This is a genomic window from Rhizobium sp. R339 (assembly GCF_002211395.1).
GTDB lineage: Bacteria > Pseudomonadota > Alphaproteobacteria > Rhizobiales > Rhizobiaceae > Rhizobium.
Map to the genome: position 1 here is coordinate 389429 of NZ_LOKV01000023.1, position 112710 is coordinate 502138.

The following is a 112710-nucleotide window of genomic DNA, read 5'->3' on the forward strand; positions in this document are numbered from 1 at the left end:
GGCCCGGCGCAACGGTGAAGGCATCGTCCTTGTAGTCGGCCTGATAGCGCGGCTGGCCGTCGGCAAAATGCGAGAAGCGCGCTTCATAGGCCGACGTCTGCGGCGGAACGATCGTCGCCGCCCAGTATTTGTCGGTGATGCCGAGCCAGCCGCCGGTGGACTTGGCCGGCTGCACCGGTTCTTTTTCGACGGCGCTGTATTTGGTTTCGATCAGGCCATCGTCGCCGATGACGCCGATGAAGCCTTCATGCAGAACGTAGACCGAGGGGGTCGTCGGCTTGTTGTAACGCGTCACGCGGCCGTAGGAGGAAAGCGAGGCGGGTGCCTGGCCGGCATTCTCGATCTTGTCGGTGACGCTGAACATATAGCGGTCGTCGACTTTGATCGTCCGGGTAAAGGTCAGGCCCTTGTCATTGGTATAGGAGAGCGTCACCGGCGTCTTTTCGGTGAGCTTCGCGCCCTCGGGAACCGTCCAGAGGGTCGTGGGACCCGGAACGGCGCCGGTCGCGTCGCTGCCGATATAGCCGAGTTCGGTGAAATAGCCGTCCTTGCTTTCCGCCGGGCTGAACAGCGTGATGATCGGGCTCGAGTCGTCGACGGTCTCGTGATAGCCCTTGAGCTTCAGGTCGTCGAGGCGGGCGCCGGCAAGGTTGATCGAGCCGGAAAGGGCGGGCGTATCGATGGCAACGCGCGGGGTTTTTGCGAGCGCCTGCTCGAGCGTCGCCGTCGCGGCCGCCTGGCCGGAAGGTGCCGAACCGCTCGTCTGGGCAGGTGCCTGGCCGCCTGCCGCTGGCTGCTGCACCTGCTCGGTCTGCTGCTGCGCCTTCTGGGCTTCCTGCGTCTTGCGCTGGGCCTCGATACGCGGATTCATGTAGAGAAACTGCCAGCCGAGGACGATCAGCACCGAGAGAGCGATCGCAATGAAGTAATTGCGGTTGTTTTCCATCATACGTTCCTGGGGCGCCCGTCTCCGGAGCGCCGGTGTTTCGGCCTGGTTTCCACGCGGGATTTCAGTTCCGCAGTCAATTCTTTGAAGGACGCCTCAAGCACGTCCCTGCGCGCGACAACCACATAGTCGTGTCCGGGCTGCATTGCAAACCCCGCATGAAGCCGCACCGCCTCTTTCAGGCGTCGCCGCATGCGGTTCCGTTCGACCGCGTTGCCATGTTTTTTGGTGACTGTGAAACCGACGCGGGCTTGGCTGTCGGGTTCCCTCCGGTCGAGGACTTCGAGGAGGAAGAGGCCGCCGCGGCGTTTTTCGCCTTCGCGCACGGCAAGAAACTGCGGGCGGCTTTTCAGCCGCCCGACAGTGTGTTTTTGTTCTTTGGTCGTCAATTCGCCCGCCATCTCTTCTCGGGCAACTCGGCCTTAGGCCGAGAGACGCTTGCGGCCCTGCGCGCGGCGGGCAGCGATGACCTTGCGGCCACCCTTCGTGGACATGCGCGCACGGAAGCCGTGGCGACGCTTGCGGACAAGCTTGGATGGTTGGTAGGTACGCTTCATTTATTTAAACACCGCGGAGTGCGGCCCTTCTTGAATTTGCATGATGCAAGGAGCGTTGTTTTTCGAACGGGCGGGCCAAGAAAGGCCTGAATGACCGGACGTGCGGCGGCTTATACCGATGAAGCCCGGGAAAGTCAATTATACCGGACGAATTCCAATCGGCACTTGGTTCGACTGTGATTTTTCGCACTGCGGTGTTAAGAAATAGCGATTGCGCTAGGCGGTTGCAGTATTGTTGCATCCTCAAGTTTATTTCCCGCCGATACGCCATTTTATAGCGAAAGCACATCTCGGTGACTGCTCAAACCCATAGAATTTCATTGGCGCAATCGTAAACATTGAACACAACTTTAATCAATTTCGCCGATGTTGAGCCCATCGGCTGGAGATTTGCTTTCCAGGGCCGTGTGGTAGTTAGGGAGCATTGCATTGAAGATCCGCGGCAAAATTAACCTGCTGGTTTCCGTGATGGGCGCGGTCGCGCTTCTGATCGGCGCAACGGCACTGTCCGCCATGCGCGAATATAACCGCAATCTCACAGCCTATGAGCATGCTGCCGCTCGTGCCTATGCCGGTGAACGCCTCAACCGTTTCGTCACGGCTGTGGTCATGGAATCGCGCGGCATTTATGCCGCCAAGGATATCAAGGATACGCCGAACTTCGCCAAGGGCCTGATGGCCGGCCTCGACGAGATCGACAAGGTCATTGCTGGCTGGGCGCCGCTCGTCCCCGAGGGCGAGAAGGAAACCTTTGCCAAGCTCGTCGCGAGATCCGCGGAATTCCGTACGTTCCGTACGGAAACGGCCCGCCTCGGCACCGAAGTCGGCCCCGAGGCCGCCAGCCAGCAGGGCAACAATGAGGCCAACCGCGCCAACCGCAAGGCCTTCCAGGCCGAAATCGACGCGGTCGTCGCCATCGACAAGACCGCGCTCCAGGCCGTCAACGACGAGATCGAGAGCTTCCGCACCTGGATCCTCATGCTCGTCCTCAGCATCACCGGCATCGGCATCGCGATCGGCGTCGGCATGGGCTTTTATATCGGCACCAGCCATCTGAGCCGCCCGATCAAGCGCGTCACCCACGCGATCAAGGAGGTCGCCGACGGCAATTTCGACGCCGAGGTTCCCTTTGCCGGCCGCAAGGACGAAATCGGCGAAATGGCCGCAGCGGTCGCCGTCTTCAAGGAGAACGGTCTTGCCGTCAAGCGCCTGAACGCGCAGGAAGTGGCCATGCGCGCCAAGAGCGACGACCTGCAGTCGTCCATGTCGGTCGTCGTCGCTGCGGCTGCGGCGGGCGATTTCAGCCACCGCATCACCAAGGATTATGAGGACGACAACCTCAACCGGTTCGCCGGCAACATCAACACGCTGCTGTCGAGCGTCGATGCCGGCGTCGGCGAGACCCGCCGCGTCATCGCCAGCCTTGCCGAAGGCGACCTCACCCAGACGATGAACGGCAGCTTCCAGGGCGCCTTCGCCGAGCTGCAGCAGAACGTCAACAATACCTTCGCGACGCTGCAGGCGACGATGCGCGAAGTGCGCGAGACGACGGAAGCGATGAACGGCAACACCGCCGAGCTGCGCAATGCGAGCGACGACCTCTCGAAGCGCACCGAGCAGCAGGCAGCCGCCCTCGAACAGACGTCGGCAGCGCTCGATCAGATCACCGCCGTCGTCCAGAACTCCACTGAGCGGGCGCATGAAGCCACCGTCATGGTCTCTGAAGCCAAGGACAAGTCAGGCGCTTCCGGCGTCGTCGTGCGCAACGCCGTCGAGGCCATGGGCCGTATCGAGCAGGCCTCGCGTGAGATCAGCCAGATCATCAATGTCATCGACGAGATCGCCTTCCAGACCAATTTGCTGGCGCTGAACGCCGGCGTCGAGGCAGCGCGTGCCGGCGAGGCCGGAAAGGGCTTTGCGGTCGTCGCCCAGGAAGTGCGCGAACTCGCCCAGCGTTCGGCGACCGCCGCCAAGGACATCAAGGCGCTGATCACCAAGTCGGGCGACGAAGTGCAGGTCGGCGTCAAGCTCGTCCAGGCGACCGGCGAGGCGCTGGCGGAAATCGGCACCCGGGTCATCGCCATCAACGACCATATCCATTCGATCGCCACGGCTGCGACCGAGCAGTCGACCGGCCTCAAGGAGGTCAATACCGCCGTCAACCAGATGGATCAGGTCACGCAGCAGAACGCTGCGATGGTGGAGGAGACATCCGCCGCCACCCATAGGCTCTCGGCCGAAGCCAACGGGCTGGTGCACCTCATTGCGCGCTTCAAGCTTTCGAATGCAGCCGCACCGGTTGCGCTTGCCCGCACCGAGGCGCACAAGCCTGTCGCCTCGCCCGCCCGGCGGGCGGTTGCCAAAGTCGCCCGCGCCTTCGGCGGCAGTGCGGCCGCCGCCGAACAGAGTTGGGAAGAATTCTGATCTTTCCCAAGAATGCGCTTTCGAACGCCGCCTCCGGGCGGCGTTTTTGTGACGACTTGACGCTGCTCGCAAAGATTTGAAAGCGGAGCCTATTGGTCTAATATAGAGCTCCAGAGCATGATGCCGAAAAGTGTAAGCGGTTTTCGGACGGCATCATGCTCTAACAGACAAGCGAGAACAGGATTGATTTTAGGCCGGCCAAGTCTGAAACCAATCCTGTTCTCGCGGTGAGGGCGGCCGCGCCGCCGATCGGGCGAGAGAAAATGCCGGTGCAAGACCAGGGCAACAATCCTTCGGCGGAAATCCCGGCGGCCGGCGAGGCTGCCAAGGGCCGCTGCCCGTCTGCCGGCCTGTTCGGCGGCCTGTCCGGCAAGCTGCTCTGGCTCACTGTCTTCTTCATCATGCTTGCTGAAATCCTCATCTTCTTTCCCTCGGTGGCCAGCATGCGCCTGCGCTGGCTGCAGGACCGGCTGAACACGGCCGCCGCCGCCGCCATCGTCATCGATGGGCTGCAGCCGATCGAGCTGCCGCGCGCCCTGCAGAAGGAGACGCTGGAAGCGACGGGCACCAAGGCGATCGTGCTGCGCAAGGACGGCACCTCGCGGCTGCTGGCGACGACCGATATGCCAACCTCCGTCGACGAAGCCTACGACCTCACCGACGTGCCGCCGCTGACGGCGATACGCGACGCGCTCGATACCTTGGTCTTCGGCGGCAACAGGATGATCCGTGTCTATGGCCCCGTCGGCGAAACCAGCACCGGCGTCGAGGTTGTCATGAAGGACAAACTGCTGCGCCGGGCAATGTTCGCCTACTCTCGCAACGTTCTCCTGCTCTCGGTGCTGATCTCGCTCTTCACGGCGACGCTGATCTTCTTTGCGATCAACCGCATCCTCATCGGCCCCATCCGCCGGCTGACCGGCAGCATGCAGCAATTCTCCTCGGATCCGGATAATCCGGCCCATATCTATATCGGCGACGGCGGCCGCGACGAGCTGGCAGTCGCCGGCCGCAACCTGACCTCGATGCAGATGGAGCTGCAGAAGACGCTGAAGCAGCAGAAGAACCTCGCGGCGCTCGGGCTCGCCGTTTCCAAGATCAATCACGACATGCGCAATATCCTGGCATCCGCGCAGCTGATGTCGGACCGGCTGGTCGATGTCGACGATCCGATGGTCAAGAGCTTCGCGCCGAAGCTCTTGCGCACCATCGATCGCGCCGTCGGTTACACGACCGAGGTCCTGTCTTACGGTAAGGCGAGCGAATCGGCGCCGCGCCGCCGCCATGTCCGCCTTCTGGATCTGACCCAGGACGTCAAGGACATGCTGGCGATCGAGCCGCAGAGCGGCATCGAATTCGTCGAGCAGATCGGCGTCGATCTCGAGGTCGATGCCGATGGCGAGCAGCTTTTCCGCGTCATCCACAATCTCTGCCGCAACGCGCTGCAGGCGCTGACGTCGCCGGGCGAGGGCGGACCGGGCTCGGTCCGGCGCATCACCGTCGCCGCCCAGCGCGTCGGCAGTGTCGTCAGCATCACCGTTGATGATACCGGCCCCGGCATGCCGCTGAAGGCGCGCCAGAACCTCTTTGCCGCCTTCCGCGGCTCGGCCCGCTCCGGCGGAACCGGCCTCGGCCTTACCATCGCCCGCGAACTGGTGCTCGCCCATGGAGGCACGATCGCGCTTGTCGAAAAGCCGACGGTCGGCACGCAGTTCCGCATCGAGATCCCCGATCGCCCGGTTTCCCTGGAGGATTACCGCAGCCGGGCGCACTTCGAAAAGTGACATGATTTCTGAAGGCGCGGCCGCTGGCGGACAAAGACGCGATTTTTTTCGAAATGCTCTTGCAATGTCCGAAAGGACCCTTTAGAGGATCGCCCACGCAAGCGGCTCCGCCGCATTTTGCACGCACCCGTAGCTCAGCTGGATAGAGCACCAGACTACGAATCTGGGGGTCAGGAGTTCGAATCTCTTCGGGTGCGCCATTCTTCTTCCCAGTCTGATTTACCAAGCTCTCGCGAGTTCTCCCGCGCAAGCCCGCTCAGCCTAGTTTCGCGCAACCTTCCGCATGTATGTGCAAAGTGATGAACTGCGAGGCGCTTTCGGCCGGAGGAATGCATGGTGGTGGGAATTTTTCGGGCTCTGGGCGTCGCGGCGATGATGACGGCTCTTGCAGGCTGCATCGACCGTGCCAACGAGCCCGTGCTCCTGGCCATCGGCGTGCCGGTCAATCCGCCCGGCGTGGCGCACAGCATTTGCATGACCGACGGCAATGCCATGTACGGCGAGGCGAAGAGGCAATATGAGCTGCGTGCGCAGCTGACCGGCTATGCTCAGGCTGACGCGCTGGAAGCGGAAACGATCGCGCGCGCCGCCGCGCACAGGCAATATGTGGCCTGCATCTCGGGCCAGGGATACCGGACATTGTACGCGAATTGAGAATAGAGAATTCGCGTTTCCTTTCCGGCACGGTTTGACCCACGCTGCCGATCGCGACTTTTCACGTTTTTAGGCGATAAAATCACGCCGGATCGCCTGCAATCACGAGTTTTGGAAACTGTGCGTGAGCGCGGAACTCCTGATGGCGGGAGGGCATTTTTCCGGGATAAATCCAGAAGGAGGATTTATCATGAAGATGTTCAATCTCGTTCCCTCCACCGTCGCGCTCGGCGCGCTTCTCGCCCTTGCGTCGTTTCCCCCAGCTCAGGCGGCACCAGCGCAGACGGTTTGGCCGTCTGGCGTCTCCTATGTAAAAACGATGCAATTCAAGCCACATGCCGGCACCTGGCACGGCTATCAAGGCTTCCGCACCGAGCACCCCGGCACCCGCCGCCGCTCCGACGGCTATTGGTATCCGCTTGCCGCATTCGGCGTCGAGGCCGGCGCCACGGGCTCCATCATCCGTCAGCCGGTGAACAGGCCGGCGCCGGCGCCAATGTGCAACCCTACGTTTTCGGGATCGATCGGTCCCGGCAGCATGCCCTGCGATAACGGCTATTGAGCCGGCAAATGAAAGAGGCGGCGACGAGCCGCCTTTTTCATCGCCGAAGCGCCGCTCACATGTTTGTGACCTCCCTTGCGGCTCCGTGGAATGTGACAGATCCGCTCCCTAACTCGTCGGCGTAAATTCGCTACATCCTCCCAAGGAGACGACAATGACCACTATCTTCAAGAGCGGCCTGGCGGCTGTTGCCTTTGGCGCGATCCTCGGCCTTTCGGCTTTCTCGGCCGGCGCGGCCCCCTTTCAGTCGAGTGCTGTCGAGCAGCCTGCCGTCGAGCGTCCGGCGGCCCGGGCCGAGACCAGGACACAGCATGACAGAAGCACGACGGGTTCGATCGGCCAGCGCGCTTCGGAAGCCACGGGCTCGTCCATGCCTTACATGATGAACCCGAGGAAGCCGCTGAACATGGATTGCAGGCTCGGCTTCAACCCGACGAGCAGCTCCAGCTGCAACTACTGAGGACGCCCCGGCCTTCGCGAAAGGCGGCCTCAGGGCCGTCTTTTTCACTCGGTTTGGGCTGGGAACTCGGTGTCTAGGCGAACACCCGTCAGCCGTTCCGAAACATCAGACCGCTTCTCACGCCCGGTCGGAGCGATCTTTGCGAGTTTCGGCAAGCCCTTCATTTCATAAAAGCCGTACGGACCGCATATGACGCCGCCCTCCGCCTCGGCTGCGGTCGCCGCGAACAATGTCGGAAGCGCACGGCGGTCCAGCTGGGTTGGTCCGGTATCTGATCAGTGGTCCAGCTGCTCATCCGGGTTTTCCTGTTCGAACCTGCCCGTGAGTGCTCCGATTGATGACCGCTCGGTCGCCCATCTAAAAGGCCTGATAATGTAATATTGCGCTAAATGCAAAGATGCAATAGATATAAAAATACATTGATTGCTTTCGGGGGCAGTCGTGGAAAAGGTGAGCGCGAAGGGCTTGTGGCGTTTGCCTTGGAATTGCCATGCTCGCCGCGATGGTCGCATTTCATAGTCAATCGAATTTCAGACAGGTGGGATATCATGATCGCAAAAACTGCATGCTCCGATTTCCTGCATTTTTTCCGCTCCTGGATCAGCAATCCTCTTCGCGTCGCCGCCATCGCACCGTCGGGCGATTCTCTTGCCAGGATCATGACGAGTGAAATTGCCGCGCTGGACGGGCCGATCATCGAGCTCGGCCCCGGCACGGGCGTTTTCACCCGCGCGCTTCTGGGGCGCGGCGTGAGCGAAGCCGATCTGACGCTGATCGAGTACGGTCCGGAATTCATCGCGGCGCTGCAGGCTCGTTTTCCGGAAGCGCGTGTCCTGCAGATGGACGCGGCCCATCTCGCCCAGTCCGATATCTTCGAGGGCGAACCGGTCGGCGCTGTGATCAGCGGCCTGCCGCTGCTCTCCATGTCGCCACGCAAGATCGCCTCGATCCTTGCCGGCGCCTTCACCTATATGCGGCCGGGCGGAGCCGTCTATCAGTTTACCTATGGCCCGCGCTGCCCGGTGCCGAGGCCAATTCTCGATCGCCTCGGCCTGAAGGCGGTGCGCATCGGCGGCACGGTACGGAATCTGCCGCCGGCCTCCGTCTACAGAATTTCGCGCCGCAAACCGCTGGAACTCTCGCGTGAGCGCTTCAGATATCGTGGCAGCGAAGCCGAGATCGAGGATATCGCTGCCTTTTCCGACCAAACGGGCTGAACAGAATGATGCCGGGCAGGAATGGCTGAGAGCAAGCGGACGCAATCGACGGAAGGCAGGCGGGAACGCAAGCGGCGGCAGACGCGCGAGCGCATCGAGCAGGCTGCGATGAGCCTCTTTCTGGAGCGCGGCTTCGACGTCACGACGATCGAGGACATTACCGAGGCGGCGGATATCTCCAAGCGCAGCTTCTTCGATTATTTCCCATCCAAGGAAGACGTCGTTTTCGCCTGGCAGGATTCCTTCGCCGATCGCCTGACGGCCGCCGTTGCGGCAAGGCCGGCGGAAGAGCCCTCCGTCAAGGCGGTGGAGGCGGCGATCATGGCGACCCTTGTCGCTTCCGCCGACGAGAGGGGCATGGCGCTGCATGAACTCATTCGGGGCACGCCGGCCTTGAAGGCCCGCGACCAATTGAAATACGCCAAGCTCGAACAGAAGCTCGCCGAGGCGCTACTCCAGCGCAAGGGAAACGATGCGGCTGAAGGTCCCCGCATGCGCATCCTTGCGGCGATCGTCATCGGCGCGATGCGCGTTGGTGGTGAACTCTGGCAGCAGCGTCCGGGCGCCTCTCTGCAAGATTTTGCAGAGGAGACTTTCGCCGAACTCTGGAAGACGCTGGCGGAATTCGGCGACGAGGTGAAAAGCCGGCGCTCTTGAGGCCTCACATCGCAGGCAATTTTCAGACCCGTCACTGTTATCCGGCTTGGCGCCTTCCTATATGCTCAGGCGTCGCAGCGGCCACATTTCTTCCTATCACCTCGATCGGCGGGTCATCGCCATGCCGGGCTTCGCCATCGATCCAGCGAAATTTCGAATTCGAAAAGCATTTGCCGCTTCCGACGGTTCTACCGATTTTGAATGATTTTTGACCAGGAGAGGAACGACCATGTCCAGTCATAACGCAGCCAAGTCAGGCACCTTCAAGATCGGCGGCGATATCGAGATCAATCGTCTCGGTTTCGGCGCCATGCGCGTCACCGGCAAGGGTATCTGGGGCAAGCCGGACGATCACGACGAGTCCATCCGCACGCTGAAGCGCCTGCCGGATCTCGGCGTCAACTTCATCGATACGGCCGATTCTTATGGTCCGGATGTTTCGGAGTGGCTGATCAAGGAGGCGCTGCATCCCTATGGCGGCAAATCCATCATTGCCACCAAGGGCGGCCTCACCCGCCACGGCCCCGATATCTGGCTGCCGGTCGGCCGGCCCGAATATCTGATCCAGCAGGCGCATAAGAGCCTGCGCAATCTTGGGCTCGAGCAGATCGACCTCTGGCAACTCCACCGCATCGACCCGAAAGTTCCCGCCAGGGAGCAATTCGACGCGATCAAATCGCTGCTTGATGCCGGTCTCATCCGCCATGCGGGTCTGAGCGAAGTCTCCGTCGCCGATATCGAGGCCGCATCGAAGCACTTCAAGGTCGCAACCGTCCAGAACCGCTACAATCTCGTCGACCGCACCAGCGAGGATGTCCTCGACTACTGCGCCAAGCACAATATCGGCTTCATCCCCTGGTATCCGCTGGCGGCGGGCGACCTCGCCAAGCCGGGCTCGCTGCTCGATACGATCGCCAGGAAGTACGGCGCTGCGCCGAGCCAGATCGCGCTCGCTTGGGTGCTGAAGCGCAGCCCGGTGATGCTGCCGATCCCCGGCACCTCCAAGGTCAAGCATCTCGAGGAAAACGTCGCGGCCGTGGATATCGCGCTCTCGGATGAAGAATTTTCGGCTCTGGACGCCGAAGGCAAAAAGCTCTTCAAGGCCGCATGACGGGCGCCACAAGAATAAAACGGTCGCGCCACGCGTGCGGCCGTTCGCCGGTGCATTTTTCGGCACAATTTTGACCATCTGGTCAAACATGCTGTAAAATGAGGCGGTCACCTGTTATTTTCACGGCAAGCCTTGCATTCGGCGCATTGCTGCATTGCGGTAATTTCGCTATTCCCGATCAAATGAATGGGGTACTTATATCTCCGTAAGCAGCGCACTCCTCCTCCCAGCGCTCTTACATCGGACTGACAACACTCCTCCTCCCAGTTGTCAGTCAGGATCAAGAGCCTGGCGCACCTCCTCCCGCGCCAGGCTCTTTTCTTTTTCCGCTCAGACTTTCCATCTCGTCTGGTTTGACTCGATAAGCGCCGTCGGACTATTTGAACGGGCGCCGCCTGTCCGGTGCGCGCACCGGTTGGAGTTTGATCATGATCGGCAAATGGCGCGTCTCCCATGCAACCATGGCAGGCCTTCTGGCGGCAGCGCTTGTGCTCGCCGGCTGCGGCGGCAGGCCGGTCGGTGTCATGCAGGCGGCCGGTACAGTGCCGCCGGGTACGTCGAAGGTCGATCTGCTGGTGGCGACGACGCGTGCGGCGGACGATAATCCCGCCGTGCTCTTCTCCGGCGAACGCGGCACCGGGCTTGCTGTCAACGCCGTCGATGTCTCCATCCCGCCGGATGCCAACCGCAAGGTCGGCCAGGTGCAGTGGCCAAAACGCTTGCCGGCCGACCCCTTACGCGATTTCGTCACCGTGTCCGTCGATCCGCTGGAAAGCGAGCGGGCGGGCGAGACCTGGCTGAAGACGCATATGCCGAAAAGCCGGCGCGTGCTGGTCTTCGTGCACGGCTTCAACAATCGCTATGAGGATGCCGTCTACCGCTTCGCCCAGATCGTCCACGATTCGCATGCCGACGTTGCCCCCGTCGTCTTCACCTGGCCGTCGCGCGCGAGCATCTTCGATTACAACTACGACAAGGAAAGCACCAACTACTCGCGTGACGCGCTGGAGGAGCTGCTGACCCGCACCGCCGCCAATCCCGCCGTCGGCGACATCACCGTCATGGCCCATTCGATGGGCACGTGGCTGACCGTCGAGGCGCTCCGGCAGATGGCGATCCGCAACGGCCACGTCGCCGGCAAGATCAACAATGTCATCCTCGCCTCGCCGGATCTCGATGTCGACGTCTTCGGCCGCCAGTTCGCAAGCCTCGGCAAGGACAAGCCGCATTTCACCATCTTCGTCTCGCAGGACGATCGGGCGCTGGCCCTATCGCGCCGCATCTCCGGCAATATCGATCGCCTCGGCCAGATCGATCCCTCGGCCGAGCCTTACCGCAGCAAGCTCGAGGCGGCCGGCATCACCGTGCTCGACCTCACCAAGCTCAAGGGCGGCGACCGGCTGAACCATGGCAAGTTCGCCGAAAGCCCCGAGGTGGTGAAGCTGATCGGCGATCGGCTGATCGCCGGCCAGACCATCACCGATTCCAATGTCGGCCTCGGCGAGGCCGTGGGCGCGGTGGCGATGGGCGCTGCCCAGACCGCCGGAAGCGCGGTCGGCGTCGCCGTCAGCACGCCGATCGCCATCTTCGATCCGCGCACCCGGCGCAACTACGATGCCCAGCTGAAGCGCCTCGGCCAATCGATGAACAATACCGTCGGTTCGGTCGGCGACAGCGTCGGTGCGGGTCTGCCCGAAAGCCAGTGAAAATCCCACAGAGCAATTCCAGCAAAAGTGCACTGCGGTTTTGCGTTCGGAATTGCGTGAAAACAAAGAGATAGAGAATTTCCGTGCTTCGGAGAAAACGGAAATTCTCTAGGCATCGCCGCCGATGTGATATATCAGAGTCGCTGCGGCAATCCTGTCTGCCGTGCGGTGGGTTGATGACATGGCGGATGAGACGAAGAAAAGGGTGGCCGTCGTCGGCGCCGGCGTGATCGGCGCGTCGATCGCTTTCGAACTGCAGCGGCGTGGCCTTCAGGTGACGCTGATCGACAAAGGCGAGCCGGGGCGCGGCACGTCTTTCGGCAATATGGCGAGCATCGCGCTCGACTTCGCCGCCGGTTCCGGCCCTTCGACCTGGAAGAAGCTTCCCGGCTGGCTCATCGATCCCGAAGGCCCGGTCTGGCTGCGGCCCTCCTATGCGGCAAAGATGCTGCCCTGGTTCCTGCGCTTCCTCGCCGCCGGCCGGCCCTCGCGCCTGAGAGAGATCGAGGATGCCGGCATGAGCCTGTCGCATCGGGCGCTCGGCGATTTCAGGGAGATGCTGCAGGCGATCGGCGCCCCCGAATTGATGACGGAGGAGGGGTGCCTGGCGATTTACGAGACGGAGGCGGAGTTTGCCGCCGATCGCGCCCATCTCGCCCTGATGCAGCGCTACGGGCTCGAATTCGAGGTCTTGAGCAATGGCGCCATCCAATATTACGAGCCGTCACTTTCGCCTGTCATCGCCAAGGCCGTGTTGCTCCCCGACAACAAGTCGATCCGCGATCCCTACAAGCTCGTCGTGAAGCTCGCCGATGCGGCGTTGGCCGCCGGCGCGTCCTTCCTCTCGGGCGCCGTCAGGAACATCGAGCGCAGGGGTGACGGCACCGTTATCGTCCTCCTCGAGGATGGCAGCCGCATCGAAGTCGAATCCGTGGTGCTGGCCGCCGGCATCCACACCCGTTTCCTTGCCGCAAAGCTTGGCGAGCCGATCCCGCTCGAAACCGAGCGCGGCTATCACACGCAGATCATGAAGCCCGGCATATCCATGCGCTATTCGGTGATCTGGCCGCATCGCGCCTTCATGGTGACGCCGACGGCGGGCGGCATCCGCGTCGGCGGCAATGTCGAACTCGCCGGTCTCGATGCCGCTCCGGATTTCCGCCGTCCGCGGGTGCTGGTGCGCCACGCCCAGCGCGCGCTTCCCGGCCTGAAGGTGGAGGAGGCGACGGAATGGATGGGCCATCGCCCGGCGCTGCCCGATACGATCCCGATCATTTCGCCGTCCTCGAAGATGCCGGGCGTCTTCTATGCGACCGGCCACGGCCATCTCGGTCTGACCTATGCCGCAACGACAGCGCGGATGATCGGCGATATGGTGAGCGGCGTGAAGCCGTCGGTTCATGCGGCCCCGTTCCGTATAGACCGGTACTGATTGAGAACGATCCGCATTGACGGGTGAACTGGAGGTTTCAATATGAGATGGAAGCGCACGATCCAGCTTCTCGACGTTCACGCCGAAGGTGAAATCGGCCGCGTCGCAATCGGCGGCGTTCCGAAAATCCCGGGCGATACCATTGCCGCCCAGCTGCATTGGCTGAACACCGATCCGAAGGGCGACGAGCTTCGCCGCTTCCTTTGCCTGGAGCCGCGCGGCGCCCCGATCGGCTCGGTCAACTTGCTGCTGCCGGCAAAACATCCGGAAGCGGACGCAGCCTTCATCATCCTGCAGCCCGACCAGGCGCATGCGAGCTCCGGCTCGAACTCCATTTGCGTCACCACGGCGCTGCTCGAATCCGGCATCGTCGAGATGAAGGAGCCGGAAACGGTCGTGACGCTCGAAACAGCGGCCGGCCTCGTCAAGGCGACGGCCACCTGCCGCGACGGGCGCTGCGAGAAGGTCCGCCTCACCATGGTGCCGTCCTTCGTGCATGAGCTCGACGTCGAGATCGACACGCCGCATTGGGGAAAGATCAAGGCCGATATCTGCTATGGCGGCATCTTCTATGCGCTCGTCGATGTCGGCCAGATCAACCTGACGATTGAGAAGGCCAATGCCGCCGGTCTCGTCCAGGCCGGCATGATCCTCAAGGATCTGATCAACCGCGACATCAAGGTCGTTCATCCCGAGATCCCGGCAATCTCAGGCATCGCCTACGTCATGTTCCGCGATACCGAAGCCGACGGCACGGTGCGCACCTGCACCACCATGTGGCCGGGCCGCGCCGACCGCTCGCCCTGCGGCACCGGCAATTCCGCCAATCTCGCCACCCTTCATGCCAGGGGCAAGGCGAAGGTCGGCGATGTCTTCACCTCGAAATCGATCATCGGTTCGGAATTCGAGGTCGGCCTGGAGGCCCTGACGGAGGCCGCCGGCCGCCCCGCGGTCATCCCGACCATCACCGGCCGCGGCTTCACCTTCGGCCTCACCCAGGTAGCCCTCGACCCCTTCGACCCGCACCCCGGCGGTTTCGCCCTGACCGATGTCTGGGGGCCGTCGGCGGGAGAGATTTGAGTGCCTGAGCGCCGTGAGCCTTGCCCGAAGATGCCATTGATTGCTGCGGAGGGAACAGAATGAGCGATAATATCGAGACGGTGACCCTTTGGCGTCCGGTCGGACCCGAGGAATTGATGCTGATCCGCGAGCGCGACATGCGCGGATCTCCGCCGCGTCTGCCGGACCAGCCGATTTTTTATCCGGTGCTGTCCGAAGATTATGCAATCAAGATCGCACGCGACTGGAATGTGCCGAGGAGCGGATCAGGCTTCGTGACGGAATTTCAGGTGAGAAAGGACTATCTAGACCGCCATGCAGTTCAAGAGGCGGGCGGTCGCGCACATCTCGAATATTGGATACCTGCGGAAGAGATCGATCAATTCAACGCAGCGATCGTCGGGACGATTGTGGTTACGAGAACTTTTCCTTAGCTATTCCTAGGTTCCAGTCCGAGTGAGCGGAAGCCTGAAGGCGTTGCGCCGTTGGCGTGGTAGTGCCTATTGCGGTGGTGGATGAAAGAGCGCGTTTAAAGCTCCGCCTCCCGCAGCAACCCCTCGAGGCGCGTGGCCCATTCCTTGTTGCCCTCTCTGAACGGCCCAAGCGCATCGCCGGCAGGTTCCGGAAGGCTGCTGGCGGCAGCGGCGAAGCGGCGAGCCTGCTGGATATTCCCGACGGCCATGTGGCAGCAGGCCTGAATGCGCATCAGCGCCGGCCAGTCAGGCCGCGCCTTTAATGCCGTATGCCCGGCGTCGAGGGCGCCCTCGACATCGTCCGAAAAGAACAGCGCGAGCATCAGCAGACTGAACCAGACCCCGTTCTGCGGATCATGCGGATTGAGTTCGAGGCCGCGCGATAAAGGCTTGCGTGCGCCGGCCGCATCACCGGAATAGAGCCGGGCCATGCCAAGGACGAGATGCCCCAGCGCGAAGCTCGAACCGAGCTCGATCGACCGTTCCGCGGCGAGGATCGCCTGGTCGGCTCTGCCCGTATAGGCCGACACGATCGCCAGCGAATAATGCGAATAGGGGTTTCGCGCGTCGAGATAGATCGCCCGCAGGGCGGCGGTTAACCCTTCCTGACCATCCGCGGCAGGATCGTCCGTCCAGCCATAGGCGATGAGGCCCGCATTGACCCGCGCCCGCCAGATCTGCGCCTCCGGAAGCATGGGGTCGAGCTCGGCGGCCTCGCGGAAAAATCGTCTTGCCAGAAGGTGGGTCGGCCGTGAGACCTTGTGGAAATTGAACGTGCCTTGCCGGACAAGGTCCCAGGCCGTGATGTTGCCGGTGTGGGGAGCGACCGCGAGCCCGTGGCGCAACAGCAGTTCGGGTTCGACCGCCGCGGCGATCCGCTCGGCGATCGCGTCTTGCACCGCGAATATCTCGGCCAGCTGAAGATCGTAATGTTCGGACCAGACGGTCGCGCCCTTGGCCGCCTCGGCGAGGTGCACCGATATCCGGATCCTATCGCCGGTATACCGGATAGCCCCATCCACCAGAAAATTGACACCGAGTTCGAGCCCGACGGCGCGCGGATCCCTCGAGCCGGCCCTGTCTTTGAAACTCGTTCCGCGTGAGGCGACACGGAGCCATCTGAACCGGGTGAGCGCTGTGATCAGGTCGTCGGCGATACCGTCGGCCAGATATTGCTTCTCGGCATCGCCGCCCAGATTGTCGAACGGCAGCACCGCGATCCCCGGCTTCGATCTGGCTTGCGCATGCCACCCGCTGTGGGTTCCCTCGCTTGCGCTCTCCACTCGGCCGGAAAATCTGTAGCCGACCCGTGGGACGGTGACGATCCATTCGCCGCCATCCGATGCGGGGCCGAGCAGCTTGCGAAGCGCAGCAATCTGAACGGAAAGATTACTTTCCTCGACGGCCAATCCCGGCCAAACGGCATCCATCAGGTCCGATTTGGCGACGACGCCCCCTTGTGCCACAAGCAGAGCGGCAAGCAGCGAAGCGCCGCGGGCGCCAATGGCGACAGGCCGATCGTCACGAAGCAGGCATCCGTTCTCGGCGATGAACTCGAAGTGGCCGAATGCAAGGTGCTGGGTGTTCATGGCCGGCTATGATACGCCGATTTCGCAGTTTTTCGGAATTTTTCGGTCGCTCTTCAGGACTTGCGGCGGCTGAGCGCGCAGAGTCTGCTCGCATGCAGCGGTCGAAATGGTGAGCGCGATGACGAACCAGGCAACGCAACCGAAAAATCCTGATGCGGGAACCGCTAAAGTCGTGAGCGGCAGCGGCAGCCATGTCGCCCAGCAGGGATCTGTCTACCGGTCGGGCGTCTCGGCACAGAGCGTCGGATCGACGATGCTGTGGCTCGGGGCGATTTCGCTGCCCGCAGGCAGGCGAACCAGCGCCCATCGCCACGAGGGACACGAAACCGCCCTTCTCATGACCGGCGGCCAGGAGATCGAAATCTGGTCAGGGTCGAAGCTCGAACGCTGCGAATTGGTCCGCCCCGGTGACTACCTGTTCATTCCGGCCGGCGTTCCGCACGTGGCCGTCAATCGCAGCCCGGAAGACGCCGAATTCCTCGGCGCCCGCAACGATCCGGCGGCGAACGAGAGCGTCGTTCTGATGCCGGAGCTTGACGAGATCGTGCCGTAAGGCGCGTGTCGCTATCGCAAAACCGCTGTCCGCTTTGCGCGATCTAATCGCATGGGAGGTGCATTATGGCCATCATCGAACAACGTCTGGCGGAAATGGGTCTGGAACTACCCGAACCCTTGAAGGTTCGCGACGGCCTGAAATTGCCCTTTGCCTGGGTTCGGGTGCGCGGCTCCCGCGCTTATATTTCAGGTCACGTCGCCTGCAATCCGGATGGGACATTGGCAAAACCGCTGGGCAAGGTCGGAGCCGAAGTGTCGCCGGAGCAGGGTTACGCATCGGCGCGGCTTGTTGCCCTGGCCCATCTTGCAAGCCTCAAGCGGGCTCTCGGAGACCTCGACCGGGTCACGGCGTGGCTGCGCGTCTTCGCCATGGTGAATGTTGCGCCGGGCTTCAACGAGACACCGCTGGTCACAAACGGCTATTCCGATCTGATACTGGAGCTCTATGGTCCCGACGTCGGCGCGCACGCCCGCTCGTCCATCGGCATGGCCATCCCATTGAATGCGCCGGTCAACTGCGAAGCGGAAGTCGAAATTGACGGTTGATCCCCAAGCGCGTCGCATCAGAGGTGATTCATGCGACGCGCTCAGCTCTTATGCAGTCGTTGTCCTGGAACCGCTGCACACTAATAAACGAACGGATCCACCTCCGCCTGCGTCCCCGCCTCCTTCGGATAGATCACGCCCTTGCGCAGGATGATATTGGCATAGAGCCTGGGCTCGCTGGTCTGGATCACGGCATGGGCGGCTTTCACCCGGCCGTAGAAATCCGGGCCGATCAGCGGTACCACCTGCCGGTGCGGCTCGTGCTGGGTGCAGCAATCGATCATCTCTTCATGCACGGGATCGAGCTTGTCGCGCTCGGCCTTGACGGTCGAGCGGAAGATGGCTTCGGGCACGAAATCGTCGATCGGCAGGACGCTAAGCACGGCGTTGAGCACCGGGATGAGGCGATGGCCGTCCAGCCGGATCAGCCGGCGTGCATGTTCGACGCCCGGGTAATTGCCGTCGACGATGGCGATCTCGTCGCCATGGCCCATGGCCCGCAGCGTGAAAAGCAATTCCGGGCTCAGAAGCGGATCAAGTCCCTTCAGCATGGTCTACCTCCTTGAAGAGTACGTTCTGGTCTGTGAGATAACGCGCAAAGATCGGCAGGCTGGCGCCGCCGATGGCGCGGGCCTGCGCGCCGACCGCGCCTTCGATGATTTCGGGCATCACGACGCCCTGCAGGTCGAGCTTGGCGGCTTCGTCGATCGTCGCATGCACGACGCGGCTGCGCACCCAATGGGGAAAGCCGCCGTCGATGACGGCCGCGCTGAAGTCGACGATCGAGGCGGCGGCGACGATCGCCTGCGCTAGCGCCTTGGCGGTGTCCTGAATCCAGATCTCCATCGGCTCGCCGAAATCGACCCAGTCGTCGGCGGAATACCAGAGCGGCTCGGGGTCGATGCCGCGCTCGCGCAGCATGTTTTCCAAAACGAAGATCGAGGCGATTTCGAGCAGCTGCTTGGTTTCGCCGTTCCTGTCGCGCACGGGCAGCGGGCCGATGGCGCCCGCCGTGCCGGTGCGGCCGGAAAAGATCGCCGAATTCAGCACGATGCCGCCGCCGATGAAGGAGCCGATGAAGAAATAGACGAAGTCGGGATAGGACGGGCCGACGCCGAACACCAGTTCGGCCCCGCAGGCGCTGGTCGCGTCGTTCTGCAGGAAGACGGGATGGGAGACGCGCGCAGCGATATCGGCCTGCAGGTCGACATCCCGCCAGACCTCCATGGCGCCGGGCGGCGCGCCGACTTCCTCGGCCCAGTTCCAGAGCTCGAAGGGAGCGGCGATGCCGAGGCCGGCAATGCGGCTGCGCTGCTTGTCGTCGAGCCGGCTCTCGATCTCCTCGATGCCAGCGGTGACAAAGGCGAGGATTTCATGCGGCAGCGGATAGGCATAGGTCTGGTGCAGCTGCATGCGGATGCGGCCGACGAAATCCATCAGCACCAGATCGGCGCTGCGCCGGCCCATCTTCAGGCCGAAGGAATAGACGGCGTCGGGGTTGAGATGCATCGGGATCGACGGCTGGCCGACCCGGCCGCGCACCGGCGCCCCGCGCGACAGCAACCCTTCCTTTTCCAGCACCCGCATGATGACCGAGACGGTCTGCGCCGACAGGCCGCTGCGGCGCGCGATATCGGCCTTCGACAGGGCGCCGTAGAGGCGCACCAGCGACAGCACGAGCCGTTCGTTATAGGCGCGCACCCTGACCTGGTTCGCACCCCCGGCCGGATTGAGAATTGGCGGCGGGACCGGTGTGTGTTCCGGCCCATCCAAAGACGACATGGCCGCTCCTCCCGAGCGTTGGCCTCTTGCATGGTCCCTCGGTTCGGAATCGATCCGAGGGTGAATTACGCAGTAGCTGAAAGCGGTACGGCGGCCGTCTCTGCGTTTGAAAAGGCGCGACGCCGTACATCCTAATTCGATTGAGCATGCCACATCGAATTAATAATTCAATTGGATTTATTTATTGACAAGCCGATTTCTTTCGCTCTTAATTGCCGTCGTCAAGGGCACGGGCGGCTTCGGAAGCGGCAGCGACCGAAGCGAAGTGTCACATCTCGAAAAATCCGGCCCGCATGGGCGGCGCCGGCAAACTCTGGGAGGAGTTCATGAAGAAATCAGTTCTCGCTTTCGGCGCGCTCGCGCTCGGCGTCGCTTTCTCTGCACCTGCAATGGCGGCAGACGTTTCCGCCTGCCTCATCACCAAGACCGACACCAATCCCTTCTTCGTCAAGATGAAGGAAGGCGCGACCGCCAAGGCCAAGGAACTCGGCGTTTCGCTGAAGTCTTACGCCGGCAAGATCGATGGTGACAGCGAAAGCCAGGTCGCCGCGATCGAAAGCTGCATCGCCGACGGCGCGAAGGGCATCCTGCTCACGGCTTCGGACACAAAGGGCATCGTGCCTGCGGTCAAGAAGGCCCGCGACGCTGGCCTGCTGGTCATCGCACTCGACACGCCGCTCGAGCCGGCTGACGCCGCCGACGCCACCTTCGCCACCGATAACCTGCTCGCCGGCAAGCTGATCGGCCAGTGGGCCAAGGAAACGCTCGGCGACAAGGCTGCAGATGCCAAGGTCGGCTTCCTCGACCTGACGCCGTCGCAGCCGACGGTCGACGTTCTCCGCGACCAGGGCTTCATGATCGGTTTCGGCATCGACCCGAAGAATCCGGACAAGATCGGCGACGAAGACGACAAGCGCATCGTTGGCCATGACGTGACCAACGGCAATGAAGAAGGCGGCCGCAAGGCCATGGAAAACCTTCTGCAGAAGGATCCGGGCATCAACGTCATCCACACGATCAACGAGCCGGCCGCTGTCGGCGCCTATCAGGCCCTGAAGGCCGTCGGCATGGAAAAGAACGTGCTGATCGTTTCGGTCGACGGCGGTTGCCCTGGCGTCAAGTCGGTCAAGGAAGGCGTCATCGGCGCCACCTCGCAGCAATATCCGCTGCTGATGGCGTCGCTCGGTATCGAGGCGATCAAGAAGTTCGCCGACTCGGGTGAAAAGCCGAAGCCGACCGAAGGCAAGTCCTTCTTCGACACCGGCGTCTCGCTCGTCACCGACAAGCCGGTTTCCGGCGTCAAGTCGATCGACACCAAGGAAGGCACGGACAAGTGCTGGGGCTGAGCCCTGCCTGATTATTGAAGCATACCGGCCGGGGGCTTGATCCCCGGCCGTTTTGGACGGACGATGTGCCGTCACCCCACCGGCTAAGCAACGAACGGATGAATATGGGTGGCGGCCTCCGCGCGGGTTCGGCGCGCGGATGCGGAGGAGGAACCATGACCGGAACTCAGGAATTCGAACGCGTCCTCGACGGCAGCGACAAGAACGTCGCCTCCTTCGAGCACCAGGACGTCTCGCTGATCAAGCGTGCGCAGCATTTTCTGCACTCGACGCCGGCCGCCGTGCCGCTGATCGTGCTGGTGCTGGCGATCATCATCTTCGGGGCAACGATCGGCGGACGGTTCTTCTCGTCCTATACGCTGACGCTGATCCTGCAGCAGATCGCCATCGTCGGTATTCTCGGCGCCGCCCAGACGTTGGTCATCCTGACCGCCGGCATCGACCTTTCGATCGGCGTCATCATGGTGATCTCGGCTGTCATCATGGGCAATGTCGCCATCACCTACGGCATACCGACGCCGATCGCCGTGATCGGCGGCCTCCTCGTCGGCGGCCTCTGCGGCTTGCTGAACGGCTTCCTCGTCGCCTTCATGAAACTGCCGCCCTTCATCGTCACGCTCGGTACCTGGAATATCGTCATGGCGACGAATTTCATCTATTCCGCCAATGAGACGATCCGCGATACCGACGTCGACGAACAGGCGCCGCTGCTGCATCTTTTCGCCGCGAGTTTCAAGGTCGGCAGTGCCGTTCTGACGCTCGGCGTCATCGCCATGGTGCTGCTCGTCCTCCTGCTCTGGTACATCCTCAATCACACCGCCTGGGGGCGGCATGTCTATGCGGTCGGCGACGATCCGGAGGCGGCAAAGCTCTCCGGCATCCAGACCAAGAAAGTGCTGCTGACCGTCTATACGATTTCGGGTGTCATCGCCGCCTTCGCCGCCTGGGTCTCGATCGGCCGCAACGGCTCGATCTCGCCCTCCTCGGCGGTCACCGATTATAACCTGCAGGCGATCACCGCGACTGTGATCGGCGGTATCTCGCTCTTCGGCGGCCGCGGCTCCATTCTCGGCACGCTCTTCGGCGCCATGATTGTCGGCGTCGTGTCGATGGGCCTCAACATGCTCGGCGCCGACCCGCAATGGAAAGTCCTCTTGACGGGCGTGCTGATCATCGCCGCCGTCGCCATCGATCAGTGGATCAGAAAGGTTTCGGTGTAATCATGGCTCGCGAACCCCTTCTTACCGCCCGCGGTCTGGTCAAGCGTTATGGCCGCGTGACCGCCCTCGACAATGCCGATTTCGACCTTTACCCCGGCGAAATCCTCGCCGTCATCGGCGATAACGGCGCCGGCAAGTCCTCGCTGATCAAGGCGATTTCAGGCGCCGTCACCCCGGATGAGGGTGTGATCACCCTCGAAGGCCGGCAGGTGCAGTTCCGCTCGCCGATGGAAGCGCGCGAAGCCGGCATCGAGACCGTCTACCAGAACCTCGCTTTGTCGCCGGCGCTGTCGATCGCCGACAACATGTTCCTCGGCCGCGAGATCCGTAAAAAGGGGCCGCTCGGCTCGCTGTTCCGCATGCTCGACCGGCCGGCGATGGAAAAACTGGCGCGCAACAAGCTTTCCGAACTTGGGTTGATGACTATCCAGAACATCAATCAGGCGGTGGAGACGCTCTCCGGCGGTCAGCGCCAGGGTGTCGCAGTTGCCCGCGCCGCCGCCTTCGGCTCGAAGGTCATCATCATGGATGAACCGACGGCCGCCCTCGGTGTCAAGGAAAGCCGCCGCGTGCTGGAGCTGATCCTTGATGTGCGTGCCCGTGGCCTGCCGATCGTGCTGATCTCCCACAACATGCCGCATGTCTTCGAGGTGGCCGACCGGATCCATATCCACCGCCTCGGCCGGCGCCTCACGGTGATCAATCCGAAGGAATACACCATGTCGGACGCCGTCGCCTTCATGACCGGCGCCAAGGCGGCGCCCACGGAGCCCGTTGCTGCATGAGTGCACGCATCGATGAGATCGCCGGCGAGGTTCTTACCCGCGCCGGCGATGCCAAACGATTCCTGATCGGCATTGCCGGCCCGCCGGGTTCGGGCAAATCGACGATGGCCGACAATCTGGCGGCGGCGCTGAAAGCCAAGGGTGAAAGCGCCGCAGTCCTGCCGATGGACGGCTTCCATATGGATAACGCCATCTTGATCGAACGCGGGCTCTTGGCGCGCAAGGGCATTCCCGAGACCTTCGATGTCCGCGGTTTCCTGGATATCGTCCGCGCCGTCAGGCCGGCCGACCAGGAGGTTCTGGTGCCGGTATTCGACCGCTCGCGCGAACTCGCCATCGCTTCGGCCCGGCCGATCGATCCCAAGGACCGCTTCATCATCATCGAGGGCAACTATCTGCTCTTTACGCAGGGCAAATGGGCCGAACTCGACGGCATCTTCGATTTTTCGATCATGCTGGCGCCGCCGATCGAAGTGCTCGAGGAGCGGCTCTGGGCGCGCTGGCGCGGCTATAATCTCAGCGAAGAGGCTGCCAGCGCCAAGGTCTACGGCAACGACCTGCCGAACGGCCGCCTGATCCTCGAAAACCGCCGCCCGGCCGATGTGACGCTGGAGATCGCCTTGGCGTGATGCATGTCGCCCGGAAGTGTGCAGCGGTTCCGGGATAACGACATGCATCAAAACAAAGAGCTAAGCCACGGCGATTGTCTTGATATAATGGTTGGTGGTATCAGGCCGCAGACGCATCGCTTCGGAGGTCTGCCATGCAATCGATCACCATCCGCCGCCCTGACGACTGGCACCTGCATCTGCGCGACGGCGCCATGCTGGAAGGCGTGATCGCCGATACGAGCCGCACCTTCGCCCGCGCCATCATCATGCCCAATCTGGTGCCGCCCGTCGTCACCACAGCGGATGCCACCGCCTATCGCGAGCGCATCCTCAAAGCCCTGCCGGCCGGTCATCGTTTCCAGCCGCTGATGACGCTCTATCTCACCGAGCATACGAACCCGGACGACGTGGAAGAGGGCGCCAGGAGCGGCCTCATCACTGCCGTCAAGCTCTATCCGGCCGGTGCCACCACCAATTCGCATGGCGGCGTGCGCGACATGGAAAAGGCGATGCCGGTGCTGGAGCGCATGGCGAAGATCGGCCTGCCGCTCTGCGTCCATGGCGAGGTGACGACGCCTGACGTCGATATCTTCGATCGCGAAGCCGTTTTCATCGAGACCGTGCTCGATCCGCTGCGCACGCGCCTGCCGGAGCTGAAGGTCACGATGGAACATGTGACGACATCGGACGGCATCGACTACATCAAGGCCGCCAAGGGCAATCTCGCCGGTTCGATCACCACCCATCATCTGATCATCAATCGCAACGCCATCCTCGCCGGCGGCATTCGCCCGCATTATTACTGCCTGCCGGTCGCCAAGCGCGAAAACCACCGTCTGGCGCTGCGCGCCGCCGCCGTGAGCGGTGATGCCCGCTTCTTCCTCGGCACGGATTCGGCCCCGCATGTCGATCCGCTGAAGGAATGCGCCTGCGGCTGCGCCGGCATCTACACCTCGATCAACACGATGAGCTGCCTCGCCCATGTCTTCGAGGAAGAGGGCGCTCTCGACAGGCTCGAAGCCTTCACCTCGCTGAACGGGCCGGCCTGGTACGGGCTAGCTCCGAACGAGGAGCGCATCACGCTGTCACGGCAGGCCGAGCCGGTCGTTTTTCCCGCGAAGATAGAAACCGGAGCCGGTCCAGTGACGGTTTTCGATCCCATGTTTCCGCTGCACTGGCAGCTTTTAACCTAAAATTCACCTCCCATATTCAATTTTAAATAGATTTTTGCCGGAAACCTTGCGCGCGGTGTTAAATCCGTAACATTGTTTTGTGCGGTGCATGATTTTTTAACGGAATGCGTAAGACATTCCGGATCACCGACACGTGGCTGTGAACATTATCCGGCGCGGCGGCAGCCGCGGAGATTGAAAGCATGATGCTTGATTACAACTCCCTCCTGCTGGCGCTGGGTGTTTCGGCGGCATGTCTGGCGGTGACGCTGATGGGCAGCTGGCTTGTCCGCCGGGCCGAAACGGTATTGCTCACCGCAACCATCGGTCTCGTGCTCGTCGTCAGCGGTATTTTCGTCTACAGCGCCTATGTGAATACGCCCGACAAATGGGTGGGCGTCGCCAATTTCGTGCTGTTCCAAGCCGGTTTCGCCACCATCTGGGGCGCCGGCCATCAGTTCTGCACCGGTCGCCTGTCCTTCTTTTCCATTTCGCTGCGCGCCCTTGCCGCGATGGCCTTTTCCATTCCGCCGATGATAGCAGGCTATGACGGATTGGCCTTCATGGCTGAAAATCTCGCGATTGCCGCGCTGCTCTTTGCCACGGCGCGGCAATATTGGCTTGCCCGCGCCGAGGCGCCGGCGCCGATCCTCGGCATCACGGCGCTTTATACGCTGACCGCAATTTCCTTCGTCCTCTGCGCCGCCGTGTTGTTCTTCGACGGAAAGCTGGTGCTTGGCAAAGCGCCCAACAACTGGGCTGAGGATCTGAGCCTTGCCGTCTGCATCGCCGGGATGACGGGGATCGGCGCATTGTCGCTGGCGCTGCATCAGTGGCGGCTCGCCGCCCGCCATCGTCTCGATGCGATCACCGATCCGCTGACCGGCCTGCTCAATCGCCGCGCCCTCTTCGACGAATACGGCACGCGCCCGATGGGCACGACCACGGCTGTCATCGTCTTCGATATCGATCACTTCAAATCCGTCAACGACCGCTTCGGCCACGCCGCCGGCGACCATGTTCTCAAGGTCTTCGCCGGGGAACTCGCAGCCAATTGCCGCGACGGCGATACCGCCGCCCGTCTCGGCGGCGAGGAATTTGCGCTGGTGATGAAGGAGGTCATGCCCGGCCGGGCGGAACTCGCGGCCGAGCGTATTCGCCGGGCCTTCCAGGCCCGCGAGATCCCTGTCGACGGCGAGGCGCTGGAATGCACGGTCAGCGTCGGTGTCGCTCCCGGCCGCTCGACGCCGTTGGATTTCGACGCCATGTTGAGCGCCGCCGACAAGGCGCTCTACGCCGCCAAGCGCGCTGGCCGCAATCGGGTAGAGCTTGCCGGCCATCTTCAGGCGGTTCCGGTCGAGGCATCGCGCACGGCGTCTTGATTCCCGACTGGCCCTCTCATAACATTGTTCTCGGCCGGATGCGGCCAGCCGCCCCGCGACGCCTCGGCGTTATGGTGAATGCATCCAGAAACCGTCCTTCACATCCCTTGCCGTTTGGCGATCGATGGCGAACGGGTCAGCAGACGCGGGCACTGATCTTCCTGTTTGCCGCCAACGGAAGGATGACACATGCGCGATTTTCGCGATGCCAAGCTCATGGCAAAGACACTGCGGCAGGCCCTTGCCGACCGCGATATTTCCCTCACCCACAGCGAGACGCTCGAAATCGTCGCCCGGCAATTCGGTTTCGAGCAATGGAATGTGCTCTCGGCGAAGATCGATGCGGCGGATGCTGCCCGATCGGCGATCGGCATTGAGCCGCCAATGCCGATCTTCCGCATCTTCTCGGTGGAAAAGGCGATGGAATTCTATTGCGGCTTTCTCGGCTTCAACCTCGATTGGGAACATCGCTTTGGCGAAAACTTTCCGCTTTATTGCCAGGTCTCGCGGGATGGCATGGCGCTGCATTTGAGCGAACATTCCGGCGATGCGAGCCCCGGCGCCAAGACCTTCGTCCGCGTCGCGAATGTGCGGGCCTATCATGCCGAACTTTCAGGCAAGGACTACCGCTACATGAAGCCCGGCGTGGAGGAAGAACCCTGGGGGCTGGAGATGACGGTCATCGATCCCTTCAGCAACCGTATCGTTTTCTGCGAGCAGAAATAACGGGCAGCGGAGGAGCATTGCTCCTCCGCCGTCTCAAATCATCATCAGCGCCCTGACGAAGGCGACCGAGGCGAGCAGGGATGCGATCGTCCGCACGTGGTTCCACCATGTCCAGTCCTTGAGATAGGTGGCCCAGAGCGCGGCGGCTTCCGTTCCGCTGCCGCCGACCTTCGCCAGCGCATCGTTCATCGGCACGTTGAAGACGATGGTCGAGAGGAACGAGGCAAGGACATAGAGAGCGGCGCCCGCCAGCATCAGCGCGGATGCCCCGCCGCGCCAGTTCATCAGCGCCAGCACAGTGATGACGATGCAGAGCATTGCCGTCGGCACGAAAAGCGCCATGAAGGGCGAGCGGACGATCGTCACGTTGATCGAATTCATCGCCGCGATGCCCTGTTCTGCCGGGATGCGCGAAAAGGCCGCCATGATGAAGGTCGAGAAGGCGAAGAAGATGCCGGCGACGAGGCCGCTGCCGATCGCAGCGGCGACGAGCGAGAGGATCAGGACGATCTGCATGGTCAGGCGCTCCATATTCCTGTTGCCGCGGTCCGGCGGGCATAGTGGCGGAAATCGGTGGCGGGGCGGCCGAGAATATCGGCTACGCCGTCCATGACGCCGGAATTGCGTCCGTCGAGCACCTGGCCGAAAAGCTCCTCCAGAAGATCGATCAGAACCTGGGGCAGGCCGGCGGCGGCAAGCCCGCCGGTGAAATCGGCCATTGAAACCTGCTCGTATTCGATCGGCCGCCCCGCAGCGGCGGCGATTTCGCCGACGGCTTCCCGGAATGTCAGCGCCCGGGGGCCGGTCAGTTCGTAGGCCTTGTTGCGGTGGCGCGGTTCGGTCAAGGCGGCGACGGCGGCATCGGCGATGTCGTCGGCATCGATGAAGGGTTCGCGAATATCGCCCGCCGGCAATTGCAGCCGGCCGGCAAGGATCTGCTCCAGAAATGCGCCCTCGCTGAAGTTCTGGCAGAACCACGAGGCGCGCAGGATGGTGGTATCGATGCCGGACGCCTTCAGGGCCGCCTCGCTTCGCAGCGCCCCATCTTCACCACGGCCGGAAAGCAGCACGATATGGTCAAGGTCGCATTCGACGGCGACCTTGGCGAGCGCTCCGATGGCGTCGGCCGCTGAGGCGACGGCGAGATCCGGCTGGAAGGCGACATAGGCGCTCGATGCGCCCTGAAGCGCACTGTGCCAGGTCGACCTGTCTTCCCAGTCGAAGGCGCGTTTGCTGGATCGTGATGCGGCTCGCACGTTGAAGCCGCGCTGCTCAAGCCGTTTCAGGATGCGGCCGCCGGTCTTTCCTGATCCGCCGACGAGGACAATTTCGGAATTCTGCATGTCGTGCTCCTCCCTTGATCCAAAACAAGAGAAACTCTCTCATTTGCAAAACGAGATAAACTCTCTTATTTTCTTTGTCAACCGCCAAAGGAGAGATGATGTCGGAGCTGCCAGCCGCAACGCGCAGAAGACCGTCGGAACAGATCGGTCAGCTGCGCCGCATTCCGAGCCAGCAGCGCGGACGCGAGCGCTTCGAAAAGATCCTGACGGTTGCTTCCGAGCTCATCGAAATGAACGGCAGCGATGCCTTGAAGATGAGCGAGATCGTTGAAAGAGCAGGGCTTTCCTTCGGCGCCCTCTATCAATATTTCCCTGATAAGACCTCGATCATCCGCACCCTGGCCGAGCGCTTCAACGAGCAGGGCCGCCAATGCGTGGCCGACGAATTGGCCAAGGTGACGGACCCTGAAACACTGAACGCCGCGCTTTGCACGATCGCGGACGACTATTACGCCTTCTTCCGCCGCGAGCCGGTCATGCGCGATATCTGGCATGCGACCCACACGGACAAGCTTCTTCAGCAGGTGGATGCCGAAGACATGGAATTCCATGCGCAAGCCCTACTGTCGGTGCTGCGCCTCTTGTGGCCGGCGCGGACCGAGGCCGAGCTTCTGGCGATCGCCCGGCTGACGATGCAGCTCCTCGCTGCCGCCGTCCGCTATGCGGTTTCACTGGACGAAGGAGAGGGCGCGCAGGCAATTGCGCTCTTCAAGAAGATGCAGGTTGCGGATATTGGCCGACTGCTTGCCTGACGGCCCTGTTGCGTCTGGAAACCGCCAGCTCTTGCTGCTATTGCCGCAGGGATGCAAAACCGAAGGAGGGCCGTATGATCCAGACCACGTTTCCCGACCGCGCCGTGATGGCTGAACTGGTGGCCAGGATGCTCTGGGAGATCAAGGCGGTGCATTTCAATGCCGCCCAGCCCTACAAGCTCTCTTCCGGCATGGCGAGCCCCGTTTATATCGATTGCCGCAAGCTGCTCTCCTTCCCGCGCGTCCGCTCGACGGTGATGGATTTCGCCGCAAGCACGCTGCTGCGCGATGCCGGTTTCGAGCAGTTCGATTGCATCGCCGGCGGCGAGACGGCCGGCATCCCCTTCGCCGCCCTGCTCGCCGACCGCCTCGGCCTGCCGATGATCTATGTCCGCAAGCAGCCGAAGGGCCATGGCCGCAATGCCCAGATCGAAGGCAATATGCCGGAAGGTTCGCGCGTGCTCGTCATCGAAGACCTGACGACGGCTGGCGGCAGCATGTTCAAGTTCATCGATGCGGTCCGCGCGGCCGGCGGCATCGTCGATCACGGCATCGCCCTGTTCTTCTACGACATCTTCGGTCAACAGCGCTTTACCGACGGCAAGGTCAGGCTGCATCATATCTCCACGTGGCGCAATGTGCTGGCGGTCGCCAAGGCGCAGAAGCTGTTCGACGACAGGACATTGTCGGAAGTCGAGGCCTTCCTCGATGCACCACTGGCCTGGTCGGCAAGGAATGGTGGCGTCAGTGAGCTTTCGCTCTAGCCTTTTGACAAAAGCTCGCTTAAATCGATTGAAGAACGCATAGGCCCTGTGGGAGGAATTCGATGATTTTGTGCTGCGGCGAAGCCTTGATCGACATGCTGCCAAGGGACACGACCCTAGGTGAAAAGGGTTTTGCGCCCTATGCTGGCGGTGCGATCTTCAACACCGCGATCGCGCTCGGCCGCCTCGGCATACCCACGGCCTTCTTCACCGGCATTGCCGACGACATGATGGGCGAAATCCTGCTTGCGACGCTGAAGGCGAGCAATGTCGATTACAGTCCTTGCGCCATCACGCAGCGCCCCTCGACCATCGCCTTCGTCAAGCTGGTCAACGGCCAGGCGACCTATGCCTTCTACGACGAGGGCACCGCCGGCCGCATGATCACCGAAGCCGACCTGCCCACCCTCGGTGACGATTGCGAAGCGCTGCATTTCGGCGCCATCAGCCTGATCCCGAGCCCCTGCGGCGAAACTTATGAAGCGCTGCTCGACCGCGAGGCCGAAAAGCGCGTCATCTCGCTCGATCCCAACATCCGCCCCGGCTTCATCAAGGACAAGCCGGCGCATATGGCCCGCATCAAGCGCATGGCGTCCAAGTCCGACATCGTGAAGTTCTCCGACGAGGACCTCGACTGGTTCGGCCTTTCAGGCGATCATGATGCGCTCGCCGCCCATTGGCTCGATCATGGCGCCAAGCTCGTCGTGATCACCAAGGGTGCCGAAGGCGCTTCCGGCTATACCAGGGAGCGCAAGGTGACGGTGCCGAGCGAGCGCGTCGCAGTCGTCGACACGGTCGGCGCCGGCGACACCTTCGATGCCGGCGTGCTGGCCTCGCTGAAGCGGGATGGCCTGCTGACCAAGGCGCAGGTCGCCTCGCTCGACGAACAGGCGGTGCGCAACGCCCTGACGCTCGGCGCCAAAGCCGCCGCCGTCACCGTCTCCCGCGCCGGCGCCAACCCGCCCTGGGCGCATGAGATCGGGCTTTAAGGCTCAAATCGAAACTCCGCATGGTTAGCGAGGTGGCCCGATCAGGAGGCTGTCAGCGAGCCGCGCTCGGGTCGAAGCTCTGGGATAAGAACCAGATCCCGCAGGAAATCTTTGCACCACAGCGAGACGTCGTGAGAGAGCAAATGCTCCATCATCATGCTCCAGCGATCGCGGCGCTCCTCAAGCGACATGGCGAGCCCCCGCGCAATCGCATTGGCGGTGCCTTCGACATCATAGGGATTGACCAGCAGCGCGCCTTTCAATTCTCGTGCCGCGCCGGCAAAGCGTGACAGCACCAAGACACCCGGTCGATCCGGATCCTGGGCGGCGACATATTCCTTGGCGACGAGGTTCATGCCGTCGCGCAGCGGCGTGACCAGTCCAATCGTCGCCAGCCTGTACAGGCCGGCAAGCACGTTGCGGCTGATCGATCGGTTGACATATCGGATCGGCACCCAGTCGACCGTTCCGATGGCGCCGTTGACGCGGCCGGCCTGCTCGGCGACCATTTTTTGCATATGCTCATATTCGGGAACTTCCGATCGCGATTTCGGGGTGACCTGCAGAAAAGTCACCTTGTTCTGGTAGGCCGGATTGCCGGTGATGAAGCGCTCGAACGCTTCCAGCCGCTGAATGATGCCCTTAGAATAATCGAGCCGGTCGACCCCGATGATCATGTCGCGGCCTTCGATGCTGCGCCGGGTCTTCTGGACCATGACGTTGTTTGCCGCTTTTTCGGCGAATTCGGCGAATCCAGCAGTTTCGATGCCGATTGGATAGGTGCCGGCCTTGAACGTCCGTCCATGCGAAGCGAACAATCCATCGCCAAGGTCGTCGCCAATGCCCTCCCTTCTGAGATAGCCGGCGAAATTCTGGAGATCATAGTCCGTCTGGAAGCCGACGAGATCGTAATGCGAGAGCCCACGCATGATTTCCTCGTGGACCGGCATGGTGACGAGAATGTCGGCCGGCGGCCAGGGAATGTGCAGAAAGAAGCCGATCCGGTTCTTCAGCCCCATTTGGCGCAGTTCGGCGGCGAGCGGGATGAGGTGATAATCGTGAACCCAGATGATGTCGTCCGGCTCGATCAGCGGCGCCAGTCGGTGCGCAAAGAACCGGTTGACGCGGAAGTAACCGGCCATTTCCTTTCGGCCGTATTCGGCGAGATCCAGGCGGTAGTGGCAGATCGGCCAGAGAACGCGGTTTGCAAAACCGCGATAATATTCCTCGACGTCGGTGTCGGTGAGGTCGGTGAGGGCATAGGTGATGTTGCCCTTCTGCTGCAGCGACAACGCGCCCGGTTCCCTGTCGCCGCTCGATTCTCCCGACCATCCCATCCAGATGCCGCCGCGCTCCTGCAGCGCTGCCTGCAGCGCGACGGCGAGGCCGCCGGCAGCGGCGCCGCCATCTTTGCTCGGCACGGGAACGCGATTGGAAACGACGATAAGACGGCTCATAAGCTTCCTTCAGTTGAGATGCGACATGAAAACGCGAGGGGACGAGCGTCCCGGAGAACCTCCTGAATGTGACGGGGGCGATGCTGGGCAGGTACCGACAGCGAACGAGCCACCTGGAGGAGGGGCCGCCGTATAGGCCGGCGGAAACAATGGAACGGAGCGTCGTCCCGGGCTTTATAGGCCATGTCGTCGGAAATACCCATTGCACAGAATTTGCTTGAATCTAGGGCGATTCCGGCGGAATGGAAGAATTCTTTCTACAATTTTCTATTAGAAGAACGGTTCATCCGGTTCCGCACGATGAACCTATCGCGCGGCAGGCACGCACCCAGCGCATCGAGGTCAGTTTTAGCAATGATGCTGTTGGCGCCGATCGCGGCGTCGGCCGGTCAACGGGCGGGCCGGTCGCAGCCTGCCCGAGCGCCTCTATCGGCACAGGCAGGCCGCCGGAATATGGGGCAGGGACAGTTGCCCTGCCTCACGAGCTAAGGGGCGGTGGTGCGCCGCCCCTCGACCGCTATTTTGCGAGTTTCGCGAGCGCCGCGACCAGCCCTTGCGTCGAGGAATCATGCGATGCCGCGCTCTCCTTGCCCTCGACGACGGGAAGCAGGCCCGTTGCCAATTCCTTGCCGAGCTCGACGCCCCACTGGTCGAAGGAGTTGATGCGAAACAGCACGCCTTCGACGAAGACGCGATGTTCGTAGAGCGCGATCAGCCGGCCGAGCGCGTAAGGCGTCAGCTTATCGTAGACGAAGGTGATCGACGGACGGTTGCCCTGGAAGACGCGATGCGGGGCAATGAAATCGGCCTTCTTGTCGTCCATGCCCTTGTCGGTCAGCTGCTTCTTGGCTTCCGCGAAGGTGCGGCCCTTCATCAGCGCTTCCGATTGGGCGAGAACGTTGGAGATCAGCAACTGGTGCTGATGGCGCAGCTCCGGCTCGAAAGCATTGGCGGCGATCATGAATTCGGCCGGGATGATGCTCGTGCCCTGATGGATCAGCTGGTAGAAAGCGTGCTGGCCGTTGGTGCCGGGCTCGCCCCAGACGACCGGGCCGGAATTGCCCTCGATCGGCGTGCCGTCGATGGTGACGCCCTTGCCGTTCGATTCCATGTCGAGCTGCTGGAGATAGGCGGGAAAGCGCGACAGACGCTGGTCGTAGGGCAGGATGGCGCGGGTGGGATAACCGAGCACATTGCGGTGGTAGAAGCCGATCAGGCCAAGCAGCATCGGCAGGTTTTCGGTAATCGGCGCCTTACGGAAATGATTGTCGACGGCATGGGCGCCGTCGAGGAACTTGCCGAAATTTTCAGGCCCGATCGCGATCATCAGCGGCAGGCCGATGGCCGACCAGATCGAATAGCGGCCGCCGACCCAATCCCAGAAGCCGAAGACGCGGGCGCTGTCGATGCCGAAGGCGGCGACCTTGTCGAGCGCCGTCGAGACGGCGGCGAAGTGATGCTGCACGGCCGCTTCGCCGAGCGCCTTGGCGATGAAATTGCGTGCCGTCTGCGCATTGGTCATCGTCTCCACGGTGGTGAAGGTCTTCGAGGCGACGATGAAGAGCGTCGTCTCGGGCTGAACGAGCTTCAGGATGTCCGCAATATGGGCGCCATCGATATTGGAAACGAAATGGGCGCGCGGGCCGTCATGGAAGGGCGCGAGCGCCAGCGTCGCCATGACGGGGCCGAGATCCGAGCCGCCGATGCCGATATTGATGACATCGGTGATCGCCTTGCCGGTCGCGCCCTTCAGCGCGCCGGAGCGGATCTCGTCGGCGAATTTGCCCATGGCGGCGAGCACGGCGTTGACATCGGGCATGACATCCTTGCCGTCGACCAGGACCGGCGTGTTCGAACGGTTGCGCAGCGCGGTGTGCAGGACGGCGCGATCCTCGGTGAAGTTGATCGCCTTGCCGGAGAACATCTCCTCGCGCTTCTTCTCGACCCCGCCTTCTTCGGCAAGCTTGACCAGCAGCTTGAGGATCTCGTCGTTCACCGCCGTTTTGGAAAAATCCATCAGGAGATCGTCGAGCGCGACGGAGAAGCGCGAAAAGCGCTGCGCATCGGCGGCGAAGGCCGCACGGAGATCGGTCGCCTTGGTGGCGGCGGCAGTGCTTTTCAGCTGTTCGACGGTGGCGTTCATGGGGAGGCTCCTTTGGAGGCGGAAAGGGTTGCGGAAACTATTCGCTTTATCGGGGCCAAATCAAGTTCGGCCGCCGCCCCAATATGAAAAAAGCCACCCGCGGGAAGCGGATGGCGTTGAATTTCATCAGACCGTCAAAATCAGCCGCGCAGGTCCTTGCGCAGGATCTTGCCGACGGGGGATTTCGGCAGTTCGGTGCGGAATTCGATGAAGCGCGGGCGTTTGTAATTGGTGAGATTGGCGATGCAATGCGCCTTCACCTCCGCTTCCGTCAGGTTCGGATCCTTCCTGACGACGAAGAGCTTAACCGCCTCCCCGGAATGCCCGTCCGGCACGCCGATCGCCGCGGCCTCGAGGATGCCGCCATGCATGGCGGCGACCTCCTCGATCTCGTTCGGATAGACGTTGAAGCCCGAGACGAGGATCATGTCCTTCTTGCGATCGACGATCTTGGTGTAGCCGCGTTCGTCCATGAAACCCATGTCGCCGGAGCGGAAATAGCCGTCGGCGGTCATCACCCGCGCCGTTTCCTCCGGCTTCTGCCAGTAGCCGGCCATCACCTGCGGCCCGCGGATGCAGATCTCGCCGATTTCGCCGAGCGGCAGCGATTGACCCGCCTCATCGCGGATATCGAGTTCGGTGGAAGGGATAGGCAGGCCGATCGAACCGGTGAATTCAGGCGAATCGAAGCGGTTGGCGGTGGCGACCGGCGACGTCTCGGAAAGGCCGTAGCCTTCGGTTATCGCCGTGCCGGTCATATCAAGCCAACGTTCGGCGACCGGACGTTGCACGGCCATGCCGCCGCCGAGCGACATGGTCAGCGAGGAAAAGTCGAGCTTGGCGAAATCGGCATTGTTCATCAGCGCGTTGAACAGCGTGTTGAGGCCGGGGAAGATGTGGATGTTCGACTTGCCGAATTCCTTGACGAGGCCGGGAATGTCGCGCGGATTGGCGATCAGGATATTGTGGGCGCCAAGCGACATGCCCATCAGCGAGTTCACCGTCAGCGCGAAGATGTGATAGAGCGGCAAGGCGCAGAGGAAGTTCAGCACCTCCGGCTGCTTCTTGCGCTCGAAGGCGGATCTGAGCCAGAGCGACAGCTGCAGCTTGTTGGCAAGCAGGTTTTGATGCGTCAGTACGGCGCCCTTGGCGACGCCCGTCGTCCCCCCGGTATATTGTAGAAAGGCGATGTCGCCGCCTGCAAGCGCAACCGGCTGCAGTTTCTTGCCGGCGCCTTCACGCAGCACATGGCCGAAGCTCTTGTGCTGAGGGATCGACCAGGAGGGAACGAGCTTTTTCACCTTGCGCACGACGAAATTGACGATCAGCCCCTTCGGCCCGAGCATCTCGCCGAGCGAGGTGACGACGACATGGCGCAGATCCGTCTTGTTGAGAACCTGTTCGACGGTGCGGGCGAAATTCTCCAAGACGAAGATCGCCTTGGCGCCGGAATCCCGCAACTGGTGCTCGAGCTCGCGCGGCGTGTAGAGCGGGTTGACGTTCACGACGACGAGGCCGGCGCGCAAGATGGCATACGTCGCGATCGGATTTTGCAGCACGTTCGGCATCATCACAGCCACGCGGTCGCCCTTCTGAAGCCCGATGCTCTGCAGCCATGCAGCCACCTTGCGCGTCTGGCTTTCCAATTCGCGGTAGCTCATCGCCTTGCCCATGCTGGAAAAGGCTGTCCGGTCGGTATAACGCGCGCAGGATTTTTCGAGCAGCTCCGCAAGCGATGCATGTTCCGGCGGCGGAAGCTCGGCGGGAACGATATCCGGATAGGAGGCAAGCCAGGGTTTGTCGGGCTTTACTCCGTTCGGATGGGCGGAAATGCTGTTCATCGTGTTTTCTCTCCCTTGCGGCCGCCGCGCCGGTCTAGCCGGGAATCGACTGGAAGTATCCTTACCTTCCAGTCCGGCAGCTTATGCCATTGCTTGAATGGTTCAAGCCGAGATTGAAGCTATACTAACCTTGACGTAAACGTCAACAATTGCGACCGCGCGATCGTGCCTGACATGGGGAACTTTGAGTCCGCCATGACGTTGACCTTGCACACTCACCATGAGGAACACCAAAAGGAGGTGCACAATGTTGAACGAGGAAACCGACGCCAGCCGCCGCGACCCTGATGTGAAGGATACGCCTTCGCTGATCGCCAGCGACCGCGTCGAAGGCACGCGAGTCTATGGTGCCGATGGCCGGCATATCGGCTCGATCGAACGCCTGATTCTTGGAAAGCGCGACGGCCGCGTCGCCTACGCCGTGCTGAGCTTCGGCGGCTTCCTGGGCATCGGCCACGATCACTATCCGCTTCCCTGGGAAAAGCTGAACTACGACACCCAGCTGGATGGCTATCGTATCGACCTGACGAAGGAGCAGATCGAGGGCGCACCAAGCTATTCGGACGATGACGACACCTGGTACAACGACAATGGCCGCCGGGTCTACGACTACTACGGCGTGCCGCCCTACTGGATGTAATTCGCGTCCGATGGACCGAGCTGGAAGGGCCCCGTGCGATGCGGGGCCTTTTTGGTGCGTGGCGATGAGCTTCTTTACGTGAGGTCATCGGCACTCGATCGGTAGACGCTTGGTTTCCCCCATTCTTGCGGCGGACAGCGAAATGAGGAGTCCCGGGAGTAACCTCCAGCCATTTCTCTCCCGCATCCCGGCGCGGCCGCCCCATCTTCTAATCCTCGACGCGCCTGATGCTTAATTGGGCGGGCACTACCTGTCCTCCGTCATCCCTGTGCTTGTCACAGGGATCCAGCGCGCCCAAGTCCTTGGGCGCAGGAGATTCTCTTGCTTTCAGGAGAGTCACTCACCGCGCCGACGCGCGGTGGCTGGATTCCTGTGACGGGCACAGGAATGACGGAGGAAAGGTGGTGCCTGTGGCCACATAAACTGACTTGGTGAGAGGGTAGAAGAGCATGGCGATCCCACATTTTTCAACCGTGTAGCCGGCAGCCCATACGAAAGCTCTTTAGTTCCCTGCGACAATATCATTGGCCGACCGCAGCACTGTACCGACAATAATATCATTGGCCGAAATTACCTTCGCCGTTTTGACCGCAAACACGTGACTCTCGCCCGGCAGCAGCGTCACCAGCATCGAATCGACGACGGCATCCGGATCCAGCCGATCCGCCATCAGGCAGAGATCCTTCAGGAAATTCCCGGCCGTCACCCTGATCGCATAGCCACCCTCAATCGCCGCGACATCGACGCTCAGCCGCGGCACTGACAGGGCAAGCTCGATATCCTCGACGAAATAATGCAACGCCCGCCGATCGAGCATGTCGACGACGACTACCTCATTATTCGGTAAGCCTGGACTGACGATATCTTCCGGCAGCGGAAATTCCTTGGCTTCGAAGCGGTCGCAGAGCAGCCGCCAGAATTCGAACTCGGCAAGCACGGTGCCATCGAGCTTCAAACGCTTGCCGCTGATCTTCGCCCGCCAGAACAGCGTCCTTTCATTGACCGCCACTGCTGCAAGTCCGCCGCCCCGCGGCTGGATGGTCAGCAGGCGCGGATCATAGGCGGCCTTCAGCGCATACCAGAGCGGCTTGCGGCGCCCGGCTGAATCGAGCGCCGCCCAGGAGGTCACAGGCCAGCAGTCGTTGAACTGCCAGACTACCGCGCCCTTGCAGATATTCCGATGCGAGCGCATGTGTTCGATGCCGAAGCGAATGGCGCGTGCCTGATTGAGCTGAGTGGCGAAGTGCCAATCTTCCATCGTCGTTGGTTCCGGCAGGTGGCCGGCGAGGCCGCGGATCAGCTTGTCATTGCCCTGCGTCGCCTTTTGATGGTGGAAGACGCCGTTCGATTGCGGCGTCAGCGGCTTATCGTGCACGCTTTCTTCGATCGTCGCCCAGTTGGCCGGCGCCTGCCAGCCGAATTCGGAGCAGAAGCGCGGGATGTAATTGCGGTAGACCTCGTAGCCGACATCGTTCCAGACGTCCCAGATATGTTTGCAGCCATGTGCATCGGCATTGGGCTCGATCTCCATCGAGCCGGAATAGGGGCTGCCGGGATAGTAGGGCCGGTCCGGGTCGAGCTCGGCGCAGAGCTTGGGCAGCAGCTCGAGGTAGTAACCGAGCCCCCAGCTTTCGCCGGCCTTGATGATCGGCCGCCAGCCCCATTCGTCGAAGCCCCAGATATTCTCGTTGTTGCCGTTCCAGAGGATCAGCGAGGCATGCGGCATCAGCCGCACGACATTGTCGCGCACCTCAGCCTCGACCTCGCTCTTCAGCGGCTCCTCTTCGGGATAGGCGGCGCAGGCAAAGAGAAAATCCTGCCAGACCAGCATGCCCATGCGGTCGCAGGCCTCGTAGAACTCGTCGCGCTCGAAGATGCCGCCGCCCCAGACGCGCAGCATGTGGATATTGGCGGCCTTTGCCTCTTCGATCCGCGCGGCATAGCGCTCCGCCGTCACCCGTGAGGGGAAGCAATCGTCCGGAATCCAGTTGGCGCCCGCGATGAACAGCGGCACGTCGTTGATGACGAAGGTGAAGGCTGAGCCGTGTTCGTCGGCCGAGGTATCGAGCCTGAGCGAGCGGAAGCCGAGCTCCCGCTCGTAAGTATCGAGCCTGTCTCCGCTGGCATCGTCAATGAGCGCGAGCGTCATCGGGTAGAGTGGCTGCGCGCCGAGATGGTGCGGCCACCAGAGCTGCGGCGAAGGGAGGCGAAGCTCGAAGGCGACCTCGTTCTCGCCGGCAGCAACCGCGACAGCCGTGGTTACGTCACCGATCGCGGCGACAAGCCGGCACGCCGCACCTTCGCCATGCCGCGCCAGCCGGGCATGCACTTTCACCAACCCGTCGCCGCCGGCAAGCGTTGCGGACACCCGTGTTTCCGCAAGCCGCGCCCGATTCCAGCTTTCCAGCCGCACCGGTTTCCAGAGACCCGCAGTCACCAGCGTCGGCCCCCAGTCCCAGCCGAAATTGCAGGCCATCTTGCGCATTAGATTGCCCGGTCCCGGATAGTTGTTGGGACGGTAGCCGTAATGTTTTTCCATCTCGGCGCCATAGGCGTAAGCCGAGCGGAAGCTGACGATAAGTTCGTTGGCGCCTGTTTTCAGCAGTCCGGACACATCGAAGCGATAGGTGCGGTGCATGTTGAAGCTGCGGCCGATCTCTTCGCCATTGAGCGATATCACCGCGATCGTATCGAGCCCGTCGAAGACGAGTTCCTGCACCCTGTCATCGTCGGGCACGGCCTCGAAGCGGCAGCGATAGGTCCAGTCGGTCTTGCCGATCCAGTCGTTGGAGATCTCGTTGACGTCGATATAGGGATCAGGGATCAGCCGGTTGGCGAGAAGGTCGAGATGTACGCAGCCCCGCACTGCCGCAGGAATCGCATCCGGCAGGCCGGACCTTCCTGTATCGTTGCAGTGGAGCGTCCAGCCGGAATTAAGCTCAGTCTTTTCGATCATGAAAGCTTCCTAGAGAAACCGGCCGTGGCGCTGCAGCACTTCGATCTTGTAGCCGTCGGGGTCGCTGATGAAGAAGAACAGGCCGAAGAGCTTGCCGTCGCGGTTGAGCTCCACCAGCTCCCCTGGTTTTAGCCCCAGTTTAGCCAGCCGTTCGCGCTCGACCGCCACCTCCTCGACGGAGACGGCAAGATGGCCATAGGCATTGCCGAGATCGTAAGGTTCGGTCCGGCCCTTGTTCACCGTCAACTCCAGTTCGAAGCCGGTCTCGACACTGCTCATATAGATCAGCGTAAAGGTTTCGAAATCGACGCGGTCGGCGACGGAAAGGCCGAATGCTTTGCTGTAGAATTCGACCGAGCGCGCCTCGTCGAGAACGCGGATCATGGAGTGGATCATCTTCGCCAAGTCTGCCTCCCATTGCTTCGTCTGTGGCAGACTTGGTAGCGGTCCTCTTACGCTGCGCGCAAGCCGATTCTTCGCGTGATCGCCGCTTCGATGATGCCCATGGCGTCATAGATCAGCACCGCCATCAGGCCGACGATCAGCCCGCCTTGCAGGATGAAGGCGGTATTGTCGGATATCAGCCCGGCGATGATCACCTCGCCGAGGCCCTTTGCCGCTACCGTCGAGCCGATCGTCGCCGTGCCGATATTGATCACGGTCGCGACCTTCAGCCCTTCGAGGATCAGCGGCAGGGCAAGCGGCAGCTCGACGCGGACGAGCCGCTGCATTCCGTTCATGCCCATGCCGTCGGCGGCGTCGAGCACTTGCGGTGACACCTGCTTCAGCCCTGCGACCGTGTTTTCGAAGATCGGCAGCAGCCCGTAGAGAAAGAGCGCGATCAGCGTTGGCATGGCGCCGAAGCCGGTGGCGGGGACGGCAAGCGCCAGCACCGCGACCGGCGGAAAGGTCTGCCCGGCATTGGCGATGGCGCGCGACAGCGGCAGGAAATCCGCGCCGCTTTCCCGCGTCACGAAGATCCCGCCGAGAACGGCGAGCACGGCGCTGCAGGCGATCGATCCGATGACGAGCTGCAGATGGCCGGCGGCAAGCGAGGCAAGGCTGTTCTGCGTATAGACCGCGGGCGCATTGTTGCTCGTCAGCGGTACGAGCAGGAAGGAAAGCCACTCCGTCCTGAACAGCAGGATCAAGAGCAGGACAAGCGCCGCCAGGCGGAAGAGGTTGGCGACGATCAATTTCATGCCTTGCGGCCCAGTTCGAGAAGCCGCGTCATCGAGATCGACCCGACCGGCGCCTTCTCGCCGTCCTGCACGGCCGCTTCATCGACTCCTTGCCAGATCATTTCGGCGAGCGCATCGCGCAGGCTGAGCGACTGCGGCAGCGCATAGGCGAGACCGCTTTTGGCCGGTTCCATGCTTTCTTGCAGCGGCAGCAGCGACATCAGCTTCAGCGCCCGGTCGGAGGTGCCGGTCAGTTGCTGGACGAAGGGATCGGCGGGTTCGGTGAGAATCTTTTCCGGCGTCGAGCATTGCAGCAACCGGCCCTGGCTCATCACGGCGATCTGGTTGCCGAGATGAAAGGCCTCGTCCATGTCGTGGGTCACGAGGACGATCGTCGTGCCGAACTGCTTCTGGATCGCCAGCAGGTCGTCCTGCGCCTTGCCGCGGATGACCGGATCGAGCGCGCCGAAGGGTTCGTCCATCAGCAGCAGTTCCGGCTCGGCCGCCAGCGCCCGGGCGACGCCGACACGCTGCTGCTGGCCGCCGGAGAGTTGGTGCGGATATTTGTCGGCAAAGGTCGCCGGGTCGAGGTTGAAAAGCCCGAGCAGCTCTTCGACGCGCCTGGAAATGCGCGTCGAATCCCAATCGAGAAGCTGCGGCACCGTGGCGATATTCTGCGCCACGGTGCGATGCGGGAAGAGGCCGTGCCCCTGGATGGCATAGCCGATCCGGCGACGAAGCTCGGTCACCTCGACGTCGATCACATTCTGCCCGCCGACGAAGATCTCGCCTTCGGTGATCGGCACCAGCCGGTTGATCATGCGCATCAGTGTCGATTTGCCGGAGCCCGACGTGCCGACGATGACGGTGATCGAGCCCTTCTCGACGCTCATCGAGACCTTGTCGACGACGGTGGCCGCGCCGTAGCGCTTGGTGACGTTCCTGATTTCGATCATGCTCATGCGGCAGGCCCCCGGATGCTTTCGATGACCGCATCGAGGATGACGGCCGATGAGAAGGCGAAGAAGACGGTCGGCACGGCGCCGAGCAGGACGAGGTCCATGGCCGTCTGGCCGAGCCCCTGGAAGATGAAGATACCGAAGCCGCCGCCGCCGATCAGCGCGGCGATCGTCACCATGCCGATCGCCTGCACCAGCACGATGCGGATACCGGTGAGGATGACGGGAAAGGCAAGCGGCATGTCGATGCCGGTGAGGATCTGCCGGCGCGTCAACCCCATGCCGGCCGCGGCATCGCGCACGGAGGGATCGACGCCCTGCAGGCCGACGACCGTGTTGGCGACGATCGGCAGCAGTGAATAGAGCACAAGTGCGATCAGCGCCGGCGCCGTGCCGATGCCGCGGATGCCGATGGCGGCGGCCAGCGGCACGTGAGTTGCGAGATAACCGAGCGGCAGCATCAGTAGCCCGAAGAGCGCCAGACTCGGGATCGTCTGGATGAGGCTCAGGCCCTGCAGCACGATGGCGCGCAGCTTCGGCACCCAGAAGCAGAGGATGCCGAGCGGCAGGCCGAGAACGATGGCGATGGCAAGCGAGCCGAGCGCCAGCAGCAGATGCGAGATCGCCTCCGTTTGGAACTGCGCCGCCCGTGTCGAAAACTCCTTCATGATCGACAGGTTGTCGAGCAGGCCGGAAGAGAGGAGGACGAAGAGCAGTGCCGTATAGGCCGCGAGCGTACCGGCCCGCATCCAGGGCGCCAGCCGGATCTTCACCAGTGCGTCGGAAATGACGAGGCCGATCACGGCGAACAGCACCCAGAAGCCGGCGCCGGGTGTCATGCGCGCCACCGTGCTGCCGGGCGGCGTCGCCGCGGTCGAGACGAACCCGATGGCGACGATCAGTGCCGCGAGGCAGAGGGTGGCGATCGCAAGCCGACCAACCGCATTGCGAAGAAATAGCGTCGCGAACGCGGTCAGAACGAGCAGCGCAGTCAGGACGACGATGGAAGGCTGGGGGAAAAGCTGCGTCAGCAGCATCGGCTTGCCGGCGGCAATGCGGTTCGCCTTCACATAGAGGAAGGGCATCAGTGCCGTCGCCGCGATGCCGCCGGCCACCAGAACCACGCCGAGCCGGTCCAGCCTGCGGACCGCTGAGGTTTCTTGCATCGATCCACCCTTATGGGGAAAGGAGCTCCGCCCGCAGCCGGGCGGAGCGCGGGATGATTATTTCAGGAAGCCTTTTTCCTTGAGATAGGCTTCGGCGACGGATTTCGCCGGCTCGCCATCGACCTGGATCTTGGCGTTGAGCTTGCGCAGCTCGTCGGCGGTCAGGCTCTTGAAGATCGGCGACAGGATTTCCTCGATCTTCGGATTGGCTTTCAGCACCTCTTCGCGGATGATCGGGGTCGGCGCATAGACCTGCTGCACGCTCTTGTCGTCTTCGAGAACGGTGAGTTCGGCCGCCTCGATCGCGCCGTCGGTGCCATAGACCATCGCGGTGTTGACGCCGTTCGTCTGGTCTGCGGCCGCCTTGATCGTCGCCGCCGTGTCGCCGCCGGAGAGAACGACCATCTGGTCGGGCTTCAGCTGGAACCCGTAGGTCGTCTGAAAGGCGGGAAGCGCGCCGGCCGAATTGACGAATTCGGCAGAGGCCGCAAGCTTGGCGGTGCCGCCGCCGGCCACCCATTTGCCGAAGTCGGAGAGGGTCTTCAGCTTGTTCGGTTCGGCAACATCGCTGCGCACGGCGAGCGCCCAGGTGTTGTTGGCGGGCGAGGGTGTCAGCCAGACGATCTTGTTGGCGTCGTAGTCGAGCTTCTTCGCCAGCTCGTAGCCCTGATCGATGTTCTTCCAGGCGGCATCGTCGGCCTTGTTGAAGAAGAAGCCGGCATTGCCGGTGTATTCGGGATAGATGTCGATTTCACCTGCGGTGATCGCCTTGCGCACGACCGGCGTGGCGCCGAGCGCGATGCGGTCTTGCGTCTTGATGCCGTTCGCTTCGAGAGCAAGCGCAATGACGTTGCCGAGCAGCGTGCCCTCGGTGTCGATCTTCGACGAAACGACGACGTCTGCGGCCTGAACCGCGCCCGCCGCGAAGGCGGAGAGCGAAACGGCAAGTGCGAGTTTCTTCAGCATGGAATATCCCCTTTTGAACACCGTTGATGAGGCGCAAACCTTTGACGGGAGGCTTGCGCACAGGAAAATCGCGCCGGCGAGGGCGACCAGGCCGCCATCATGCCGGAATTGCGTGCGTCATGGAAATAGCGTGCCCATCCGAAAAATCGATGCAAGCCCCCTCCAGTATTTGCCGTCGCACCGACGATTATGGCGGCGAACGCATCTGCGCGCGCGGAAACGCATTCCCTTTTCCAAGGCCGGTGCGATTTGTTTTTGTCCCCTTGCGTGTTTCCACGGCGATCCGGTGCTCTTTCTTACGATTTCTCGCCGCCCGGATTTCTGTGACGGCAACGATAGCCCGCCGATCAGAAAGCAGGGATATCTTTTTTCCTGAACACATCATATCGTCCGGTTTTTCCAGCGCTTTCCGGAGGTCTCTGTTTGCATCTCGGTGCCCTGTTCATCGCAAACCATGTCCTGACATCAGGTTCGATCCGCGATACCGCGCGGCGCTTCCAGCTGTCGCCCTCCACCGTCTCGACGGCGATCCGCAATCTCGAAACCGAACTGGCCATGAAGCTCACGGAACGCACCGCCGGCGAGCTGGTGACGCTGCTCGCAAGCGACCGAGTGCTGGAGGGGCTGGAGCCGATCGCGGCTGCGATAGCGCAATTGGGGCAGTTGACCGGTCATGACAGCGCGGCCGCCGATGCCTACCAGGCCTGGGCATCCCGCATCCCGGTCAAGATCGTCACCATCGAACGTTTCCTCGAAGTCGCCGACCAGGGCAGCATCAATCGCGCCGCCCGCCGGCTGCGTCTCGGTCAGCCGCAGCTTTCGCTCCAGCTTGCCAATCTTGAGAAATTTCTGGACGCCCGCCTCTTCGAGCGGCAGGCGCAGGGCTCGGCTCTGACGGAGGAGGGCAGGCGCGCCTACCAGATCTTCGTGACGATCAGCCAGGCGTGGGACGATCTGAAGGCTTCGGCCGACGAACGGTATCGGCGCACGGCCCGGTCGCTGCGCATCGGCTCGATCATCCCGACCGGTTCGGAAAGCTGGGTCGCGCGCTGCCTTGGGTCGCTGGTGTCGGAGTGGAACGCTCGGCGCAGCAACAATACTATCTCGCTGGTCTCGATGACTGCCGACGATCTGCGCGAGGCGCTGAAAAGCGGCCGCATCGATGTCGCGATCCTGGATTCTGTCTTCGGGCTGGAGAGCTTCCGGCATCGCGAGCTGCTGCGGACCGACATGGTGGTGATCGCGCCGCCGCAAAGCACGGAAATGACGGTTGCCGATCTCGTCGCCGGCCATGCGATCTGCATGCCGAGCCCGCGCACCGGCCTCGGCCACGCGGCCATGGCTTTCAGCGACGAACGCGCACCGAACCGGCGCTTTCGTAGCCAGGATATCACCGCGGCGGATTCACTGCCCGTGATCGTCGATCTCGTCGCCAATCACGGCTACGTCTCCTTCCTCGGCCGCGTCAGCGCCATGCCGATCGCCGACAAGGTGCGCATCGTCGATCTCGACGAGCATTTGCCGATGTCCTATCACGTCGCCTTCAACCACCGCAAAGCCGCCGCCGATGCCTGCGCCGTCATCATCGAGGCGGCGGCAAGAATTACGTCGCAATCTCTCTCGCAAGCCATGCGGCAGGCGGAGGAGGGCGCCAGGGAGAGTGCAGCATGACGATTTTGCTTGAGGTCTGCGTCGACAGCGCCGAGGGCTTGGCCGCCGCCATCGAAGGCGGCGCCGGCCGCATCGAGCTTTGCTCGGCGCTGGAACTCGGCGGCTTGACGCCGCTGCCGAGCCTGATGCTGATCGCTGCCAGAGCGCCCATCCCCGTCTACGCAATGATCCGCCCGCATGCCGGCCCCTTCATCTTCGGCAGGACGGACGAGGAGGCGATGATGCTCGACATCGATGCCGTGCGCGCCGCCGGCCTCGCCGGTGTCGTCATCGGCGCCAACCGGCCGGACGGTACGCTCGACATGCCGCTGATCCACCGCCTGAAGGCGCATGCGATGGGCCTCGGCTCGACGCTGCATCGTGCCTTCGATCTGGTGCCGGATGCCGATGAGGCGCTGGAACAGGCGGTCGAGCTCGGCTGCGAACGCATCCTCACCTCCGGCTGCGCGCTGAAGGCTCCAGACGGCCTGGAAACGCTGAAACGCCTTTCGGCAAGGGCGGCCGGCCGCATATCCATCATGCCCGGCAGCGGCATCCGCCCCGCGAATGTCGGTGCTATCTTGCAGGCAACCGGCGCCCGCGAGGTCCATGGCTCCTGCAGTTCACCCATCGAAAGCGCCGACCCCCGCGCCGTCGCCTTCGGCTTCGAGGCGAAGAGCAGCAACAAGACGGATGTGGCGGTGGTCCGGGAGATGTGCAGGGCGATCGCGGCGGAAGCTTAGGCTTTTAGCCTCACGCTTCCATCGAATAGCCGGCGCCGCGGACGGTGCGGATGACGTCCTGCATGTTGGAGAAGTTCAGCGCCTTGCGCAGGCGGCCGACATGGACGTCGACGGTGCGTTCGTCGACATAGATGTCGTGGCCCCAGACGCCGTCCAGAAGCTGCGAACGGGAGAAGACCCGGCCTGGCGACGACATCAGGAATTCCAGCAGGCGGAATTCGGTGGGGCCGAGGCGGACTTCGCGGCTCTTGCGATGGACGCGGTGCGTTTCACGGTCGAGCTCGATATCGCCGCATTTCAGTACCGTTGACAGAACCTCCGGCCGGGCGCGGCGCAGCATGGCCTTGACGCGGGCGACGAGCTCGGGGGTCGAAAACGGCTTGACGACGTAATCGTCGGCGCCGGTCGACAGCCCGCGGACGCGCTCGCTCTCTTCGCCGCGCGCCGTCAGCATGATGATCGGCAGACGCTCGGTTTCCGGCCGCATGCGCAGGCGCCGGCAGAGCTCGATGCCGGAGACGCCGGGCAGCATCCAGTCGAGGATGAGAAGATCGGGCGTGCGCTCCTGGAGCCGGATCTCGGCTTCGTCGCCGCGAAGGATGGTATCGACCTCGAAGCCTTCCGCTTCGAGATTGTAACGAAGAAGCACGCTGAGGGCTTCTTCATCTTCAACAACTGCAACTCTCGGGATCATGCGTCTCGGTCTCCTCGCGCACGATCCTTAAACCGAAGACGATTTAAGCACGGGATCCTGCGCAAAATCAGAATTGGCTGTGACCTCGCTGCGCGCCCGCGCGGGCGCGCAACTGGCTGGCCCGGAACGGTTATTCCGTGACCGCGCCGACGGTGTTGGCGCTGTCGTCCTTCGGACGGTCGCCTTCCGGCTGTGCGCCGGTCGCCATGTAATAGATCGTCTCGGCGATGTTGGTGGCGTGGTCGCCGATACGCTCGATGTTCTTGGCGCAGAAGAGAAGATGCGTGCAGCTGGTGATGTTGCGCGGATCTTCCATCATGTAGGTCAGGAGTTCGCGGAACAGCGAGGTGTACATGGCGTCGATCTCGTTGTCGCGTTCGCGGATCGACTTGGCCTTGTCGGCAGCGCGCGTCGTGTAGACGTCGAGCACTTCCTTGAGCTGCACGAGCGCGAGTTCTGAGAGATGCTCGAGACCGCGGGCGAGCTTGCGGGGAACGCCGGTCGCCTGCACGGCGATGACGCGCTTGGCGGTGTTTTTGCCGAGATCGCCGACGCGTTCGAGATCGGCGGCGATCCGGATCGAACCCATGATCTCGCGCAGGTCCGATGCCATCGGCTGACGGCGGGCGATGGTGACGATCGCCTTGTCGCCGATCTCGCGTTCCATGTGATCGAGGATCACGTCGTCCGAAATGACCTTCTGGGCGAGCGCAGTATCGCCATTGACGAGCGCGCGTACGGATTCGCTGACCATCTGCTCGGCCAGGCCGCCCATTTCGGAAATCCGCCTGGACAGGAACTTCAGATCATCATCATAGGCAGAAAAAATATGTGTCGATGCCATGGGCTTTATCCTCGAATAACGGGAAGACGTCGTGTCGCCAGAATCAGCCGAAGCGGCCCATGATGTAGTCCTGGGTGCGCGGATCGTCCGGATTGGTGAACATCTTGTCGGTGTCGTTTTCCTCGACGAGGTTGCCGAGGTGGAACATGGCGGTGCGCTGCGAAACACGGGCCGCCTGCTGCATGGAGTGCGTGACGATGACGATCGTGTAGTTTTCGCGCAGCTCGTGGATCAGCTCCTCGACCTTGGCAGTGGCGATCGGATCGAGCGCCGAGCAGGGCTCGTCCATCAGGATGACCTCAGGGCTGACGGCGACGGCGCGGGCAATGCAGAGGCGCTGCTGCTGACCGCCGGAGAGGCCGGTGCCGGATTCATGCACGCGGTCCTTGACCTCGTTCCAGAGGCCGGCGCGCTGCAGACTGGTCTCGACGATCTGGTCGAGGTCGGCCTTCGACTTGGCAAGGCCGTGGATGCGCGGACCGTAGGAGACGTTTTCATAGATCGACTTCGGGAACGGGTTCGGCTTCTGGAAGACCATGCCGACGCGGGCGCGAAGCTCCACGACGTCAATATCGGGATCATAGATATCGTCGCTGTCGAGCGTGATCTTGCCGGTGACCCGGCAGCCGTCGATTGTATCGTTCATGCGGTTGAGGCTCCGCAGGAAGGTCGACTTGCCGCAGCCCGACGGGCCGATCAGGGCGGTTACGGTGTTTTCGCGGATGTTCAGGTTCACATCGAAAAGCGCGCGCTTCTCACCATAATAGACCGAGACATCCTGGCCGATCATCTTATACGGGACGTTGCTCATCTTCTGATCCAGCGCCTTTTCAACTGCTGCTTCCGTCAACATGTTCATGATGTTTAACTCCGTTTACCAGCGGCGCTCGAAGCGACGACGCAAGAGGATAGCGCCCATGTTCATGACGATCAGGAACAGGAGCAGGACGATGATGGCACCCGAAGTACGCTCCACGAAGGCACGTTCGGCCTCGTTCGCCCACATATAGACCTGCACCGGCAGGGCCGTCGAGGGTTCGAGCGGTGTCGCGGGCGCGTTGGCGACGAAGGCGACCATGCCGATCAAGAGCAGCGGCGCGGTTTCGCCGAGAGCATGTGCAAGACCGATGATCGTGCCTGTGAGGATGCCGGGCATGGCGAGCGGCAGGACGTGGTGGAACACCATCTGCATCTTCGAAGCACCGAGGCCGAGCGCTGCGGCGCGGATCGAAGGCGGCACGGCGCGGAGTGCGGCGCGCGTCGCGATGATGATCGTCGGCAGTGTCATCAGCGTCAGCACCAGGCCGCCGACCAGCGAGGCTGAGCGCGGCAGGCCGATGAAGTTGATGAAGACCGAAAGACCAAGCAGACCGTAGACGATCGAGGGAACGGCGGCGAGGTTGTTGATGTTGACTTCGATCAGGTCCGTCAGCTTGTTCTTCGGCGCGAATTCCTCGAGATAGATCGAGGCGGCGACGCCGATCGGCAGCGAAAGCGCCAACACGATCAGCATCAGGTAGAGCGAGCCGATGAGGGCGACGCCAAGGCCTGCAGCCTCCGGACGGCTGGAGTTGCCGTTGACGAAGAGGCCGGTGTTGAAATCCTTCTGAAGAACGCCGCTCGCCTTCAGCTGGTTCATCCAGGCGACCTGCTTGTCGTTGACCTTGCGGTTCTTCTCATCGACGGAAAGATCGATCTGGCCCTTGTTGGCGCTGTCGACATTGGCATCGGCGAGCACGGTGACGTTGACCGTCTTGCCGATGATCGACGGGTCCGCGACGACCATATCGCGCAGCTGGATCGGCGCGCCCTTGGAGAGCATGGCCGTTGCATCGCGCACGTCAGGCTTGCTGGAAGCGTTGATGTTCAGCTGCTTGACGATCGCGTCGCGCAGCAGAACCGGATAATTGGCGGCGATCAGCACCGAAGGATCGGTCGCACGCTTGTTGTTGGGGTCGATCGTCTTCTCGGAGAATTCGACCGGCAGGGTGATCACGGTCTGCTGGAAGGCGGTGTAGCCTTTGCCAATGACCGTCCACAGCAGGATGAAGAGGAAGACGAGGCCGAAGGCGATGGCGGCAATGCCATAGGCCTGGAACCGGCGCTCGGCGGCGTAGCGGCGCTTGATGCCGATATCGCGGCGGGCGGGCGCCTTGGAAACGGTGACACCTGATGTGGGAGAAACAATATCCGTCATTCGTACTGCTCCCGGTATTTGCGCACGATGTAGAGCGCGTAGATGTTGAGGCAAAGCGTGATGCAGAACAGCGTGATGCCGAGGGCAAAGGCAACCAGCGTCTGCGGCGAGGTGAACTCGAGGTCGCCTGTCAGCTGGTTGACGATCTTGACGGTCACGGTCGTCATCGGCTCGAAAGGATTGATCTGGATGCGGGCGGCGACACCGGCGGCCAGCACGACGATCATGGTTTCGCCGATGGCGCGCGAGGCGGTCATCAGCAGCGCGCCGACGATGCCGGGAAGAGCCGCCGGCAGAACCACCTTCTTGATGGTTTCGGAGCGCGTCGCGCCGAGGCCGAGCGAACCGTCACGCAGCGCCCGCGGCACGGCGGTGATGATGTCGTCCGACAGCGAGGAAACGTAGGGGATCAGCATGATGCCCATGACGATACCGGCGGTCAGAACGCTCTGCGCCTGAATGAAGTTGCTGTAGTTGCCGGAGAGCAGGCCGCTGATCTGCGCCGAGAAATCGCGCAGGAACGGGCCGACGGTGACGAGCGCGAAGAAGCCGTAGACGATCGTCGGAATACCGGCGAGCACCTCGAGAAGCGGCTTGGCGATCCCGCGCAGCTTCGGCGAGGCGTATTCGGCCATATAGATGGCAGCGAAGAGGCCGACCGGCACGGCGACCAGCATGGCGACCAGGCCGATATAAAGCGTGCCCAAAAGCAGCGGGATCAGGCCGAACTGGCCGAAGGACGAGCTGCCGGCGCCGGCAAAACGCGGATCCCAGACAGTGCCGAAGAAGAATTCGCCGGCGGGAACGGCGGCGAAGAAGCGCGCGGCTTCGGACAGCATGGACAGCACGATGCCGATCGTCGTCAGGATGGCGATCGAGGAGGCGAGCAGCAGGCCCCAAAGCATGACACGCTCGACGCGGTTGCGGGCCCGGAAGCGCGGTGCGATGGCGCGCAAAGCGTAGAAGGCGCCGGCAACGGCGAGAGCGAGAACCACCACCGTCATCGCGAGCCGGCTCGTCATGCTCATGGAATTGAGCGTCTTGGCGGCCTCGACCATGTAAGGCTGCGGCTGACCGGCGAGCGGGACGCCCTTTTCGCTGAGCTTGGCCTGCAGGGCGGCCGGATCGGCGGCGACTGCAGACGTTTCGTCGGGCGTGAGCATCGTCAGGCCGCGCGCGACCGTCGCCACCATCGAATAGCTCAGATCCTGCTCGACTGCCGGCTGCGCCTTGACATCGCCAGGGAAAGCGCCGCGAACCGAGGACTGGATGATGCCGGGGCTGATGGATAGCCAGGCGCAGAGAACGATGAGGGCGGGAAGAACCGCCCAGATCGCGGCATAGGAGCCGTAATAGGCCGGCCGTGAATGCAATGCGGAGGACCTGCCTCCGGCAAGTGCCGCGGCACGGCCGCGCGCGACCAGATAGGCGGCGGCGCCGATCACCACAAGGCACAAAAGTATGACGGATGTGCTCATTCGTTACGTCCCCAGGCCCGAGGCCCCCAAAAAGCGCGGGCGGCTGCATCAGCCTGCCTTCAGCTTCCAATCATTGGAGAAGGAATTCCAACCCTGCGGCTCCCGGCACGCCGGGGCGCAAGGCAATGCCGGCGCGGGTCTTCAGACACCGCGCCGGCACAGTCATTACATAGCCTTGCCGGCTTCGACTTCCTTGCGGATCGCGTCGCGCTCGGCATCCGGAGCGGCAACGAGGCCGTATTCGGCGAGCGGGCCGTCGGGGCCGATCATCTGGTCGGATACGAAGAAGTTGACGTATTCCTTCAGGCCCGGAACGGCGCCGAGATGTGCCTTCTTGACGTAGAAGAACAGCGGGCGGGAAACCGGGTAGGTGCCGTTGGCGATCGTTTCGGTGGACGGAACGATGCCGTTCACGGTCGCGACCTTCAGCTTGTCGGCGTTGTTTTCATAGAAGGAAAGGCCGAATACGCCGACGCCGGTCTTGTTGGCGGCGATGCGTGCGAGGGTTTCCGGATAGTCGCCGTCGATGTCGACTGCTGCGCCGTCCTTGCGGACTGCGACGCAGGCCTTGCCCTGGGCAGCCTTGTCGGAGATTTCCTTGGCGATGACGTCGAGAGCGCCCGAAGCCTTGCAGCCGGCGGCCAGAACGTTCTGTTCGAAGACTTCGCGGGTGCCGTGCTTTTCGCCCGGGATGTAGGCAGCGATGTCGACAGCCGGGAGCTTCGGGTTGACTTCCGACCACTTCTTGTAGGGGTTGGCGACGAGCTTGCCGTCGACGACGACCTGGGCAGCCAGTGCCTTGTAGATGTCGGCCGGAACGTAAGCGACATCGGGGTTGGACGAGTCGGTTGCGAAGACGATGCCGTCATAACCGATCTTGACTTCCTGGATGTCGGTTACGCCGGCTGCCTTGCAGGCTTCGGCTTCGTTCTTGTTGATCGGACGCGAAGCGTTTGCGATGTCGATGGTGTCTTCACCGACGCCCTTGCAGAATTCCTTCAGACCAGCGCCCGTGCCGCCGGATTCGACGACCGGCGTCTTGAAGTTGGTAAAGGTCTCGCCGAAGGATTCGGCAACGATCTTGGCGTAAGGCAGGACGGTGGACGAACCGGCAACCTGGATCTGGTCGCGGGCGACGGCAGCGCCAGCGAAAGCAGCAGTTGCAGCGAGTGCGGCAACGGTGAGCTTGAAGGTGTTCATTAAAATCTCCCGCATTGGGCTTGTGTGAGTGCGGCCTAAAGAGGCCCCCGCAGTGCCATTTTTCATCGGCGGGACTCTCTTAGCGCTGTAAGCACCGTCCTTTTATGTCAAATCGGTGAAACATTTGTGACAGCTTAAATAACTGATACTAAATGAGAATCCTGAAGTGAGCTGAGCGAATGCGTCGGAAAGGCCATGAACCTTGGCGGGCGATCGACCTTGCATTGCAGAAACCATCAGAACAGCTTTATGGCGAGCCGGATAGAGAGGTAATAGAGGTGACGGTTCTTTGTTGTCTCATTCCCCTAAAAACAGGGAGGGGAACGAAGGAAGACAGTTGCTCAGAACCGCACGGTAAAATCGGTGCCCTTGCCGACTTCCGATTTGACGATCAGGCGGGCGCGGTGGCGGGTGAGGATATGTTTGACGATCGCAAGGCCGAGACCGGTGCCCTTCTTCGATCGGCTATCCTCGATGCTGACGCGGTAGAAGCGTTCCGTCAGGCGCGGCACGTGCTCGGCCGGTATGCCCGGCCCCTTGTCGACGATGCTGACCTCCACCGGCTGGGCGGCGCCGTTCTTCAGCCAGACATCGACGACTTCGCCTTCCTGGCCGTATTTGCAGGCATTTTCCATCAGGTTCTCGAAGACCTGGACAAGCTCGTCGCGGTCTCCCAGCACCTCGACCTTGCCGTCGGGCAGATGCAGGTTGATGTCGACGCCGACATCTGTTGCGAGCGGCACCAGCGAGTCCCTGACATGGCCGAGCAGCGGCACCAGATCGACCTTCTCGTCAGGCGCGATGTGCGATTTCAGCTCCAGGCGGGAAAGGGAAAGCAGGTCGTCGACCAGCCTGCTCATGCGCGTTGCCTGGTCGAGCATGATGCCGAGGAAGCGCGCCTGCGCCTTCGGATCGTTCTTCGCCGGTCCCTGGATGGTCTCGATGAAGCCGCGCAGCGAGGCAAGCGGCGTGCGCAATTCATGGCTGGCATTGGCGACGAAATCCGAGCGCATGCGGTCGATGCGGCGAACCTCTGATATGTCGCGGAAGGACAGGATGAAATAGCGCTCGCGCGCCGCATCTTCGGTTCCGAATTCGAGAGGGGCGCTGCGCACGATGTAGACGCGCTCCGACGGCAGCCGCTCGGAGTGTTCGATCTGGTTCGGTGCATTGGTGGCGATGGTTTCACGCACCATGTCGAGTACGCCGGGCGAGCGCAGGCGCGCCGAAATATGGGCGCCGAGGGCGACCTCGCCGAAGGCCTTTTCGGCGGCGCGGTTCTGGAAGAGCACCGAGGCGTCGCCCGAGAGAACCATGACAGGAATATCGAGGCTGGCGAGTGTCGCGGAAACGTCCGGCAGACGGCTCGGCGGCGCCTCCGGCTCGATCTCCACCGGCGCGACGGGTTCCTGCTTGATGACCGGCGCCTCGTTGAAGAGCGCGGTCAGGATCATGGCGAGCAGCAGGACGAGCACGGCCCATTTGTTCATGCCGGCAGCGATTGCGACCAGGGCGCTGATTATCGCCGCAAGCAGGACCGGCCGTTCGCGTCGGATGCGCGCCAACAGGCTGGTTGTCCACGATGTTTCGTCTTGCAAGGTCCCTCGCGGCGTCGATTCGTTTGTCTTTATATTGAACTCTGCCTGATAGCGGCAATTCATGACAGAGGTTTTCGGCTGGCCTTTCCGATGCCAAAGGCTGCTGCCGAAAACCGGGAGAAATGACCAGCCGGTGGCGAAAGATTTGATTTCCAACGGCAAATATGTTCGCCTGCAGCAGGAAAAACGATCAGGCGCAGGAGGAGCAAATGGACGAGGACGTCGAAAACAGGGCCGTCGAGCTCGATATCCGGGGAACGAAACGCATCTTCGATGTCGACGACCCCGCTCTGCCGGACTGGGTGGAAGAACATGCGCTGGAATCCGGCGATTTTCCCTATAAGAAGAAGCTCAAGGAAGAGGATTATGCGGAGCAGCTGGAGAAGCTGCAGATCGAACTCGTCAAGGTGCAGTTCTGGCTGCAGGCGACCGGCAAGCGGGTGATGGCGCTGTTCGAAGGACGCGACGCGGCCGGCAAGGGCGGGGCGATCTCGGCCTCCTCGGAAAATATGAACCCACGCCTTGCGCGCGTCGTGGCGCTGACCAAGCCGACCGACCGCGAACAGGGACAATGGTACTTCCAGCGCTATGTCGCGCAGTTCCCGACCTCGGGCGAATTCGTGCTCTTCGACCGCTCCTGGTACAACCGCGCCGGTGTCGAGCCGGTCATGGGCTTCTGTACGCCGCAGCAGTATGAGGATTTCCTCAAGCAGGCGCCGCAGCTTGAAAAGATCATCGCCCATGAGGGCATCTTCTTCTTCAAATTCTATCTCGATATCGGCCGCGAGATGCAGCTCAAGCGCTTCCACGACCGCCGGCACGATCCGCTGAAAGTCTGGAAGCTCTCCTCGATGGACATCGCGGCGCTGACGAAATGGGACGATTACAGCGATAAGCGCGACCGGATGCTGAAGGAAACCCATACGGATTTCGCGCCTTGGACGGTGATCCGCGCCAATGACAAGCGGCGGGCGCGTCTGGAACTGATCCGTCATATGCTGAACAGGATCGACTACGACGGCAAGGAAAAGAAGGCGCTCGGCGAGGTCGACAAGGAAATCATCGGCTCCGGCCCGGGCTTTTTGAAATAGGGCTTTCTGAAATAGCCCGGCGCCCGGCGTAAAGCCGCGTCACTGCCCCGGCAGGATACGGACGGCGAAGAGATTGATGCCGCGCGCCTTGCCGTCGAGATCGCTGTTGATCGTCAGAGTGCCCGGCGAATTCGGCGCGAGCGAGCGGTCGAACCGCACCTGCAGCAGCGCGTCCGACTTTTCCCGGGTGACGGTAAAGCGATGGCGGGCGCAATTGCCGAGCGTCTGGAAATTGCACTCGACGGTCACCTGCGTCGGCTCGTCTGTGGTGGATTGCAGCGTCAGCGCGATCGTCGAGGATTTGCCGGCAAGCTGCTGCAGCACGGACGCCGGCACGCTGATCGCGATATTGCCGTCGGCAGCACCGCTTTCGGAAATCAGGCGGATGGCGGGGCCGTCGTTCTCGGTGATGTTTTCGGTGCGCGCCCGCGGGCCGCTTTGGATCTTGTCCGCATCGGCAGGCTTGAACACCTCGATCCAATCGGCCGAAAAACTGTTCTGCGGATCGATCGTCACCGGCTGATCGGTGTGTGTGCCCCCGTTGTTGGCGGCGCTGTCATCATTGGCATTGTCGTCATTGCCGGTGAAATCCTCCGGCTGGGTGCTTGCCGGCGGATTGGCGACGCTGGTATCGCGTTCGGCCGCCGTTAGCAGCAGGCCGGACGTATAGGCCCACCAGGCGCCGATGCCGATGAAGGCGAGCAGCACGCACCAGACGAGCAGCCTTGAGAAGAACTTGCGCGGCTTGCGCCGGCCTGCGGCCCGTTCCGGACGGAAATCCATGGCGGTGGCGCGCTCGCCACGCGCCAGACGCTCTTCCGCGACGGGAGCGGCCGAGAGATGATCGGTCGTCCCGGCATGCACGTCGTCGAGCCGCGCTTCGTCGGCGTGGTGCATGACAACTTCGGGGGATTGAGTCTCGCCCGCGGCCACGGGACTGTCGATGAGGCTGTCGATATCGGCGACATCGCCTCTGTGAACCGGCGGCTGCGGCATTTCCACGACCGGCGGCACCGGCACCTCAGGCGGCCTCTGCCGGGGGTGAAGACGGTCACGCTCCTCGCCTTCGATGGCGTGGATGGTGCTTTCCAGGCGATGGCGGTGGTGGGCGACGACCTCGGCATCGGTAATATCCTGCTTGCGCAGGCCGGCTTCCAGCGCCTGACGGGCGGACTGGTAGATCCTCGCTCGAACCTCCGGATTGTCGCGATCGGAATTCTCGAGCGCTGTTCTGATGGCCGTTTCTAATCCGCTCACATCAAGTCCTTCACCTTGAATCCGGCACCAGACCGCAATCGCCGCCGGCGCCTGTCAAAATTCGGTAACGGCAAGCGCGGCAAACCGCAAGCCTTGCAGGCCGGGCAGCGATTGATCCGCGGGGATAACGCGCGGCTTTCACGATTTGCCGGCTGCATTTCCTTCGTCTCCTGGAAATATATATTCGGACCGAAATCGACCACGGCGTGGCAGCCGCTCTTTTATCGTCTTTCCATCTCTGTTATGAGATTGACGTTTTCGTAAACGTCAATCGAACGGTGAACCATGGCGCTGCCCCCGATCCTCAAGGATAAACTGAGACTGCCGGTCATCGGCTCGCCGCTCTTCATCATCTCGCATCCGGCACTGACGCTGGCGCAATGCAAGGCGGGCGTCGTCGGCGCCTTTCCGGCGCTGAACGCCCGACCGGAAAGCCAGCTCGACGAATGGCTGGCCGAGATCACCGAGGAACTTGCCCGCCACGACGCCGCCCATCCGGAGCGGCCGGCGGCCCCCTTCGCCGTCAATCAGATCGTGCACATGTCGAACAAGCGGTTGGAGCACGACCTGATGCTCTGCGTCAAATACAAGGTGCCGATTGTCATCTCCTCGCTCGGCGCCGTGCCGGAGGTCAATGCCGCCGTGCATTCCTATGGCGGCATCGTGCTGCACGACATTATCAACAACCGCCACGCCCATTCGGCAATCCGCAAGGGTGCGGACGGGCTGATCGCGGTGGCATCAGGCGCCGGCGGCCATGCGGGCACGCTGTCGCCCTTCGCGCTCGTCCAGGAAATCCGCGAATGGTTCGAGGGGCCGCTGCTGCTTGCCGGCGCGATCTCGACCGGCGGCGCGATCCTCGCCGCACAGGCGATGGGCGCCGACATGGCCTATATAGGCTCGCCCTTCATCGCGACCGAAGAGGCGCGCGCCGCGGACGCCTACAAGCAGGCGATCGTCGAAGGGGCTGCGGCCGATATCGTCTATTCCAACTATTTCACAGGCGTGCACGGCAACTACCTCAAGCCCTCGATCGTCGCCGCCGGCATGGACCCCGACAACCTTCCCGTCGCCGATCCCTCCAAGATGGATTTCGAACAGGCTGTCGGCGGCGCCAAGGCCTGGAAGGATATCTGGGGCAGCGGCCAGGGCATCGGCGCCATCAAGGCCGTCGAGCCGGTGGCAAAACTCGTCGACCGGCTGGAAACCGAATACAGGGCCGCCCGCGCCCGGCTGGCGCTCTGAGCGGCTTCCCCCTCTTTTTTGCCAAAGGCATGACAGGGCGCTTGAAATCTTCAAACAATGCCTGTATCAGCGCCATGCAAATCGCAGGCCGCACGCTTCGGCCGCCAAATGCCGCTTTAGCTCAGTCGGTAGAGCACATCATTCGTAATGATGGGGTCACGTGTTCGAGTCACGTAAGCGGCACCATTTTTCCCTTATCATGAAATAAACCCAAAAATCGGCGAAAACGTTGGCTGCAGGTCAGATAAGAAAAAACGCACTGCCGTTATCGTACGATGAATGAGGCAAGGATTGCCAAAGCAAGGCTCCGAAAGCAGGCCCTCCCGCGCATTTATCTAAAAAAGTCCGCGAGCAGGCTCGACTCTAAGATGTACAAAATGAATTACTAGTCGCCGAAACGGGCGAGGAGCTTTGCGTACTCATCGACAAACCCGTTGATGGTGCTCGGGGGGATTTGTGATCGGTAACGAGTTGAGCAAGTTTGAGATTTGGCAACAGATAATTCTGTCTCCGAAATCTTTATTCAACTGGCCCTCGTGGGCAGACAGCTCAATGTATCGAGAGAGCCGGCGACAAGCCAAAGAGTTTGGCCGCATACCGCTGGCTTCAAATCTGGCCGCTCGGCTTGAAATGATTATCAGCCTCGCCAACGCAGACGAGATAGCGCTGGAAGACGTGCGCATAAGGCTGATGGTTTGGAAGAACAGACCTATGGAGGACGTAACGGCAACCTTTGAAATCTATGATGCAGTTAGATGGGTTTGTGCGAGCCGCATTGACTTTGTGCCCGTATCGCCACATCCAAACAAGTATTGGCGAAAATACGCGCTTGAGCCAGAAGTTAACGGTTCTCACATCCACGCATGTGAAGATAATGCTAAGATAGGGAGTGACGCGTTCGCGCCGGTTGGCAATCTACCTAACGCTCGGAGCTTGGACCGTGAGCCCCAGTCTTTCAAGGACATATGTCAACAAGTCGGTCAATTGTTCAACGTTACCGGCTTGCAGGATCTCCCTCCACCGGCTTGGAACTGGAGCTTGCTATGATCGATAGGATTTCGATAAACGCGATTGCGGAGGAAGTATCCCGCGCACTCTCCTATTCCAAATGTGGGAATGATGGAGCGATGGTAGTCACACCGCTATTGTACCCAGGCGGCAGCAGAGTTGTTCTGCGATTTCAAGAAAGCCCTGAGGGGTATTTCATTTCCGATCTAGGCGCGGGAAGACGCGAAGCAGATCTAATGGACGGCGACACTATCTTCACCAAAATTGCAAAGGCGGCCGCGGAACGATTTGGCGTGCGATTCGACAGTGATATGATATTCGACATTGAGGTTCCGCACGAGGCGCTTGTGTCCGCGGCAATCGCGGTGGCAAATGCATCCAAAGAGGCTGTTGATCATACCGCGGCACGAGTGTCTGAACGGCGTGCAATGGACCAGCGAGATCGCTTGTGGTCTCGGCTAGCGGCAGCCTTTCCCGGTGCCTACGTCGCGCGAGAAATTATGGTTCAAGGAGCAAGCTCTAATTGGAATTTCGATGCAATGATCGAAGTTGGTCAGCATCAGTCGTTGTTTGATCTTGTTGCTCCTCATCCAGCTTCCGTTCACGCCGCCGTTTCAAAATTTCTCGATGTTAAAGACCTAGGTGAAAAGTCGCCTGTACGCGTTGCAGTGACTGTTGACAAAGAACACACGCCGCATCTGCCTCTTTTAGGCCGGACCGCCAAAATCATTCAGCTCAACAGCGCTGTGGAGACCTTTAAATTAGCGGCATAACGCAGGATCTCTAACCATTCCTCTGGGCCTTCGTGCCGCTAGAGAGCAAATCGCGATCAACAACCGTGGGCGATGAAGGGCGTTGGGGGGGAAGAATGGGAAATCTTGTTGGGCATTGTGAGACGTTCAGACCATTTCCAACTTTCCGTTCGCCGATTTTGTCACTCAATTCAAGGCCCAAGCGTCTTCGTTTAAACAGTGATCAAAATCTATAATCCGGACAGGAACAATGCTGCTGCCGGACAGGTTCTCCCCTTGAGACAACAAGGATGGAGAACATCATGTCCTGTAAACTCATCGTTATATCCCTCCTTTCCATGGGCCTTGCCGGCTCGGCCATGGCTCAAACGGCTGGTGGCGCGAATTCCACTGGGCGGCTTTCGGTGGCGCCTGTGATTGGCGGGTCCGGTTCCGGCTCGGCTGGTGCCGGCGCCGGTGGAACGGGGGCGGCAGGTTCGGGGTCTATCGGTACCGATCCCGGCACCACCGGCAGCACGACCGGCACTGGTGGCGTCGATCTCGACAGCGGCCGCAGCACGATCAATCCCGGCGGGGTCAATCCGGATCTGCAGCAGGTGCCGGGCTGCACCGCGGGCACCGGTTCGCTCAGCGAAGCATGCCAGCAATGAGGATGGGGCGGCCGTCCGCCCCCCTTAAGGATGAAGGCCCCGCGCGTGATGGCGCCGAGCCTTGACTTCGGCTGCCATCCTGAACCGGCGCCAAAACGACGCTTGCCGCGAGAATTGCTTTACCGGCCGGCTTCCAGGTCGTAAAAGAACTGCATCCCTCCGCAAACGGCGCATCGCCATCCATACAGCCAGTCTGCCGCTATATCCGGCCCTGCGGAGCACCCGAAGAGGATCGACATGTCGAATGCAGCGCAACGCTCGAACCGCGTGCTTGTCGTCGCGACCATCATGCTTGCGACCTTCATGGTGGCCATCGAGGCGACGATCGTGGCGACTGCGATGCCGCGCATCGTCGGCCAGCTTGGCGGCTTTTCCTATTACAGTTGGGTGTTTTCGGCCTTCCTGCTGGCGCAATCGACGACGACGGTCATTTACGGCAAGCTTTCCGATATTTTCGGGCGCAAGCCGGTGCTGATCGGCGGCATCCTGATCTTTCTCGCCGGCTCGGCGCTCTGCGGCTTCGCTTGGTCGATGATGTCGCTGGTGCTCTTCCGGCTGCTGCAGGGGCTGGGAGCGGGCGCGATCCAGCCCGTGACGATGACCATCATCGGCGATCTCTTCAAGCTCGAGGAACGCGGCCGGGTGCAGGGCGCGATGGCGACCGTCTGGGCGACCTCAGCCGTCGTCGGGCCGCTTGCCGGCGGCATCATCGTCGATGCCTTCTCCTGGGCGTGGATTTTCTGGATCAACCTGCCGATCGGCATCGTCTCGATCATCGCCTTCATGGTCTTCCTGAAGGAGGACGTGGCGCATAAGCAGGCGAAGATCGATTATCTCGGCTCGGTGCTGTTTTCGATCTCGATCGTCGCCCTGCTCATCATGCTGACGGAAACCGATGCGAGCGCCTGGATCCTGCTGTCGCTTTTCGCCGTCTTCGTGATCGCGGGCCTGCTCTTCCTCGGCCAGGAGAAGCGGGCGCCCGAGCCGATCATTTCGATCGCGCTCTGGAGCCGCCGGCTGATTGCGACCAGCAATGCGGCGACGCTGCTGGCCGGCATGGCGCTGATCGGGCTTTCGACCATCCTGCCGCTCTATGTGCAGGGCGTGCTCGGCCGCTCGCCTCTCGTCGCGGGCTTCACGCTCACCATGCTCGTCGTCGGCTGGCCGATGGCGGTGATGCTTTCCGGCCGCTTCTACAAGGCTTTCGGCATTCGCCGCACCTTGCGCGTCGGCAGCTTGATGTTTCCCTTCGGCGCCTGCTTCCTCCTGTTCCTGACGCCGGAAAGCTCGCCTGCTCTTGCCGGCGCCGGCTCTTTCTTCATGGGCTTCGGCATGGGCCTCATCAGCCTCACCAGCATCGTGCTGGTGCAGGACAGCGTGGAATGGTCGATGCGCGGCAGCGCCACTGCCTCGATCATCTTCGCCCGCAGCCTTGGCAATACGCTCGGGGCCACGGTGCTCGGCGCGATCCTCAACGCCGGCATCAGCCACTATGCGGGCGGCGAGGCGGCGGCCGGCCTGCACGAGGCGCTGAACCAGCCGACCGGGCTTTCAGAACTCGCCGCCGATCCGGCGACCCGCCTGGTCTTCAATGCGGCGCTGCATTGGAGCTTCTGGGGCGTGGTCGTCGTCGCCGTGCTGACCTTCTTCACCACCTGGCTGATCCCGGTCGGCCATGACAAGCGGCGTGAGGAGCCTGCCGCGGCAAGCGAGGCGGCGTCGCATTAAATTGGATTGATGCAACGCGCCGGCTGCGCGCTCCGTGAAGGAGCACGCCTGTCGTTGCAGCGATCAGCGAAAGCCGCCGCTGGCGGCCAAACGCTCGCCGGTCAGCCAGCGAGCATCGTCGGAAGCGAGGAAGACCGCGACACCGGCGATATCATCCGGCTGGCCAGTGCGGCCGAGCGGCGTCTGGGCCACCAAAGTCTGCTCGAAATCCGAGCCGATGACGCCGGCGGTGTGCGTGCCTTCGGTCTCGACGATACCCGGGAGGATGGCGTTGACCCGGATCTTGCGCGGCCCCAGCTCCTTGGCGAGCACGCCGTTGATGCCCTCGACCGCGCCTTTCGTGGCCGTGTAGACTGAGGTGTCAGGCGGGACCAGACTGGTGACCACCGACGAAATGTTGATGACGCTGCTGCCCTCGCCAAGATGTTTGACCGCTGCCCGGGTGGTCAGCAGAACACCGAGAACATTCACGTCAAATATGCGACGATACTGCTCCTCGGTCACCTGCTCGATCGGTGCGAATTCATAGACGCCGGAATTATTGACCAGCACGTCGAGCTTGCCGAACTCGTTGATCGCGGCATCGATCAGTCCCTGTGCCCCATCGGCCTTGGAAACATCGCCCTGCACGGCGATGGCCTTGCCGCCCGCCGCCTCGATCGCACCAACCACGGCGTCGGCTCCTGCCTTGCTCGAAGCGTAATTGACCACCACTTGAGCACCTTCGGCCGCGAGCGCCTTGGCAATCGCGGCGCCGATCCCCTTGGAGGCTCCGGTTACGACTGCGACCTTTCCAGTGAGCTTAGCCATTCTTCGTCCCTTTCGACTCGGACTGCCGCCGATATTGGCGGCCTTGTTCCGTAGTTCAGAAATTCGGAACTGTTGATCTCGATGTCAAGGGTCGCTATATGAAAATTCATGAGACCGCTCTTCCACCCGGCGATAGAGGACATCCGGCCTGATGCGATATTGTATGCGCTTTCCGATCCGGAACGCGCCGCGATCTTCGCATGGCTTGCCGGCGCCGGCTGCGGCAGAACCTGTTCCGCACTTGCCGATCTCGGCGAGCGCACCATTCCGAAATCATCGCTATCGAACCACTTCAAGGTGCTGCGCGAATCCGGGCTGATCCGGAGCGAACGCCAGGGCGTGGAGATGCGCAACGAGACCCGCTGCGCGGAGCTGGATGAGCGTTTCCCCGGTCTCATCAGGGCTATTCTGACGGCTTACGGACAGCTTCCTCCAGAGCTGAAGGATTGATGGGCTGAGAGGCGGGGCGTAAGCACACCGTGCGGCCCCCTCATCCGACCTGCGGCCACCTTCTCCCCGCTGGGGAGAAGGGGAGATCGCGGCTTCGTCGTCGATCCATTGGTCGGGTGCGATTGAATAGACAGGTTCCTTTGGGCAGCGCCGAAACGGCTTGCTATCTCTTCTCCCCAGCGGGGAGAAGGTGGCCCGAAGGGTCGGATGAGGGGGCCGCATGGCACGTCCCTCATTGTAACCTTTTACTTACATTCAGACGCTTTCACCCACACTCTGCGGCAGGGATTGCAGCAGGGTCTGGCGGGCGGAGCGCAGGTGGACGCGGCAGGCTCTTTCGATCGCCGCCTGGTTTCCGGATTCGAGTGCTGCGATATAATCCAGATGTTCGTGGATGGCGCGTTCGTTGCGCTCGCGGGCGGCCGTCTTGTTCCATTGGTAGTGATAGTGGAAGACGATGGCGATCGCATCGTAGAAGTCGGCGATGAAGCGGTTCTTCGAGGCGCGGTGGATCAGAAGGTGGAAGCGCTCGTCGAGGACGGAGAAATCCCTGAAGCGCTGGTTGATGTCGTCGAGCATGGCGAGATGTTCCTCGCGCATGGCCGCGAGATCGACCCAGGCCTGATGGTCTCGGGATAGCTTGCCGAACTCGGCAGCGGAATGCAGCTCGAACATCTCGCGCACATCGGCAAGTTCGAGCGCGAATTCGCGGGTAAAGCCTTTCAGCGTCCAGTGGCTGTTCGGACGTTTTTCGATCAGGCCGAAGCGGGAGAAGCGGATCAGGAATTCGCGCACGCTCGTCGTGCCGGTGCCGATCTCGCGGGCAAGCTCCAACTCGTTGATCTGCATGCCGGGCGCGGCATCATCGGCAAGGATGCGCTGCATGAAGCTGCGCTCGATGATGTCGTGCAGCGAATCCGTCTCTTCGGAAGGAAAGAGATCGCGGTCGGTCGGCTGGCGCAGCACGATCTTCTGGCGCTTGTTCCAGCGGATGATGCCTTCTTCGTTCAAGCGCGTGAGGATGGCGCGTGCGGTGGAGCGGCTGACGCCGAGCTGGGCGGCGATCTCGGGCTCCGAGGGCAGCGCCGTATCCGTCCGCAGCGCGGCGGCGTAGCGATTATACGCTTCCTTGAAGACCGTGTTCTGCCTTGCCATCAGACCCCCGCTTTTCCGCCCGGTGCCGCGGCTGCCATTCCCGCCTGGAAAGCAGGATGGCGCCGGGCCCAAAGGCTTGTCCGAACGACCTTTATCGCATTTTCGGCCGCCTGCGGCGCATCGCCTCCCTCGTCCACAGGATCAATATTCCCGTTGACTTGAAAATGTTTATTGTAGATAAAAAACAAAATCAATGCGCAATTGCCGATGCAGCGGGCGGGCTGACAGTTTCGGCGTCATGCTCTAGGGAGAAGAGAGTGGACAAACAGCCTTGGATCATCCTCTCGACCGGAGACAATGTCGCGGTCGCAACGGCCGCCATCCCGCAGGGTTCGACGGTTGCCGGCATAGAGGCTCGCCAGAAGATCGACCCCGGCCACAAGGTGGCGATTGCGGATATTCCGCTCGGCACGCCCGTCGTCAAATACGGCCAGGCGATCGGCCGCACGACGGCCGACGTCAAGGCCGGCGACCATGTACACAGCCACAATCTGCATTTTGAAAACGACCGGCTGGCGGCGACCGCCAATTCGGCGCCGGAAGCGGCGACCTCCGAGGACAAGGCGCGCACCTTCATGGGCTATCGCCGTGCGGATGGGCGGGCGGCGACGCGCAACTATATCGGCATCATTGCCAGCGTGAACTGTTCCACCACGGTCTGCCGGGCGATCGCCGACGAGGCGAACCGGACGATCCTGCCGCATTACGAGGGCATCGACGGCTTCGTGCCGATCGTCCACGACCAGGGCTGCGGCATGAGCTCGACCGGCGACGGCATGAACGTGCTGCACCGGACACTCGCCGGCTACACCAGGCATGTGAATTTCGGCGGCGTGCTGATGATCGGCCTCGGCTGCGAGGTCAACCAGCTGACGCTGTACGGCCAGAGCGGTGCCGGCGCCTCCAAGCGGCATTTCAATATTCAGGACGCCGGCGGTTCGCGCCGCGCGGTCGAGCGCGCCATGGGCGTGCTGCGGGAGATCGCCGCCGATGTCGGCAAGGAAAGACGCGTACCGATCTCGGTCGGCGAGATCATCATCGGCCTGCAATGCGGCGGCTCCGACGGCTTTTCCGGCATCACCGCCAATCCGGCGCTCGGCGTCGCCGCCGACCTGCTGGCTGCGGCCGGCGGCACGGCGATCCTGTCGGAAACCTCGGAAATCTATGGTGCGGAGCATCTGCTGCGCAGCCGCGCCGTCAGCGATGAGGTGGCGAAGAAGCTCGACGAGAAGATCGCCTGGTGGGAAGACTACGTCGCGCTGCACGGCGCCTCGCTCGACAACAACCCGTCCCCCGGCAACAAGCGCGGCGGGCTCACGACCATCCTGGAAAAGTCGCTCGGTGCCGTCGCCAAGGGCGGACGCTCGCCCTTGACGGCGGTCTATGGCTATGCGGAGCGCGTCACCGCCCCCGGTCTCGTCTTCATGGACACACCCGGCTACGACCCCGTCTCGGCCACTGGCCAGGTGGCGGGCGGGGCGAACATGATCGCCTTCACCACCGGCCGCGGCAGCTGCTTCGGCTGTCGTCCGGCGCCGTCGCTGAAGCTTTCCAGCAATTCGGCGCTCTATGCCTCGATGGAGGAGGACATGGATATTGATTGCGGCACGATCGCCACGGGTGACGCGACGATCAGCGGCAAGGGCCGCGAGATCTTCGAGCTCATCGTCGATACGGCCTCGGGCAAGAAGACGAAGAGCGAGCTCTTCGGCTACGGCGATAATGAATTCGTGCCCTGGCATCTCGGCGCAACGCTCTAATCCTTTGTTTTACGCAATTCCGGACGGGAAACCGCTTCGCACTTTTCCTGGAATTGCTCTGAAATCCCAAGCCTTGGCGAGGAAGCATGATGAAGACGAGACGGATCGGCAAGACCAAGGTTGAAGTGACCGAAATCAGCTATGGCGCAGCACCCTTGGGCGGCCTCTATCGCGCATGCCCGCGCGAGCAGGCGATGGAAACGCTGCAGGCCGCCTGGAACAGCGGCATCCGCTATTTCGACGTCGCGCCCTGGTACGGGCTCGGCCTGGCCGAACGGCGCGTCGGCGATTTCCTGCGCGATCAGCCTGATGGTTCCTACGTGCTCTCCACCAAGGTCGGCCGGCTGCTGAGGCCGGTGCCAACGGGAACCGTGCCTGACTACAGCTATGTCGATCCGCTCTCTTTCGATGCCGATTATGATTATTCCTATGACGGCATCATGCGCTCGGTCGAGTTCAGCTATGCCCGCCTCGGCCTCAACCGCATTGATATTCTCTATGTGCACGATATCGGCGTCTATACGCATGGGGCGGCGAGGAACGCGGTCTATCAGAAGCAGCTTCTCGATTCCGGCGTGAAGGCGCTGGAGGAGCTCCGCTCCTCGGGCGCGATCTCCGCCTTCGGCCTCGGCGTCAACGAAGTGCCGGTCTGCCTCGACGTCATGCGCCACGCCGATCTCGACTGCATCCTGCTGGCCGGCCGCTATACGCTGCTCGACCGCTCGGCGGTCGCCGAACTGCTGCCGCTCTGCCGGCAGAAGGGCACCTCGCTCGTCGTCGGCGGCGTCTTCAACTCCGGCATTCTCGCTACCGGCCCGGTGCCGGGTTCGCATTTCGACTATATGCCGGCGACCGACGATGTGCTCGCCAAGGTCGGTGCGATGGAGGCGATAGCCAAGCGTCACGGGGTGCCGCTTGCAGCGCCTGCCATGCAGTTTCCGCTGCGCGATCCGATCGTCGCCTCGGTGCTGATCGGCACGGCCAAGCCCTCGAGCCTGACGCGCAACATGGAGATCGTCGAGCCGAGGCTTGCAGACGATATCTATGCCGAATTCGAACCCTATACGCTGGTCGCCCCGCCGCTCGGCAGCGAAGCGGTCCGAGTCTGAGGAGGGAACATGCTGAAGGGTATTCATCCGCTGCTCGGGCCCGATCTGCTCCACGCCCTGAAGACCATGGGGCATGGCGACGACATCGTGATCTCGGACGCCAATTTCCCCTCGGGCTCGATGGGGCCGCCCGTCATTCGCGCCGACGGCGTCAGCGCCACTGACATGGCCAAGGCGATCCTCACGCATATGCCGCTCGACACTTTCGTGCCCGAGACGGCATGGCGGATGGAGGTGGTCGGCGATCCCAATGCGGTGCCTGAGGTGTGCGCGGAGTTCCAAGAGATCGTTTCCAGGCGCGCCGGCGATTTCCGCATTGTGCCGGTCGAGCGTTTCGCCTTCTACGCGATGGCGCGCAAGGCCGCCTATATCGTCGCGACGACGGAGTTCAGGCTGTATGGCAACCTGATTTTGAAGAAGGGCGTCGTGCACCCGCATGAAGTCGACATCGGCTGACGACCTATTTTAGGTCTTTGTGGTATTGAAATAAAATCAGTTGCTTGGGAGGCGTTTTCCGGAGCAAAAAAGCGAGATCGGCGCACTTGCAATTTGATTGCGCCTCGGCTAGCTTCTGTCTGCAAATGTTTTTTATCGATAAAAATCGTTCGCCTGCGTTCAGCGGACGATTTCCTAGGAGGAGAACGCACCCTGAGAGGAGAACTTTTATGAGCATCGTGAAATCCATTCTGTCCCGCCGCGCCTTTACCGCGCTCGCCGGGGCAGCCGTCATCGCAACGGCGATGCCGGTCACGTCCTTCGCCGCCGATGTGACGATCCCGATCATCGTCAAGGACACGACGTCCTTCTACTGGCAGATCGTTCTGGCAGGCGCCCGCAAGGCCGGGCAGGATCTCGGCGTCAACGTGCCGGAACTCGGCGCACAGGCTGAATCCGACATCAACGGTCAGATCAGCATTCTCGAAAACGCCGTCGCCGGCAAGCCGGCCGCCATCGTCATCTCGCCGACGGAATTCAAGGCGCTCGGCAAGCCGATCGACGAAGCTGCCAAGTCCGTTCCGATCATCGGCATCGACTCCGGCGCCGACTCCAAGGCGTTCAAGTCGTTCCTGACGACCGACAACGTCCAGGGTGGCCGTATCGCCGCCGACGGTCTTGCCGCCGCCATCAAGGAAATGACGGGCAAGGAAGAAGGCGAAATCGTCATCCTCACCAATCTTCCCGGCGTCGGCTCGCTGGAACAGCGCCGCGAAGGCTTCCTGGATCAGGTGAAGACCAAATATCCGGGTCTGAAGGTCATCGCCGACAAGTATGGTGATGGCCAGGCGACGACCGGCCTCAACATGATGACCGACCTGATCACGGCCAACCCGAAGCTCGTCGGCGTCTTCGCCTCGAACCTGATCCTGGCGCAGGGCGTTGGCCAGGCGATCGCCGAAAACAAGCTCGGCGACAAGATCAAGGTCATCGGCTTCGACAGCGACGACAAGACGGTCGGCTTCCTCAAGGACGGCGCGATCGCCGGCCTCGTCGTTCAGGACCCCTATCGCATGGGTTATGACGGCGTGAAGACCGCGCTTGCCGTCTCCAAGGGCGAAACGGTTCCGGAAAATGTCGATACCGGCGCCAACCTCGTCACTAAGGCGAACATGGCCGATCCGAAGATCGAAGCGCTGCTGAACCCGAAGATCAAGTAACCGACAAACGGGCCGCGCCGGCTTTCAAAAACCGGCGCGGCTTTTTCCATCCATGGTATGTTTGCCCAGGGTGGAGTGCAGAGGCGACAAGAGGAGGAGAGGTCCATGATCGGACTGGAAGAGGTCAGTCATCGCCATGATGACAGTGCCACGCTGAAAGAGGCCAATCGGATTCCGACCGGGTCTCCTATCCTCGAACTCAAAGGCCTGCAGAAAAATTACGGTCATGTCCAGGCGCTGAAACCGGCGACGATGACCTTCCTTGCCGGCGAAATCCACGCCATCGTCGGCGAAAACGGCGCTGGCAAATCCACCCTCATCAAGCTGCTCACCGGCGTCATCACCCGCACGGCGGGCGAGGTGCTCTGGTGCGGCCAACCGGTGGGGCTGTCGACGCCGAACGAGGCGATCGCGCGCGGGATCAACGCCGTGCATCAGGAAGTCGTGCTCTGCCCGCACCTGACGGTCGCCGCCAATCTCTTCCTCGGCGACGAGGTCAACCGTTACGGCCTGATGCGCCGCAAGCAGATGGAGAAGCTGGCGCAGGCCGTGCTCGACGATCTCGGCTTCGGCCTGCCGGCAGCGGCGCTCTTGAGCTCGCTGACGATCGGCCAGCAGCAGCTGGTGGCAACCGCCCGCGCGGCCATGCGCGGCACGCAGTTCCTGATCTTCGACGAACCCACAGCCTATCTGACGCGCCAGGAATCGGCGCAGCTCTTCAAGCTGATCCGCCGCCTGCAGGGCGAAGGCGTTACCATCGTCTATATCAGTCACCGCATGGAGGAGGTCTTCGAGCTGGCCGACCGTGTCTCGGTGCTGCGCGACGGCACCCATGTCGGCACGCGGCTGATCGGCGAGACCAACGATGCCGAATTGATCGCGTTGATGATCAACCGCTCGATCGAGCAGATCTACCACAAGGAAGAGATTGCGATCGGCGAGACGATCGTCGAGGTCCGCGGCCTTTCCGGTCCGGGCTTCGAAGATGTGTCACTGAGCGTCAAGGCAGGGCAGATCGTCGGCCTCTATGGCCTGATCGGCGCCGGGCGCAGCGAATTCGCGCTCGGACTGTACGGGCGCCAGCCGATAACATCAGGCGAAATCGCGTGGATGGGCAAGCCTGTCGATATCAGGAACGAGCGCACCGCCATGGAACTCGGCATTGCGCTGGCGCCGGAAAGCCGGCGCGACCAGGGGCTCTGCCTCAACTTGCCGATCGGCCTCAACATCAACCTGCCGGTCTTCGGGCGGTTGAGCCACGGGCCGGTTATCAACCATGCGCGGGAATCGGCCAATGCCGATAAGCAGATCCGCGATCTCAGCATCAAGACGCCGAGCCGGCGGGTTCCGGCTTCGAGCATGTCGGGCGGCAATCAGCAGAAAATCGTCATCGGCAAGTGGCTGAGCCACGGCGCAAGGCTGTTCATCTTCGACGAGCCGACCGTCGGCGTCGACGTCGGCACCAAGGCGGAAATCTACCGGCTCTTCGCCAAGCTTTTGAAGGAGGGCGCAGGCATCATCCTGATCTCCTCCTACCTGCCCGAAGTCTACGAACTGGCCGACCGGCTGCACGTCTTCCGCGGCGGCAAGCTCGTCGCCAGCCATGATTTCCACGCGGCGACGCATGAAGAAGTGCTCAGCGAAGCGATCGGCGTCTGAGCATAAGCAATTCCAGCAAAATGCACTGCGGTTTTGCGTCCGGAAATTGCGTTAAGACAAATAGATAGAACATTTTCGTGGTTCGGAGAAAAACGGAAATGCTCTAAGAGGGAGAGAACTGATGACCACCACCCCCACCGAAATTGCCGCGCCGCCGCCGCGCCGGAAAATGAACATCCTGTTCGGCCTGACTTTGCTCGGGCTGCTCCTCTTCCTCTGGCTCGTGCTCGCCATCCGGACGGAGGCCTTCTGGACGCCGCTCAACATCTCGAACCTGCTGCGACAGGGCGCGATGACGGCAATCCTCGCGCTCGGCCAGACCTTCGTCATCATCACCGCCGGCATCGACCTGTCGGTCGGCGCCATCGTCGGCTTCTGCACGGTCATCATCGCCTGGCTGCTGCAGGCGGGCGTGCCGCTCTGGGGAGCGATCGCGCTGACGCTCGCGATCGGCGTGGCGATCGGCGCCTTCCACGGCTTCGGCATCGTCCATATGGGCCTGCCGCCCTTCATCATCACGCTGGCGACGCTGACATCGCTGCGCGGCATCGGCCTGCTGATCACCAACGGCTCGACGATCAGCATCACCGATGAGAGTTTCAGCAATTTCGCGCGCGCCGATTTCCTCGGCATTCCGAGCCTGTTCTGGATGGTCATCCTGGTGGCGATCCCGTCCTTCGTCTTCCTGCATCTCAGCCGCTGGGGCCGCTATCTCTTTGCGGTCGGTTCCAACGCCGAGGCCGCGCGTCTTTCCGGCGTCAACGTCAAGGCCATGATCTACCTTGCCTATATCCTCTCGGCCTCTTTCGCCGCCTTCGTCGGCGTGCTGCTGGCCTCGCGCATCGCCATCGGCAACGCGACGCAGGCCGACGGCTGGGAACTGCAGGCGATCGCCTCCTCCGTCATCGGCGGCACCAGCCTCTTCGGCGCGGTCGGCTCGGTTCACGGTCCGCTGATCGGCGCCTTCATTCTCGCCACCATCAACAACGGCGCGAACCTTCTGAACGTCAACTCCTTCTGGCAGCGCATCATCACCGGTCTCCTGATCATCGTGATCGTCTTCTTCGACCAGCTGCGCCGCCGCAAGAGCAATTGACCCAAAGAGAAAGCCGGTCCCGGAAGGCCGGCTTCCTCATTCCAGCAATGCGAGATTTGTCATGAAAGCAGTTGTTTGCCGGGAGCCCGGCGTGCTCGACATCGCCGAACGTCCATCGCCCGTGGCACCGGCAGCCGGCTGGGTGCGCCTTGCCGTCAGCCATGTCGGCATCTGCGGCACGGATTACCACATCTTCGAGGGCAAACATCCTTTCCTCGAATATCCCCGGGTGATGGGGCATGAGATCTCGGCGACGGTGCTGGAGGCCGGCGACGGCGTTGCCATGGCGCCCGGCACACCCGTCATCGTCAATCCCTATCTCTCCTGCGGCCAATGCATCGCCTGCCGCCAAGGCAAGCCGAACTGCTGCACCAATATCAAGGTGCTCGGCGTCCACACCGATGGTGCCTTCTGCGAAGAGATTTCGGTTCCGGCGAGCAATCTCTATCCCGCCAAGGGCCTGAGCCTCGAGGCGGCGGCAACGGTCGAGTTCCTGGCGATTGGCGCCCATGCGGTGCGCCGATCGATGACCGGCGCCGGAGCCCGCTCGCTTGTGATCGGCGCCGGGCCGATCGGGCTTGGGGCGGCGATCTTCTCGCGCATCGCAGGTCACGAGGTGACGCTGCTCGACACCAGCGCCGAGCGGCTGCAGATGGCAGCCGAACGCTTCGGCTTCACCTCAGGCATCGTCGCCAACGATAGAACGGCGGATGCCGTACGGGAGATAACCGGCGGCGACGGTTTCGACGTGGTTTTTGACGCGACGGGCTACGGCCCGTCGATGGAGAAGGCCTTTTCCTTCGTCGCCCATGGCGGTGCGCTGGTGCTGGTCAGCGTCGTCAAGGACGATATCCGCTTCTCCGACCCCGAATTCCATAAACGCGAAATGATGGTGATCGGCAGCCGCAATGCCACGCGCGCCGATTTCGAGCATGTGGCGGATTCGATCGCCAAAGGCCTCGTGCCGGTCGACCAACTCATCACCCACCGCACGACGCTCACCGATGCGCCGCGCGACCTCGCGCGCTGGGCGCATGAGAAGAACGGCCTGATCAAGGCGGTGATCAGGATTGGTGGTTAGGCGCATCCAAGAAGGTAGGAGCGGCTCTTCATCAGCAGACCGGCCGGTCGAATTGACGCCTGCGGCGCGTCGGGGAAAATAGAGCAGAAGCTTTAAGCGCTTCCACTCCTACCGGGCACAAAAAAACGGGCCGAGCGGCCCGTTTCTTATTTCTCGCTAATATCGCGCTTTCAGCTGACCCGCGCGGCGGCCCGGCGGCGTTCGTTGACCGGCTGGTAGGCGAGGCGCTGGTGGTAGCTGCAATAGGGCGAGTTGTCGGGGGATTCGCAGCCGCAGAAATGGAAGTCGTCCTTCAGCGGATCGCCGACCGGCCATTTGCAGGTGCGTTCGGTGAGTTCCGTCAGGCCGAGGCGGCGCGAGATCGGCACGACCACGTTGCCCTTCGGCACATATTCCATTTCCTCGACGGCTTCGACCTCGATCTCTTCCTTCAGCATCGTTGCGCCCTGCTGGCGGGTCACGGTGCGGGTGGTGATGCGCGAGGCATAGTTCGGCGCGCGGGGCGCCGAGGTGTTGCGCTTCGGCGTGCGCGCGGCGGTCGCCGTGCCGCCGGCCTTGGCGCGGCCGGGAAGGCTCAGCCGGTGCACCTTGCCGATAACCGCGTTTCGGCTCACGCCGCCAAGCTGCGCCGCGATCTGGCTGGCGCTCAGCCCTTCGGACCATAGCTTCTTGAGTTTCTCGACCCGCTCGTCTGTCCAGTTCATGCCCTGTCTCCACCTTTTGCGTTGGTGATGGCAGAATCCCTCACCGTTGTCCCGGAAGTCTCCGAAACAAGAAACGCCTGATCAATTTTGGTGACTAGTTCCGCCGCATGCAGTCTAGTAATTGAACTTTAACCTAGTGTGAGGCTGACTCCGTGACAAGAGTCGCGGGAATCCGGATGAATCGAATTTCAAGTTTTCCCCAACTTGCTGCCGTCGCGTGTCATTTCTGCAATAATGCCTGTTGAAGGCTGAAAATGCCGCTGTACAAGCGTGCTGCATACGCTAAGGGCGCAGTTTTGTTGACATTGCAGCGCGAAAAGGAAATAGTACCGCTCGCCGCCGCAAGGCGGCATTTTTGATTTTTCGGGCATTGTTTTCTTAGCCGGAGTTCGCTGCCCATAACTTTAGATCGGGAGACCGCGCCATGGCTGAAGCCGCGCCGCTTTATGACACCTATTCTCGTGCCCCGTTGCGGTTCGAGCGAGGCGAGGGCGTCTGGCTGATCACCGAAAGCGGCGAGCGGTATCTCGATTTCGGCGCCGGCGTGGCCGTCACGTCCGTCGGCCACAGCAATCCGCATGTGGTCGGCGCGCTGAAGGAGCAGGCCGACAAGGTCTGGCACCTCTCGAACATCTATGAGATCCCCGGCCAGGAGCGCCTGGCGAAACGCCTGACCGACATAACCTTCGCCGACAAGGTGTTCTTCACCAATTCGGGCGCGGAAGCGCTGGAATGCGCCATCAAGACGGCGCGCCGCTATCAGTTTTCCAAGGGTCATCCCGAGCGCTTCCACATCATCACCTTCGAAGGCGCCTTCCACGGGCGCACGATCGCGACGATCGCCGCCGGCGGCCAGGAGAAATATCTCGAAGGCTTCGGTCCGAAGGCGCCGGGTTTCGATCAGGTGGCCTTCGGCGACATCGACGCCGTCCGTGCCGCGGTCACCGATGCCACGGCCGCGATCCTCATTGAGCCGGTGCAGGGCGAGGGCGGTGTGCGCCCCGCCACCAACGAATTCATGAAGGCGCTTCGACAGCTCTGCGACGAAAAGGATCTGCTTCTGATCCTCGACGAGGTCCAAACCGGCGTCGGCCGCACAGGCAAGCTCTTCGCCCATGAATGGTCCGGCGTGACGCCCGATATCATGGCCGTTGCCAAGGGCATCGGCGGCGGCTTTCCGCTCGGCGCCTGCCTTGCGACGGCAGAAGCCGCCTCAGGCATGAAAGCCGGTACGCATGGCTCGACCTACGGCGGCAACCCGCTAGCCATGGCCGTCGGCAGCGCCGTGCTCGACGTCATTCTTGCCGATGGTTTTCTCCAGCAAGTGCGCGACGTCGCGCTGGTCTTCCGCCAGGGGCTGGCTTCGCTCAAGGATCGCTATCCCGATGTGATCGAGGATGTGCGCGGGGAGGGCCTTCTGCTCGGCATCAAGGCCGCCGTTCCCTCGGCCGAACTGCTGCAGGCGATCCGCGAGGCGCATCTGCTCGGCGTGCCGGCCGGCGATAACGTCATCCGCCTTATTCCCCCTCTCGTCGTCACCGCCGAGGAAGCCCGCGAGGGCCTCGTCCGCATCGAGCGCGCTGCCGAAAGCATTCGCGCCTCCAAGGTGAAAAAGACGGCTTGAACGAGGTAAAAACACGATATGGCTCCTAAGCATTTTCTCGACCTTTCGGCGGTCACATCCTCCGATCTCAGAACCATCATGAACGATGCGCTCGCTCGCAAGCAGGCCTTCAAGGCTGGCAAGGGCGACAAGCCGCTCGACGGCAAGATGCTGGCGATGATCTTCGAAAAGCCGTCGACGCGCACCCGCGTCTCCTTCGATGTCGGCATGCGCCAGCTCGGCGGCGAGACGCTGTTCCTTTCCGGCACCGAGATGCAGCTCGGCCGTGCCGAGACGATCGGCGATACCGCCAAGGTGCTGTCGCGTTATGTCGATGCGATCATGATCCGCACGACCGAGCATTCGCGCCTTCTAGAACTCGCCGAGCATGCGACCGTGCCTGTCATCAATGCGCTGACCGACGACACACATCCGTGCCAGATCATGGCCGATATCATGACCTTCGAAGAGCATCGCGGGCCCATCAAGGGCAAGACCATCGCGTGGACCGGCGACGGCAACAACGTGCTGCATTCGCTGGTCGAAGGGGCCGCGCGTTTCGGCTACCGCATGAACATGGCCGTGCCTCTTGGTTCGGAGCCCAAGGATCACTATCTGAACTGGGCCCGCAATGAGGGCGCCGAAATCATGCTCTGCCATGATGCCGACCGTGCGGTCGCCGGCGTCGATTGCGTGGTGACCGATACCTGGGTCTCCATGAATCAGGAACATCGGGCCCGGGGTCACAACGTCTTCCAGCCTTATCAGGTCAACGCGGCCTTGATGGCGAAGGCCGGCAGCGATGCATTGTTCATGCATTGCCTGCCCGCCCATCGCGGTGAGGAAGTGACGGATGACGTGATCGACGGCCCGCAATCCGTGGTCTTCGATGAGGCGGAAAACCGCCTTCATGCGCAGAAATCGATTCTAGCTTGGTGCCTGGGCGCGATCTGAACCATAATCGGACGTCGTGAGTCAAAGCTCGCGACCGCGCGAGCGCCGGGCACCTTGGCCGTCGCTCTGACAATGAGGAGTGAAAGCCATGGCAGAAGCTGCAGCCGTTCTAGGCCAGTTCGATTTCGCCGGCGATGACCATGTCGTCCCTTTTCAGGTGGAAGGCCTGGATGTGCGCGGGCGCGCCGTCCAGCTCGGCCCGATGCTCGATGCGATCCTCGAGCGTCATCATTATCCGGCGCCCGTTGCCCGGTTGCTCGCCGAAGTCGTCGTGCTGACGGTGCTGCTCGGCACCTCCTTGAAGTTCGAGGGCAAGTTCACGGTGCAGACCAAGGGTGACGGACCGGTCGATCTTCTCGTCGCCGATTTCTCGACGCCGGAAAATGTCCGCGCCTATGCCCGCTTCGATCAGGCGCTGCTCAACAAGGCTGTCGCGTCAGGCGAAACCGAGCCGGAGCAACTGCTCGGCAAGGGCGTGCTCGCCTTCACCATCGACCAGGGCAAGTTCGGCCAGCCTTATCAGGGCATCGTTGCGCTGGACGGCACCTCGCTCGAGGACATCGCCGGCGTCTATTTCCGCCAGTCGGAACAGATCCCGACGCGCGTGCGCCTTGCGGCGGCCGAGCTCTTCGATCGCGATGAAGCGGGCAAGCCGCGCCATCGCTGGCGGGCCGGCGGCCTTGTCGCCCAGTTCCTGCCAGAGGCGCCGGAGCGCATGCGCCAGCCGGATCTCCACGGCGGCGACGGCGACACCGGCGACCGCCCGCATGGAGAGGATGACGCCTGGGCCGAAGCGCGTTCGCTGGTCGAGACCATCGACGCCGACGAACTCACCGATCCCCACGTCGGGACCGAGCGGCTGCTGTTCCGCCTGTTCCACGAGCGCGGCGTGCGCGTCTATGAACCGCGGGCGGTCCTCGATCGCTGCAGCTGTTCGCGCGAAAAGATCGGTACCGTGCTGAAGGGCTTCAGCGCCGAGGAAATCGAAGCAAGCCAGGAAAACGGCGAGATCGCCGTTACCTGCGAATTCTGCTCGACCACCTATCGCTTCCAGCCGGCCGAGCTTCAGCCGGCGGAATAGTTTTCGGCGGCGCTCCGATAGCTACCCTCACTATAACCCTCTCCCCGCGCGGGGTGAGGGGACTCACCCGCCTGTGTTGCGCGTCGCTGTTACTTTGAAACGGAATCGAGTTCAGAAAACGCCTCAGTTGAGCACGCGCAATAGCCCCGGTGAATCCAGCGAGAAGGCGGGGATGTCGACATCGAACAGCTCGCCTTCATCAGTTTCCATCTGGTAATGGCCGAACATCAAGCCCGAGGGCGTGTCGAGCGGACAGCCGGAGGAATATTCGTAGGTGTCGCCGGGGCTGAGCCGCGGCTGCTCGCCGACGACGCCGGGGCCGGTCACTTCGTCCACCTGGCCGTTCTGGTCGGTGATGTTCCAATAGCGGTTGACCAGGCGAACGGCGACGCCGGAATTGTTGCTGATGACGATCCGGTAACCCCAGACATAGCGATCGTCTTCCGGATCGGATTGCTCCTCCAGATAGAACGGTTCGACTACGACTTCGATATCTCTTGTGAGGGCGCGATACATGCCTTGCACCATAGTCAAGATATGTTACCCGTATCTTATAAAGAGGCCCTGTCCGTCAAGAAACGGAACGTTGATCAGGGATGAAACAAGCATGATCGAAGGGTTTTCGATCGTTAAGCCTAATCGTCAGTGTTAATTTTACTTCCGAACGCCTGCGCTGGCGATCTTGTTCCCCCGGCCGAGCAGTAGCGAGGTCCGGCGAGGCCGAACCCAGGCGGGTCCGGCCGCTATTCTCGATCAGGCCGAAACCTTGGCCAGCGCCTTCGCGAAATCCTCGATCAGGTCGTCGGTATCCTCGATGCCTGCCGAAAGGCGGACCGTGCCTGCGGAAATACCGAGTTCGGCGCGCGCCTCCTCCGTCAGGTTCTTGTGCGTTGTTGTAGCCGGATGCGTGATCAAGCTCTTGCTGTCGCCGAGATTGTTGGAGATTTTGACGATCTCAAGCGCATTCTGCAGCGCGAAGGCCGCTTCTTTGCCGCCCTTCAGTTCGAAGCAGACGAGCGTTGAGCCACCCGACATCTGCTTGGCGATGATATCGGCCTGCGGATGGTCCTTGCGGCCGGGATAGATCACCTTGGCGACCTTGCCTTGCTCCACCAGGAAATCGGCAATCTTCGCCGCATTCTGGGTCTGCTGCTTGACGCGCAGCGGCAGCGTTTCGATGCCCTTCAGCAGCGTCCAGGCGTTAAACGGCGACATGGCCGGGCCGGTATGGCGGAAATAGTCGTGCAGGTTCTCGTCGATCCAGGCCTTGTCGGAAAGCACGACGCCGCCGAGGCACCGGCCCTGGCCGTCAATATGCTTGGTGGCGGAATAGACGACGATATGGGCGCCGAGTTCCAGCGGCTTCTGGAAGAGCGGCGTTGCAAAGACGTTGTCGACGACGACCTTGGCGCCGATCTGGTTGGCGAGCCTCGCGACGCCTGCGATGTCGATCACTTCAAGCGTCGGGTTGGTCGGGCTTTCCAGGAAGAAGACCTTGGTCTTCGGCGTGATCGCCTTTTCCCAGTTGGCGAGATCGCGGCCGTCGACGAGCGTGCAGTCGATGCCGTATTTCGGCGCCAATGTTTCCACCACCCAGCGGCAGGAGCCAAAGAGGGCGCGCGCCGCGACGATATGATCTCCCGCCTTCAGCTGGCAGAGGATGGCGGCGGTGACGGCGGCCATGCCGGAGGCGGTGGCGCGGGCGTCTTCGGCGCCTTCCAGTGCGCACATGCGCTTTTCGAACATGTCATTGGTCGGGCTGCCGTAGCGGGCATAGATAAAGCCGTCCGTCTCGCCCTTGAAGCGGGCTTCGGCCGCCTCGGACGTGTCGTAGACGAAGCCCTGCGTGAGATAGATCGCCTCGGACGTTTCGCCATATTGCGAACGCAGCGTGCCGCCATGGACGAGTTGGGTTGCCGGGCGCCAGGTCTTGCTCATGCCATCACCTTCACATAACAAAAAAACCGGCCGCAAAAGCAGACCGGTTTCATACCCGGTCTTTTTAGCCACTTGTTTAACGTGGCTGCAAGCCGACCGGCCAAATCACCACGGGATAATTCTGCAATACTGCTGTTAGCTGCTTGCGTCAATTCCCCGTATTTGGTTTTGTCTGCGGCAAATGATGGATGGGGCATGATGGCTCGCGAAACGGGAATTCTGGCTGACCGCGCAATCTCGGCGCTGTTCGAAACGGGGCGTCTTAACTCCGAGCGGGAGCTGGACCGCGATCAGATCCAGCCGGCAAGTCTCGACCTGCGCTTAGGAAGCAAGGCTTTTCGCGTGCGCGCCAGCTTCATGCCTGGCCCCTCGCATCTGGTCTCGGATAAGCTCGACCGCCTCAGCTTGCACGTGATCGACCTTTCCGAAGGTGCGGTGCTTGAAACCGGCTGCGTCTATATCGTGCCGCTGATGGAGAGCCTGGCGTTGCCGGCCGATATGTCGGCCTCGGCCAATCCGAAGAGCTCGACCGGAAGGCTCGACATCTTCACCCGCGTCATCACCGATTACGCCCAGGAGTTCGACAAGATCCCGGCTGGCTATTCCGGCCCGCTCTATCTCGAAATCAGCCCGCGCACCTTCCCGATCGTCGTGCGCCGCGGCTCGCGCCTGTCGCAGATCCGCTTCCGCGTCGGCCACTCCGTGCTCGGCGAGCCGGAACTTTTGAAGCTGCATGAAAGCGAGACGCTGGTTGCGAGCAAACAGCCGAACGTTTCCGGCGGCGGCATCGCGCTGTCGATCGATCTCAGCGGCGATAAGGACGGCCTGATCGGCTATCGCGGCAAGCATCACACCGCCGTCGTCGATGTCGACGAGAAAGATCAGCACGATATCTTCGATTTCTGGGAGCCGCTCTATAGCCGCGGCCGCAACGAGCTGATCCTCGATCCCGACGAGTTCTATATCCTCGTCTCGCGCGAGGCCGTGCATGTGCCGCCGGACTATGCCGCCGAGATGACCCCCTTCGACCCACTGGTCGGCGAATTCCGCGTCCACTACGCCGGCTTCTTCGATCCGGGCTTCGGCCATGCGCCGGCCGGCGGGCGCGGCAGCCGAGCCGTGCTCGAAGTGCGCAGCCACGAAGTGCCCTTCATCCTCGAAGACGGCCAGATCGTCGGCCGCCTCGTCTACGAGCACATGCAGGAAAAACCCGCCAGCCTCTACGGCTCCGGCCTCGGCTCCAACTATCAGGCCCAGGGCCTCAAGCTCTCCAAACACTTCCGCATCTGAGGCGCAGCATTCGGGCGACTTGACAGCGACGCCCATCTGTTGGAAATCTCAGGGTATCGCGGGTGTAGCTCAATGGTAGAGCAGCAGCTTCCCAAGCTGAATACGAGGGTTCGATTCCCTTCACCCGCTCCACCTTTGTTTTCAAGCGCTTAGTACCTGTTTAATCGTCGAATTTTCGTCCGGTTTTACAGGCAGTTTTACACCGGCGTTGATTTGGACGATCATTGCCCTCGTCGCTGCGGTGCTGTCTTCGTACCGGCGAATGATGCCTCGCACCTCATCCTCAGGCCATCCCATTGAAAGGGTACGGTTCAGAGCGATTTGTGTAAAAATTCAAGTTAACCTATTGAAAAAATGAATTTAGTCCGGCCTCCCAAGCTGAATACGAGGGTTCAATCCCCTAGTTTATCCGCTCCAGTTATTTCAATAACATAGATATGCAGCATATCGTGTCGGCCGCGGACCGGCGAGCGCGATCAATTAAGACCAGATTGGGTTTTGTTGACGAGCTGATCGTTCCGGAAAGTGGCTTCCAAATTCCCTGAATAGTTATGACCGCTCCATCTATACGTCTCCGTCTTGGCGCCTGTCGTCTCGCTGCTGCTCACTTTCTCGCCCGAGCAGCCTATTATGCTGACGGCGGATCCATAGGACATTCCGCTTCCCAAGTAGCCATAGGCTTTCATGGTTGCCACGCATGACGATCCCGCCATAGAGATGCCTGGAATGAGTGCGGAGACTGCACAGATTATCAATGCCTTGGCTATTTTCATTTCCTGCTCCCTCTTGTGGTGGAATTATTTAGTTGGCACACGGCATGCCTGCAATGGGAGGGAGCAACTCTTTTTGACCTAATCGTCGAATAACCAGATCGGCCTGTAGCGGCGATGCGCGATGACCAGGCTTCTGTCGGGCCGGATGATGTAAGTTTCCTCCACTTGCCGGCCGTATTGGTCGATGAAATCGTGCGGAAAGGCGGAGCCGGGCGGCGATTTGGTGAGCTTGGTGCGTGGCTGGCCGTTATAGGTGATGCTTCCCGGGATCGGCTCGAGGCCGGGGCCGCTGTAGTTGGCGGCGGCGGTGTTGCACCCGGCAAGGGCCAGAGTGCCGATGAGGCCGATGATTGCGGGTTTCATGTCCATCCCCCGATGAGCCGAACGATACGATCATACTCCCTATAAAGTTCCGCGCATCAAGCAAACGGCATGTCGCTCTCAACCTTTGGTGCTGCCTGAAAGCAAAGGGCGGCCGCAGCCGCCCCTCGACATGCCTGTATCGATCGGTTCAGAATTCCGTCCAGTCGGCATCCTTGCTGGATGATGCGCTGCTGCCTGCGCCGAAGGCGTTGGCGAGCTGTTGACCGAGTGTGCGGGCCGGCGAGGCGGTCGGGCGGGCCGTACCTTCCCTCGCGATGTGGATCGGCGCCTTGGCAGCCGGGCGCGCTACGGCGCGCGGGGCCGGAGCCGGCGGCCGGACCGAGGCGATCGGCGCGGCGGCGGCGAAGCCGCCGGTGCCGGTCAGCCGGAACTGGCCGAGCAAATTGTTGAGTGCGGCCGCTTCGGTGGCAAGGCTGTGGCTGGCGGCCGTCGATTGCTCGACCATCGCCGCATTCTGCTGCGTGCCCTGGTCCATCGTGTTGACGGCCGTGTTGATCTCCTGCAGGCCGATTGACTGTTCGCGCGAGGCTTCGGCGATCGCGTGGACGTGCTGGTTGATTTCCTGCACCTCGTGGACGATCGAATCGAGCGCCTTGCCGGTTTCGCCGACGAGCGAAACGCCGGTCTGCACCTGCGTGCCCGACGTGGTGATCAGGTCCTTGATTTCCTTTGCCGCCTTGGCCGAACGCTGGGCGAGTTCGCGCACTTCCTGGGCGACGACTGCAAAACCCTTGCCGGCTTCGCCGGCGCGCGCGGCTTCGACGCCGGCATTGAGGGCCAGCAGATTGGTCTGAAAGGCAATATCGTCGATGACGCCGATGATATTGCCGATCTCGGCCGAGGACTGCTCAATCTGCTGCATGGCGGAGACCGCCTTGCGGACGATCGCGCCGGATTTTTCGGCGCCGAGACGGGTGCGGGCGACGAGCTGGCTTGCCTCCTCGGCCCGTTTGGCGGCGTCGCGCACGGTCGTGGTGATCTCTTCGAGTGCTGCCGCCGTCTCTTCGACGGAGGCCGACTGCTGTTCCGTCCGCCTGGAAAGCTCGTCCGCGGAAGAACGGATTTCGTTGGCACCGGCGCCGATCGCCCGGGCATTGGCGCCGACTGTATGCATGGTCTCGTTGAGCTTCTCGACCGAATTGTTGAAATCCTCGCGCAGCGCATCGAGATGCGCGACGAAGGGTTCGTTGATATGCGAGGCGAGGTCGCCGGCGGCAAGGCGGCGCAGGCCATCGCCGAGTGCTGTGACCGCGCGTTCGAGTTCGGAGGCTTCGCGGGCCTTCTGCGCCTCGCGCTCGCGGCGCTCGCCGTCGCTGAGGCTGCGGTCGGCCGCGGCGCGCGCTTCGATCTCGGCGCGCTCGATCGCGTTGTCGCGGAAGACCGACACGGCCTTGGCCATCTGGCCGACCTCGTCGTGGCGGTCGAGGCCGCTGATGTCGCTGTCCGTATCGCCTTCGGCAAGCCGCGTCATGCGCTGGCGCAGTTCGGCCATCGGGCCGGCAATGCCGATCTGGGCGACAGCGACGCCGAGGCCGATCGCGGCGAGAACAGCAATGCCGATCGAAGCGAGGTAAAGGTTGATCCGTCTATTGACGGAAGCCGAGAGTGCGTCGCCGCCATCGTTGAGCATCGCCATCATCGCATCGTTGTTGGCGATCATCTTCGGCGTCAGCGCGTCGAGCTTGGCATTGATCAGGGCAACGTTTGCCTTGGCGCTGGCGCTGTCCTTGGCTTTGCTCTGTTCGATGATTTTGCCTGCCAGAGTTTCGATCTCGTCGATGCCGGCCTGGATTTCATCGATCGCCGGCTTGCGGCTGGGCACAAGCGCCACTGCCTGCTTCATCCGGTCCCGGGCCTGCGGCAGCTTGCTGGGTGTGGCGAGCGCGGTCTCGAACGCCGGGGTATCGGGCTTCATATCCGCAAGCAGGCTGACCTGAAGCACCGAGGCGACGACCGATGCGCTGGCGCGCGCGCTTTGCATCGAGGCGAGCGCCTCATGATCGATGAAGGCGCTGTAGGCCGTATCCGCACGGCGGAACTCGGCGATGACATAGATAAGTCCGGCCATGGCAACCAGTCCCAGCAGCGCCACGACCGATATGATCTTCGTGCGGATTTTCAGATGTTTCAGCATGGAAATATCACCCGATTGGCCGGGCCTGTTGCGCCCGGCGCTTGAAATCAATTGTTGCAAACAGAGCTGCTGACGCGCGCATCATGCGATCGGCTGGCGGGGTCCGATGACGTCGCGATAAATAAAGGCGCTATTCTTTAATTCCGCCCTAACGCCGGGGTGGGGGATGCCCATAATTTCTGGGGCTGAACAGTTATCCACCGGTATGTTGCGGCGGCAGCCGGATGAGCCGCCAATGCGGCACGATCCCGCCCATGCATATTCCCCGCCAGCCGTGACTCTGGTACATCTCGGCGATGCTTCGCGCTTAACCCGAGACCGGATCACGATGATGCAATCCAAGCTGTCGTCCCTGATTTTGAAGGGATTTTTTGTGGTCGGGCTGTTTCTCGGAGCGCTGTTTTCGAGTTTTACGGCATCCGCTCAGCAAGCGGCACCATCGCTGCCGCTGCTCTTCGATGCGCGTGAACGCCTGGCCAGGCCGGATCTTTCCTCGCTGGTCCGCCTGCGCTTCCTGACATCGGTCGATTTTCCGCCCTTCAATTTCACCGATCAGAACGGCAAGCTCTCCGGCTTCGATGTCGATCTCGCCCGCGAAATCTGCGCCGAGCTGGAGATTTCGGACAAGTGCCAGATCCAGGCGGTCCCCTTCGCCGATCTCAAGGATGCGCTCGCCGCCTCGCAAGGCGATGCCGTCATCGCCGGTCTTGCCGTGACGCCGGAACTGCGCCGGAAATTCCTTTTCTCAAGACCCTATCTGATGCTGCCGGCCCGTTTCGTGCGTAATCTCGCAGCGCCGCTGGATGGAAAGACGGCGGCCGCGCTTTCTGGCCATCCGGTCGGCGTCGTCAAAGGCACGGTGCACGAAGCGATGCTGGCCGCCTTCTTCCCGGCGATCAAAGTGCAAGCCTTCGACAACAGGGAGGCTCTGCTTGCGGCTCTGAGGGATCGCAAGGTCGACGCCGCTTTCGCCGACGCCTTGCAGCTTTCCTTCTGGGTCTCGTCGCCCGCCTCGGCCAAATGCTGCGCGCTCTTCGACGGCCCGTATCTCTCCGAACATTTCCTCGGCGAGGGCATGACCATCATGCTGCGGCAAAAGGACAGCGTGCTGACATCGGCCATCGATCATGCGCTCGGCGCGCTGTCGCGCAACGGCCGTTTGCAGGAAATCTATCTGCGCTATTTTCCTTATGGGCTTTATTGAAGCGCCGGGGAAAGACTCTAGCCCTTGCGGAAGCGGGCAATGGCGCTGCGTTCGATCGCGGCGCAAGTGAGCTTGTCGAGGCCGAGCCGGTCGCGCAGCAGGCTGAGCAGCCGGAGTTCCTCGGCTTTGACCGAGAGATCGGCGGAGGCCACTTCGACGGCGAGCGCATAGGCCGTGTCGTAGAGCTTTGCCGGCAGGGTATCGCGCACCGTTTCGAGAACGACGTCGAGACCCTCCGGGCCGGCAAGAAGCGAGGCGCAGTCGCGCGCGATCGAAATCAGCTTATCGTCATCGAAATCCTTGAAAACCGGCAGGAAGCCAATCAGTTGGCCGATCCTCGTCATCTCCCTGTCGTTCATCGTGCTGTCGACGGCGGATGCCATCACCATCACGTAAATCAGGGCATCATGGGCGGAAAGCGGCTTGTTCATCTCTGATTCCTTTTTCGATCTGCCCAGATTAGGAAGTGGCGGCGGCCATTACAAGGGATCGCCCCCTACGAGACAAAGCCAATCCCTGTCGCGGCGTATCGGTTATTTGCGGCGCGGATCGCCGCCATATATGCCTCGCCCCGCCTGCCTGGCTGTCTCGGAGATGGCCGCGAGAGGCGAACCCGCCGCTACTTCCGCCCAGCCGTTTTCGGCAAGCCACGAGCCGAGATCCTGGGTGCCGAGCCGGCAGGCCGCCGTGATCGTTCCCTTCCATTCGGCCCGATCGAGATCGCAGTTGATGCTGCGGTTGCGCAGCAACTGGCGTAGCGCCGTCTTCGCCATCATGCCGCAGGGCCATTGCCGGCCTGCCGGCCCGCATATCCTGTCGGCCGGTGTCGCGACGATGCCGGCAAGCTGAAGCCTGCGCTCGCCGAAGGAAAGATCGCCGGCATTTTCGACCATCGGCCTCGGCAGCTCGATCGCCTTTTTCGCAGCGGGACTCGCCGTTTCGCTGACGGCAGGCGCCGCTTGTTGCGCGAGGTCGGCGGGTGTGGGCGCCTTGCCATCGGGCGCTGCCGCAGCGGGCGGAGCCGCCGGTTCTGCGGAACGGGCGATCATCTCGGCACGTTCGTCCGATATCCTCGCCGTGGGTTTGGCTGTCTCAGGGGCAACACCCGGCGCTGCTGCGGCCGTCTCCTCTGCGGGCGTGCTTTCTTCTCCTGATGGGCCGCCGCGAAGCCTTGCTTCGCCTGCCATCAGCAGGCCGGCTACCACCGCCATCCCTGTGAAACCTGTGAAGACGGCAGCAGGGCGCATGGAATATCTTCCTACTGACTGGCCCAGATGATGCGGGCGATCCAATCGACATCGGAAAGATCGAGGGTGCGGTTGGGGTGTTCGGGATTGAGCGACATCAGCTCGATCGACCGCGGGCTCTGGCGCAGCAGCACCTTGGCCATCACCTCACCCTCGCGTGTACGCACCACGACGCGGTCGTTGCGGCGCACCTGCGCGCCCGGTTCGACGATCAGCACGTCGCCGTCGCGGTAGAGCGGCATCATGCTCTCGCCCTGCACCTCTAGCGCATAAACGCCGGCCTTTTGCGATGGCGCCGCCGGAAATTCGACTACGTCCCAGCCCTGGCCGGCCGGAAAACCGCCGTCGTCGAAGAAGCCGCCTGCACCCGCCTGCGCGAAGCCCAGCAGCGGAATGGAGCTGCCCTGCGGCTGAAACGCTGCTTCCGGCAATCCGGAAGGGCTGCCGCCCGGCCGCATGAAGGCAAGAAACTGCTCCATACTCGCCCCTGTCGCCTCGAGCACCTTGGCGATCGATTCGGTCGAGGGCCAGCGCAACCGCCCGTCGGCGGATAGCCGTTTCGATTTGTTGAAGGAGGTCGGGTCGAGCCCGGCGCGCCGGGCAAGACCGGATGGTGTCAGGTCGTGCCGTTCGGCAAGCCTGTCAATCGCTCCCCAGATCTGCTCATGTGACAGCATATGCGCCCGATCCCGTGCGGCTCATCCAATGCCGCGCTTCAACCGAGCGGAATATTAACCGACCGTATCGCCCGAGTAAAGACGAGAAAGGAATAAAATCCTGTAAGCTGAGCGCTGCGCTCAGGCGACCATCGCCATGTTGATCTTGCCGAGCTGGATGACGGCCTGTGTCCGGCTGTCGACATCGAGCTTCAGGAGAATCGCCGAGACATGCGCCTTGATCGTCGCCTCGGAGACGCCGAGTTCATAGGCGATCTGTTTGTTCAGCAGGCCTTCGGCGAGCATGGTCAACACCCGGCTCTGCTGCGGCGTCAGCGTGTGCAGGCGGTGGATCAGATCGGCGACATCAGGATCCTGCTCCTGCCCGTCGCGATAGCTCTCGGGCGTGGCGATGTCGCCGGCAAGCACCGTCTGGATGCTACGGCGAATGTCCTCGATGCCGGAAGATTTGGAAATGAAGCCGGAGGCGCCGAGTTCGAGAGCCCGGCGAATCGTCGTCGCGTCGTCGGTTGCCGAGACGATGATGATCGGCAGGCTGGCGAATTCCGCGCGCAGGGCCATCAGACCGGAGAAGCCGCTGACGCCGGGCATGGCGAGATCGAGCAACATCAGATCGGCATCCGGATGCGTGCCCGCAGCCGTGCGTGCGGCAGCAAAATCGCCGGCCTCGACGATCGTCTGCCGGCCTTCCATGCCGATCACCGCCTGGCGCAGCGCATCCCGGAAAAGCGGATGGTCGTCCGCGATGATGATGGTCTGTTCCTGCATCGAAAACTCCCTCCCAAGAGTCCGATCACGCCTGCATGCGCCGCCATCCCCTCCGCGCCGCATGCATATCTACTGAAATGACTATATCAGATCATGTCTTCTGCGGAAGGGGATTGGCCTTTTCCTCGGCCTGGAACTCCTTCACCATCCCCATGAAACTCTTCATCATCTTCTCCATGATGCTGATCGAGCGGTCGATCTCGGCATCGCTCGGCAGCGCGCGCTGGACGAGGCCGCCCTGTTCCAGCTTGGTCACCCGCTCGGAAAGCCGGTCGAGCTCGTCCTCATAAGCTGCCCGCTCGTCGGCGGCCATCCGGCAGACGAGCGTGCCGTCCTTGTCCTGGCAGATCGACATGGCGCCGGTCTGCCGGTCGAGACGGACGAAATGATCGCCGCTCTTCTCCAGCTGGAAACGGCTCGCATCGGCTTCGGCCGCCGCGGCGCCGAGCGGCAGGAGAAGAACGCCAAGTGTCAGAACCAGAATCTTCATCGTCTTATCCTCCGGATTTGCCTGTCTCGGCCTCGTTTTTTAAACGCCGGGGCGTGGACATCGCCGCCTCTTTCCGGCAAAGCGCTGATGACCGAGGACCAGCAATCGCGAGGCCATGATGACCGTGACACCGACCCTTTACAAGATCGTGACGGAAGCGCTCTGGCAGGAAGCCAGACAAACCGGCATTTTTCATGGCGCCGGCATCGATCTCAAGGACGGTTTCATCCACTTCTCCACCGCAGACCAAGTGAAACAAACCGCCGCGCTGCATTTCGCCGGCCAGTCCGGCCTCTTGCTGATTGCCGTCGACGGCGGCGGCTTCGGTGACAAGCTTCTCTTCGAGCCATCGCGCGGCGGCGATCTCTTCCCGCATCTCTATGCTGACCTGCCGCTTGCAGCCGTGCTCTGGGAGGTGCCGCTGCCGCTCGATGAGGCCGGCGCCCATGTCTTCCCGGAGCTGCAGCCATGATCGACCCCTTCAAGCGTATCGCCCGCAAGGGCCTCTTCATGTTCGATCCGGAAACGGCGCACGGCATGTCGATTGCGGCGCTGAAATCCGGCCTGGTGCCGGCCTGCCACATCGCTCCCGATCCGCGGCTCAGCCAGACCGTCGCCGGCCTCGTCTTTCAAAACCCGCTCGGCATGGCTGCGGGCTACGACAAGAATGCCGAGGTGCCGGAAGCGCTGCTGAAGCTCGGCTTCGGCTTTACCGAGATCGGCACGGTGACGCCGAAGCCGCAAGCCGGCAATCCGCGCCCGCGCATCTTCCGCCTCGTGGAGGATGAAGCGGTCATCAATCGTCTCGGCTTCAACAATGAAGGCCACGACGCCGCTTTCGGGCGCCTCGCCGGGCTGAAGGGCAATGGCATTGTCGGCGTCAATATCGGCGCCAACAAGGACAGCGAGGATCGCATTGCCGATTACGTCGCCGGTATCCGCCGCTTCTACTCCGTCGCGCGCTATTTCACCGCCAACATCTCCTCGCCCAATACGCCCGGCCTGCGCGACCTGCAGGCGCGCGAAAGCCTTGCAGCGCTGCTCTCCGCCGTGCTCGCGGCGCGCGACGAGATGGCGGCGAATTCCGGCCGGAAAATCCCGGTTTTCCTGAAGATCGCCCCCGATCTGACCGAGGAAGGCATGGATGACATCGCCGCCGAAGCGCTCGCGCATCCGCTGGATGGTCTGATCGTCTCCAACACGACGCTATCGCGCGATGGTCTCAAGGATCAGCGCCAGGCCAAGGAGACGGGCGGTCTCTCCGGCGTGCCGCTGTTCGAAAAGTCGACGGCGGTGCTTGCAAGAATGCGCAAGCGCGTCGGCCCTGATTTGCCGATCATCGGTGTCGGCGGTGTCTCCTCGGCCGAAACGGCGCTGGAGAAGATCCGGGCGGGCGCCGATCTCGTCCAGCTCTATTCCTGCATGGTGTATGAAGGTCCCGGTCTGCCGGGCGATATCGTGCGCGGCCTCTCCGGGCTGCTCGACCGCGAAAAAGCCGCTTCGATCCGCGAACTGCGCGACACCAGGCTGGATTATTGGGCGGCGCGGAACGTCTGATCGGCGCGCGGCCGCACCAGCATGGCCAGGAAGAAGCCGCGGAAGAGCAGGAAGGCGTTCATCGCCAGCCACAGACCGTGATTGCCGAAGAGCGGCACGAAGACGGCGAGCATCAGGAGATAACCGGCAAATGACATGAGCATCCGGTTGCGCATGTCCGCAGACCATGTCGCGCCGATGAAGACCCCGTCCATCAGGAAGGCCAGTGCGCCGGTCAGCCCGGTCACCGCGGCCCAGGGCAGGTAGGTCCCGGCCGCCTGCCGCACCTCGGGCGATGTCGTCAATACCGAGATCAGCCAGGGGCCGGCCACGAAGAAGAAGGCGGAAACGATTGCCGCCAGACCGAAGGACCAGAGGGTCGTCAGCTTCAGGCCGCGGTCGAAGGCCGGCCGGTACCGCGCGCCGATCGCCCGGCCGGTGATCTGTTCGGCGGCATTGGCAAGCCCGTCGAGATAATAGCCGGACAGCAGGAAGAAATTCATCAGCACGGCATTGGCGGCAAGCGTCACCGCGCCGAAGCCGGTGCCGATCCGCGTCATGATGGTGAAGGCGCCGATCAGCACGAAAGTGCGGATCAGGATGTCGCGGTTGAGCGCGAAAAGCTCCGCCAGGCGGTGGCTGGAAGTGATCTCCGACCATGCCGGCCGCTCTGCCTTGCCGAAGCCGCCGAGCACGATGAAGAGCCCGGCGAACGCACCGGCCATCTCGCCGGCCATGGTTGCCCAGGCGACCCCGGCCACGCCCCAGCCGAGCGACAGGCCGAGATAGATGGACAGCAAGATGTTGATGCCGTTGATCAGGGCCTGCAGCAGCAGCCCGACATTGCCCTGTCCGCGTCCGAGCACGAAGCCGAGAATCGCGTAATTCGCCAGCGCCGCCGGTGCGGCCAGCATGCGGATCGAGAAATAGGTGCTGGTTGCCTCGGCGATCGCCCCTTCCGCGCCCATCAGTTTCAAACCGGCCGCCATCAACAGCGGCGAAAGACAGAGCAGCGCCAGCCCGCAGCCGAGCGCGGATATCAGTGCCCGCCAGAAGACGGCTTGTTGCTCGTGCTGGTCTCGCCGGCCATAGGCCTGCGCCGTCAGCCCTGTCGTCGAGGCGCGCAGGAAATTGAAACTGCCGAGGATGAGGTCGAAGAGCATCGCGCCGATCGCAAGCCCCGCAAGCGCCTCGGGATTGCCCATATGGCCGACGACGGCGGTGCTTGTCAGCCCGAGCAGCGGCGTCGTCATGAAACCAAGCGTCATCGGAATGGCGATCGAGAGCACCAGCCGATGCGTTACCTCGAAAGCGAGCGCGTTGTTGTTGCTGCGCGTATCCATGCCGGCCTCATCTAGAGCTGAGCCGATTCCGATTTCGGGAATTATGCGGCGGAAGAATCGCCTCGGCTGGAGAGCACCATGGCCCAATAGGGCAGGTTCCGGGAAGATGCATTATGAGCAACGGCGACGCCGAGGCCGTCATAACGCCCGAGCATGTTTTCCAGATGATGCGGCGAGTTGATCCAGGCCGTCACCACCGCATCGACGCTCTGCTGGCCGGAGGCGATATTTTCAGCCGCCGGCAGCCGCACACCGCTCGCCTTGACGCGAGCGCCGAAACTGTCGGTCATGCCGATCAGATGCGCCATCTTGCCGGAGCTCGCCATGCGTTTCGCCTGGAAGAGGGCGGCGGTCTGCGCCGCTGGATCGGCGCTAAGCGGCGGCAGGCCGTTCTTGGCCCTCAGCTGGTTGACGAGCGGCAGCACGCTCGTTGTCTCGTCCTCGCCGTTTGAGGGCGTGCCGGCAAGGCGCGGTGTCGCCGTGCAGCCGGCGATGCCGGCGGCGAGCGCGAGTGTGGAAAGGCGCAGCATGCCGCGTCTGGAAAGATCGATGGATGTCATGTTACCGGCGATAGCTGAAAAGGCGAAGGATGACGAAGAGCGGGATGACGATCGTCGCCCCGAGGAGAAGATAGTCGCCGACGCGCCCGAGCGCTGAAAAACCCCGATGCCAAATCTCCAGGATGAAGTCACGGAATCCATAGATGATGTTCCACGGCGTCAGGCCGAAGATGGTCATGACGAAACCGACAATCAGCGACACGACGATGAGTTTTATCAACGTGCGGCCGAGCGAATCGCCGAGGAACTTGTTCACCTGATCGGACATGCGCCATCTCCTGTTTGCCCCTGAATTAAGGTTGCGGCGCACCGCCCGCAAGCCCTTTCCTGGATTGGCCGTTCCGCCTCTGAAATAGGACTTGAGTTTTTTTGTGGCCGCCGCCAGATGCGAAGCCATGCAAACTGCGCAGTGCCACCATATGCGCAAAATGAAGAGCCGATGATGCAGCCCCACCAGCTTTCCTCAGGCGACGTCATCGCCGACCGCCGCGCCGATTATGCCAAAATGCTCGAAGAGGGCGGCGAGCCGGAGGCGGCGGCCGAGCTGATGGAACAGGCGCTTGAGCTCGCGCCCGGTTGGGCTGCCGGATGGTATCGCCTCGCCACCTATCGGGAAAAGGCGGGCAGGACAGATGCCGCGATCGAGGCCTATCGCAGGACGCTTGCCCTCGATCCCGAAGATATTTTCGGCGCAACCCTCAAGCTCGCCCTTCTCGGCGACGGAATTGCGCCCGACCGGCCGCCGAGCCGCTATGTCGAGCGGCTCTTCGATGATTATGCCGACCGTTTCGAAACCTCGCTCGTCGAGAAACTCGACTACAACGTGCCGCAGAAGCTTGCCGCGCTGATCGCCTCCACCGGCAGGCGTTACGAATGCGCCGTCGATCTCGGCTGCGGCACCGGGCTGCTTGGTCCGGCAATCCGCGCGCATGTCGGCCGCCTCGAGGGCTTCGACCTCTCGCAGAACATGCTGGCCAAGGCGGCGGAGAAGGGCGTTTACGATCACCTTGCCCAGGCCGATCTATCGCTTGCACCCGAGCTCTCCGGCGTGCTTGCGGATGCCCTGCGCCATCGCACCGATCTTGTGACGGCAGCCGACGTCTTGATGTATCTCGGCAATCTCGAGAGCGTCTTTGCCATCATCGACGATCTCGCCGGCGCCGGCGCCGACATCGCCTTTTCCATCGAGGATGCGGGGGAAGGCGAAGGTTTTCACCTCGCCCCGTCGCTGCGTTATGCCCATTCGGAAGCCTATGTGAGGAGGCTGCTTGCCCGCCACGGCCTCGAAATCCTCCAGACCGTCAAGACGGCTATTCGCAAAGATGGCGGTAAACCCGTTTTCGGCATTCTGTTCCTTACGCGCAAGGCGGGGTGAACGAATGTTTCTTGCGATTTTTATATAGGTCAGCGTTGCTTACCTATTTTCCTTGATCCACCGCCGGAGCCTGATATTTCAAAGGCGTACGACGAAGCGCGGCGACAGCATGTCGAGCGCTACGGCGCATTCACCTCAAGTCCATCACGCCCGGAACTCTTCGGGTGTTCCCGAACTCGTCTGCTGTTGGAGACCGGCGCTATGACACAGCTCATCAATGCTCTTGGCGTCTGGAACACCAGCGCGACGCGCCACTCGCCGATCGAAGATGTGCAAGGCATTTTCTCCGGCAGCCTCGTCGCAGCGCTCGGCCTTTACGTTCTCGCCTGCGCCGGCCTTCTCACCGGCAGTACGGCGGGCGTCGCCTTCCTCCTGCATTATGCCTTCGGCCTCAATTTCGGCATGGCCTTCTTCCTGCTCAACCTGCCGTTCTTCTATCTCTCGTGGAAGCGCCTCGGCATGGCCTTCACCGTCAAGACCTTCATCGCCATCGGCCTGACATCGGCGATGTCAGATCTGCAATCGCGTCTCTTTTCCATATCGAGCATCCATCCGGCATGGGCAGCACTTCTGGGTGGCCTCCTGCTCGGCTTCGGCGCGCTGGCGCTCTATCGCCATCGCGCCAGCCTCGGCGGCGTCGGCATCCTCGGCATCTACCTGCAGGAGCGCTTCGGCATCCGCGCAGGTCTCGTCCAGCTTGCCATCGACATGTGCGTGCTTGCCGCCGCCTTCTTCGTCACCACGCCGCCCATCGTCTTCTATTCGGTGCTCGGCGCCGTCGTGCTCAACCTCTTCGTCGCCATCAATCACCGCGCCGACCGTTACATCGCCCTCTGACATTACAAATCGGTAAGCCATTCTAAACAAAACGTAACTTGCCTGTGATCGATCCTGACGCGACACTTCTTCTCGCGCCGGATTTGATGAGGTGAACTATGTCAGATTTGGAAAAACTTGTGAGGCTCCGCATGCAGGAAGAATATGCCAAGGGCACTTCCGCAGAGGAAATCGCGAAAGTCGTCCGCGACATATTCAACAGCACCGATCTCTCGGGTAGTCGGCCTGGCTCTGCTGCCGCGCGAGCCGCTACCAATCGCGAGTGAGCATATTCAACCGACCCGAATTCTTCGGGTCGGTCGCCGGGATCTATCCCTTAAGCCGTCAGGCTGCCTTCTGAGCCGCATCGATCGGATGCTGCGAGCGGAAGCCGACTGCAAGCCGGTTCCAGATATTGATCGCACCGATCGCCACCGTGATCTTCGTCATCTCCTCCTCGGAGAAGTGCGCCTTCAGCGCTTCGTAGTCGGCGTCCGGCGCGCCTGTCTTGGCGATGTTGGTGACGGCGTCGACCCAGCCGAGCAGGGCGCGTTCGCGGGCGTCATAAATCGGCGACTCCCGCCAGACGCACATCAAGTTGATCCACTGCTCGCTCAGCCCATCGTGGCGGGCTTCCTTCACATGCATGTCGACGCAGTAGGCGCAGCCGTTGATCTGCGAGGCGCGCAGCTTGATCAGATGGATGAAGCGGCGCTCCAGCCTGGAGGCCTGGACATATTGTTCAAGTGCTGCGACGGCCTTGTAGGCGTCCGGAGCGGCTTTGGCGAAATTGAAACGCGGTTGCATGATCTTCTCCTTTATGGCTCAGCGAGCCGTTTTGCGTTCATGGATTTCAAGGAAAGCGCAGCCTCGGGCTGCGATCGATCCGTCGTCGAGGGCATTCAGTTCGATGCCGATATCGGCAATGCTCGTCTTGGCGAGTTCGGCGCGATAGACGCGTTCGGCTCTGAGCATCGCCGCGCTGATGTTGCAGGGCTTGGCGAAGAAGCGGTCGGAGACCGGGTTCGGCCCGCGCTGGCGTATTTCGGCGCAGCGGAAGGCCGGCGCCGGCCCTTCGACTGCAAGCAGGATGTCGAGCAGCGAAATCTCCGCCGGCGCCTTTGCCAGCCGATATCCGCCTTTCGGGCCTGGTACGGTATCGAGGATGCCGGCGCCCGACAGCGCCTGCAGATGTTTCAACAGATAGCTCGTCGACACACCGTGGAATTCCGCCAGTGCCGCGGCTGAAAGCACACCGCCGTCCGAGAGGCCGGAAAGCATCGCAACGCTGTGAATGGCCTGCTCGACCCCATCGCTCATCTTCATGAAGGCTTCCTCTAATCGTGGATAAGAAATATCCATGATTATCACGGTTGTCAACAGGTATCTCGCCGCCACTTGTCTTTACCGCCGCGCGGGATAGAAAACGAAAAAGCCGACAGGGGACAGATATGGCATCCAACGCCTTCGCAGGCCTTCTCAATTCCAGCGCCAATCGCCATTCTCTGTTCGACGATGCGCAGGGCATTGTCGCCGGCAGCATGCTCGCCGTGCTCGGCGTCTCGCTTCTCTCCGGCGCAGGCCTGCTTGCCGGCGGCACCGCGGGTCTTGCCTTCCTCGCGCATTACGCGACCGGCATAAGTTTCGGCCTCTGCTTCTTTGCGGTAAACCTGCCCTTCTACTATCTCGCTTTCCGCCGTTTAGGCCCCGCTTTCACCATCAAGACCTTCGTCGCGATCGGGCTCACCTCAATCCTGTCCGAATTCGCGCCGGGCTTCATCGGCATCGGGCATGTCCACCCCGTTGCCGGTGCACTCTTCGGAGGCCTCGCCATCGCTGCCGGCATGCTGGCGCTCTTCCGCCACCGCGCCAGTCTCGGCGGCATCGGCATCCTTGCCCTCTACATCCAGGATCGTTTCGGCTGGCGTGCCGGCCTCGTCCAGCTCGGCTTCGATGGCATCGTGCTGGCGCTCTCCTTCTTCGTTGCCAGCCCCGTCATCATCGCCTGTTCCGTGCTCGGCGCGATCGTGCTCAACCTGACGCTGGCCATCAATCACCGCAAGGACCGCTATATCGCGATGTGAGCGGCGGCCGCTCTTCTTTTTCTTCCGCTTTTCACTACCTTCAGGGCGTGGACCAGATCGATTCCGAAGCCCGCGCCCTGCTTCCTGCCGCCTTTGCCCGCTGGTTTGCGGAGAAGGGCTGGCGTCCGCGCGCCCATCAGCTGGAGCTGCTCGCCCGCGCCGAGGCCGGCGAAAGCACGCTGCTGATTGCGCCGACCGGCGCCGGCAAGACGCTGGCCGGTTTTCTGCCGTCGCTCACCGATCTCACCCGCCGCGGCAAGATTCCGCCCGGCTCGGCCTTCACCGGCATCCACACGCTTTATGTCTCGCCGCTGAAGGCGCTGGCGATCGACATCGAGCGCAACCTGATGAAGCCGGTGGCGGAAATGGGCCTGCCGGTCACCGTCGAAAACCGCACCGGCGATACGCCGAACGCCAAGCGCCAGCGCCAGAAGCTCAATCCGCCGGATATTCTGCTGACGACGCCAGAACAGGTCGCCCTGCTTCTCGCCAATCGCGAGGCAGAACGATTCTTCAAGGATCTGAAATATGTGGTGCTCGACGAATTGCATTCGCTCGTCACCTCGAAGCGCGGTCATATGCTCTCGCTCGGGCTTGCCCGTCTGCGCCGCCTTGCCCCCGGTCTGAAGACCATCGGCCTGTCGGCGACCGTGGCCGAGCCGATGGACCTGCAGAAATGGCTGGTCGCCCAGGAGGAGGGGAAAGAGCATCATGCCGGCCTCGTCGTCGTCGAAGGCGGCGCCAAGCCCGATATCTCGATCCTGTCCACCGAAGAGCGCATTCCCTGGGCCGGCCATTCCGCCAAATACGCCATTCCCGATGTGTACAGGCAGCTCCTCGATCACCAGACGACGCTGCTCTTCGTCAACACCCGCAGCCAGGCCGAAATGCTCTTCCAGGAACTCTGGACGATCAATGACGACAACCTTCCGATTGCCCTCCATCACGGCTCGCTCGATGTCGCCCAACGCCGCAAGGTCGAGGCGGCGATGGCCGAAAACCGCCTGCGTGCCGTCGTCGCCACCTCGACGCTCGATCTCGGCATCGACTGGGGCGATGTCGATCTCGTCATCCATGTCGGCGCGCCGAAGGGCGCCTCACGCCTTGCCCAGCGCATCGGCCGCGCCAATCACCGCATGGACGAGCCCTCGAAGGCGATCCTCGTGCCGGCCAACCGTTTCGAGGTCATGGAGTGTCAGGCGGCGCTCGACGCCAATTATATCGGCGCGCAGGATACACCGCCGGTCGGCCGCGGCGCGCTCGATGTGCTCGCCCAGCACGTGCTCGGCATGGCCTGCGCCGAACCTTTCGACATGCTGGAACTCTACGACGAGATCACCAGCGCCTCGCCCTATGCCGATCTCAGCTGGGAAAACTTCGAGCGCGTCGTCGATTTCGTCGCGACCGGTGGTTATGCGCTGAGGACCTACGAACGTTACGCCCGTATCCGCAAGACTAAGGAAGGCCGCTGGCGGGTCTCCAATCCCGCCGTCGCCCAGCAATATCGCCTCAACCTCGGCACCATCGTTGAAAGCCCGATGCTGAACATCCGCATGGTCAAGCGCGGCGAGGGCGGCCGGATCGGCCGCGGCGGCGCCACGCTGGGCAAGGTCGAGGAATATTTCCTCGAACAATTGTCTCGCGGAGATACTTTCGTCTTCTCCGGCAAGGTGCTGCGCTTCGAAGGGATCCGCGAAAACGAATGCCTGGCGTCACAGGCCTTTTCGCTCGATCCGAAGATCCCGTCCTATAACGGCGGCAAGTTTCCGCTGTCGACCTATCTCGCCGAGCAGGTGCGGGCGATGATCGCCGATCCCGACCGCTGGGGCCTTCTGCCCGATCAGGTCCGCGACTGGCTGTCGCTGCAGAAGGACAAATCGATGCTGCCGAAGCACGACGAGTTTTTGATCGAAACCTTCCCGCGCGGCAGCCGCGGTTACATGGTCGCCTATCCCTTCGAGGGCCGTCTCGCCCATCAGACGCTCGGCATGCTGCTCACCCGGCGGCTGGAGCGGGCAGGCGCCAAGCCGCTCGGCTTCGTCGCCACCGATTATTCGCTGGCCGTCTGGGGCCTCGAAGATATGGGACTGATGATCGGCAATGGCCGGCTCAGCCTCTCCGACCTGTTCGACGAGGACATGCTGGGCGACGATCTCGAAGCCTGGCTCGACGAATCCTTCCTGCTCAAGCGCACCTTCCGCAATTGCGCCGTGATTGCAGGCTTGATCGAGCGCCGCCACCCCGGCAAGGAAAAGAGCGGCCGTCAGATCACCGTGTCGGCGGATCTGATCTACGACGTGCTGCGCAGCCATGAGCCGGATCACATCCTGCTGCAGGCGACGCGCCAGGATGCGGCGACCGGACTTTTGGATATTCGCCGTCTTGGCGATATGCTGATGCGAATCAAAGGGCACATCACCCACCGCGCCCTCGATCACATTTCCCCGCTGGCCGTGCCGGTGATGCTGGAAATCGGACGGGAGGCGGTGCCGGGTGAGGCTCATGATGCGCTGCTTGCCGAAGCGGCCGATGATCTGATCGCCGAAGCGCTGGCCTGAGACCTGTTTGGGAATAATGACCGTGATGAACCGCCTGGCGCTCGCGCGCGACATATCCGGATTGGCCGCTGTGCCGGGCATCGAGACTTCGGTTCACGGCATTGCCGCCGTCTGCGATCCGCTTGGCGCCCTCTATCTGCCGGATGCCGGTCTGCTCGTCGTGTCCGACCTGCATCTGGAAAAGGGTGCGGCCTTCGCGCGCCGCGGCATGATGCTGCCGCCCTACGATACGCTGGCGACGATCACCGTCCTTGCCGCCGTCATTTCCCGTTATGACCCCAAACTCGTCGTCTCGCTCGGCGACAATTTCCACGACCGCGTCGGCTCACGACATCTGCCGGAGAATTTTCGCGGATTGATCGTCGGCATGGCGCGCGGCCGCGAATGGATCTGGGTCAACGGCAACCACGATCCCGACGGGGTCGTCGATCTGCCGGGCGCCTGCGTCGACGAGATGCACTATGCCGGCCTGACCTTCCGCCATGAGCCAAGAAATGGCTTGCAGAGCGGCGAAATCGCCGGCCACCTGCATCCTGCGGCGACCGTACGCCGGCGCGAGCGATCGATCCGCCGCCCCTGCTTCGCCACCGACGGCGCCCGCCTCCTCATGCCCGCCTTCGGCGTCATGAGCGGTGGGCTGGACCTCGCTCATCAGGCGATGAAAGGCCTGTTCGACAAATCTTCGCTGGTGGCCCATCTCCTGGGGCGGGACCGGATTTACTCGGTCAGGTACGGGAATTTGCGGGGGTAGGAACGCCGGATGGGGCGTGCCGTGTGGCACACCCAACTGCCGTTAATTACACCCTTGTAACTGCTGCTGATACGTCCCCGCCATCCGCGCAAATTTCTGCGCCGTCTGCTGCAATTGCCCGTTCGAGCGCCAGTCGCCGCGCTTATATCCGGTCGGCCCGGAATAATAGGCAAGGTAGAGGTTATAGGCATCGTTCAGCGGAATGCCGGTCTCGGCACTGTTCTGATAGTGATACCAGCCGATGAAATCGATCGCGTCGGCGAAATTCGTCCTCCGCGCGTTCCAGTTTCTCGTCTGCGACTGATAGTGATCCCATGTCCCGTCGAGCGCCTGCGAATAGCCGTAGGCGGTCGAAGGCCTTGTCCAGGGAATGAAGCCGAAAAGCTTGGTGCGCGGCGGCCGCGCATAGGGCTGGAAGCCGGATTCGGTGTACATCGTCGCCATGAGGATCGGCACGGGTACGCCGTATTTCTTCTCCGTCCGCTCGGCCGCACTCTGCCAGCTGGAGAAAAGCCCTTCGCGCTGGTCGAAGACGGCGCAAATGTTTCTCGTTTGCTTCGGCGCGGTCGCGCAGCCGACAAGCAGCGCGAGGCCCACGGCCGTCAAAACGATACGAGTACGCATAACCAAACCTCTCGTTTCCAAGAGATTACTAACTCGTAAATGTTAAAAACCGGTTTTTAGTCGAATGCCGACTTTTCTGATCGATGACCCGGTCGGCTATGCCTTGACGGGCTCGTAGCGCAGGATCACCGCACCGGTTTCGGTCGTCGAGGACTCGATGAGTTTCAGCGGAACTTGGCCTTCGGCCGGCTTGAAAAGCGGATTGCCGCCACCGAGAATGACAGGCACCACGCATACCCTGACTTCATCGATGAGGCCTGCTTTCATGAGCGTGTCGGCAAGCTCGGCGCTTCCGAAGATGAAGATCGTCTTGCCGCTCTCCTGCTTCAGCTTCGTCAATTCGGGGATCGGATCGGTGACGATGCGGGCATTGTTCCAACCGGGCTCGGTCATCGTCTTCGATACGGCGATCTTGGCTATGGCGTTCATATAGGCCTTGATCTTGCCTTCGCCCTCGGCGGTCGGCCAGTAGGAGGCCATACCTTCATAGGTCTTGCGGCCGAAGATCAAGAGATCCGCTTCATCGCCGACCCGCTCGGCATATCGTTCCAGCTCGGGCCCCCAGGCGAGATTATGGAAATCGATATCCCAGGGCTTCGTGCCCTCGAAATAACCGTCGAGTGTCATCAGGTTCCAGACGACAAGCTTCCTCATTTCATCCTCCTTCGGGTCGATATGCTACGGGCAAAACCAGTTGTATTTAGCAACTGGTTGAAGCGTAAATCTACTGATAGTAAAATGCAAGCGGTTTTTCCGGAGTATGATGAATGCTCCGCGATTGCCGGCTGTACAAAGGCTGGGAAAGAAGACGAACCGCCTAGCTGCGGATCAGTCCTTGCGGAAGATCAGGCTGGCGCTCCAGCCGGTGATGACGGCGAGCAGCACCGCCGCAAAGCCGTAGAGGATCGGCTGCTCATGCGCCGCGTCGGTGATCGTCTGCTCGATGCCGGTCTTGATGACGCGCAGCGGCAGCGATTTTTCGGTGACGAAATTGCCGCTCTTGAAGAGATAGGCGCGCACCGTATGCACGCCATTCGGTATGTTCGCCGGCAGGCGCAGGCTTGCCTTGAAGAGGTTGGAGGAGACGAACCGTACGCCGCTCGGGTTGCGGTCATAGAGCGCGCCCGCCTGCTGCAGTCGCAGGAAGGCCTGGCGGAATTCGCCGAGATTGCTGCCGTCGCCGACGAAGCCGACGGGGGTCAGCGGAATGTGATCGATACCGATCCCGCGATCGGTCATGTCGAGCGGGGTCGTCAGGTCGTCAATCCCGCGCGAACTCGACATCGAATAGGAATGCGGCACGGCTTCGAAGGTCATCGAGCGCCTGTTCACCCAGATGCCGAAGACACGCTCTTTCTTGCGAACCGTCGCGTCCTCGCGCGGTCCTTCCAGCACCACGACGACATCATATTGGCCGATGGCGAGCAGCAGCTGGTCGGTGTTCGAAAGCGCGCCGAAGATCGTCAGATCGGCGCCATGGAAATCCGAGGTGATGGCAATTTCGCTGGTCGAGGTGCCGATCTCAAGCCCCTCGCGCACGGCTTCCGTGCCCTGTCCCGGCAGCCACTGCGCTCCGGCCGTCGCCGGCAGCAGGCAAAGAAAAGCGAGGACGGCGGCAAGCAGGCGCATCAGTTGCCCGCTCCCATCACCACCGAATAGACATCGGCCGGCGTCACCACCAGCGCGACCGCAAGGCGCAGGCCGACGGCGAGCACCAGCAGGCCGAGGAGCGCACGCAGCTGCTCGCCGCGCAGCTTCTGGCCTACGCGCACGCCGTATTGCGCCCCGATGACGCCCGCCACCATCAGAATGAAGGCGAGCACGATATCGACGGAATAGTTCGTCGCCGCCTGCACGATCGTCGTATAGGCGGTCACGAAGATGATCTGGAACAGCGAGGTGCCCACCACGACATTGGTCGGGATGCGCAAAAGATAGATCATCGCCGGCACCATGATGAAGCCGCCGCCGACACCCATGATCGAGGTGAGGATGCCGATCGCAAAGCCGAGCGCGACAATCGGGATGACGCTGAGAAAGATCTTCGATTTCTTGAAGCGCACCTTCAGCGGCAGTTTGTGCACCCAGTGCTGGTGGCCGGGCTTGCGCGGCGCAGGCGGCTCGTTGCGCGCCGCCCGCCGCATCGCATTGATGCTTTCGAGCAGCATCAGTCCGCCGACAGTGCCGAGGAAGATGACATACATCAGCGAGATGATGAGATCGAGCTGGCCGACGGCGCGCAGCAGCGAGAAGATCCAGATACCGACCGTGGCGCCCGTCAGGCCGCCGATCAGAAGCACCGTGCCGAGCTTGACGTCGAGCGTACCGCGCCGGAAATGCGTGATGGCGCCCGATATCGACGAGGCCACCACCTGGTTGGCGCCGGTGGCGACAGCGACGACGGGCGGGATGTTGTAGAAGATCAGCAGCGGGGTGATGAGAAAACCGCCGCCGACGCCGAACATTCCTGACAGGAATCCGACGGCCGCCCCCATGCCGAGAATGATGAAGATGTTCACCGACAATTCTGCGATAGGCAGATAGATTGTCACAACCGACCCCGAATGATGGCCGCTCCTGCCGAGCGGCTTTTGTCACGTCCCCGTTCGAATGCGCATCATATTGTGAAATCGTTGCCAGAGGCTTTCGATCGCTCCCCTGATGGCAATGAGGTCGCCGACAGGGGATTCAGCGGATGCGTCGAGCGATCTGTCCCGCATAATCCGGCTTTTTTCAGATTTCGTGACAGGCGGCGGATAAATTGTGAATGCCCAGATGCCGCAAGCCTTCTTTAGCGCGATTTGGGCAAAGGAGCCGTGCGGTTTGCGCCCGAGCTGGCGCAAACAAGACATCGTCATTTCCGAAACCGGCGGGAAACGTTGTAAAGCGTGTCGCGCAAAAGTGTGCGCGGTTTTGCGAGAACGACACGCGTAAAAACAAAGACCTAAAGCGCGGCGAGCGAATCTGAAAGATCGCGACGTGCTTTAGATCGCCTTGGTGCCCTGCTTGTTGCGTTCGAGCAGTGCCTTCACCGTCGCGTCGGTCACTTTGCCGTCTGGCTCCTGGCCGATCGATTTCTGGAAGTTCTTGATCGCGGCGACGGTTTTCGCGCCCATTTCGCCATCCGGCACGCCGGCGTCGAAGCCGTTGTTGTTGAGAATCGCCTGGATGTTGCGGATCGCCTTCTTCATGTCGACGCTCGCCGTCTTCGTGCCCGTGCCCGCCCATTCGTCCGGCACGTCGATGCCGTTGGTGCGGTGATCGAGCGGCTCCGGCTTCCAGAGATCGGCCTTGGCACGCGCCCGTTCGAGCTGATCGGGCTTCATGGCATTCGCCACTTCGTCGCGTTTCTGCGCCGCATCCTTGTCGCCTGCTTTGGCGGCGATCGCAAACCACTTGTAGGATTCTTCGAGATCCGCCGGCACCCCGTTGCCCCTCGCGCAGAGGATCGCCAGATTGAACTGGCTGTCGGTGATGCCGAGGTTAGCAGCCTTGGTGAACCACGAGGCGGCCGTCGCATAATCCTGCTGACCGAGCGCACCGGAGGCGTAGAGAACGGCGAGATTGTGCATGGCGCTGGCGTTGCCCTGGTTGGCCGCCTGCTCGTAAAAGCCCTTCGCCTTGTCGATGTCCCGTTCGACGCCGTTGCCCTTCTCATACATGCTGCCGAGCCGGTATTGCGCTGGCGCAAAGCCCTTGTCGGCTGCGAGCTGGTACCAGCTTGCGGCCTGCTTCTGATCGACGGTCACGCCGTTGCGGCCGTCCGAATAGCGTGCGCCGATCTCGAACAGGGCAAGCGCATCGCCGCCGCGCGCCGCATCGGCCAGCGACTTCGGCTGGATCGTGTCGGGAACGGTGATCGCTGCCTGCGGTGCAGGTGCCGCCGTAGCGGGCGCGTCCGGAACGAAGCCTGAAGTCTCCTGTGTTGCGCCGGCCGAGCCGGGTGCGGCAAGGGTTGCCGCGCCTTCGCCGTCGAGCGGCGCCGTGTCGGTCAGATGCTCGCCGGCAACCGGCGGGGCTGCCTCCGGTTGCGCCTGTTCGGCGGCAGGAGGCGTTGCCTCGGCTGCCGGAGCGTTAGTGTCGGCAACGCCGGCGTCGGGCTGCGCGGGTGTTGCCTCCGTCAGGGCCGGCGAGGGGTCTTCCGCCGCCCCTGTCAGCGCCGAGACTTCTGCCGGCGGCTGCGGTGCGGACTCGCCGGTCGTCAGCGTGCGGGCAAGCGGAAAGGCCATGATGGCAAGCAGCACCGCGCCGACCGCCAGCAGGATCGGCCGCCGGTAGCGCGAAAAAGCGCTGATCTTGCCGCTTTTGTCAGCCTTGCCTGTTTTGTCGGCGCTCGCGCCCTTCTTGTCGGCCTTGGCCGTTGCCGGCTTCGGATTGGCGTCCACTTCCATGGCGGCTGCCTGCGCCGCACGGCGGGCGGCGGCAATGTAATCGGCGCGATCGTTTTCGCCGGCTGGCTTGCCGCGCGCGGCACTCTGGCTGGCGCGCACCCGTTCAAGGATCTTCTTCACGTCTGGGGTGCCGGAACCCGGCTCAAGCAATTCGTTTGCCGCGTCCGTCGGCACCACGTCGGCGGGATCGATCGACGGCGACGGGTCGATGACCGCGCGGTCGCTCGCCTTGGTCTCGGCCTTCTTGCCAGGGCGCAGCCGCTTGCCGAGGCTGGCGAGCAGGCCGGCCTTTGCAGGCACCGCTGCCGCAGCCTCCGTCGGCCGGGTCGCCGCCTCGATGGCGATCGCGCTCGCGCCGCTCATGACCGCGGCCTGCGTCGGGGCGGCAGGTTCCGCAGCGACTTCGGCCGTGCGGATGACAGGAGAGGCGGCCTTTGCCGTCGGGGCAGCTGCCGGAGCAGGAGCCAGGGCCGCTTCGGCCTCGTCCACCATAAGCGCGTAAGGGTCGACATCGAAATCGACGTCGGCGACCGGCATCTGGGCGATCGGCCGTCCGCGCTCTTCCATACCGTCGAGCCGGTCGGCGATGTGCACGAGCGTCTCGTGCAGCGCCTTGAAGGTCTTGTGGGTGCGCTCCTCGCTGTCGCGGGTAATATCCTCGAGATGGCGCAGATCCTCGGCAAGTGCGGTCAGCGCCGACATGTCGGCGGCGGGCACGGCGCCCTGGGCGCCGCCATTGCGCGAATAAGCTTCGACGACGGCTTCCGCCGCCTGGCGGGCGGCCTCGATGATATATTCGTCGCTCGTCGCCATATAATCTTCGATCGCGCCCATGCGGCGGTCGAGGTCGGCGGGGATCGCAGCGCTTTCGCGCGGCTCGCTCATCAAGGCCGAAAGATTGGCGATCTGGTCTTCAAGGTTTTTCAGCGCCCGCGGATCTGTCGCCGGTGCCGCCGTGCTCTCCTCCAGCCGGGCGGCAATGTCGCTGAGCCGTCCTTCGATACGGCGGAAGGCGCCATCCTCGATCGCGGCGGCCGGAGCCGGCGGCTGATGCGCCATCTCGTCGATGCGCCGGGCGAGGTAGTCGAGCCGCTGTGCCAGCACGTCGTTGACGGCGCCGTTCTCGAGCGCGTCGATCTTGCGGGAAATGTCGGAAAGCGTGCCCGTGAGGTCGGCCTGCGGCGCGGCCTTCTGCGTGCGTTCCAGCAGATAGGAAAGATGTTCCAGCCGCTCGTCGAGCCGCGACGTCGCTTCCGCCTTCGTCAGTTCCTCGACGCGTGATGTCAGCGCCTCCAGCCGCAACGCCAGCTCGTCGGCGGGCGTCGCGCGGCTGGCCGCGTCGTGGCTCATCAGGTCGATCTGGTCGGCCAGCGCCGAGAGCCGGCTTTCCAGCCGCTGCATCAGCGCCGGATCATTGGCGGCGGCCGCGCGCCCGCTTGCCGCGATCGCCCGGCTGATCTCGTCGAGCCGCATGTCCATGGCGGCGAATTGCTCGGACATGATCCGGTCGTGCGGCTGGATCATGTTGCCGAACTGTTCCATCGCCGTGGCGATCGCGATGAGCTTGTCTTCCAGCGCCCGCACCGCCGGGCTTTCACCCATCCCGCCGATGTGGCGCTTGATGTCGTCGAGCCGGTAGGCGAGCGAAACGAGCTCTTCCTGCAGCCCTTCTGTGTCGAGTGCCGCAAGCCGGCTCTCGAAGCCGTCCCAGCGGTTTTCCATGTGGCGCAGCGAATCCTCGCGCGCCAGCCCGTCCATCAGCGAGCGCAGCTCTTCGAAATCCTCGCGCAGGCCGGCTGCCTCCGGGCCGTTCGAACGGCCGGTCAGCTGGCTGATGCTCTGGGCAAGGCGGCCCATGTCGGCGCGGATGTCGTCGGCGAAACGGCCGTCACCGGCATTGTCCTTGATCTCGCGCAGCTCGGCGCGCAACGCATTCATCTCGCGGGTGACGCCTTCGGAAATGTCGCGTTTCAGATCCTGGCGCAGGTTGACGAGCGCCTGGGCGATTTCCGTCATCGTATCATCGCCTGCCCGGAATGCGGGCGCAGGCTGCGGCGCTGCGGCGCGCGGCGCGGGTTCGCGCAGCTGCGTGGCTTGTTCGCGTGCATAGGGCCGTTCGCGGCCGGCTTCGAGCGCGCGCTGGCGCTGGCGGATCTCGGCGAGCGGATCAGGCCGCTGCTCGATCGGCGCTCTTGCGGGGCGAGGCGCATAGGAGTTTGCGTAAGGGTCGCGCTCGGGCGTTGCCGTGCGCGGCCGCTGGTCGCGCCCGCTGCCCATCAGCCCTTCGATCCGCGCCTCCAGCCCTTCGATCGTGCGGTTCAGCGCATCGAGCGAGGTCCTGTCGGACTGCCGGGAAGGATTTGATCGCGATCCGTTCATCTTCTTGCTCGCTTCGACTGCTCGACCTCTCGTCAGAGCTCGATCCGTGGCTTTTCCGTCTTTGGCCAGCGTCTTCACGCGGACCGGAGCGCACCATTCATCAGAAGTTAGTCAATTAGACTTTCCTCAGGCTGAACGATGTAGCGGCATCCTTTAGAAACGCGAGACAGGGAAAAGGAATGCGGATCACTACTGCTCAATCCGCACCTTTCACGAAACGTGGTAAACAAGCCGTTAATCTCGATGAGAATTTTTTAACGTTTGCGCTGCAGAAGCCGTTTTTACCGGCAATTGCCGTTGAATTCGTCAAATCAGATGGCGGGCCAGTGCTCAGGCCGGCCTCGGATATTGCAGCTCGATCTTCACGCCTTCGGGACCGTAAACGAAGACCTAGCCGAGATCGGTGTCGGGAATATCGTAATATTCGTAGCGATAGCCGCTCGCCTTGATGCGCTCCAGCGCCGGCCCGAATTCGTAAAGACTGAAGGCGACGTGGTTGAAAATGCCCTGCGGAAAATCGGTGCTGCGCGATGTCAGGCTGAGATGGATGACCGGGCATCCGTCCAGATAGAGCAATGCCCGGGTGAGGCGAAGGGTGGACGATAGCCTTCCTTGACGCCAAGCAGGCTTTCCAGGAAGCCGATCATGACGGGCGCATCGCGTGTTTCGATGGTGACATGGTCCAATCGCGGCATTGGGCTCCTCCTCGATAACAGGAGGCTAGCCTTTTCAACTTCGCAACGAAAGCTGTTTTGTCCGGCCTGCACTGCCGACGATTTCAGTGCGGGCCTCCCGCATCGATCGAATAGGCGCTGATGCGCGAAAGGTGAATGAAGGAAAGCCCGGTCTCCTCTGCCCACCCATTGAAGATCTGCTGGATCAGCTGTTGGTCCTTCTTCGCCGTGCCGGAGGCCGACAGCGGCACGCCGGCGGATCTCAGGCAGGCGAGCACATCCATCGTGGCGACGAAGCTGTCGCGCCCGATGCCGCGCAGGAAATATTGCCCGGTCATGCCGCCGAGACGGCTGCCGCGTTTGCTCAGCATGTCGAGAAGGCCGATCTGGTCTTCGCGCGGCCAATCGGCGAAAAAGGCGCCGGCGCTGCCATGTTCCCTCGCCAGCTCCCTGACAAAGGCGGCATTGGCTCGAACCGACATGATCTTGGCGCCGTTGCGGATGATCCGCTCATCCGAGGTCAGGTCGTGCCAATAATCGTCGGGCGCGATGTTCAGCATTGCCGGATCGAAACCGGAAAAGGCCGCCTCGAAACCCGGCCACTTCGCATCGATCACCTTATGGACGAAGCCGCTGTAGAAAACCCGCCGCGTCATGTCCGCAAGGATGCGGTCGTCTGATATGGCGCGCAGCTTGTCGTGACGCGGCTGGTGGTTGTCGAGCATTGCCTGCAGCGCGGCTGCCCCGCCTTTTCGTTCCTCCGCACGCTGCCTTATCGCCTCGAAACTGATCATGCCGGCGGTCTCCTGAAGCATTGCAGCCATTGCCTGAATGAAGGCGCCCGCCCTTATACGACGTTCCCGGATGGACAAGGAAGGGGAGATGACGTCTCCTGCGCTCGTGGCTTCAGCGCGAAGATTCAGGCTCTCGAGATTTTTTTCACAAAAGGCGTCCAAGGTGCAGAATTTGACGTTTACGCAAACGTCAATATTTTGTAAGACAGTGCCCAAGGCCGGCGCGACCCGGTCAGTCGAATGGAGGAATTCGCAAGATGCCAGTCTACAAGGCCCCGGTGAACGATACGCTCTTCGTCCTGAACGACGTGCTGGGCCTCGAACGCTACAACAATCTGCCGGGTTTTGCCGACGCAACGCCCGACATGATCGAGGCGATCCTCGGGGAGGCGGCAAAGGTTGCCGAAGAGGTTCTCTTTCCGGTGAACTATTCCGGCGATCAGGAAGGCTGCACGCGCCATGACGATGCCAGCGTCGCGACGCCGAAAGGCTTCAAGGAGGCCTACAAGTCCTATTGCGAAGGCGGCTGGATCGGCCTTGCGGTGCCGGAGGAATTCGGCGGACAGGGGCTTCCCTATACGCTGCATGCCGCCGTCGGCGAATATACCTCCGCCGCCAATATGTCGCTGATGATGTATCCGGGCCTGACGCAGGGCGCGATCGCCGCGATCCTCGTCCATGGCACGCAGGAGCAGAAGGAAACCTACCTGTCGAAGATGGTGGACGGCTCCTGGTCCGGCACGATGAACCTGACCGAGCCGCATTGCGGCACCGATCTCGGCATGCTGCGCACCAAGGCAGTGCCGCAGGCCGACGGCAGCTACAAAATATCGGGCCAGAAGATCTTCATCTCTGCCGGCGAACACGACCTGACCGACAATATCGTCCACCTGGTGCTGGCCCGCATCGAAGGTGCGCCCGAAGGCACCAAGGGCATCTCGCTCTTCATCGTCCCGAAATTTCTGGTCGGCAAGGACGGCGCGCCCGGCGCCCGCAATGCCGTTTCCTGCGGCGCGATCGAGCACAAGATGGGCATCCACGGCAATGCCACCTGCGTCATGAACTACGACGAGGCGACCGGCTTCCTGATCGGCGCCGAAAACCGCGGCCTCAACGCCATGTTTGTTATGATGAACGAGGCCCGCCTGATGGTCGGCCTGCAGGGCATCGCCATTTCCGAGATCGCCTATCAGAACGCCGCCGCCTATGCCCGCGACCGCATCCAGGGCCGCTCGCTGTCCGGCGTCAAGGTGCCTGACAAGAAGGCCGATCCGATCATCGTCCATCCCGATATCCGCCGCACGCTGATGACCATCCGCGCCTTCAACGAGGCCGGCCGCGCCTTCCTGCTCTGGACGGCGCTGAAATCGGATATCGCCCACCGCGCCGCCGACGAGAAGGAACGCCAGACGGCCGACGACATTCTCGGCCTCGTCACTCCGATCCTCAAGGGCGTGATGACCGACAAGGGCTTCGACCATGCCGTCATGGCCCAGCAGGTCTTCGGCGGCCACGGCTATATCGAAGAACATGGCATGAGCCAGTATGTGCGCGATGCCCGCATCGCCATGATCTATGAAGGCGCCAACGGCATCCAGGCGCTCGATCTCGTCGGCCGCAAGCTCGCCTTGAACGGCGGCCGCGCCGCCATGGCCCTCTTCAAGGAGATCGGCGATTTCTGCGAGGAGAACCGTAGCGACGAAAAGCTCTCCTTCTTCACCAAGCATCTGAAGAAGGGCTTGAACGACGTCCAGGGCGCGACCATGTGGTTCATGCAGAACGCCATGGCCAAGCCCGACAATGCCGGCGCCGGCTCGACCGATTACATGCATCTCTTCGGTCTCGTCGTTCTCGGCTATATGTGGGCGAAGATGGCGAAAGCCGCCGAGGACGGACTTGCATCGGGCGATGCGAGCCGCGAGGATTTCCTGAAGAACAAGCTGGTGACAGCCCGCTTCTTCATGGAGCGCATCATGCCGGAAACGGCGCTGCGCAAGGCCCGCATCGAAGCCGGCGCCGATACGATGATGGAACTGGCCGCGGAAGCGTTTTGAGCCATTTCTCCCTCCCTCTTGTGGGGAGGGCTGAGGAGGGGTCTTTTCTCCTCCTTCCAAGATTCGAGGCAAGATAGATTGCCGCCAGGGAGACGAGACAATGACCGAGGTTTTCATTTACGATCACGTCCGCACGCCGCGTGGCCGCGGCAAGAAGGACGGCGCCCTGCATGAGGTGCCTTCCGTCCGCCTGGCGGCCAAGACGCTGGAAGCGATCCGCGACCGCAACGGGCTCGACACCACGACCGTCGACGACATCATCATGGGCTGCGTCGATCCGGTCATGGATGCCGGCGCGGTCATCCCCAAGGCCGCCGCCTTCGAAGCCGGATATTCGACGAAGGCGCCCGGCATGCAGATCTCTCGCTTCTGCGCCTCCGGCCTTGATGCCGTCAACTTCGGCGCCGGCAAGATCGCCCAGGGCGCCGACGACATCGTCATCGCGGGCGGTGTCGAAAGCATGTCCCGCGTCGGCCTCGGCATGTCCGGCGGCGCCTGGTTCATGGATCCTTCGGTGAATTTCCCGGCTTTTTTCATGCCGCAAGGCGTCTCGGCCGATCTCATCGCCACCAAATACGGGTTCACCCGGACTGATGTCGACGCCTACGCCGTCGAGAGCCAGAAACGCGCCGCCCATGCCTGGCAGCAGGGCTGGTTCGACAGGTCGGTCGTGCCGGTCAAGGACCAGAACGGCCTGACGATCCTCGATAAGGACGAGCATATGCGCCCCGGCACCGATATGCAGGCGCTCGCTTCCCTCAACCCTTCCTTCCAGATGCCCGGCGAGATGGGCGGCTTCGAGGCCGTCGGCATCCAGGCTCACCCCGAGATCGAACGCATCAACTATGTCCATCATGCCGGCAATTCCTCCGGCATCGTCGATGGCGCCGGCGTCGTGCTGCTCGGCTCGAAGGCGGGTGGCGAGAGCATGGGGCTGAAGCCGCGCGCCCGCATCAAGGCCTTCGCCAATATCGGCTCCGATCCGGCCCTGATGCTGACCGGCCCGGTCGATGTCACCGAGAAGCTGTTGAAGCGGACGGGCATGAGCCTTGCCGACATCGACCTCTTCGAACTGAACGAGGCCTTCGCCGCTGTCGTGCTGCGCTACATGCAGGCCTTCGACATCGACCACGCCAAGATCAACGTCAATGGCGGCGCCATCGCCATGGGCCACCCGCTCGGCGCCACCGGCGCGATGATCCTCGGCACAGTGCTGGACGAACTCGAACGCCGCGACTTGAACACCGCGCTGGTGACGCTCTGCATCGGCGCCGGCATGGGCACGGCAACGGTTATCGAACGCGTTTGATGGGATTTAACCCTCCCCCTTGTGGGGAGGGTCGAGCAAAGCGAGGGGAGGGGTCTTCCCGCCGAAGAGAAGCCCCTCCCCAACCCCTCCCCACAAGGGGGAGGGGCTTCACCGCCAAGAGAATTCAGGGAGAGGAATTCCCAAGATGAGCACCTACACCAATTTCACGCTCGAAACCGACGCCGATGGCATCGCTCTCGTCACCTGGGACATGCCCGGCAAATCGATGAACGTCTTCACCGCCGAGGTGATGGAAGAGCTGAACGCCATCATCGACGCCACCACCGCGGACGCCGGCGTCAAGGGTGTCGTCTTCACCTCGGGCAAATCCTCCTTCTCCGGCGGCGCCGATCTGTCGATGATCAAGTCGATGTTCGGCTCCTACCAGGAGGAGAAGGCGAAGAGCCCGGAAACGGCCGTTCAGACGCTTTTCGGTCTTGTCGGCCGCATGTCCGGCCTGTTCCGCAAGCTCGAAACCTCGGGCAAGCCCTGGGTGTCGGCGATCAACGGCACCTGCATGGGCGGCGCCTTCGAACTGTCGCTCGCCTGCCACGGCCGCGTCGCCTCCAATGCCAAGAGCGTCAAGATCGCGCTGCCCGAGGTCAAGGTCGGCATCTTCCCCGGCGCCGGCGGTACCCAGCGCGTGCCGCGGCTCGCCAATGCCCAGGATGCGCTGCAGATGATGACGACGGGCCAGTCGCTTAGCGGCTCCCGCGCCAAGGCGATGAACCTCGTGCATCAGGTGGTCGAGCCGGATCAGCTGATCGCCGCCGCCAAGCAGATGATCAAGGATGGCCTGAAGCCGGTCGCCCCCTGGGACGAGAAGGGCTTCAAGGCGCCCGGCGGCGGCATCTGGACGCCGGCCTCGGCGCAGCTCTGGCCGGCCGCACCGGCAATCCTGCGCCGTGAAACCTCCGGCAATTATCCCGCCGCGCTCACCATCCTGAAATGCGTCTATGAAGGCCTGCAGGTGCCGTTCGACACGGGTCTCAAGATCGAGCAGCGTTATTTCACCGAGGTGCTGCAGACCCGCGAAGCCTTCTCGATGATCCGTTCGCTGTTCATCTCGATACAGGAGCTCGGCAAGGGCGCCCGCCGCCCGGCCGGCATTCCCAAGACGGAGCTGAAACATGTCGGCGTCGTCGGCGCCGGTTTCATGGGCGCCTCGATCGCCTATGTCACGGCCGCTGCCGGTCTCCCGGTGACGCTGATCGACCGCGACATGGAGGCCGCCGCCAAGGGCAAGGCCGTCTGCGAAGGCCTCGTCAAGGAGTCCGTCGGTAAGGGACGGTTTACGCAGGACGAGGCCGCGGCCCTTCTTGCCCGCATCACGCCTGCCGCCGACTATGCCGGTCTCGCCACCGCCGATCTCGTCATCGAGGCGGTGTTCGA

The 112710-nt window shown here is 62.3% G+C and carries 106 protein-coding genes, 3 tRNA genes, 1 pseudogene and 1 riboswitch (2 of these 111 only partly in view); of the genes and pseudogenes, 59 read left to right on the top strand and 51 right to left on the bottom strand.

Annotation, left to right across the window (positions count from 1 at the left end; genetic code table 11):
• The 3 genes in view from yidC to rpmH are tightly spaced (at most 21 nt apart) and all read right to left on the bottom strand, a layout consistent with a single transcriptional unit that may run on beyond the window.
• Window positions 1-946 carry the 5' portion of a membrane protein insertase YidC gene (gene yidC / locus ATY76_RS21190; protein ID WP_088676670.1) on the bottom strand. It extends 848 nt beyond the left edge of the window, so the window shows 946 of its 1794 coding nt (coding positions 1-946); the start codon lies at window positions 944-946; the stop codon falls past the left edge of the window.
• Window positions 946-1347 (bottom strand): ribonuclease P protein component, encoded by a 402-nt coding sequence (rnpA, locus tag ATY76_RS21195; RefSeq protein ID WP_088676671.1) that lies wholly within the window; start codon window positions 1345-1347, stop codon window positions 946-948. The genes yidC and rnpA overlap by 1 nt, the downstream gene beginning before the upstream one ends.
• Before the next feature lie 21 nt (window positions 1348-1368).
• Window positions 1369-1503: a 50S ribosomal protein L34 gene (gene rpmH / locus ATY76_RS21200; protein ID WP_008524438.1), complete on the bottom strand. Its 135-nt coding sequence runs from the start codon at window positions 1501-1503 to the stop codon at window positions 1369-1371.
• 429 nt (window positions 1504-1932) lie between these two features.
• Between rpmH and ATY76_RS21205 the strand changes: the two genes are divergently transcribed.
• The 13 genes from ATY76_RS21205 to ATY76_RS21270 all read left to right on the top strand — a co-directional run bounded on the left by ATY76_RS21205 (window position 1933) and on the right by ATY76_RS21270 (window position 15003).
• Window positions 1933-3927 carry a methyl-accepting chemotaxis protein gene (locus ATY76_RS21205; protein WP_088676672.1) on the top strand — a complete coding sequence of 665 codons (1995 nt, stop codon included), beginning with the start codon at window positions 1933-1935 and terminating at the stop codon, window positions 3925-3927.
• 263 nt (window positions 3928-4190) lie between these two features.
• On the top strand, window positions 4191-5711 hold the full coding sequence (locus ATY76_RS21210) for a HAMP domain-containing sensor histidine kinase (protein WP_088676673.1): 1521 nt from the start codon (window positions 4191-4193) through the stop codon (window positions 5709-5711).
• A 123-nt stretch (window positions 5712-5834) separates the two neighbouring features.
• Window positions 5835-5911 (top strand) — tRNA-Arg (locus ATY76_RS21215).
• Window positions 5912-6044: 133 nt separating this feature from the next.
• On the top strand, window positions 6045-6365 hold the full coding sequence (locus ATY76_RS21220) for a hypothetical protein (RefSeq protein WP_088676674.1): 321 nt from the start codon (window positions 6045-6047) through the stop codon (window positions 6363-6365).
• A 190-nt stretch (window positions 6366-6555) separates the two neighbouring features.
• Entirely contained in the window at window positions 6556-6927 is a 372-nt protein-coding gene (locus tag ATY76_RS21225) for a cell surface protein (protein WP_088676675.1), read from the top strand.
• A 154-nt stretch (window positions 6928-7081) separates the two neighbouring features.
• Window positions 7082-7387, top strand: a complete 306-nt coding sequence (locus tag ATY76_RS21230; protein WP_088676676.1) for a hypothetical protein — start codon at window positions 7082-7084, stop codon at window positions 7385-7387.
• Between the two features lie 548 nt (window positions 7388-7935).
• Window positions 7936-8604 carry a methyltransferase domain-containing protein gene (locus tag ATY76_RS21240; protein WP_088676678.1) on the top strand — a complete coding sequence of 223 codons (669 nt, stop codon included), beginning with the start codon at window positions 7936-7938 and terminating at the stop codon, window positions 8602-8604.
• A gap of 21 nt (window positions 8605-8625) precedes the next feature.
• Window positions 8626-9261: a TetR family transcriptional regulator gene (locus ATY76_RS21245; protein WP_088676679.1), complete on the top strand. Its 636-nt coding sequence runs from the start codon at window positions 8626-8628 to the stop codon at window positions 9259-9261.
• Window positions 9262-9490: 229 nt separating this feature from the next.
• Window positions 9491-10372: an aldo/keto reductase gene (locus ATY76_RS21250; protein ID WP_088676680.1), complete on the top strand. Its 882-nt coding sequence runs from the start codon at window positions 9491-9493 to the stop codon at window positions 10370-10372.
• A 428-nt stretch (window positions 10373-10800) separates the two neighbouring features.
• Entirely contained in the window at window positions 10801-12078 is a 1278-nt protein-coding gene (locus ATY76_RS21255; protein ID WP_088676681.1) for an alpha/beta hydrolase, read from the top strand.
• Window positions 12079-12259: 181 nt separating this feature from the next.
• A complete protein-coding gene (locus ATY76_RS21260) occupies window positions 12260-13510 on the top strand; it encodes an FAD-dependent oxidoreductase (RefSeq protein WP_088676682.1) in 1251 nt (416 codons plus the stop codon).
• A 42-nt stretch (window positions 13511-13552) separates the two neighbouring features.
• On the top strand, window positions 13553-14590 hold the full coding sequence (locus ATY76_RS21265) for a 4-hydroxyproline epimerase (RefSeq protein ID WP_088676683.1): 1038 nt from the start codon (window positions 13553-13555) through the stop codon (window positions 14588-14590).
• 59 nt (window positions 14591-14649) lie between these two features.
• Window positions 14650-15003: an ADP-ribosylation/crystallin J1 gene (locus ATY76_RS21270; protein ID WP_088676684.1), complete on the top strand. Its 354-nt coding sequence runs from the start codon at window positions 14650-14652 to the stop codon at window positions 15001-15003.
• A 95-nt stretch (window positions 15004-15098) separates the two neighbouring features.
• On the opposite strand, the gene ATY76_RS21275 is transcribed toward ATY76_RS21270, so the two are convergent.
• Window positions 15099-16631 (bottom strand): winged helix-turn-helix domain-containing protein, encoded by a 1533-nt coding sequence (locus ATY76_RS21275; RefSeq protein ID WP_088676685.1) that lies wholly within the window; start codon window positions 16629-16631, stop codon window positions 15099-15101.
• Between the two features lie 118 nt (window positions 16632-16749).
• Between ATY76_RS21275 and ATY76_RS21280 the strand changes: the two genes are divergently transcribed.
• Together ATY76_RS21280 and ATY76_RS21285 are read left to right on the top strand one after the other, a co-directional pair.
• Window positions 16750-17184, top strand: a complete 435-nt coding sequence (locus tag ATY76_RS21280; protein WP_088676686.1) for a cupin domain-containing protein — start codon at window positions 16750-16752, stop codon at window positions 17182-17184.
• A gap of 65 nt (window positions 17185-17249) precedes the next feature.
• On the top strand, window positions 17250-17732 hold the full coding sequence (locus ATY76_RS21285; protein WP_088676687.1) for a RidA family protein: 483 nt from the start codon (window positions 17250-17252) through the stop codon (window positions 17730-17732).
• Window positions 17733-17812: 80 nt separating this feature from the next.
• Here ATY76_RS21285 and ATY76_RS21290 read toward each other — a convergent pair whose 3' ends face one another.
• Both ATY76_RS21290 and ATY76_RS21295 read right to left on the bottom strand, forming a co-directional pair.
• Window positions 17813-18283, bottom strand: a complete 471-nt coding sequence (locus tag ATY76_RS21290) for an RbsD/FucU domain-containing protein (RefSeq protein ID WP_088676688.1) — start codon at window positions 18281-18283, stop codon at window positions 17813-17815.
• Complete coding sequence (locus ATY76_RS21295) at window positions 18267-19514, bottom strand: ROK family transcriptional regulator (protein WP_088676689.1); 1248 nt, start codon at window positions 19512-19514, stop codon at window positions 18267-18269. The genes ATY76_RS21290 and ATY76_RS21295 overlap by 17 nt, the downstream gene beginning before the upstream one ends.
• Before the next feature lie 326 nt (window positions 19515-19840).
• Here ATY76_RS21295 and ATY76_RS21300 point away from each other — a divergent pair, with 326 nt between their 5' ends.
• The 7 genes from ATY76_RS21300 (at window position 19841) to ATY76_RS21330 (ending at window position 26756) form a co-directional block, all read left to right on the top strand.
• The gene (locus ATY76_RS21300) at window positions 19841-20860 is read left to right on the top strand and encodes a sugar ABC transporter substrate-binding protein (protein WP_088676967.1); all 1020 of its coding nucleotides are present in this window, start codon (window positions 19841-19843) and stop codon (window positions 20858-20860) included.
• Window positions 20861-21015: 155 nt separating this feature from the next.
• Window positions 21016-22080, top strand: coding sequence for an ABC transporter permease (locus ATY76_RS21305; RefSeq protein ID WP_088676690.1), 1065 nt, complete (start codon window positions 21016-21018; stop codon window positions 22078-22080).
• Between the two features lie 2 nt (window positions 22081-22082).
• Window positions 22083-22865 (top strand): ATP-binding cassette domain-containing protein, encoded by a 783-nt coding sequence (locus tag ATY76_RS21310; RefSeq protein ID WP_088676691.1) that lies wholly within the window; start codon window positions 22083-22085, stop codon window positions 22863-22865.
• The gene (locus tag ATY76_RS21315) at window positions 22862-23494 is read left to right on the top strand and encodes a nucleoside triphosphate hydrolase (protein ID WP_088676692.1); all 633 of its coding nucleotides are present in this window, start codon (window positions 22862-22864) and stop codon (window positions 23492-23494) included. The genes ATY76_RS21310 and ATY76_RS21315 overlap by 4 nt, the downstream gene beginning before the upstream one ends.
• Window positions 23495-23628: 134 nt before the next feature.
• Window positions 23629-24669 (top strand): dihydroorotase, encoded by a 1041-nt coding sequence (gene pyrC / locus ATY76_RS21320; protein WP_088676693.1) that lies wholly within the window; start codon window positions 23629-23631, stop codon window positions 24667-24669.
• Window positions 24670-24851: 182 nt separating this feature from the next.
• Complete coding sequence (locus tag ATY76_RS21325) at window positions 24852-26030, top strand: GGDEF domain-containing protein (protein ID WP_088676694.1); 1179 nt, start codon at window positions 24852-24854, stop codon at window positions 26028-26030.
• A gap of 189 nt (window positions 26031-26219) precedes the next feature.
• Window positions 26220-26756 carry a glyoxalase superfamily protein gene (locus tag ATY76_RS21330; RefSeq protein WP_088676695.1) on the top strand — a complete coding sequence of 179 codons (537 nt, stop codon included), beginning with the start codon at window positions 26220-26222 and terminating at the stop codon, window positions 26754-26756.
• A 33-nt stretch (window positions 26757-26789) separates the two neighbouring features.
• Here ATY76_RS21330 and ATY76_RS21335 read toward each other — a convergent pair whose 3' ends face one another.
• On the bottom strand, window positions 26790-27272 hold the full coding sequence (locus ATY76_RS21335; protein ID WP_088676968.1) for an anthrone oxygenase family protein: 483 nt from the start codon (window positions 27270-27272) through the stop codon (window positions 26790-26792).
• Window positions 27273-27274: 2 nt separating this feature from the next.
• A complete protein-coding gene (locus ATY76_RS21340; protein ID WP_088676696.1) occupies window positions 27275-28099 on the bottom strand; it encodes an NmrA family NAD(P)-binding protein in 825 nt (274 codons plus the stop codon).
• Between the two features lie 98 nt (window positions 28100-28197).
• Between ATY76_RS21340 and ATY76_RS21345 the strand changes: the two genes are divergently transcribed.
• From ATY76_RS21345 to ATY76_RS21355, 3 genes are all read left to right on the top strand, one after another.
• Window positions 28198-28851, top strand: a complete 654-nt coding sequence (locus ATY76_RS21345; RefSeq protein WP_088676697.1) for a TetR/AcrR family transcriptional regulator — start codon at window positions 28198-28200, stop codon at window positions 28849-28851.
• A 74-nt stretch (window positions 28852-28925) separates the two neighbouring features.
• Window positions 28926-29615, top strand: coding sequence for an orotate phosphoribosyltransferase (locus ATY76_RS21350; protein ID WP_088676698.1), 690 nt, complete (start codon window positions 28926-28928; stop codon window positions 29613-29615).
• A gap of 62 nt (window positions 29616-29677) precedes the next feature.
• Entirely contained in the window at window positions 29678-30604 is a 927-nt protein-coding gene (locus tag ATY76_RS21355) for a carbohydrate kinase (protein WP_088676699.1), read from the top strand.
• A 41-nt stretch (window positions 30605-30645) separates the two neighbouring features.
• Here the strand turns inward: ATY76_RS21355 and otsA are convergent, their stop codons facing one another.
• The 3 genes from otsA to ATY76_RS21370 form a co-directional block, all read right to left on the bottom strand.
• Window positions 30646-32061, bottom strand: coding sequence for an alpha,alpha-trehalose-phosphate synthase (UDP-forming) (otsA, locus tag ATY76_RS21360; protein ID WP_088676700.1), 1416 nt, complete (start codon window positions 32059-32061; stop codon window positions 30646-30648).
• A gap of 517 nt (window positions 32062-32578) precedes the next feature.
• Window positions 32579-34204 carry a glucose-6-phosphate isomerase gene (pgi, locus tag ATY76_RS21365; protein ID WP_088676701.1) on the bottom strand — a complete coding sequence of 542 codons (1626 nt, stop codon included), beginning with the start codon at window positions 34202-34204 and terminating at the stop codon, window positions 32579-32581.
• Window positions 34205-34344: 140 nt separating this feature from the next.
• Window positions 34345-36045 carry a long-chain fatty acid--CoA ligase gene (locus tag ATY76_RS21370; protein ID WP_088676702.1) on the bottom strand — a complete coding sequence of 567 codons (1701 nt, stop codon included), beginning with the start codon at window positions 36043-36045 and terminating at the stop codon, window positions 34345-34347.
• A 247-nt stretch (window positions 36046-36292) separates the two neighbouring features.
• Here ATY76_RS21370 and ATY76_RS21375 point away from each other — a divergent pair, with 247 nt between their 5' ends.
• Window positions 36293-36685, top strand: coding sequence for a PRC-barrel domain-containing protein (locus ATY76_RS21375; protein WP_088676703.1), 393 nt, complete (start codon window positions 36293-36295; stop codon window positions 36683-36685).
• Window positions 36686-37187: 502 nt separating this feature from the next.
• Here ATY76_RS21375 and ATY76_RS21380 read toward each other — a convergent pair.
• Genes ATY76_RS21380 through ATY76_RS21405 form a run of 6 tightly spaced genes read right to left on the bottom strand, consistent with a single transcriptional unit; the run spans window position 37188 to window position 43913 of the window.
• Window positions 37188-39641 (bottom strand): glycoside hydrolase family 2 protein, encoded by a 2454-nt coding sequence (locus tag ATY76_RS21380; protein WP_088676704.1) that lies wholly within the window; start codon window positions 39639-39641, stop codon window positions 37188-37190.
• A gap of 9 nt (window positions 39642-39650) precedes the next feature.
• Entirely contained in the window at window positions 39651-40046 is a 396-nt protein-coding gene (locus tag ATY76_RS21385; RefSeq protein WP_088676705.1) for a VOC family protein, read from the bottom strand.
• A gap of 47 nt (window positions 40047-40093) precedes the next feature.
• Window positions 40094-40843 carry an ABC transporter permease gene (locus ATY76_RS21390; protein ID WP_088676706.1) on the bottom strand — a complete coding sequence of 250 codons (750 nt, stop codon included), beginning with the start codon at window positions 40841-40843 and terminating at the stop codon, window positions 40094-40096.
• Window positions 40840-41784 (bottom strand): ABC transporter ATP-binding protein, encoded by a 945-nt coding sequence (locus ATY76_RS21395; protein ID WP_088676707.1) that lies wholly within the window; start codon window positions 41782-41784, stop codon window positions 40840-40842. Before ATY76_RS21395 ends, ATY76_RS21390 begins: the two co-directional genes overlap by 4 nt.
• Entirely contained in the window at window positions 41781-42947 is a 1167-nt protein-coding gene (locus ATY76_RS21400; RefSeq protein ID WP_088676708.1) for an ABC transporter permease, read from the bottom strand. Before ATY76_RS21400 ends, ATY76_RS21395 begins: the two co-directional genes overlap by 4 nt.
• 57 nt (window positions 42948-43004) lie before the next feature.
• Entirely contained in the window at window positions 43005-43913 is a 909-nt protein-coding gene (locus ATY76_RS21405; RefSeq protein WP_088676709.1) for an ABC transporter substrate-binding protein, read from the bottom strand.
• A 423-nt stretch (window positions 43914-44336) separates the two neighbouring features.
• Between ATY76_RS21405 and ATY76_RS21410 the strand changes: the two genes are divergently transcribed.
• Window positions 44337-45584: a LysR family transcriptional regulator gene (locus ATY76_RS21410; protein ID WP_088676710.1), complete on the top strand. Its 1248-nt coding sequence runs from the start codon at window positions 44337-44339 to the stop codon at window positions 45582-45584.
• Window positions 45581-46306, top strand: a complete 726-nt coding sequence (locus ATY76_RS21415) for a copper homeostasis protein CutC (RefSeq protein WP_088676711.1) — start codon at window positions 45581-45583, stop codon at window positions 46304-46306. Before ATY76_RS21410 ends, ATY76_RS21415 begins: the two co-directional genes overlap by 4 nt.
• A 10-nt stretch (window positions 46307-46316) precedes the next feature.
• Here ATY76_RS21415 and phoB read toward each other — a convergent pair whose 3' ends face one another.
• The 7 genes from phoB to phoR form a co-directional block, all read right to left on the bottom strand.
• Complete coding sequence (gene phoB, locus ATY76_RS21420) at window positions 46317-47000, bottom strand: phosphate regulon transcriptional regulator PhoB (RefSeq protein WP_003570612.1); 684 nt, start codon at window positions 46998-47000, stop codon at window positions 46317-46319.
• Between the two features lie 130 nt (window positions 47001-47130).
• Window positions 47131-47844 (bottom strand): phosphate signaling complex protein PhoU, encoded by a 714-nt coding sequence (phoU, locus tag ATY76_RS21425; protein ID WP_088676712.1) that lies wholly within the window; start codon window positions 47842-47844, stop codon window positions 47131-47133.
• A gap of 43 nt (window positions 47845-47887) precedes the next feature.
• Entirely contained in the window at window positions 47888-48703 is an 816-nt protein-coding gene (pstB, locus tag ATY76_RS21430; RefSeq protein WP_088676713.1) for a phosphate ABC transporter ATP-binding protein PstB, read from the bottom strand.
• Window positions 48704-48718: 15 nt separating this feature from the next.
• Window positions 48719-50041 (bottom strand): phosphate ABC transporter permease PstA, encoded by a 1323-nt coding sequence (pstA, locus tag ATY76_RS21435; RefSeq protein ID WP_088676714.1) that lies wholly within the window; start codon window positions 50039-50041, stop codon window positions 48719-48721.
• Window positions 50038-51519, bottom strand: a complete 1482-nt coding sequence (pstC, locus tag ATY76_RS21440) for a phosphate ABC transporter permease subunit PstC (protein WP_088676715.1) — start codon at window positions 51517-51519, stop codon at window positions 50038-50040. The genes pstA and pstC overlap by 4 nt, the downstream gene beginning before the upstream one ends.
• Window positions 51520-51684: 165 nt before the next feature.
• Window positions 51685-52719 carry a substrate-binding domain-containing protein gene (locus tag ATY76_RS21445; RefSeq protein WP_088676716.1) on the bottom strand — a complete coding sequence of 345 codons (1035 nt, stop codon included), beginning with the start codon at window positions 52717-52719 and terminating at the stop codon, window positions 51685-51687.
• A gap of 341 nt (window positions 52720-53060) precedes the next feature.
• Window positions 53061-54284 (bottom strand): phosphate regulon sensor histidine kinase PhoR, encoded by a 1224-nt coding sequence (gene phoR / locus ATY76_RS21450; protein WP_088676970.1) that lies wholly within the window; start codon window positions 54282-54284, stop codon window positions 53061-53063.
• Window positions 54285-54526: 242 nt separating this feature from the next.
• On the opposite strand from phoR, the gene ppk2 reads away from it, so the two are divergent.
• A complete protein-coding gene (gene ppk2 / locus ATY76_RS21455) occupies window positions 54527-55408 on the top strand; it encodes a polyphosphate kinase 2 (protein ID WP_088676969.1) in 882 nt (293 codons plus the stop codon).
• Between the two features lie 39 nt (window positions 55409-55447).
• Here the strand turns inward: ppk2 and ATY76_RS21460 are convergent, their stop codons facing one another.
• On the bottom strand, window positions 55448-56665 hold the full coding sequence (locus tag ATY76_RS21460) for a regulator (RefSeq protein WP_088676717.1): 1218 nt from the start codon (window positions 56663-56665) through the stop codon (window positions 55448-55450).
• A 285-nt stretch (window positions 56666-56950) separates the two neighbouring features.
• Between ATY76_RS21460 and ATY76_RS21465 the strand changes: the two genes are divergently transcribed.
• From ATY76_RS21465 to ATY76_RS21490, 6 genes are all read left to right on the top strand, one after another.
• The gene (locus ATY76_RS21465) at window positions 56951-57910 is read left to right on the top strand and encodes a nitronate monooxygenase family protein (RefSeq protein ID WP_088676718.1); all 960 of its coding nucleotides are present in this window, start codon (window positions 56951-56953) and stop codon (window positions 57908-57910) included.
• A gap of 110 nt (window positions 57911-58020) precedes the next feature.
• A tRNA-Thr gene (locus ATY76_RS21470) sits at window positions 58021-58096 on the top strand.
• A gap of 270 nt (window positions 58097-58366) precedes the next feature.
• The gene (locus ATY76_RS21475) at window positions 58367-58957 is read left to right on the top strand and encodes a hypothetical protein (protein WP_141105031.1); all 591 of its coding nucleotides are present in this window, start codon (window positions 58367-58369) and stop codon (window positions 58955-58957) included.
• A complete protein-coding gene (locus ATY76_RS21480; RefSeq protein WP_141105032.1) occupies window positions 58954-59691 on the top strand; it encodes a hypothetical protein in 738 nt (245 codons plus the stop codon). Before ATY76_RS21475 ends, ATY76_RS21480 begins: the two co-directional genes overlap by 4 nt.
• Window positions 59692-59972: 281 nt before the next feature.
• Window positions 59973-60320 carry a hypothetical protein gene (locus ATY76_RS21485; RefSeq protein WP_088676971.1) on the top strand — a complete coding sequence of 116 codons (348 nt, stop codon included), beginning with the start codon at window positions 59973-59975 and terminating at the stop codon, window positions 60318-60320.
• A 237-nt stretch (window positions 60321-60557) separates the two neighbouring features.
• Window positions 60558-62048 carry an MDR family MFS transporter gene (locus ATY76_RS21490; protein ID WP_088676721.1) on the top strand — a complete coding sequence of 497 codons (1491 nt, stop codon included), beginning with the start codon at window positions 60558-60560 and terminating at the stop codon, window positions 62046-62048.
• Window positions 62049-62111: 63 nt separating this feature from the next.
• Here the strand turns inward: ATY76_RS21490 and ATY76_RS21495 are convergent, their stop codons facing one another.
• Window positions 62112-62858 carry a glucose 1-dehydrogenase gene (locus ATY76_RS21495; protein ID WP_088676722.1) on the bottom strand — a complete coding sequence of 249 codons (747 nt, stop codon included), beginning with the start codon at window positions 62856-62858 and terminating at the stop codon, window positions 62112-62114.
• Window positions 62859-62966: 108 nt separating this feature from the next.
• Between ATY76_RS21495 and ATY76_RS21500 the strand changes: the two genes are divergently transcribed.
• On the top strand, window positions 62967-63308 hold the full coding sequence (locus tag ATY76_RS21500; RefSeq protein ID WP_088676723.1) for a helix-turn-helix domain-containing protein: 342 nt from the start codon (window positions 62967-62969) through the stop codon (window positions 63306-63308).
• A gap of 255 nt (window positions 63309-63563) precedes the next feature.
• On the opposite strand, the gene ATY76_RS21505 is transcribed toward ATY76_RS21500, so the two are convergent.
• A complete protein-coding gene (locus ATY76_RS21505) occupies window positions 63564-64463 on the bottom strand; it encodes a GntR family transcriptional regulator (RefSeq protein ID WP_088676724.1) in 900 nt (299 codons plus the stop codon).
• Between the two features lie 257 nt (window positions 64464-64720).
• Here ATY76_RS21505 and ATY76_RS21515 point away from each other — a divergent pair, with 257 nt between their 5' ends.
• From ATY76_RS21515 to ATY76_RS21545, 7 genes are all read left to right on the top strand, one after another.
• Window positions 64721-66223, top strand: coding sequence for an altronate dehydratase family protein (locus tag ATY76_RS21515; protein ID WP_088676726.1), 1503 nt, complete (start codon window positions 64721-64723; stop codon window positions 66221-66223).
• A gap of 89 nt (window positions 66224-66312) precedes the next feature.
• Complete coding sequence (locus tag ATY76_RS21520) at window positions 66313-67332, top strand: aldo/keto reductase (protein WP_088676972.1); 1020 nt, start codon at window positions 66313-66315, stop codon at window positions 67330-67332.
• Window positions 67333-67341: 9 nt separating this feature from the next.
• Complete coding sequence (locus ATY76_RS21525; protein WP_088676727.1) at window positions 67342-67788, top strand: RbsD/FucU domain-containing protein; 447 nt, start codon at window positions 67342-67344, stop codon at window positions 67786-67788.
• Between the two features lie 209 nt (window positions 67789-67997).
• Window positions 67998-68987 (top strand): ABC transporter substrate-binding protein, encoded by a 990-nt coding sequence (locus ATY76_RS21530; protein ID WP_088676728.1) that lies wholly within the window; start codon window positions 67998-68000, stop codon window positions 68985-68987.
• Between the two features lie 105 nt (window positions 68988-69092).
• A complete protein-coding gene (locus ATY76_RS21535) occupies window positions 69093-70646 on the top strand; it encodes a sugar ABC transporter ATP-binding protein (RefSeq protein ID WP_088676729.1) in 1554 nt (517 codons plus the stop codon).
• A 121-nt stretch (window positions 70647-70767) separates the two neighbouring features.
• Window positions 70768-71742, top strand: a complete 975-nt coding sequence (locus ATY76_RS21540) for an ABC transporter permease (protein ID WP_088676730.1) — start codon at window positions 70768-70770, stop codon at window positions 71740-71742.
• 61 nt (window positions 71743-71803) lie between these two features.
• On the top strand, window positions 71804-72823 hold the full coding sequence (locus tag ATY76_RS21545) for a zinc-binding alcohol dehydrogenase family protein (RefSeq protein ID WP_088676731.1): 1020 nt from the start codon (window positions 71804-71806) through the stop codon (window positions 72821-72823).
• 170 nt (window positions 72824-72993) lie between these two features.
• Here ATY76_RS21545 and ATY76_RS21550 read toward each other — a convergent pair whose 3' ends face one another.
• Window positions 72994-73527, bottom strand: a complete 534-nt coding sequence (locus tag ATY76_RS21550; protein WP_088676732.1) for a GcrA family cell cycle regulator — start codon at window positions 73525-73527, stop codon at window positions 72994-72996.
• Between the two features lie 424 nt (window positions 73528-73951).
• Here ATY76_RS21550 and ATY76_RS21555 point away from each other — a divergent pair, with 424 nt between their 5' ends.
• The 3 genes from ATY76_RS21555 to ATY76_RS21565 all read left to right on the top strand — a co-directional run bounded on the left by ATY76_RS21555 (window position 73952) and on the right by ATY76_RS21565 (window position 77165).
• Window positions 73952-75151 carry an aspartate aminotransferase family protein gene (locus tag ATY76_RS21555; protein ID WP_088676733.1) on the top strand — a complete coding sequence of 400 codons (1200 nt, stop codon included), beginning with the start codon at window positions 73952-73954 and terminating at the stop codon, window positions 75149-75151.
• Between the two features lie 18 nt (window positions 75152-75169).
• Complete coding sequence (argF, locus tag ATY76_RS21560; RefSeq protein WP_088676734.1) at window positions 75170-76084, top strand: ornithine carbamoyltransferase; 915 nt, start codon at window positions 75170-75172, stop codon at window positions 76082-76084.
• An 88-nt stretch (window positions 76085-76172) separates the two neighbouring features.
• On the top strand, window positions 76173-77165 hold the full coding sequence (locus ATY76_RS21565; RefSeq protein WP_088676735.1) for an Hsp33 family molecular chaperone: 993 nt from the start codon (window positions 76173-76175) through the stop codon (window positions 77163-77165).
• 123 nt (window positions 77166-77288) lie between these two features.
• Here ATY76_RS21565 and apaG read toward each other — a convergent pair whose 3' ends face one another.
• Both apaG and ATY76_RS21575 read right to left on the bottom strand, forming a co-directional pair.
• Window positions 77289-77681, bottom strand: coding sequence for a Co2+/Mg2+ efflux protein ApaG (gene apaG, locus ATY76_RS21570; protein WP_011423893.1), 393 nt, complete (start codon window positions 77679-77681; stop codon window positions 77289-77291).
• A 237-nt stretch (window positions 77682-77918) separates the two neighbouring features.
• Window positions 77919-79103: an O-succinylhomoserine sulfhydrylase gene (locus ATY76_RS21575; RefSeq protein WP_088676736.1), complete on the bottom strand. Its 1185-nt coding sequence runs from the start codon at window positions 79101-79103 to the stop codon at window positions 77919-77921.
• Between the two features lie 43 nt (window positions 79104-79146).
• A riboswitch (SAM riboswitch) is annotated at window positions 79147-79225 on the bottom strand.
• 73 nt (window positions 79226-79298) lie between these two features.
• Between ATY76_RS21575 and ATY76_RS21580 the strand changes: the two genes are divergently transcribed.
• Both ATY76_RS21580 and ATY76_RS21585 read left to right on the top strand, forming a co-directional pair.
• The gene (locus ATY76_RS21580; RefSeq protein ID WP_176538863.1) at window positions 79299-80393 is read left to right on the top strand and encodes a 2'-deoxycytidine 5'-triphosphate deaminase; all 1095 of its coding nucleotides are present in this window, start codon (window positions 79299-79301) and stop codon (window positions 80391-80393) included.
• Window positions 80394-80451: 58 nt separating this feature from the next.
• Window positions 80452-80525 (top strand) — tRNA-Gly (locus ATY76_RS21585).
• Between the two features lie 344 nt (window positions 80526-80869).
• On the opposite strand, the gene ATY76_RS21590 is transcribed toward ATY76_RS21585, so the two are convergent.
• From ATY76_RS21590 to ATY76_RS21600, 3 genes are all read right to left on the bottom strand, one after another.
• Window positions 80870-81166 carry a hypothetical protein gene (locus ATY76_RS21590; protein WP_088676737.1) on the bottom strand — a complete coding sequence of 99 codons (297 nt, stop codon included), beginning with the start codon at window positions 81164-81166 and terminating at the stop codon, window positions 80870-80872.
• A gap of 78 nt (window positions 81167-81244) precedes the next feature.
• Window positions 81245-81529, bottom strand: a complete 285-nt coding sequence (locus tag ATY76_RS21595) for a hypothetical protein (protein WP_088676974.1) — start codon at window positions 81527-81529, stop codon at window positions 81245-81247.
• 148 nt (window positions 81530-81677) lie between these two features.
• The gene (locus tag ATY76_RS21600) at window positions 81678-83684 is read right to left on the bottom strand and encodes a HAMP domain-containing methyl-accepting chemotaxis protein (RefSeq protein ID WP_088676738.1); all 2007 of its coding nucleotides are present in this window, start codon (window positions 83682-83684) and stop codon (window positions 81678-81680) included.
• Window positions 83685-84012: 328 nt separating this feature from the next.
• Between ATY76_RS21600 and ATY76_RS21605 the strand changes: the two genes are divergently transcribed.
• Window positions 84013-84888 (top strand): transporter substrate-binding domain-containing protein, encoded by an 876-nt coding sequence (locus ATY76_RS21605; protein WP_088676739.1) that lies wholly within the window; start codon window positions 84013-84015, stop codon window positions 84886-84888.
• A 17-nt stretch (window positions 84889-84905) separates the two neighbouring features.
• Here ATY76_RS21605 and ATY76_RS21610 read toward each other — a convergent pair whose 3' ends face one another.
• The 5 genes from ATY76_RS21610 to ATY76_RS21630 all read right to left on the bottom strand — a co-directional run bounded on the left by ATY76_RS21610 (window position 84906) and on the right by ATY76_RS21630 (window position 88070).
• Window positions 84906-85319 (bottom strand): tellurite resistance TerB family protein, encoded by a 414-nt coding sequence (locus tag ATY76_RS21610; RefSeq protein ID WP_088676740.1) that lies wholly within the window; start codon window positions 85317-85319, stop codon window positions 84906-84908.
• Window positions 85320-85421: 102 nt separating this feature from the next.
• Window positions 85422-86135, bottom strand: coding sequence for a thermonuclease family protein (locus tag ATY76_RS21615; RefSeq protein WP_088676741.1), 714 nt, complete (start codon window positions 86133-86135; stop codon window positions 85422-85424).
• 11 nt (window positions 86136-86146) lie between these two features.
• Window positions 86147-86812, bottom strand: coding sequence for a helix-turn-helix transcriptional regulator (locus tag ATY76_RS21620; RefSeq protein ID WP_088676742.1), 666 nt, complete (start codon window positions 86810-86812; stop codon window positions 86147-86149).
• Window positions 86813-86932: 120 nt separating this feature from the next.
• A complete protein-coding gene (locus ATY76_RS21625; protein ID WP_088676743.1) occupies window positions 86933-87580 on the bottom strand; it encodes a response regulator transcription factor in 648 nt (215 codons plus the stop codon).
• A 91-nt stretch (window positions 87581-87671) separates the two neighbouring features.
• Window positions 87672-88070, bottom strand: a complete 399-nt coding sequence (locus ATY76_RS21630; protein WP_088676744.1) for a hypothetical protein — start codon at window positions 88068-88070, stop codon at window positions 87672-87674.
• A 118-nt stretch (window positions 88071-88188) separates the two neighbouring features.
• Between ATY76_RS21630 and ATY76_RS21635 the strand changes: the two genes are divergently transcribed.
• Window positions 88189-88542, top strand: coding sequence for a DUF952 domain-containing protein (locus ATY76_RS21635; RefSeq protein WP_088676975.1), 354 nt, complete (start codon window positions 88189-88191; stop codon window positions 88540-88542).
• Entirely contained in the window at window positions 88539-89627 is a 1089-nt protein-coding gene (locus ATY76_RS21640) for a quinone-dependent dihydroorotate dehydrogenase (RefSeq protein ID WP_088676745.1), read from the top strand. The genes ATY76_RS21635 and ATY76_RS21640 overlap by 4 nt, the downstream gene beginning before the upstream one ends.
• Here ATY76_RS21640 and ATY76_RS21645 read toward each other — a convergent pair.
• The 3 genes from ATY76_RS21645 to ATY76_RS21655 are packed head-to-tail and all read right to left on the bottom strand — an operon-like array spanning window position 89603 to window position 91777.
• Complete coding sequence (locus tag ATY76_RS21645; RefSeq protein WP_088676746.1) at window positions 89603-90949, bottom strand: MATE family efflux transporter; 1347 nt, start codon at window positions 90947-90949, stop codon at window positions 89603-89605. The two genes, ATY76_RS21640 and ATY76_RS21645, sit on opposite strands and share 25 nt — an antisense overlap.
• A gap of 41 nt (window positions 90950-90990) precedes the next feature.
• Entirely contained in the window at window positions 90991-91509 is a 519-nt protein-coding gene (locus ATY76_RS21650) for a CAP domain-containing protein (RefSeq protein WP_088676747.1), read from the bottom strand.
• A 1-nt stretch (window position 91510) separates the two neighbouring features.
• On the bottom strand, window positions 91511-91777 hold the full coding sequence (locus tag ATY76_RS21655; RefSeq protein ID WP_088676748.1) for a DUF6460 domain-containing protein: 267 nt from the start codon (window positions 91775-91777) through the stop codon (window positions 91511-91513).
• 174 nt (window positions 91778-91951) lie between these two features.
• Here ATY76_RS21655 and ATY76_RS21660 point away from each other — a divergent pair, with 174 nt between their 5' ends.
• Both ATY76_RS21660 and ATY76_RS21665 read left to right on the top strand, forming a co-directional pair.
• The gene (locus tag ATY76_RS21660; protein ID WP_088676976.1) at window positions 91952-92884 is read left to right on the top strand and encodes a tetratricopeptide repeat protein; all 933 of its coding nucleotides are present in this window, start codon (window positions 91952-91954) and stop codon (window positions 92882-92884) included.
• A 201-nt stretch (window positions 92885-93085) separates the two neighbouring features.
• On the top strand, window positions 93086-93721 hold the full coding sequence (locus ATY76_RS21665; protein ID WP_088676749.1) for a YitT family protein: 636 nt from the start codon (window positions 93086-93088) through the stop codon (window positions 93719-93721).
• Window positions 93722-94045: 324 nt separating this feature from the next.
• Here the strand turns inward: ATY76_RS21665 and ATY76_RS21670 are convergent, their stop codons facing one another.
• Window positions 94046-94507: a carboxymuconolactone decarboxylase family protein gene (locus ATY76_RS21670; protein ID WP_088676750.1), complete on the bottom strand. Its 462-nt coding sequence runs from the start codon at window positions 94505-94507 to the stop codon at window positions 94046-94048.
• An 18-nt stretch (window positions 94508-94525) separates the two neighbouring features.
• Complete coding sequence (locus ATY76_RS21675) at window positions 94526-95026, bottom strand: Rrf2 family transcriptional regulator (RefSeq protein ID WP_088676751.1); 501 nt, start codon at window positions 95024-95026, stop codon at window positions 94526-94528.
• A gap of 125 nt (window positions 95027-95151) precedes the next feature.
• On the opposite strand from ATY76_RS21675, the gene ATY76_RS21680 reads away from it, so the two are divergent.
• The 3 genes from ATY76_RS21680 to pdeM are packed head-to-tail and all read left to right on the top strand — an operon-like array spanning window position 95152 to window position 99093.
• The gene (locus tag ATY76_RS21680; protein WP_088676752.1) at window positions 95152-95784 is read left to right on the top strand and encodes a YitT family protein; all 633 of its coding nucleotides are present in this window, start codon (window positions 95152-95154) and stop codon (window positions 95782-95784) included.
• Window positions 95785-95831: 47 nt separating this feature from the next.
• Window positions 95832-98342 carry a ligase-associated DNA damage response DEXH box helicase gene (locus tag ATY76_RS21685; RefSeq protein WP_088676977.1) on the top strand — a complete coding sequence of 837 codons (2511 nt, stop codon included), beginning with the start codon at window positions 95832-95834 and terminating at the stop codon, window positions 98340-98342.
• A 25-nt stretch (window positions 98343-98367) separates the two neighbouring features.
• Window positions 98368-99093, top strand: coding sequence for a ligase-associated DNA damage response endonuclease PdeM (gene pdeM, locus ATY76_RS21690; protein ID WP_088676978.1), 726 nt, complete (start codon window positions 98368-98370; stop codon window positions 99091-99093).
• A 42-nt stretch (window positions 99094-99135) separates the two neighbouring features.
• On the opposite strand, the gene ATY76_RS21695 is transcribed toward pdeM, so the two are convergent.
• The 8 genes and pseudogenes from ATY76_RS21695 to ATY76_RS21730 all read right to left on the bottom strand — a co-directional run bounded on the left by ATY76_RS21695 (window position 99136) and on the right by ATY76_RS21730 (window position 107955).
• Window positions 99136-99717: a transglycosylase SLT domain-containing protein gene (locus ATY76_RS21695; RefSeq protein ID WP_088676753.1), complete on the bottom strand. Its 582-nt coding sequence runs from the start codon at window positions 99715-99717 to the stop codon at window positions 99136-99138.
• Between the two features lie 96 nt (window positions 99718-99813).
• Window positions 99814-100371 carry a dihydrofolate reductase family protein gene (locus tag ATY76_RS21700; protein ID WP_088676754.1) on the bottom strand — a complete coding sequence of 186 codons (558 nt, stop codon included), beginning with the start codon at window positions 100369-100371 and terminating at the stop codon, window positions 99814-99816.
• Window positions 100372-100545: 174 nt separating this feature from the next.
• A complete protein-coding gene (locus ATY76_RS21705; protein WP_088676755.1) occupies window positions 100546-101346 on the bottom strand; it encodes a TIGR02186 family protein in 801 nt (266 codons plus the stop codon).
• The gene (locus ATY76_RS21710; protein ID WP_088676756.1) at window positions 101346-102269 is read right to left on the bottom strand and encodes a sulfite exporter TauE/SafE family protein; all 924 of its coding nucleotides are present in this window, start codon (window positions 102267-102269) and stop codon (window positions 101346-101348) included. The genes ATY76_RS21705 and ATY76_RS21710 overlap by 1 nt, the downstream gene beginning before the upstream one ends.
• 42 nt (window positions 102270-102311) lie before the next feature.
• Window positions 102312-102569: a hypothetical protein gene (locus ATY76_RS33780; RefSeq protein WP_088676757.1), complete on the bottom strand. Its 258-nt coding sequence runs from the start codon at window positions 102567-102569 to the stop codon at window positions 102312-102314.
• Window positions 102570-102701: 132 nt separating this feature from the next.
• On the bottom strand, window positions 102702-106487 hold the full coding sequence (locus ATY76_RS21720; RefSeq protein ID WP_088676758.1) for a peptidoglycan-binding protein: 3786 nt from the start codon (window positions 106485-106487) through the stop codon (window positions 102702-102704).
• Window positions 106488-106877: 390 nt separating this feature from the next.
• Window positions 106878-107182: pseudogene (locus tag ATY76_RS21725) on the bottom strand (VOC family protein).
• 83 nt (window positions 107183-107265) lie between these two features.
• A complete protein-coding gene (locus ATY76_RS21730) occupies window positions 107266-107955 on the bottom strand; it encodes a DNA-3-methyladenine glycosylase I (protein ID WP_088676979.1) in 690 nt (229 codons plus the stop codon).
• 257 nt (window positions 107956-108212) lie between these two features.
• Between ATY76_RS21730 and ATY76_RS21735 the strand changes: the two genes are divergently transcribed.
• The 3 genes from ATY76_RS21735 to ATY76_RS21745 all read left to right on the top strand — a co-directional run.
• Window positions 108213-110009, top strand: coding sequence for an acyl-CoA dehydrogenase C-terminal domain-containing protein (locus ATY76_RS21735; RefSeq protein ID WP_088676759.1), 1797 nt, complete (start codon window positions 108213-108215; stop codon window positions 110007-110009).
• A gap of 100 nt (window positions 110010-110109) precedes the next feature.
• Window positions 110110-111318 carry an acetyl-CoA C-acetyltransferase gene (locus ATY76_RS21740; RefSeq protein ID WP_088676760.1) on the top strand — a complete coding sequence of 403 codons (1209 nt, stop codon included), beginning with the start codon at window positions 110110-110112 and terminating at the stop codon, window positions 111316-111318.
• Between the two features lie 145 nt (window positions 111319-111463).
• Window positions 111464-112710, top strand: partial view of a 3-hydroxyacyl-CoA dehydrogenase NAD-binding domain-containing protein gene (locus ATY76_RS21745; RefSeq protein WP_088676761.1) — the 5' portion only. Its footprint extends 970 nt past the window's final position; the window shows 1247 of its 2217 coding nt (coding positions 1-1247); its start codon is at window positions 111464-111466; its stop codon lies off the right edge, out of view.

Coding starts and splice junctions, on each gene's coding strand:
- ATY76_RS21335 (WP_088676968.1), bottom strand. CDS start 27,272: ATGCAGATCGTCCTGATCCTCTCGCTCGTCGCCGCTGCGATCGGCAGC.
- ATY76_RS21265 (WP_088676683.1), top strand. CDS start 13,553: ATGAGATGGAAGCGCACGATCCAGCTTCTCGACGTTCACGCCGAAGGT.
- ATY76_RS21675 (WP_088676751.1), bottom strand. CDS start 95,026: ATGAAGATGAGCGATGGGGTCGAGCAGGCCATTCACAGCGTTGCGATG.
- ATY76_RS21260 (WP_088676682.1), top strand. CDS start 12,260: ATGGCGGATGAGACGAAGAAAAGGGTGGCCGTCGTCGGCGCCGGCGTG.
- ATY76_RS21655 (WP_088676748.1), bottom strand. CDS start 91,777: ATGTCCGATCAGGTGAACAAGTTCCTCGGCGATTCGCTCGGCCGCACG.
- ATY76_RS21370 (WP_088676702.1), bottom strand. CDS start 36,045: ATGAACAGCATTTCCGCCCATCCGAACGGAGTAAAGCCCGACAAACCC.
- pstA (WP_088676714.1), bottom strand. CDS start 50,041: ATGACGGATATTGTTTCTCCCACATCAGGTGTCACCGTTTCCAAGGCG.
- ATY76_RS21535 (WP_088676729.1), top strand. CDS start 69,093: ATGATCGGACTGGAAGAGGTCAGTCATCGCCATGATGACAGTGCCACG.
- ATY76_RS21740 (WP_088676760.1), top strand. CDS start 110,110: ATGACCGAGGTTTTCATTTACGATCACGTCCGCACGCCGCGTGGCCGC.
- otsA (WP_088676700.1), bottom strand. CDS start 32,061: ATGAGCCGTCTTATCGTCGTTTCCAATCGCGTTCCCGTGCCGAGCAAA.
- ATY76_RS21275 (WP_088676685.1), bottom strand. CDS start 16,631: ATGAACACCCAGCACCTTGCATTCGGCCACTTCGAGTTCATCGCCGAG.
- pgi (WP_088676701.1), bottom strand. CDS start 34,204: ATGAACGCCACCGTCGAACAGCTGAAAAGCACTGCCGCCGCCACCAAG.
- ATY76_RS21680 (WP_088676752.1), top strand. CDS start 95,152: ATGGCATCCAACGCCTTCGCAGGCCTTCTCAATTCCAGCGCCAATCGC.
- ATY76_RS21495 (WP_088676722.1), bottom strand. CDS start 62,858: ATGGCTAAGCTCACTGGAAAGGTCGCAGTCGTAACCGGAGCCTCCAAG.
- ATY76_RS21670 (WP_088676750.1), bottom strand. CDS start 94,507: ATGCAACCGCGTTTCAATTTCGCCAAAGCCGCTCCGGACGCCTACAAG.
- ATY76_RS21530 (WP_088676728.1), top strand. CDS start 67,998: ATGAGCATCGTGAAATCCATTCTGTCCCGCCGCGCCTTTACCGCGCTC.
- ATY76_RS21250 (WP_088676680.1), top strand. CDS start 9,491: ATGTCCAGTCATAACGCAGCCAAGTCAGGCACCTTCAAGATCGGCGGC.
- ATY76_RS21695 (WP_088676753.1), bottom strand. CDS start 99,717: ATGCGTACTCGTATCGTTTTGACGGCCGTGGGCCTCGCGCTGCTTGTC.
- ATY76_RS21305 (WP_088676690.1), top strand. CDS start 21,016: ATGACCGGAACTCAGGAATTCGAACGCGTCCTCGACGGCAGCGACAAG.
- ATY76_RS21625 (WP_088676743.1), bottom strand. CDS start 87,580: ATGCAGGAACAGACCATCATCATCGCGGACGACCATCCGCTTTTCCGG.
- ATY76_RS21220 (WP_088676674.1), top strand. CDS start 6,045: ATGGTGGTGGGAATTTTTCGGGCTCTGGGCGTCGCGGCGATGATGACG.
- ATY76_RS21605 (WP_088676739.1), top strand. CDS start 84,013: ATGATGCAATCCAAGCTGTCGTCCCTGATTTTGAAGGGATTTTTTGTG.
- ATY76_RS21285 (WP_088676687.1), top strand. CDS start 17,250: ATGGCCATCATCGAACAACGTCTGGCGGAAATGGGTCTGGAACTACCC.
- ATY76_RS21240 (WP_088676678.1), top strand. CDS start 7,936: ATGATCGCAAAAACTGCATGCTCCGATTTCCTGCATTTTTTCCGCTCC.
- pstC (WP_088676715.1), bottom strand. CDS start 51,519: ATGAGCACATCCGTCATACTTTTGTGCCTTGTGGTGATCGGCGCCGCC.
- rnpA (WP_088676671.1), bottom strand. CDS start 1,347: ATGGCGGGCGAATTGACGACCAAAGAACAAAAACACACTGTCGGGCGG.
- ATY76_RS21315 (WP_088676692.1), top strand. CDS start 22,862: ATGAGTGCACGCATCGATGAGATCGCCGGCGAGGTTCTTACCCGCGCC.
- ATY76_RS21635 (WP_088676975.1), top strand. CDS start 88,189: ATGACCGTGACACCGACCCTTTACAAGATCGTGACGGAAGCGCTCTGG.
- ATY76_RS21380 (WP_088676704.1), bottom strand. CDS start 39,641: ATGATCGAAAAGACTGAGCTTAATTCCGGCTGGACGCTCCACTGCAAC.
- ATY76_RS21540 (WP_088676730.1), top strand. CDS start 70,768: ATGACCACCACCCCCACCGAAATTGCCGCGCCGCCGCCGCGCCGGAAA.
- ATY76_RS21280 (WP_088676686.1), top strand. CDS start 16,750: ATGACGAACCAGGCAACGCAACCGAAAAATCCTGATGCGGGAACCGCT.
- pyrC (WP_088676693.1), top strand. CDS start 23,629: ATGCAATCGATCACCATCCGCCGCCCTGACGACTGGCACCTGCATCTG.
- ATY76_RS21350 (WP_088676698.1), top strand. CDS start 28,926: ATGATCCAGACCACGTTTCCCGACCGCGCCGTGATGGCTGAACTGGTG.
- ATY76_RS21730 (WP_088676979.1), bottom strand. CDS start 107,955: ATGATCAGTTTCGAGGCGATAAGGCAGCGTGCGGAGGAACGAAAAGGC.
- ATY76_RS21640 (WP_088676745.1), top strand. CDS start 88,539: ATGATCGACCCCTTCAAGCGTATCGCCCGCAAGGGCCTCTTCATGTTC.
- ATY76_RS21295 (WP_088676689.1), bottom strand. CDS start 19,514: ATGTCGTCTTTGGATGGGCCGGAACACACACCGGTCCCGCCGCCAATT.
- ATY76_RS21225 (WP_088676675.1), top strand. CDS start 6,556: ATGAAGATGTTCAATCTCGTTCCCTCCACCGTCGCGCTCGGCGCGCTT.
- ATY76_RS21485 (WP_088676971.1), top strand. CDS start 59,973: ATGTCCTGTAAACTCATCGTTATATCCCTCCTTTCCATGGGCCTTGCC.
- ATY76_RS21590 (WP_088676737.1), bottom strand. CDS start 81,166: ATGAAAATAGCCAAGGCATTGATAATCTGTGCAGTCTCCGCACTCATT.
- ATY76_RS33780 (WP_088676757.1), bottom strand. CDS start 102,569: ATGTCTTGTTTGCGCCAGCTCGGGCGCAAACCGCACGGCTCCTTTGCC.
- ATY76_RS21255 (WP_088676681.1), top strand. CDS start 10,801: ATGATCGGCAAATGGCGCGTCTCCCATGCAACCATGGCAGGCCTTCTG.
- ATY76_RS21545 (WP_088676731.1), top strand. CDS start 71,804: ATGAAAGCAGTTGTTTGCCGGGAGCCCGGCGTGCTCGACATCGCCGAA.
- ATY76_RS21390 (WP_088676706.1), bottom strand. CDS start 40,843: ATGAAATTGATCGTCGCCAACCTCTTCCGCCTGGCGGCGCTTGTCCTG.
- ATY76_RS21630 (WP_088676744.1), bottom strand. CDS start 88,070: ATGAAGATTCTGGTTCTGACACTTGGCGTTCTTCTCCTGCCGCTCGGC.
- ATY76_RS21245 (WP_088676679.1), top strand. CDS start 8,626: ATGGCTGAGAGCAAGCGGACGCAATCGACGGAAGGCAGGCGGGAACGC.
- ATY76_RS21720 (WP_088676758.1), bottom strand. CDS start 106,487: ATGAACGGATCGCGATCAAATCCTTCCCGGCAGTCCGACAGGACCTCG.
- phoB (WP_003570612.1), bottom strand. CDS start 47,000: ATGATCCCGAGAGTTGCAGTTGTTGAAGATGAAGAAGCCCTCAGCGTG.
- ATY76_RS21555 (WP_088676733.1), top strand. CDS start 73,952: ATGGCTGAAGCCGCGCCGCTTTATGACACCTATTCTCGTGCCCCGTTG.
- ATY76_RS21615 (WP_088676741.1), bottom strand. CDS start 86,135: ATGCGCCCTGCTGCCGTCTTCACAGGTTTCACAGGGATGGCGGTGGTA.
- ATY76_RS21595 (WP_088676974.1), bottom strand. CDS start 81,529: ATGAAACCCGCAATCATCGGCCTCATCGGCACTCTGGCCCTTGCCGGG.
- ATY76_RS21550 (WP_088676732.1), bottom strand. CDS start 73,527: ATGAACTGGACAGACGAGCGGGTCGAGAAACTCAAGAAGCTATGGTCC.
- ATY76_RS21505 (WP_088676724.1), bottom strand. CDS start 64,463: ATGGCAAGGCAGAACACGGTCTTCAAGGAAGCGTATAATCGCTACGCC.
- ATY76_RS21270 (WP_088676684.1), top strand. CDS start 14,650: ATGAGCGATAATATCGAGACGGTGACCCTTTGGCGTCCGGTCGGACCC.
- ATY76_RS21600 (WP_088676738.1), bottom strand. CDS start 83,684: ATGCTGAAACATCTGAAAATCCGCACGAAGATCATATCGGTCGTGGCG.
- ATY76_RS21290 (WP_088676688.1), bottom strand. CDS start 18,283: ATGCTGAAGGGACTTGATCCGCTTCTGAGCCCGGAATTGCTTTTCACG.
- ATY76_RS21610 (WP_088676740.1), bottom strand. CDS start 85,319: ATGAACAAGCCGCTTTCCGCCCATGATGCCCTGATTTACGTGATGGTG.
- ATY76_RS21325 (WP_088676694.1), top strand. CDS start 24,852: ATGATGCTTGATTACAACTCCCTCCTGCTGGCGCTGGGTGTTTCGGCG.
- ATY76_RS21575 (WP_088676736.1), bottom strand. CDS start 79,103: ATGAGCAAGACCTGGCGCCCGGCAACCCAACTCGTCCATGGCGGCACG.
- ATY76_RS21660 (WP_088676976.1), top strand. CDS start 91,952: ATGCAGCCCCACCAGCTTTCCTCAGGCGACGTCATCGCCGACCGCCGC.
- ATY76_RS21375 (WP_088676703.1), top strand. CDS start 36,293: ATGTTGAACGAGGAAACCGACGCCAGCCGCCGCGACCCTGATGTGAAG.
- ATY76_RS21405 (WP_088676709.1), bottom strand. CDS start 43,913: ATGCTGAAGAAACTCGCACTTGCCGTTTCGCTCTCCGCCTTCGCGGCG.
- ATY76_RS21330 (WP_088676695.1), top strand. CDS start 26,220: ATGCGCGATTTTCGCGATGCCAAGCTCATGGCAAAGACACTGCGGCAG.
- ATY76_RS21345 (WP_088676697.1), top strand. CDS start 28,198: ATGTCGGAGCTGCCAGCCGCAACGCGCAGAAGACCGTCGGAACAGATC.
- ATY76_RS21525 (WP_088676727.1), top strand. CDS start 67,342: ATGCTGAAGGGTATTCATCCGCTGCTCGGGCCCGATCTGCTCCACGCC.
- ATY76_RS21705 (WP_088676755.1), bottom strand. CDS start 101,346: ATGCGCCTGCTTGCCGCCGTCCTCGCTTTTCTTTGCCTGCTGCCGGCG.
- ATY76_RS21665 (WP_088676749.1), top strand. CDS start 93,086: ATGACACAGCTCATCAATGCTCTTGGCGTCTGGAACACCAGCGCGACG.
- argF (WP_088676734.1), top strand. CDS start 75,170: ATGGCTCCTAAGCATTTTCTCGACCTTTCGGCGGTCACATCCTCCGAT.
- ATY76_RS21230 (WP_088676676.1), top strand. CDS start 7,082: ATGACCACTATCTTCAAGAGCGGCCTGGCGGCTGTTGCCTTTGGCGCG.
- ATY76_RS21415 (WP_088676711.1), top strand. CDS start 45,581: ATGACGATTTTGCTTGAGGTCTGCGTCGACAGCGCCGAGGGCTTGGCC.
- ATY76_RS21480 (WP_141105032.1), top strand. CDS start 58,954: ATGATCGATAGGATTTCGATAAACGCGATTGCGGAGGAAGTATCCCGC.
- ATY76_RS21620 (WP_088676742.1), bottom strand. CDS start 86,812: ATGCTGTCACATGAGCAGATCTGGGGAGCGATTGACAGGCTTGCCGAA.
- ATY76_RS21340 (WP_088676696.1), bottom strand. CDS start 28,099: ATGCAGAATTCCGAAATTGTCCTCGTCGGCGGATCAGGAAAGACCGGC.
- ATY76_RS21400 (WP_088676708.1), bottom strand. CDS start 42,947: ATGCAAGAAACCTCAGCGGTCCGCAGGCTGGACCGGCTCGGCGTGGTT.
- ATY76_RS21735 (WP_088676759.1), top strand. CDS start 108,213: ATGCCAGTCTACAAGGCCCCGGTGAACGATACGCTCTTCGTCCTGAAC.
- ATY76_RS21445 (WP_088676716.1), bottom strand. CDS start 52,719: ATGAACACCTTCAAGCTCACCGTTGCCGCACTCGCTGCAACTGCTGCT.
- ATY76_RS21310 (WP_088676691.1), top strand. CDS start 22,083: ATGGCTCGCGAACCCCTTCTTACCGCCCGCGGTCTGGTCAAGCGTTAT.
- ATY76_RS21300 (WP_088676967.1), top strand. CDS start 19,841: ATGAAGAAATCAGTTCTCGCTTTCGGCGCGCTCGCGCTCGGCGTCGCT.
- pstB (WP_088676713.1), bottom strand. CDS start 48,703: ATGAACATGTTGACGGAAGCAGCAGTTGAAAAGGCGCTGGATCAGAAG.
- rpmH (WP_008524438.1), bottom strand. CDS start 1,503: ATGAAGCGTACCTACCAACCATCCAAGCTTGTCCGCAAGCGTCGCCAC.
- ATY76_RS21490 (WP_088676721.1), top strand. CDS start 60,558: ATGTCGAATGCAGCGCAACGCTCGAACCGCGTGCTTGTCGTCGCGACC.
- ATY76_RS21645 (WP_088676746.1), bottom strand. CDS start 90,949: ATGGATACGCGCAGCAACAACAACGCGCTCGCTTTCGAGGTAACGCAT.
- apaG (WP_011423893.1), bottom strand. CDS start 77,681: ATGTATCGCGCCCTCACAAGAGATATCGAAGTCGTAGTCGAACCGTTC.
- ATY76_RS21465 (WP_088676718.1), top strand. CDS start 56,951: ATGGCGCTGCCCCCGATCCTCAAGGATAAACTGAGACTGCCGGTCATC.
- ATY76_RS21395 (WP_088676707.1), bottom strand. CDS start 41,784: ATGAGCATGATCGAAATCAGGAACGTCACCAAGCGCTACGGCGCGGCC.
- ATY76_RS21580 (WP_176538863.1), top strand. CDS start 79,299: ATGATGGCTCGCGAAACGGGAATTCTGGCTGACCGCGCAATCTCGGCG.
- ATY76_RS21500 (WP_088676723.1), top strand. CDS start 62,967: ATGAGACCGCTCTTCCACCCGGCGATAGAGGACATCCGGCCTGATGCG.
- ATY76_RS21565 (WP_088676735.1), top strand. CDS start 76,173: ATGGCAGAAGCTGCAGCCGTTCTAGGCCAGTTCGATTTCGCCGGCGAT.
- ppk2 (WP_088676969.1), top strand. CDS start 54,527: ATGGACGAGGACGTCGAAAACAGGGCCGTCGAGCTCGATATCCGGGGA.
- pdeM (WP_088676978.1), top strand. CDS start 98,368: ATGAACCGCCTGGCGCTCGCGCGCGACATATCCGGATTGGCCGCTGTG.
- ATY76_RS21700 (WP_088676754.1), bottom strand. CDS start 100,371: ATGAGGAAGCTTGTCGTCTGGAACCTGATGACACTCGACGGTTATTTC.
- ATY76_RS21355 (WP_088676699.1), top strand. CDS start 29,678: ATGATTTTGTGCTGCGGCGAAGCCTTGATCGACATGCTGCCAAGGGAC.
- ATY76_RS21520 (WP_088676972.1), top strand. CDS start 66,313: ATGAAGACGAGACGGATCGGCAAGACCAAGGTTGAAGTGACCGAAATC.
- ATY76_RS21210 (WP_088676673.1), top strand. CDS start 4,191: ATGCCGGTGCAAGACCAGGGCAACAATCCTTCGGCGGAAATCCCGGCG.
- ATY76_RS21650 (WP_088676747.1), bottom strand. CDS start 91,509: ATGACATCCATCGATCTTTCCAGACGCGGCATGCTGCGCCTTTCCACA.
- phoU (WP_088676712.1), bottom strand. CDS start 47,844: ATGGCATCGACACATATTTTTTCTGCCTATGATGATGATCTGAAGTTC.